At 71.6% G+C, this 90,897-nt stretch carries 67 protein-coding genes, 1 pseudogene and 1 riboswitch; of the genes and pseudogenes, 44 read left to right on the top strand and 24 right to left on the bottom strand.

Annotated features, from left to right (window positions below; translation table 11 throughout):
* Nucleotides 1-272 precede the first annotated feature (272 nt).
* From ABZ822_RS14695 to ABZ822_RS14685, 3 genes and pseudogenes are all read right to left on the bottom strand, one after another.
* Entirely contained in the window at nucleotides 273-1,037 is a 765-nt protein-coding gene (locus tag ABZ822_RS14695; protein WP_360852384.1) for a hypothetical protein, read from the bottom strand.
* A gap of 117 nt (nucleotides 1,038-1,154) precedes the next feature.
* Nucleotides 1,155-1,805: a hypothetical protein gene (locus ABZ822_RS14690; RefSeq protein WP_360852381.1), complete on the bottom strand. Its 651-nt coding sequence runs from the start codon at nucleotides 1,803-1,805 to the stop codon at nucleotides 1,155-1,157.
* A 228-nt stretch (nucleotides 1,806-2,033) separates the two neighbouring features.
* Nucleotides 2,034-2,252: pseudogene (locus ABZ822_RS14685) on the bottom strand (carbohydrate ABC transporter permease); the annotation flags it as partial.
* Between the two features lie 187 nt (nucleotides 2,253-2,439).
* Here ABZ822_RS14685 and ABZ822_RS14680 point away from each other — a divergent pair.
* The gene (locus ABZ822_RS14680) at nucleotides 2,440-3,690 is read left to right on the top strand and encodes a glycosyl hydrolase (RefSeq protein WP_360852379.1); all 1,251 of its coding nucleotides are present in this window, start codon (nucleotides 2,440-2,442) and stop codon (nucleotides 3,688-3,690) included.
* A gap of 252 nt (nucleotides 3,691-3,942) precedes the next feature.
* Entirely contained in the window at nucleotides 3,943-6,987 is a 3,045-nt protein-coding gene (locus ABZ822_RS14675) for a glycoside hydrolase family 38 C-terminal domain-containing protein (RefSeq protein ID WP_360852376.1), read from the top strand.
* Between the two features lie 357 nt (nucleotides 6,988-7,344).
* On the opposite strand, the gene ABZ822_RS14670 is transcribed toward ABZ822_RS14675, so the two are convergent.
* On the bottom strand, nucleotides 7,345-8,343 hold the full coding sequence (locus ABZ822_RS14670) for a TAXI family TRAP transporter solute-binding subunit (RefSeq protein ID WP_360852373.1): 999 nt from the start codon (nucleotides 8,341-8,343) through the stop codon (nucleotides 7,345-7,347).
* Between the two features lie 99 nt (nucleotides 8,344-8,442).
* Between ABZ822_RS14670 and miaB the strand changes: the two genes are divergently transcribed.
* Together miaB and ABZ822_RS14660 are read left to right on the top strand one after the other, a co-directional pair.
* On the top strand, nucleotides 8,443-9,930 hold the full coding sequence (gene miaB / locus ABZ822_RS14665) for a tRNA (N6-isopentenyl adenosine(37)-C2)-methylthiotransferase MiaB (protein ID WP_360852370.1): 1,488 nt from the start codon (nucleotides 8,443-8,445) through the stop codon (nucleotides 9,928-9,930).
* A gap of 117 nt (nucleotides 9,931-10,047) precedes the next feature.
* Complete coding sequence (locus ABZ822_RS14660) at nucleotides 10,048-10,761, top strand: class III extradiol dioxygenase subunit B-like domain-containing protein (protein WP_360852367.1); 714 nt, start codon at nucleotides 10,048-10,050, stop codon at nucleotides 10,759-10,761.
* Nucleotides 10,762-10,880: 119 nt separating this feature from the next.
* Here ABZ822_RS14660 and ABZ822_RS14655 read toward each other — a convergent pair whose 3' ends face one another.
* Complete coding sequence (locus tag ABZ822_RS14655; protein ID WP_360852364.1) at nucleotides 10,881-11,108, bottom strand: antitoxin; 228 nt, start codon at nucleotides 11,106-11,108, stop codon at nucleotides 10,881-10,883.
* A gap of 425 nt (nucleotides 11,109-11,533) precedes the next feature.
* Here ABZ822_RS14655 and miaA point away from each other — a divergent pair, with 425 nt between their 5' ends.
* The 6 genes from miaA (at nucleotide 11,534) to hflX (ending at nucleotide 19,760) form a co-directional block, all read left to right on the top strand.
* On the top strand, nucleotides 11,534-12,472 hold the full coding sequence (gene miaA, locus ABZ822_RS14650) for a tRNA (adenosine(37)-N6)-dimethylallyltransferase MiaA (protein ID WP_360852361.1): 939 nt from the start codon (nucleotides 11,534-11,536) through the stop codon (nucleotides 12,470-12,472).
* Between the two features lie 132 nt (nucleotides 12,473-12,604).
* Nucleotides 12,605-13,120, top strand: a complete 516-nt coding sequence (locus ABZ822_RS14645; protein ID WP_360852457.1) for a hypothetical protein — start codon at nucleotides 12,605-12,607, stop codon at nucleotides 13,118-13,120.
* A gap of 157 nt (nucleotides 13,121-13,277) precedes the next feature.
* On the top strand, nucleotides 13,278-14,180 hold the full coding sequence (gene dapF, locus ABZ822_RS14640) for a diaminopimelate epimerase (protein WP_360852358.1): 903 nt from the start codon (nucleotides 13,278-13,280) through the stop codon (nucleotides 14,178-14,180).
* A 147-nt stretch (nucleotides 14,181-14,327) separates the two neighbouring features.
* Nucleotides 14,328-16,499, top strand: a complete 2,172-nt coding sequence (locus ABZ822_RS14635) for an HD domain-containing protein (protein WP_360852355.1) — start codon at nucleotides 14,328-14,330, stop codon at nucleotides 16,497-16,499.
* A 128-nt stretch (nucleotides 16,500-16,627) separates the two neighbouring features.
* Nucleotides 16,628-18,154, top strand: coding sequence for a M1 family metallopeptidase (locus ABZ822_RS14630; RefSeq protein WP_360852352.1), 1,527 nt, complete (start codon nucleotides 16,628-16,630; stop codon nucleotides 18,152-18,154).
* Between the two features lie 118 nt (nucleotides 18,155-18,272).
* Nucleotides 18,273-19,760: a GTPase HflX gene (gene hflX, locus ABZ822_RS14625; protein WP_360852350.1), complete on the top strand. Its 1,488-nt coding sequence runs from the start codon at nucleotides 18,273-18,275 to the stop codon at nucleotides 19,758-19,760.
* Between the two features lie 195 nt (nucleotides 19,761-19,955).
* On the opposite strand, the gene ABZ822_RS14620 is transcribed toward hflX, so the two are convergent.
* Nucleotides 19,956-21,173 carry a hypothetical protein gene (locus ABZ822_RS14620; RefSeq protein ID WP_360852347.1) on the bottom strand — a complete coding sequence of 406 codons (1,218 nt, stop codon included), beginning with the start codon at nucleotides 21,171-21,173 and terminating at the stop codon, nucleotides 19,956-19,958.
* Nucleotides 21,174-21,483: 310 nt separating this feature from the next.
* On the opposite strand from ABZ822_RS14620, the gene ABZ822_RS14615 reads away from it, so the two are divergent.
* The 5 genes from ABZ822_RS14615 (at nucleotide 21,484) to ABZ822_RS14595 (ending at nucleotide 30,158) form a co-directional block, all read left to right on the top strand.
* A complete protein-coding gene (locus ABZ822_RS14615) occupies nucleotides 21,484-22,950 on the top strand; it encodes an aminotransferase class III-fold pyridoxal phosphate-dependent enzyme (protein ID WP_360852454.1) in 1,467 nt (488 codons plus the stop codon).
* A gap of 156 nt (nucleotides 22,951-23,106) precedes the next feature.
* A complete protein-coding gene (locus ABZ822_RS14610; RefSeq protein WP_360852344.1) occupies nucleotides 23,107-25,020 on the top strand; it encodes an IucA/IucC family protein in 1,914 nt (637 codons plus the stop codon).
* A gap of 192 nt (nucleotides 25,021-25,212) precedes the next feature.
* Entirely contained in the window at nucleotides 25,213-25,959 is a 747-nt protein-coding gene (locus tag ABZ822_RS14605) for a GNAT family N-acetyltransferase (RefSeq protein ID WP_360852341.1), read from the top strand.
* A 331-nt stretch (nucleotides 25,960-26,290) separates the two neighbouring features.
* On the top strand, nucleotides 26,291-28,075 hold the full coding sequence (locus ABZ822_RS14600) for an IucA/IucC family siderophore biosynthesis protein (protein ID WP_360852338.1): 1,785 nt from the start codon (nucleotides 26,291-26,293) through the stop codon (nucleotides 28,073-28,075).
* Between the two features lie 13 nt (nucleotides 28,076-28,088).
* Nucleotides 28,089-30,158: an ATP-dependent DNA helicase gene (locus ABZ822_RS14595; protein WP_360852335.1), complete on the top strand. Its 2,070-nt coding sequence runs from the start codon at nucleotides 28,089-28,091 to the stop codon at nucleotides 30,156-30,158.
* Nucleotides 30,159-30,374: 216 nt separating this feature from the next.
* Here ABZ822_RS14595 and lexA read toward each other — a convergent pair whose 3' ends face one another.
* Complete coding sequence (lexA, locus tag ABZ822_RS14590; protein WP_360852332.1) at nucleotides 30,375-31,160, bottom strand: transcriptional repressor LexA; 786 nt, start codon at nucleotides 31,158-31,160, stop codon at nucleotides 30,375-30,377.
* A 502-nt stretch (nucleotides 31,161-31,662) separates the two neighbouring features.
* On the opposite strand from lexA, the gene nrdR reads away from it, so the two are divergent.
* The 7 genes from nrdR (at nucleotide 31,663) to ABZ822_RS14555 (ending at nucleotide 39,200) form a co-directional block, all read left to right on the top strand.
* Nucleotides 31,663-32,181: a transcriptional regulator NrdR gene (gene nrdR, locus ABZ822_RS14585; RefSeq protein ID WP_360852329.1), complete on the top strand. Its 519-nt coding sequence runs from the start codon at nucleotides 31,663-31,665 to the stop codon at nucleotides 32,179-32,181.
* 118 nt (nucleotides 32,182-32,299) lie between these two features.
* Complete coding sequence (locus tag ABZ822_RS14580) at nucleotides 32,300-35,179, top strand: vitamin B12-dependent ribonucleotide reductase (protein ID WP_360852326.1); 2,880 nt, start codon at nucleotides 32,300-32,302, stop codon at nucleotides 35,177-35,179.
* A gap of 165 nt (nucleotides 35,180-35,344) precedes the next feature.
* The gene (locus ABZ822_RS14575) at nucleotides 35,345-35,950 is read left to right on the top strand and encodes a YdbC family protein (RefSeq protein WP_360852451.1); all 606 of its coding nucleotides are present in this window, start codon (nucleotides 35,345-35,347) and stop codon (nucleotides 35,948-35,950) included.
* A 79-nt stretch (nucleotides 35,951-36,029) separates the two neighbouring features.
* Complete coding sequence (locus ABZ822_RS14570) at nucleotides 36,030-36,689, top strand: phosphoglycerate mutase family protein (RefSeq protein ID WP_360852323.1); 660 nt, start codon at nucleotides 36,030-36,032, stop codon at nucleotides 36,687-36,689.
* Nucleotides 36,690-36,701: 12 nt separating this feature from the next.
* Nucleotides 36,702-37,610 carry an ADP-ribosylglycohydrolase family protein gene (locus ABZ822_RS14565; RefSeq protein WP_360852320.1) on the top strand — a complete coding sequence of 303 codons (909 nt, stop codon included), beginning with the start codon at nucleotides 36,702-36,704 and terminating at the stop codon, nucleotides 37,608-37,610.
* Between the two features lie 209 nt (nucleotides 37,611-37,819).
* Nucleotides 37,820-38,521 carry a ribonuclease HII gene (locus ABZ822_RS14560; RefSeq protein ID WP_360852317.1) on the top strand — a complete coding sequence of 234 codons (702 nt, stop codon included), beginning with the start codon at nucleotides 37,820-37,822 and terminating at the stop codon, nucleotides 38,519-38,521.
* Between the two features lie 67 nt (nucleotides 38,522-38,588).
* Complete coding sequence (locus ABZ822_RS14555) at nucleotides 38,589-39,200, top strand: hypothetical protein (protein WP_360852314.1); 612 nt, start codon at nucleotides 38,589-38,591, stop codon at nucleotides 39,198-39,200.
* Between the two features lie 344 nt (nucleotides 39,201-39,544).
* Here the strand turns inward: ABZ822_RS14555 and ABZ822_RS14550 are convergent, their stop codons facing one another.
* Together ABZ822_RS14550 and ABZ822_RS14545 are read right to left on the bottom strand one after the other, a co-directional pair.
* Entirely contained in the window at nucleotides 39,545-40,240 is a 696-nt protein-coding gene (locus tag ABZ822_RS14550; protein WP_360852311.1) for a hypothetical protein, read from the bottom strand.
* A gap of 220 nt (nucleotides 40,241-40,460) precedes the next feature.
* Nucleotides 40,461-42,626 carry a RecQ family ATP-dependent DNA helicase gene (locus tag ABZ822_RS14545; RefSeq protein ID WP_360852309.1) on the bottom strand — a complete coding sequence of 722 codons (2,166 nt, stop codon included), beginning with the start codon at nucleotides 42,624-42,626 and terminating at the stop codon, nucleotides 40,461-40,463.
* A gap of 147 nt (nucleotides 42,627-42,773) precedes the next feature.
* Between ABZ822_RS14545 and ABZ822_RS14540 the strand changes: the two genes are divergently transcribed.
* The 5 genes from ABZ822_RS14540 (at nucleotide 42,774) to ABZ822_RS14520 (ending at nucleotide 50,207) form a co-directional block, all read left to right on the top strand.
* Nucleotides 42,774-44,039 (top strand): DUF4192 domain-containing protein, encoded by a 1,266-nt coding sequence (locus ABZ822_RS14540; protein ID WP_360852306.1) that lies wholly within the window; start codon nucleotides 42,774-42,776, stop codon nucleotides 44,037-44,039.
* 165 nt (nucleotides 44,040-44,204) lie between these two features.
* On the top strand, nucleotides 44,205-44,969 hold the full coding sequence (locus ABZ822_RS14535; protein ID WP_360852303.1) for an NUDIX domain-containing protein: 765 nt from the start codon (nucleotides 44,205-44,207) through the stop codon (nucleotides 44,967-44,969).
* Between the two features lie 1,393 nt (nucleotides 44,970-46,362).
* The gene (locus ABZ822_RS14530) at nucleotides 46,363-47,304 is read left to right on the top strand and encodes a FadR/GntR family transcriptional regulator (protein WP_360852300.1); all 942 of its coding nucleotides are present in this window, start codon (nucleotides 46,363-46,365) and stop codon (nucleotides 47,302-47,304) included.
* Between the two features lie 351 nt (nucleotides 47,305-47,655).
* Nucleotides 47,656-49,233, top strand: coding sequence for an RNA polymerase sigma factor (locus tag ABZ822_RS14525; RefSeq protein ID WP_360852297.1), 1,578 nt, complete (start codon nucleotides 47,656-47,658; stop codon nucleotides 49,231-49,233).
* A 146-nt stretch (nucleotides 49,234-49,379) separates the two neighbouring features.
* The gene (locus ABZ822_RS14520; RefSeq protein ID WP_360852294.1) at nucleotides 49,380-50,207 is read left to right on the top strand and encodes a serine protease; all 828 of its coding nucleotides are present in this window, start codon (nucleotides 49,380-49,382) and stop codon (nucleotides 50,205-50,207) included.
* A 150-nt stretch (nucleotides 50,208-50,357) separates the two neighbouring features.
* Here the strand turns inward: ABZ822_RS14520 and ABZ822_RS14515 are convergent, their stop codons facing one another.
* On the bottom strand, nucleotides 50,358-50,588 hold the full coding sequence (locus ABZ822_RS14515; protein WP_360852292.1) for a hypothetical protein: 231 nt from the start codon (nucleotides 50,586-50,588) through the stop codon (nucleotides 50,358-50,360).
* Nucleotides 50,589-51,027: 439 nt separating this feature from the next.
* Between ABZ822_RS14515 and ABZ822_RS14510 the strand changes: the two genes are divergently transcribed.
* Complete coding sequence (locus ABZ822_RS14510) at nucleotides 51,028-53,148, top strand: DNA topoisomerase IV subunit B (RefSeq protein WP_360852289.1); 2,121 nt, start codon at nucleotides 51,028-51,030, stop codon at nucleotides 53,146-53,148.
* A gap of 143 nt (nucleotides 53,149-53,291) precedes the next feature.
* Nucleotides 53,292-53,792, top strand: a complete 501-nt coding sequence (locus ABZ822_RS14505; RefSeq protein ID WP_360852286.1) for a DUF485 domain-containing protein — start codon at nucleotides 53,292-53,294, stop codon at nucleotides 53,790-53,792.
* A 174-nt stretch (nucleotides 53,793-53,966) separates the two neighbouring features.
* On the opposite strand, the gene ABZ822_RS14500 is transcribed toward ABZ822_RS14505, so the two are convergent.
* The 5 genes from ABZ822_RS14500 to ABZ822_RS14480 form a co-directional block, all read right to left on the bottom strand.
* On the bottom strand, nucleotides 53,967-54,647 hold the full coding sequence (locus tag ABZ822_RS14500; RefSeq protein WP_360852283.1) for a response regulator: 681 nt from the start codon (nucleotides 54,645-54,647) through the stop codon (nucleotides 53,967-53,969).
* Complete coding sequence (locus ABZ822_RS14495; protein WP_360852280.1) at nucleotides 54,644-56,308, bottom strand: sensor histidine kinase; 1,665 nt, start codon at nucleotides 56,306-56,308, stop codon at nucleotides 54,644-54,646. Before ABZ822_RS14495 ends, ABZ822_RS14500 begins: the two co-directional genes overlap by 4 nt.
* 180 nt (nucleotides 56,309-56,488) lie before the next feature.
* The gene (locus tag ABZ822_RS14490; RefSeq protein ID WP_360852277.1) at nucleotides 56,489-57,301 is read right to left on the bottom strand and encodes a carbohydrate ABC transporter permease; all 813 of its coding nucleotides are present in this window, start codon (nucleotides 57,299-57,301) and stop codon (nucleotides 56,489-56,491) included.
* Entirely contained in the window at nucleotides 57,298-58,239 is a 942-nt protein-coding gene (locus ABZ822_RS14485; RefSeq protein ID WP_360852274.1) for a sugar ABC transporter permease, read from the bottom strand. Before ABZ822_RS14485 ends, ABZ822_RS14490 begins: the two co-directional genes overlap by 4 nt.
* A 13-nt stretch (nucleotides 58,240-58,252) precedes the next feature.
* The gene (locus ABZ822_RS14480) at nucleotides 58,253-59,515 is read right to left on the bottom strand and encodes an extracellular solute-binding protein (RefSeq protein WP_360852271.1); all 1,263 of its coding nucleotides are present in this window, start codon (nucleotides 59,513-59,515) and stop codon (nucleotides 58,253-58,255) included.
* Nucleotides 59,516-59,873: 358 nt separating this feature from the next.
* Between ABZ822_RS14480 and ABZ822_RS14475 the strand changes: the two genes are divergently transcribed.
* A complete protein-coding gene (locus ABZ822_RS14475; RefSeq protein ID WP_360852268.1) occupies nucleotides 59,874-61,670 on the top strand; it encodes an alpha-glucosidase in 1,797 nt (598 codons plus the stop codon).
* A gap of 44 nt (nucleotides 61,671-61,714) precedes the next feature.
* Here the strand turns inward: ABZ822_RS14475 and ABZ822_RS14470 are convergent, their stop codons facing one another.
* Nucleotides 61,715-62,887, bottom strand: coding sequence for an ROK family transcriptional regulator (locus ABZ822_RS14470; protein ID WP_360852265.1), 1,173 nt, complete (start codon nucleotides 62,885-62,887; stop codon nucleotides 61,715-61,717).
* Between the two features lie 203 nt (nucleotides 62,888-63,090).
* Here ABZ822_RS14470 and ABZ822_RS14465 point away from each other — a divergent pair, with 203 nt between their 5' ends.
* Nucleotides 63,091-64,098 carry a LacI family DNA-binding transcriptional regulator gene (locus ABZ822_RS14465; RefSeq protein ID WP_360852262.1) on the top strand — a complete coding sequence of 336 codons (1,008 nt, stop codon included), beginning with the start codon at nucleotides 63,091-63,093 and terminating at the stop codon, nucleotides 64,096-64,098.
* A gap of 100 nt (nucleotides 64,099-64,198) precedes the next feature.
* Here ABZ822_RS14465 and ABZ822_RS14460 read toward each other — a convergent pair whose 3' ends face one another.
* The gene (locus tag ABZ822_RS14460; RefSeq protein ID WP_360852259.1) at nucleotides 64,199-65,461 is read right to left on the bottom strand and encodes a citrate/2-methylcitrate synthase; all 1,263 of its coding nucleotides are present in this window, start codon (nucleotides 65,459-65,461) and stop codon (nucleotides 64,199-64,201) included.
* Nucleotides 65,462-65,551: 90 nt separating this feature from the next.
* On the opposite strand from ABZ822_RS14460, the gene ABZ822_RS14455 reads away from it, so the two are divergent.
* Together ABZ822_RS14455 and ABZ822_RS14450 are read left to right on the top strand one after the other, a co-directional pair.
* Nucleotides 65,552-66,712 carry a citrate synthase/methylcitrate synthase gene (locus tag ABZ822_RS14455; RefSeq protein WP_360852256.1) on the top strand — a complete coding sequence of 387 codons (1,161 nt, stop codon included), beginning with the start codon at nucleotides 65,552-65,554 and terminating at the stop codon, nucleotides 66,710-66,712.
* A 30-nt stretch (nucleotides 66,713-66,742) separates the two neighbouring features.
* Nucleotides 66,743-67,855 (top strand): CobW family GTP-binding protein, encoded by a 1,113-nt coding sequence (locus tag ABZ822_RS14450; protein ID WP_360852253.1) that lies wholly within the window; start codon nucleotides 66,743-66,745, stop codon nucleotides 67,853-67,855.
* 4 nt (nucleotides 67,856-67,859) lie between these two features.
* Here ABZ822_RS14450 and ABZ822_RS14445 read toward each other — a convergent pair whose 3' ends face one another.
* Nucleotides 67,860-70,310 (bottom strand): DNA topoisomerase IV subunit A, encoded by a 2,451-nt coding sequence (locus ABZ822_RS14445; RefSeq protein WP_360852250.1) that lies wholly within the window; start codon nucleotides 70,308-70,310, stop codon nucleotides 67,860-67,862.
* A 376-nt stretch (nucleotides 70,311-70,686) separates the two neighbouring features.
* Between ABZ822_RS14445 and ABZ822_RS14440 the strand changes: the two genes are divergently transcribed.
* The 4 genes from ABZ822_RS14440 (at nucleotide 70,687) to ABZ822_RS14425 (ending at nucleotide 75,630) form a co-directional block, all read left to right on the top strand.
* Nucleotides 70,687-72,090 (top strand): pitrilysin family protein, encoded by a 1,404-nt coding sequence (locus ABZ822_RS14440; RefSeq protein ID WP_360852247.1) that lies wholly within the window; start codon nucleotides 70,687-70,689, stop codon nucleotides 72,088-72,090.
* A 17-nt stretch (nucleotides 72,091-72,107) separates the two neighbouring features.
* Complete coding sequence (locus ABZ822_RS14435) at nucleotides 72,108-73,475, top strand: pitrilysin family protein (protein ID WP_360852448.1); 1,368 nt, start codon at nucleotides 72,108-72,110, stop codon at nucleotides 73,473-73,475.
* Nucleotides 73,476-73,709: 234 nt separating this feature from the next.
* Nucleotides 73,710-73,902: riboswitch (cyclic di-AMP (ydaO/yuaA leader) on the top strand.
* A 15-nt stretch (nucleotides 73,903-73,917) separates the two neighbouring features.
* Nucleotides 73,918-74,694: a M23 family metallopeptidase gene (locus ABZ822_RS14430; RefSeq protein WP_360852244.1), complete on the top strand. Its 777-nt coding sequence runs from the start codon at nucleotides 73,918-73,920 to the stop codon at nucleotides 74,692-74,694.
* 174 nt (nucleotides 74,695-74,868) lie between these two features.
* On the top strand, nucleotides 74,869-75,630 hold the full coding sequence (locus ABZ822_RS14425) for a GntR family transcriptional regulator (RefSeq protein WP_360852241.1): 762 nt from the start codon (nucleotides 74,869-74,871) through the stop codon (nucleotides 75,628-75,630).
* Nucleotides 75,631-75,845: 215 nt separating this feature from the next.
* Here ABZ822_RS14425 and ABZ822_RS14420 read toward each other — a convergent pair whose 3' ends face one another.
* A complete protein-coding gene (locus ABZ822_RS14420) occupies nucleotides 75,846-76,127 on the bottom strand; it encodes an HPr family phosphocarrier protein (protein ID WP_360852238.1) in 282 nt (93 codons plus the stop codon).
* Nucleotides 76,128-76,246: 119 nt separating this feature from the next.
* Here ABZ822_RS14420 and ABZ822_RS14415 point away from each other — a divergent pair, with 119 nt between their 5' ends.
* The 4 genes from ABZ822_RS14415 to ABZ822_RS14400 all read left to right on the top strand — a co-directional run bounded on the left by ABZ822_RS14415 (nucleotide 76,247) and on the right by ABZ822_RS14400 (nucleotide 81,800).
* The gene (locus ABZ822_RS14415) at nucleotides 76,247-79,048 is read left to right on the top strand and encodes a GNAT family N-acetyltransferase (protein ID WP_360852235.1); all 2,802 of its coding nucleotides are present in this window, start codon (nucleotides 76,247-76,249) and stop codon (nucleotides 79,046-79,048) included.
* 95 nt (nucleotides 79,049-79,143) lie between these two features.
* Entirely contained in the window at nucleotides 79,144-79,737 is a 594-nt protein-coding gene (locus ABZ822_RS14410; protein ID WP_360852232.1) for a DUF5998 family protein, read from the top strand.
* Nucleotides 79,737-80,945 (top strand): nucleotide pyrophosphatase/phosphodiesterase family protein, encoded by a 1,209-nt coding sequence (locus ABZ822_RS14405; protein WP_360852230.1) that lies wholly within the window; start codon nucleotides 79,737-79,739, stop codon nucleotides 80,943-80,945. Before ABZ822_RS14410 ends, ABZ822_RS14405 begins: the two co-directional genes overlap by 1 nt.
* A gap of 111 nt (nucleotides 80,946-81,056) precedes the next feature.
* Nucleotides 81,057-81,800: a thymidine kinase gene (locus tag ABZ822_RS14400; RefSeq protein WP_360852227.1), complete on the top strand. Its 744-nt coding sequence runs from the start codon at nucleotides 81,057-81,059 to the stop codon at nucleotides 81,798-81,800.
* A gap of 81 nt (nucleotides 81,801-81,881) precedes the next feature.
* Here the strand turns inward: ABZ822_RS14400 and ABZ822_RS14395 are convergent, their stop codons facing one another.
* A complete protein-coding gene (locus ABZ822_RS14395) occupies nucleotides 81,882-82,652 on the bottom strand; it encodes a VOC family protein (RefSeq protein ID WP_360852224.1) in 771 nt (256 codons plus the stop codon).
* 315 nt (nucleotides 82,653-82,967) lie between these two features.
* Here ABZ822_RS14395 and ABZ822_RS14390 point away from each other — a divergent pair, with 315 nt between their 5' ends.
* On the top strand, nucleotides 82,968-83,810 hold the full coding sequence (locus ABZ822_RS14390; protein ID WP_360852221.1) for a sulfurtransferase: 843 nt from the start codon (nucleotides 82,968-82,970) through the stop codon (nucleotides 83,808-83,810).
* Between the two features lie 192 nt (nucleotides 83,811-84,002).
* Here ABZ822_RS14390 and sepH read toward each other — a convergent pair whose 3' ends face one another.
* From sepH to ABZ822_RS14375, 3 genes are all read right to left on the bottom strand, one after another.
* On the bottom strand, nucleotides 84,003-85,055 hold the full coding sequence (gene sepH / locus ABZ822_RS14385; RefSeq protein WP_360852218.1) for a septation protein SepH: 1,053 nt from the start codon (nucleotides 85,053-85,055) through the stop codon (nucleotides 84,003-84,005).
* 760 nt (nucleotides 85,056-85,815) lie between these two features.
* Nucleotides 85,816-87,123 (bottom strand): D-arabinono-1,4-lactone oxidase, encoded by a 1,308-nt coding sequence (locus ABZ822_RS14380; RefSeq protein ID WP_360852215.1) that lies wholly within the window; start codon nucleotides 87,121-87,123, stop codon nucleotides 85,816-85,818.
* On the bottom strand, nucleotides 87,095-88,327 hold the full coding sequence (locus ABZ822_RS14375) for an MFS transporter (RefSeq protein ID WP_360852212.1): 1,233 nt from the start codon (nucleotides 88,325-88,327) through the stop codon (nucleotides 87,095-87,097). Before ABZ822_RS14375 ends, ABZ822_RS14380 begins: the two co-directional genes overlap by 29 nt.
* A 184-nt stretch (nucleotides 88,328-88,511) precedes the next feature.
* Here ABZ822_RS14375 and ABZ822_RS14370 point away from each other — a divergent pair, with 184 nt between their 5' ends.
* The gene (locus tag ABZ822_RS14370) at nucleotides 88,512-89,663 is read left to right on the top strand and encodes a ferrochelatase (protein ID WP_360852209.1); all 1,152 of its coding nucleotides are present in this window, start codon (nucleotides 88,512-88,514) and stop codon (nucleotides 89,661-89,663) included.
* On the top strand, nucleotides 89,660-90,460 hold the full coding sequence (locus ABZ822_RS14365) for an inositol monophosphatase family protein (protein ID WP_360852206.1): 801 nt from the start codon (nucleotides 89,660-89,662) through the stop codon (nucleotides 90,458-90,460). Before ABZ822_RS14370 ends, ABZ822_RS14365 begins: the two co-directional genes overlap by 4 nt.
* Before the next feature lie 136 nt (nucleotides 90,461-90,596).
* Here ABZ822_RS14365 and ABZ822_RS14360 read toward each other — a convergent pair whose 3' ends face one another.
* The gene (locus tag ABZ822_RS14360; protein WP_360852203.1) at nucleotides 90,597-90,770 is read right to left on the bottom strand and encodes a hypothetical protein; all 174 of its coding nucleotides are present in this window, start codon (nucleotides 90,768-90,770) and stop codon (nucleotides 90,597-90,599) included.
* Between the last annotated feature and the right edge of the window lie 127 nt (nucleotides 90,771-90,897).

Genomic DNA, 90,897 nt, shown 5'->3' with positions numbered 1-90,897 from the left:
TCGTGACGGCGGCGCCGGCCGGCGCCGCCGTCACGAACGCACCGCCGAGGGCGGCGAGAGGGGCGAGGACGGCGGCACGGGCGGAACGAGATCGCATCTGGTCTCCCGGTGAATCAGGTCCGGTCGGTGGGTCGCGTGATCCGAAGTGGTTGTGGATCACCCTTCCCCGCCCGGCCCGGGCCGCCCGCCGCCTTCGGCCGCCTGGCGTACGGGCCTCGTCCCACCGGCGGCCACAGGTCACGGGCCGGGGCTGCCGTGGGAGGACCCGCGTCTCAGCTCGGGATGCAGCCCTTCACACCGTCCTCCGCGCCCCGCTCGAAGGCCCCGATGCGCTCCGTGGCGTTCCCGTGGTCCGTCGCCTTCGTCCAGGGGGTGTCGTCGGCGAGCACCGTCAGGGCCTGGGTGAGTTCCTCCGTGTCACCGTTCTCGAACCGCAGGGTGCCGTCCTCGGCGGCGCCGAAGAGCACGGCCCCGGCCAGGCAGTCGGCCTGGAGCTCGAGCTGGCGGGCGACGAGATCGCTGTTGATCCTGCTCTGGATCGCGTGCCCCCACTCGTGGGCGATCACGAGATAGACCCAGGCGTCCCCGGCGCGGTGACCGGCGTTCATCAGGTCGACGTCCCAGGCGAGGAAGTCGGCGGGGGCGCAGTAGACGGCGTTGTCGTCGGCGAGCGGCTCACCGGCGCAGGCGGGGACACGGGCGGACGACCCGTCGTAGCCGCCCAGGATCTTCGGGGGCCGGTAGTCCCCGGTGAACAGGTCGTTCCAGTGATCCGACCAGTAGCGGTCGACGACCGACACCGCCGCGTCGATGTCTTCCTCCACGCTCTCCTGCGCCGTGGCGGACGGCGAGAAGGCGGAAGAGGAGGGAGAGGGAGGCGCGGTGGTCGACGCCCCCGGCGGACCGCTCGTGGGACCGCCCGGCGCCGTACCCTCCGCACCCCCGCACCCCGCCGTGAGAAGCCCCAGCACCACGGCGAGCAGCAGCCCCGCGGCGCGCCTCGCCGCCGGAACCCGGGTGTGCCACGGAGCGGCCATGCGCGCCTCCGTCCCTCCGGTGCGTCCCGAGCGGCTGCTCCCACGGAACCTCCGCGCACAGCTGCCCGCAACCCCCGCCCTCCGCGCACCCCCGGTGGTGGTGCTGGACGATCCCTCTCACCACCGATGGGTGAACGGCGCCGGACCGGACACGGCGTACGACGCACCCACCGCCCGCACCTCCAGGCGGGTCTCCGCCTCACCGCCCGTGCGGCGGAGACCCGGAACGTAGTACGCGCGCGAGCAGGTGCCGCCGAGGAAGCGCCGCCCGCCGTCCGGCTGGAGCTGGTGCACCTCGTAGTGGTGCACCGGATCGTCGCTGTCCGCCGGCTCCCAGGCGATGCGCAGCTCGGCCTCGTCCGCGGAGACGAGCCGGGCCGCGGTGATCCGGGCGGAGGCCGGAGCGGCGGGCGCGGGGGCGGAGCCGACCGTGAGCGCGCCGAGCCGCCACCGGGCGGGCCCGCCGGGCGCGGTGAGCCGGACGCCGAGGGCGTACACGGTGCGCCCGGCGCTCCCCTCCAGCCGTACGGTCGACGTGGTCCAGCCGTCGCCGCCCTCCACGGTCCCCGCGGGCAGGTAGGTGTACGTCACGGGCGCGCCCGGCGACTGCGGTTCCTCGAAGGCGACGGCCACGTCGACGCCGACCGGGCGCGAACCCGGCTCCGCCCGGTGGACGATCCGTACGGTCGTCGCGTCCGTGCCGAGGTCCAGTCGCGTCCCGTACAGCTCGAGGGTGGCGGGGGAGGCGAGTTCGCCCTCGACGAGCACGCTGCTGCCGCCGTGCTAGGCCGCGTCGAAGGTGAAGCCCACGCGGGGCCGGGGGCCGGTGCCGGCGACCGCCCAGCGGCGGCCGGGCAGCCGGTCCTGCAGGCCCAGGTGGTTCCACTCGGCGTCCGACGTCCGCTCGGCCGTCCTCGTACCAGCCGGTGCCGTGACCGGTGTTGAAGGTGGTGGCGAAGGGCAGCGCGGTGACAGTCGATCGGTCGGCGACATGGGCATCACGATGAGCGGGAGGACGGCGATGACGGTGCCCGCCGCGACGAGCCGCTCGTCGTCGGCGAAGGTCCCGTGCAGATAGTTCAGCCCGATGGTGAGCGTGAAGTTCTCGGGGTCGCTGAGCACGATGAGCGGCCAGAGGAAGTCGTCCCAGGTACCCATGAAGGCGAAGATCGCCACGACGGCGAGGGTGCCCTTGACCGACGGCAGGGCGATGCGGCTTCGCCTGCCTTCAGCGTTACTTCTTCCGGGGCGTGGGGGAGGGCGCCGTGAAGGGCTGACCCCCGGGCCGGTCCGCGCCGCGGAAGCCGCCCTGGCGCGCGGAACGCGCGCCGCCCGACCGTCCCAAGCCGCCGCCCGTCCGCCCCGCCCCTGTCGGCACCCCTGGATTGGACTGCTGCCCTCCATGACCGACCGCTTGCGATTCGGCGCCAACTACACCCCGTCCCAGGGCTGGTTCCACCACTGGCTCGACTTCGACCTCGACGCCGTACGCGCGGACCTCGACGCCGTGGCCGCCCTCGGCCTCGACCACGTACGGGTCTTCCCGCTCTGGCCGCTGTTCCAGCCCAATCGGACCCTCATCCGCCCGCGTGCCGTCGACCAGTTGGTGCGCCTCGTCGACGCGGCCGCCGAACGCGGCCTGGACGTGAACGTCGACGGGCTCCAGGGACACCTGTCGAGTTTCGACTTCCTGCCCGCGTGGACGCGGACCTGGCACCGGCGCAATCTCTTCACCGACCCCGACGTCGTCGCGGCTCAGGCCGAGTACCTCCGCACCCTGGCCGCCGCCCTGGACGGACGGCCCGGCTTCATCGGGATGACCGTCGGCAACGAGGTCAACCAGTTCTCGGACAGCCCTCACCCCGATCCCGACACGATCAGCCAGGAGCAGGCCGGCGCGTGGCTGCGGCGGATGCTCGGCGCCTGCGAGGCGGGAGCGCCCGGCCGACTCCATCTGCACGCCGCGTACGACGCCGCCTGGTACCAGGACGGGCACCCCTTCACCCCCGCCCACGCGGCGCGGCTCGGCGCGGCCACCGCCGTCCACTCCTGGGTCTTCAACGGCACGGCGCAGCGGTACGGCCGCACCGGCACCGCCACCGAGCACCACGCGGCCTATCTGATCGAGCTGTCCAAGGCCTGGGCCCTGGACCCGCACCGCCCGGTGTGGCTGCAGGAGGTCGGCGCCCCCGCCCCGCACATCCCGCCGCAGCACGCGGCGGAGTTCACCGAGGCGACCGTGGCCCGCGCCCTGGACTGCCCCGATCTGTGGGGCGTGACGTGGTGGTGCTCCCACGACGTCTCCCGCACCCTGGCCGACTTCCCCGACCTGGAGTACGGGCTCGGCCTGCTCACCAACGACGGGGAGCCCAAGCCCGCGGGGCACGCCATCGCCCGGATCGTCGAGGAGTGGCGGGGACGCGAACACCGGCCCGCGGTGCGCTCGACGGCGCTGGCCGTGGACGTGGGCGGAAGCGAATCCGCCCCGCTGCGTTCCACCTGCGGCCCTGGTGGGCAGGTCTTCGAGGCCTGGATGAAGCTGGCGGCCCAGGGCGCGCGCCCCGCCGTTGTGCTCGCCGACCGGGCGCGGGATGGTGAACATCTCGGCGCCCGGGGGATCACCGAGGTCGTCGCCCCGGACCAGGTGGACTGACCCCGACCAGGGCCCTGGCCCGGAGCCGGATGCGGCCGACGCGGACCGCCTCCGCCCACCGACCGCTCGGACCCGCCGCCGCCCGACCGTCACCGAACGCCCGACCGTCACGGACACCCGACCGCCACCGACGCCCGTCCGCGCCCCCGCATCGGGAGTGCCGGGCGCCCCGACCTCCCGCCCGCCCCGGACCTCCGCCTTCCGAACGTCACGAGCCCGCACAGCCGACCGGCAGTTACGGAGCACTCTGTTATGCACGACGACCGCAAGCTGATCGAAGCCCGGCTGGGACGCGTCCTCGAGGAGCGCATCCGCCCCGCCCTCTACCCCGCGTCCGTGCCGCTGGAGGTGGCCGCCTGGGTCGCCCCCGGTGAGCCGGTACCGGTCTCCGAGGGCCTTGCCGCCGAGCACAGCCCGGTGTCCGCGGGTGACCAGTGGGGCGCGCCGTGGGGCACCACATGGTTCCGGGTCGCCGGCAGGGTGCCGGAGGAGTGGGCGGGGAAGACGGTCGAGGCCCTGCTGGACCTGGGCTTCGACGAGCGCATGCCCGGCTTCCAGTGCGAGGCCCTCGTCCACCTCCCCGACGGAACCCCGGTGAAGGGCCTCAATCCCCGCAACCAGTGGGTGCGGGTCGGCTCTCCCGTGGCCGGCGGCGAGGAGGTGCTGTGGCACCTGGAGGCCGCTTCCAACCCCGTGATCCTGGGCGACAACCCGTTCCGCCCGACCCTGCTGGGCGAGAAGGAGACGGCCGGTACCGACCCGCTCTACCGCATCGCGCGCATGGATCTCGCCGTTCTCGACGAGACCGTCTGGGCGCTCATCCAGGACCTGGAGGTCCTGGGCGAGCTGATGCACGAACTCCCGGTCGAGGGCGCCCGCCGCTGGGACCTGCTGCGCGCCGTCGGCCGCGCCCTCGACGTCATCGACCTGCAGGACGTGGGTGGTACGGCAGCCGCCGCGCGCGAGCAGCTGGAAGGCGTGCTGACCACCCCCGCCCGGCCGTCCGCGCACCGGATCAGCGCCGTGGGCCATGCCCACATCGACTCCGCCTGGCTGTGGCCTCTGCGGGAGACCGTACGGAAGGTGGCCCGCACCGCCTCCAACATGACCGCCCTGATCGAGGACGAGCCGGACTTCGTCTTCGCCATGTCGCAGGCCCAGCAGTTCGCCTGGATCAAGGAACACCGGCCCGAGGTCTACGCGAAGGTGAAGAAGGCCGTGGCCGACGGCCGGTTCGTGCCGGCCGGAGGCATGTGGGTCGAGTCGGACACCAACATGCCCGGATCCGAGGCGATGGCCCGGCAGTTCGTGCACGGCAAGCGGTTCTTCATCGACGAGTTCGGCGTCGACAACGACGAGGCGTGGCTGCCCGACACCTTCGGCTTCGCGGCCGGTCTCCCGCAGATCATCAAAGCCGCGGGATCGAAGTGGCTGCTCACCCAGAAGATCTCCTGGAGCCAGATCAACAAGTTCCCGCACCACACCTTCCTGTGGGAGGGCATCGACGGCACCCGGATCTTCACCCACTTCCCGCCGGTCGACACCTACAACTGCTCGATGAACGGTCACGAGATCGCCCATGCCGAGAGCAACTTCAGGGACAAGGGCTCGGCGCGCCACTCCCTGGCCCCCACCGGCTGGGGTGACGGCGGAGGCGGCACCACCCGCGAGATGGTGGCCAAAGCCGCCCGGCTGCGCGATCTCGAAGGCTCGGCGCAGGTCGTCTGGGAGCCGCCGGCCGCGTTCTTCGCCAAGGCCGAGGCCGAGTACGAGAATCCGCCGGTGTGGGTCGGCGAGCTGTACCTGGAGCTGCACCGCGCGACCCTCACCAGCCAGGCACGGACCAAGCAGGGCAACCGGCGCAGCGAACACCTCCTGCACGAGGCCGAACTGTGGGCGGCCACGGCCGCCGTACGAAACGGATTCGCCTACCCCTACGAGCAGCTGGACCGGCTCTGGAAGACCGTGCTGCTGCACCAGTTCCACGACATCCTCCCGGGCTCGTCCATCGCCTGGGTGCACCGCGAGGCCGAGAAGACCTATGCCGCGGTGGCCGAGGAGCTGTACGGCATCATCGCCGGGGCACAGCGCGCGCTGGCGGGCGACGCCGCATCGGGCCGCGAACTCGTCTTCAACGGGGCGCCGCACACCCGCGGTGGCGTCCCGGCCGGCGGAGCCGCACCGAGCACAACGGCGCCGGGCCACGCGAACCTCACCCAGCGGTCCGGCGGCGGGTACGTCCTGGACAACGGTCTTCTCCGGGTGGAGATCGACGAGCGCGGTCTCGTGCTCTCCGCGTACGACCTCGACTCCGGCCGGGAGACCGTCGCACCCGGGCAGGCGGCCAACCTCCTCCAACTCCACCCCGACTTCCCCAACATGTGGGACGCCTGGGACGTGGACGCCTTCTACCGCAACACCGTCACCGACCTCGTTGACGCCGACGAACTCGCCGTGGCCGCCGACGGCCCGGAAGCGGTCGCCGTCCGCGTGGTCAGGTCGTTCGGCAGCTCGAAGGCCACCCAGATCCTGACGCTCGCGGCCGGCGAGAAGCGGCTCGACATCGACACCGAGGTCGACTGGCACGAGACGGAGAAGTTCCTCAAAGCATCCTTCCCGGTCGACCTCCACGCCGACCGGTACGCCTCCGAGACCCAATTCGGTCACCTCTTCCGTCCGACCCACACCAACACCAGTTGGGAAGCGGCCAAGTTCGAAGCCTGCAACCACCGCTTCGTCCATCTCGAGGAACCCGGCTGGGGCGTCGCCCTGGTCAACGACTCCACGTACGGGCACGACGTCACCCGGACCGTCCGCGACGACCGGGGGACGACCACCACGGTCCGCCTCTCCCTGCTCCGCGCCCCCCGCTTCCCCGACCCCGAGACCGACCAGGGCGTGCACCGCTTCCACTACGCGCTCGTCCCCGGCGCGGAGATCGGGGACGCGGTCCGCGAGGGCTACCGCAGCAACCTCCCCGAGCGCCGGGTCCCTGGCGACGCCGAGGTCGCCCCACTCGTGACCGTCGACCACGACGCCGTGGTGGTCACCGCCGTCAAGCTGGCCGACGACGGCAGCGGCGATGTCGTCGTCCGGGCTTACGAGTCGCGCGGCGGCCGGGCCGCGGCCCGCATGACCCCCGGCTTCGCGACGGCGGGCGTCGTCGCGACCGACCTTCTGGAACGCACGCTGCCGGACGCTCCCGGCCCGGGCCCCCGGCTGGAGGACGGTGCCGTGACGCTGTCGCTGCGTCCCTTCGAACTCGTCACGCTCCGCTTCTCACGGACCCGGGCCTGACCGACGCTCCGTCCGCGGTCCGTACGGCACGCCCCTGCAGGGCGGGTCATACGGACCGCGGACGGGTGCACAGCTCGTACGGCCCGGAACGGGTGCACAGCGTCGCGCGCCCGCAGTCAGCCGGCCCCCCGACACCCGGACCACCCGACACCCGGCCCCCCAACACCCGGGCTCCGCGCGGAAAGCGCCGCACGTCCCACAGCCGTAACAGCCGTAACAGCCGTCCAGCCGTGCGGTCCACCTATCCGCACAGCGGACGGTCCCCACAGGCCACGAGCGTCACCGCTCGGCCGGTGCCTCCGCGACACGTCTGCCGAAGGCACCACGCCCCTGAACACGAGCGCCGTACCGGTCCGGTCAGGGTTTGACCGAGCGGTAGTAGCGGCGGGCACCCTCGTGCAGTTCCAGCGGGTCCGTGAAGATCGCCGTCCGCAGGTCCACGAGCTGCGCCGCGTGGACCTCGCTGCCTATGCGGTCCCGGCTGCCGATCACCGTCCGCGTGATGCCCTCGGTCAGCCCGGGCTCCGCCCGGTCCGTGGTCACCAGCAGATTCGCGACTGCCAGCGTCCGCACCGCCTTCCCGTTCTGCGCCTCGGGATAGGCGTCGGCCGGCATCACCGCGGCCCGGTAGTGCCGCGCCGCCGGGCCCTGGGCGTGCAACTCGTCGACCAGGTCGCCGAGCTGCACCAGCCGTATGTCGAAGTCGTCGGCGAGATGGGAGACGGCCTGGGTCGGCAGTCCGCCCGACCAGAAGAAGGCGTCGATCTTCCCTTGCCGCAGCAGGTCCGGCATCTTGTCGATGCCGACCTCCACGGGCTCGATGTCCTTCGCCGGGTCGAGCCCCGCCGCCTTCAGCAGCCGGCCCGTTATCAGGCTCACCCCCGAGCCCTTCTGGCCGATGGCGACCCGCTTCCCCTTGAGGTCGGCCGTGCGCAGCACACCCGAACCGGCGGGGACCACGAGCTGCATGTAGTCGTCGTAGAGCCGCGCGCACGCCCGCAGCCGCTCGGCGTCCTTGCCGCCCTCGTCGATGTACGCCGCGACCGCGTCCGCCGCGGCGATGCTGAAGCCCGCCTCGCCGGACACCAGCCGCTTGATGTTCTGCACCGACCCTTCGCTGGAGTTCAGCCGCACATCGACATCGGGGAGATCCTTGGCCATGCTCCGCTGCAGCAGTTCGCCATAGCGCGCATAGACCCCTGTGGGCACGCCCGTCGCGAACGAGACCGTCCCCCGCGGGGACGGCGTCTCGCCGACGGGCAGCAGCCACCACAGCAGCAGTCCGAGCGCGACGACGGCCGCGACCGCGGCCTCGACGGCGCGAACTCTGCCGATGCGGATATGTGGCGTTTCCATGCGAGCGATCCTGCCAGCTCGCTCGCCGGACGGGCCAGGCCTGTGGATAACCGAGGCGGGGACGGACCCGAGGCGCGAGCACGTACCCTGGTGGGCGAGATGAGCGCGAAGACTTACGAGGTGCGCACCTACGGGTGCCAGATGAATGTCCACGACTCCGAGCGGCTCTCCGGTCTGCTGGAGGACGCCGGGTTCGTCCGTGCGCCCGAGGGGACCGGTGAGGGCGAGGCCGATGTCGTCGTCTTCAACACCTGCGCGGTGCGGGAGAACGCGGACAACCGGCTCTACGGCAACCTCGGCCGGCTGGCGCCGATGAAGGCCAGGCGGCCCGGCATGCAGATCGCCGTCGGAGGCTGCCTGGCGCAGAAGGACCGCGACACCATCGTCAAGAAGGCGCCCTGGGTCGACGTCGTCTTCGGCACCCACAACATCGGCAAGCTGCCCGTGCTGCTGGAGCGCGCCCGCGTCCAGGAAGAGGCGCAGGTCGAGATCGCCGAATCCCTCGAAGCCTTCCCCTCCACCCTCCCCACCCGCCGCGAATCCGCGTACGCGGCCTGGGTGTCCATCTCGGTCGGCTGTAACAACACCTGCACGTTCTGTATCGTCCCGGCGCTCCGCGGCAAGGAGAAGGACCGGCGGCCGGGCGACATCCTCGCCGAGGCCGAGGCACTGGTCGCCGAAGGCGTCTCCGAGATCACGCTGCTCGGCCAGAACGTCAACGCCTACGGCTCCGACATCGGCGACCGCGAGGCGTTCTCCAAGCTCCTGCGCGCCTGCGGCTCCATCGAGGGCCTGGAGCGCGTGCGCTTCACCTCGCCCCACCCGCGTGACTTCACCGACGACGTGATCGCCGCTATGGCCGAGACACCCAACGTGATGCCGCAGCTCCACATGCCGCTGCAGTCCGGCTCGAACTCCGTGCTCAAGGCGATGCGCCGCTCGTACCGCCAGGACCGCTACCTCGGGATCATCGAGAAGGTGCGCGCCGCGATGCCGGACGCCGCCATCTCCACCGACATCATCGTGGGCTTCCCCGGCGAGACCGAGGAGGACTTCGAGGAGACCATGCACGTGGTGCGCGAGGCGCGCTTCGCGCAGGCCTTCACGTTCCAGTACTCCAAGCGCCCCGGCACCCCGGCCGCCGAGATGGACGGCCAGATCCCCAAGCAGGTCGTCCAGGCCCGCTACGAGCGCCTCGTCGCCCTCCAGGAGGAGATCTCCTGGGCGGAGAACAAGAAGCAGGTCGGCCGCACCCTCGAGGTCCTGGTCGCCGAGGGCGAGGGGCGCAAGGACGACGCCACCCACCGCCTCTCCGGCCGCGCCCCCGACAACCGGCTCGTCCACTTCACGCGCCCCGATGAGCCCGTGCGCCCCGGTGACGTCGTCGAGGCCGAGATCACCTACGCCGCGCCGCACCACCTGCTGGCCGAGGGCCCGGCCAAGGGCGTCCGCCGCACCCGGGCGGGCGACGCCTGGGAGCGCCGCAACGCCGCCCCTCCGGCGCCGACGGGCGTCATGCTGGGCCTGCCGACCATCGGCGCACCGGCTCCGGCGCCCGCTCCCGCATCGGCCTGCGGCTGCGACTGACCGCACCGCTGCCCGTCGCGCCCCGGCCCGTCGATCACCGGCGGGTCCGGGGATCCCCATCGACAGGCGGCGCCGCGGACCGCGGGGCGCCGTCCCCCGGGCGTTAAGGTGCGGGACATGCTTGCCGCAGCCGCCGTATGCCCCGCGCCGCCCCTGCTCGTCCCCGAGGTGGCCGCCGGCGCCGCCCCGGAGCTCGACCCTCTCCGCACCGCCTGCTCCGACGCCCTCGGCGTGCTCGCCGCCGCACGCCCCGAGCGCCTGCTCGTGGTCGGCCCCGCCGACCGGGACGGACGCGGCCCGCACCCCCAGGGCTCGGCCGGCTCGTTCCGTGGCTACGGGGTCGACGTGGACGTACGTCTCGGCCCGGGTTCCGGCGCCCCCGGAATGCCTGAACTGCCGCCCTCGCTGGCCGTGGCCGCCTGGCTGCTGGAGCGCGCCCGCTGGGACGCCTCGCCCGTCGAAGGGCTCGGCATCGGCGAACCGCTCGCCGCTGACCGCTGCGCCGAGACGGGCCGCCAGGTGGCGGCCGGTGCCGAACGCGTCGCCCTCCTGATCATGGGGGACGGCAGCGCCTGCCGGACCCTCAAGGCTCCCGGCTACCTCGACGAACGCGCCGCTGGATTCGACGCCGAAGCCGCCCGCGCCCTGGCCGAGGCCGACACCGCGGCCCTGCTGGGCCTCGACGAGGAGCTGGCCTACGAGGTGCGGGCCGCCGGCCGCCCGGCCTGGCAGGTGCTCGCGGGTGCGGGTGAGGGCGCGGGGCTCGACGGCCGTCTCCTCTACGACGACGCTCCGTACGGCGTGGGTTACTTCGTGGCGACCTGGTCGTAGCCGGCCGCCTCCGCGCCGAGCGCGGATGCCGCGCGGGCCGTTGCAGGCGGCTGAGAAAACGCGGACGGCCGCGAAGCGCAGTGCTTCGCGGCCGTGTTCCGTAGAGGTCCTGTTGCAGGTCAGGCGCCCTTGCCCTCGTCCTTCTGCTGCTCGGAGCGGCGGTCGAGGGATTCCTTCGCCTTGTCGCGACCGGTGTCGATCTGGCTGCTGTACTTGCCCTGGGTCTTCTCGTCGGCCTTGGAGGCCGCCGTGTCCATACCCTTGTCGATCTGGTCCCGGTGCTGGCTTGCGGCGTCTTCGGCCTTGCCCCGGTTGAGCTTGGCCTTGACCTTGTCCATCATCCCCATGGGCCGGCCACCTTCCCTGTCGGAGGACTAGTTCCGGGCGCTCTCACCGGTCTCGCTGTCGGCTGCCTCGTCCGCGGACTGCTGCTTGGGAATCTCGACTCCCTCGGCCGTCTCGGACGGCTTCGCGGCTTCTGCCGGCTCCTCTACGGCAGCCTCTGCGGTTTCCGCCGTCGGAGTGGCGTCGACCGCCTGCTCCGTTGACGCCGAGGACGAACGACGTCGAAACCTTGCAAAAACGCCCATATCAACTCCATAGACTACTCGTGTGAGCGAGGTACCGCGCCTTCCACGGCGTTCCCTGGCGTCGCCCGGCGGCACCGGCCGGTAAACCGGCGTGCGGAACCTCGCAACAGGAAACGACCCCGGGCCCGGACCGTCACGCCACTCGTTCGAGGAGCGGCCCGGACATTTGCAAGACTGTGCCAGTGAAAAGCGCAGCACCTGTGTCCTCGGTCATCGCCGTCGTCGGACCCACCGCAGCCGGAAAGTCGGATCTGGGGGTGGCCCTCGCCCGGCACTTCGGCGGTGAGGTCGTCAACGCCGACTCGATGCAGCTCTACCAGGGCATGGACATCGGCACCGCCAAGCTCACCTCCGCCGAGCGCCAGGGCGTTCCGCATCACCTTCTCGACATCTGGGACGTGACCGAGACCGCGAGCGTCGCCGAGTACCAGCGGCGGGCACGGGCGGAGATCGACCGGCTGCTGGAAGAGGGCAGCACCCCGGTCCTGGTGGGCGGTTCGGGGTTGTACGTGCGCGGCGCCATCGATGCCCTGGAGTTCCCCGGCACCGATCCTGCCGTACGGGCGCGCCTGGAGGCCGAGTTGGAGGAGCGGGGCCCGGGTGTCCTCCACGCCCGCCTCACCGCCGCCGACCCCGAGGCGGGCCGCGCCATCCTGCCGAGCAACGGCCGGCGCATCGTCCGCGCGCTCGAGGTCATCGAGATCACCGGCCGTCCGTTCACCGCCAACCTCCCCGGTCACGAAGCGGTGTACGACACGGTGCAGATCGGTGTCGACGTCGAACGGCCCGAACTGGACGAGCGGATCGCGCTGCGCGTGGACCGCATGTGGGACGCGGGCCTCGTCGAGGAGGTCCGCACCCTGGAGGCCGCCGGGCTGCGGGAAGGGCGGACGGCCTCGCGCGCGCTCGGTTACCAGCAGGTGCTCGCCGCGCTCGCCGGGGAGTGCACCGAGGACGAGGCGCGGGCCGAGACCGTGCGCGCGACGAAGCGTTTCGCGCGCCGCCAGGACTCGTGGTTCCGCCGTGATCCCCGGGTGCACTGGCTCAGCGGGGCGGGCGACCGGCGGCAGGAACTCGTCGGGCAGGCGTTGGCGTTGGTCGAACGAGCGGTCACAGCCTGATCACGTGATGGCATCGGGACGCTCCGGGCGTCTTCCGGGGCTCCTCGAGCGTGTCATCATCGACCTTCGATCGAGCCGCGATGTCCGTCGTGATGTCTGAGCGTGATGTCTGAGTTGGGAGGGCGCGTGTCGATGGAGGCCGGCCCTCGCGACAAGCGGTATCCACCGCGCGAGGAGCAGTCGGACGACCTGCCGCACGGGCGCGTACCGGGCGAGGGGCGGAACGACCTGACTCCGGACGCGCTGACCCCGGAAGGTCTCACGCTCGACGAGCTGACTCCGGACGGTCCCGACAGCGAGACCCCGGGCGGGGAGTCCTTCCGCGAACTCCGTCCGCCCGCCCGGCTGCGGATCTGGCAGATCGCCCCGATCGTCGTGCTCGCGGCGGCTGGGTCTCTGATGTTCGCGTTCCCGCTCGCCTTCGAATTCGGTGACGGCGGAGCCGTGGTGGCGATGCTCGGTCTGCTCATCAGCAGTTGCGCCGCCGGCTGGGGCATGATGGCCGGCCGCCGGGCCGGCCTCACCTGGCCGGGTCTCCCGGCACGCGGATCCGGCAAGCGCCCCGACTGGCGCATCGTCGTGCTCTACGCGCTCATGGTGATCACGGTCGCCACCCTCGCGATCTGGCGCGTGGCCCGGCTCCGCTGACGCGCCCCATCCGGCCCGTGGCCCCTCCGCGCAGGAGCGCGCGGGCGCAGGCTCTCCCGGTAAGCGCTGTCCGCCTCCTGCGACCGTCGAGGGCCGTCGAGTGCGCTCGAGGGGCACCAGGGGGCTCCTGTGGCGCGCGGACCCGTAGGATCGAGGGGTGAGCACTGCGCAGATCCCGTTCTTCAAGGGCCACGGCACCGAGAACGACTTCGTGATCATCCCGGACCCCGACAACACCCTGGAGCTGTCGGCGGGCGTCGTGGCGCGCCTGTGCGACCGGCGGGCGGGGATCGGCGGCGACGGGCTCCTGCACGTCGTACGGTCGGCCGCGCATCCCGATGCCGCGGAGATGGCCGCGCAGGCCGAGTGGTTCATGGACTACCGCAACAGCGACGGCAGCGTCGCCGAGATGTGCGGCAACGGGGTCCGCGTCTTCGCCCGCTATCTCCAGCGCGCGGGACTGGTCGACGAGGGCGACCTGTCCATCGCCACCCGTGCCGGGGTCCGCCGTGTGCACATCGCGAAGACCGCGCCCGCACAGGCCGCGGCCGGTTCCGGTGGCGACATCACCGTCGAGATGGGCAAGGCCACCCTCCCGGAGGGCGAGGTCACCGTCTCCGTGGGAGACCGGAGCTGGTCCGCCCGTCACGTCAACATGGGCAACCCGCACGCCGTCGCCTTCGTCGAGGACCTGGACCACGCGGGCGATCTGTTCACCGCCCCGCCCGTACAGCCCGCCTCCGCCTACCCGGACGGCACCAACGTGGAGTTCGTCGTCGACCGCGGCCCCGGCCACGTCGCGATGCGCGTCCACGAGCGCGGTTCGGGGGAGACCCGCTCCTGCGGCACGGGAGCCTGCGCCGTCATGGTCGCCGCGGCCCGCCGCGACGGGCACGACCCGGCCGTGACCGGACGGCCCGTCACCTACACCGTCGACCTGCCCGGCGGCAGCCTGGTCATCTCCGAACACCCCGACGGGCGCGTGGAGATGACGGGCCCGGCCGTACTCGTGGCAGAAGGCCTCATCGAAGCCGACTGGGTCGCAAGGGCTTTCGCCTGAATCTTCGCTCGAACGGGTGGTCCGCCTCGCACGGGGCGGTACCGGTTCGGAGGTAGCGGACGGGATCGGTAGCATCAAGGACCGGCCGGGCGTCGGGCGCAGGCCCGGGTCAACGAGCCCCGCCGGTCGACGCCGCCGGAGGAGCCCATGACCGCAGAGGACCCCAGTTCCGGTCCTCCTGTCCGCAGGCGCGGCCGCCCGCGACGCATCGAACTCCGCAGACTCGGCCGTGCCGCCCTGCTCGGGCCCGCTCCCAAGGACCGTCTGCCGGACGCGATCGAGCATGTGGCGAAGGTGCATCGCGCGCACCACCCCCGGGCGGACCTGGACCCCTTGCGCCGTGCCTATGTCCTGGCGGAGTCCTCCCACCGCGGCCAGATGCGCAAGAGCGGCGAGCCGTACATCACCCATCCGCTGGCCGTCACCCTCATCCTGGCCGAACTCGGCGCCGAGACCACGACCCTGACGGCCTCGCTCCTCCACGACACCGTCGAGGACACGGATGTGACGCTCGACCAGGTACGGGAGGAGTTCGGCGACGGCGTCGGCTACCTCGTCGACGGCGTCACCAAGCTGGAGAAGGTCGACTACGGCGCGGCAGCCGAGCCCGAGACGTTCCGCAAGATGCTCGTGGCCACCGGCAACGACGTCCGCGTGATGTCCATCAAGCTCGCCGACCGGCTCCACAATATGCGGACCCTCGGCGTCATGCGGCCCGAGAAGCAGGCCAGGATCGCCCGGGTGACGCGGGACGTCCTGATCCCGCTGGCCGAGCGGCTCGGCGTCCAGGCCCTCAAGACCGAGCTCGAGGACCTGGTCTTCGCCATCCTCCACCCCGAGGAGTACCAGCTGACCCGGGCTCTCCTCCTGGACCAGGCGGAACGGCCCGACCCACTCCCCGCGATCGCGGAAGACGTGCGGTCCGTACTGCGCGAGGCGGGCATCGCGGCCGAAGTCCGTGTCCGGCCACGGCACTTGGTGTCGGTCCACCGCGTCCACCGCAAGCGCGGCGAGCTGGGAGGCGCCGACCTCGGCCGCATCATGGTGCTCGTCTCCGAGGACGCCGACTGCTATGCGGTGCTGGGCGAGTTGCACACCTGCTTCACGCCGGTCATCTCGGAGTTCAAGGACTTCATCGCCGTCCCGAAGTTCAACCTCTACCAGTCCCTGCACACCGGAGTCGTCGGACGTCGGGGCGGGGAGGTGGCCGAAGTCCTCATCCGTACGCACCAGATGCACCGGGTGGCCGAGGCCGGGGTGATCGCTCTCGGGAACCCGTACGCCGCGACCGCCGAGGCGGAGGGAAGCGCCGAGCGCGCCCAGGAGGGCGAGCGCGCGGACCCCACGCGGCCGGGCTGGCTGTCCCGGCTGCTCGCCTGGCAGCAGTCGGCGCCCGACCCGGACACGTTCTGGAGTTCTCTGCGCGACGACCTCGCCCAGGACGGGGAGATCACCGTCTTCCGCACGGGCGGGGGAGCGTTCGGGCTTCCGGCGGGCGCGAGTTGCGTGGACGCGGCGTACGCGCTGCACGGCGAGGCCGCGCACGCCTGCATCGGCGCGCGCGTCAACGGCCGTCTGGCGGCGCTGTCCACGGTGCTGGCCGACGGCGACACCCTGCAGCTCCTCCTCGCCCCGGACGCCGCCGCGGGCCCCTCCCCGGAGTGGCTGGAGCATGCGCGCACGCCCGGGGCGCGCATCAGCATCAGGGGCTGGCTCGCAGCCCACCCGGACGCCCCGCTCGCGGACTTCGGCGCCCCGGCCGGACCCGGGCAGGAGTACGCCACCGAGCCCGGCCCTGCCGGGGAAGCGGCCGGAAAGGGCCCGGGACACAGCAGGGCCGTGGCGGCCGTCGCCGACATGCCGGAGGCGACGGTGCGGTTCGCGGGCTGCTGCACGCCCGTGCCGCCCGACTCGGTCACCGGGTTCGCGGTCCGCGGCGGGGCTGTCACCGTGCACCGCACACAGTGCCCCGCGGTGGCGCGCATGCAGGTCGCGGGGCGGCATCCAGTGGGAGTGAGCTGGCGCGGACGGGGCGACGGCACCTCGGGGGACTGCCGTGTGACGCTCCTCGCCGAGGCGTTAGGTCGGCCGACGCTGCTGGCCGACCTCACGGAGGCCATCGCGACCGAGGGCGCGGCCATCGTCGCGGCCGCGGTGGAGCCGCCGCGGGAGCAGACCGTCCGGCACACCTACACGCTCGAGCTCCCGGACGCCGCGCGGCTGCCGGCACTGATGCGCGCGATGCTCAAGGTGCCGGGGGTGTACGACGTGACGCGCGCGCAGCGGGCGGTCACCGCCGTACCGCGGAACCGTGTCTGACGGCTCGCGCGGCCGCACGTACCACCGCTCGTCGCGCAGCCGGGGCCGGACGCCTGGGACACGCTCTTTCGGGTGGGTGCGGCGCGCGGCTCCCCCGGAGGACACGGAGGCGCTGATAGCCGTATTGCATGATCCGATCCCCGCATCGCAGGGCACGCAGCGCGGCTTTCGCGGCCGCCGCCATGGTCACCCTCGTCGCAGCCGGGACGCCGGCACCGGCCCCGCTCGGGATCGGCGACCGGCTCTATCCCCACCTCGGGAACCCGGGGTACGACGTCCTGGCCTACGACCTCGCCTTCGACTACTCGGGCAGCAACACCAAGCCGCTGCAGGCCGTCACGGCGATCGACGCCCGTGCCACGTCCCGGCTCGAAGGGTTCAACCTCGACTTCGCCCGCGGCAAGGTGCGCTCCGTCGAGGTCAACGGCGTACGCGCCCGCTTCCGGAGCGTCGGCGAGGACCTGGCCGTCACACCGGCCGAACCGATCGCCTCCGGCAGCCGCATGCACGTCAACGTGGCGCACACCAGCGACCCCGGAACCGGCGCCGACGGCGGATGGGTACGCACCCGCGACGGCCTGGCCATGGCGAACCAGCCGGATGCCGCACACCGCGTCTTCCCGTCCAACGACCACCCCGCCGACAAGGCGCGCTTCACGTTCCGGGTCGTCGCCCCCAAGACCCTGACCGTCGTCGCCTCCGGAATGCCGGTCTCCCACGACCGGGGGAGCCGGACCACCACCTGGGTGTACCGGACCGATCACCCCATGGCCACGGAGCTGGCGCAGGTCTCGATCGGCCGCTCCGCGGTGCTCACGCGCAAGGGGCCGCACGGCCTGCCGCTGCGGGACGTGGTGCCGTCGGCAGACCGCGCGCGCCTGAAGAAGTGGCTGGCCAAGACGCCGGGGCAGATCTCCTGGATGGAGCGGAAGGTCGGCCGGTACCCCTTCGAGACGTACGGCGTGCTGATCGCCGACGCCCAGACCGGTTTCGAGCTGGAGACCCAGACGCTCTCGCTCTTCGAACGCGGTCTCTTCACCGATCCGCGGTTCCCCGAGCCGTACGTCGACTCGGTGATGGTGCACGAGCTGGCCCACCAGTGGTTCGGCAACAGCGTCAGCCCCGCCGAGTGGTCCGACCTGTGGATCAGCGAGGGGCACGCCACCTGGTACGAGGCACTGTACGCACACGAGGTCTCCCGGGTGTCGCTGACCGAGCGCATGCGCAGGGCGTACGCACGGTCCGACGCGTGGCGCACCGAGGGCGGCCCGCCCGCCGCCCCCAAGCCGCCGTCCCCGGGCAAGAAGATCAGCATCTTCCGGCCGATCGTCTACGACGGCGGAGCCCTGGTCCTCTACGCGCTGCGGCAGCGGATCGGGACGAAGGCGTTCGACCGGCTCGAGCGTGACTGGGCCTCCCGCTACCGCCACGGCAACGGCTCGACCCAGGGCTTCATCGCGCTCGCCTCGGAGATCTCCGGACGTGACCAGTCGGCGTTCCTGAAGTCCTGGCTGTACGGCGAAACGACGCCGCCGATGCCCGGGCACCCGGACTGGAAGGCCGACCGCTCGACCTCCCGCAAGGCCGCCCAAGCCCACCACCACGGGCCGCACCAGGCGGGCCGGAAGCCCGGAACGCCCGGAAAACCCGGGTGACGGCCCCGGCGCGCCGTGCGACCATTCCGGTGTCGGCGGCGCGGCGCGCCGGGCCCGGGAATCCTCCGGGTCTCCACCGCGTTGACCCGATGCGGACTCCCATCGACGTAAGGATCAAATGACCTCCTCCTCTTCCCCTTCGCAGGACGCCCAGCGCTTTTCGGCAAGCCTTCGGGCCGACGCCCTGATGGAAGAGGACGTCGCCTGGAGCCACGAGATCGACGGGGAGCGTGACGGCGAGCAGTTCGACCGTTCCGACCGTGCCGCGCTGCGGCGGGTCGTGGGGCTCTCCACCGAACTCGAGGACGTCACCGAGGTCGAGTACCGGCAGCTGCGCCTGGAGCGTGTGGTGCTGGTCGGCGTCTGGACGTCCGGCACCGTGCAGGACGCCGAGAACTCGCTCTCGGAGCTGGCCGCGCTGGCCGAGACCGCGGGCGCTCTGGTGCTGGACGGTGTGATCCAGCGCCGTGACAAGCCCGACCCGGCCACGTACATCGGCTCGGGCAAGGCCCAGGAGCTGCGTGACATCGTGATCGAGACCGGGGCGGACACCGTCGTGTGCGACGGTGAGCTCACCCCGGGCCAGCTGATCCACCTCGAGGACGTCGTCAAGATCAAGGTGGTCGACAGGACCGCCCTGATCCTCGACATCTTCGCCCAGCACGCCAAGTCCCGAGAGGGCAAGGCGCAGGTCTCGCTCGCGCAGATGCAGTACATGCTGCCGCGGCTGCGCGGCTGGGGTCAGTCGCTGTCCCGGCAGATGGGTGGCGGTGGCTCCGGATCCTCGGGCGGCGGAATGGCCACCCGTGGTCCCGGTGAGACCAAGATCGAGACGGACCGGCGGCGGATCCGCGAGAAGATGGCCAAGATGCGCCGGGAGATCGCGGAGATGAAGACCGGCCGCGACATCAAGCGGCAGGAGCGCCGGCGCAACAAGGTCCCCTCGGTCGCCATCGCCGGGTACACCAACGCGGGCAAGTCCTCGCTGCTCAACCGTCTGACGGGAGCGGGTGTGCTGGTGGAGAACGCGCTGTTCGCCACCCTGGACCCGACGGTCCGCCGGGCGGAGACGCCCAGCGGGCGGCTGTACACCCTCGCCGACACCGTCGGGTTCGTCCGCCACCTTCCCCACCACCTCGTCGAGGCGTTCCGCTCCACGATGGAGGAGGTCGGTGACGCCGACCTGATCCTGCACGTGGTGGACGGCGCGCATCCGGCTCCGGAGGAGCAGCTCGCCGCGGTACGCGAGGTGATCCGCGACGTGGGCGCGGTGGACGTGCCCGAGATCGTGGTCATCAACAAGGCGGACGCGTCCGATCCGCTCGCTCTGCAGCGGCTGTTGCGGATGGAGCCGCGGGCGATCGCGGTGTCGGCCCGTACCGGCAAGAACATCGATGAGCTGCTGGCGCTCATCGACGAGCAACTGCCGCGGCCTCAGGTCGAGGTGGAGGTACTCGTGCCGTACACGCACGGGCAGCTCGTCTCGCGAGCCCACGCCGACGGCGAGGTGATCTCCGAGGAGCACACCCCGGAGGGCACACTGCTCAAGGCACGGGTCCACGAGGAACTGGCGGCCGAACTCCAGCCGTTCGCCCCTGCTGCCTGACGGCTCGACCGTCCGGCAAGCTCCAGTGCTCCGGGGTGTCACGGTGTTCCGGGGTGAGACGGCCGGTGCCGTCGAGCCGCAGGCGCCGGGCGCCTGATGTGCACGAAGCCCGAGGCCCGCCCCACCAGTTCGGTGGGGCGGGCCTCGTCGTACGTCCGGGCGCGGCTCTGGTGACTGCCGGACCCGGGAGTGCGGCTACTGTCCGGCGAACTTCCGGCTCACGGCGTCGAACATCTTCTTCGCCTCCGGTCCCAGGTGGGGACCGGCCAGCCAACGAGCCGGGCGCGGGCCGATGGAGGTGTTGGAGACCAGCGCCGGCTTGCCGTCGTTGCCATTGGCGAACCAGCCGCCGCCCGACGCACCGCCGGTCATGGTGCAGCCGATGCGGTACATCGTCGGCTGCGACGAGGACAGGGAGAACCGGCCCGGACGGTCGATGCAGGAGAACATCTTGGCGCCGTCGTAGGGCGGTGCCGCCGGGTAGCCCCAGGCACCCATGCTGTCGATGCTCTTCACCGCGGGAGCGTTGAACTCGACCGGCAGCGCCGCGCCGACGGTCTCCTCCAGCGACTTGCCGTCGCTGCCCTTCTCCGGCTTCACATGCAGGACCGCGTAGTCGTGGGGAGCGCCGTTGCCGCCGCTCTCGGTGCCCTCGGAAATCCACTGCTGCGACGTGGACGCCCAGTTGGCCCAGTAGACGCCGTAGGGCGCGACCTGCTCCCGCGGGGTGCCCTTGAGGGCTCCGGCGGGGACGCCGTTGTCGTTGAAGGACGGGACGAACGCGATGTTGCGGTACCAGCCGCCGTTCTTGCCCGCGTGGACGCAGTGCCCCGCCGTCCAGACGAGGTTGGACTTCCCGGGGTTCGCCGGGTCCTTCACCACCGTGGCGGAGCAGACCATCGAGCCCTGAGGACCGTCGAAGAAGACCTTGCCGACCGGCGCCGCGTTGTCGTGGTACGGCGTCTTCACGCCCTTGGCCTGCACCGGCTGCGGCTCCGGGTCGGTGACGCCCTGGTCACCCGAGACGTCGGCCGGAACCGTCTTCTGCGGCTCCTCCGCGTCCTTCATGCGCTCGGGCTTCCACAGGTCCTCGATGACCGGGTTGACGAAGTCCCCGGCCTCACGCAGCCAGTCGTCCCGCTTCCAGTTCTTCCACTCCCCGTTCTTCCACTTGTCCACATCGACGCCCAGTTCCTTCAGGCGCTCCTCGAAGTTGGGCAGGGACACGTCCTGCCGGTCCTGCGAGGTCGCGGTCGCGCCGGGGTTCGGGCTGCTGCCGTCCTCCGAGGCACCGCACGCTGTCGCGGTGACCGCCAGAACAGCGGTCAGAGCGACCGCGGCCGCGGCGGAGCCACGGGCTCGCAGCGCACTCCGCCCGGAGCGCCGGAAGACTGGCGGACGTATCGATGGCATGGGCGGAACTCCCCCGTGTATTCGATCCTGCGATGGATGTGTCATGCACGCCGACGAGAGGCGCAGGCCCCCACTATGCCGGTGTCCTGGGGGACGGCGCCGGGCGGGTTCGCGGTTCCGCGCCGCCTCCCGGGGCTCCCGAGGAACTCCCGTTCGCCCGTGATCCGCTGCCTTCGACGTCGTTGGTACGTACGGGGGACAGCGGGGGAGCGTTCAGCGCGTTCAGGAGGATCGACGAGACGTGGCCGTGACCCAGCCGCCGCCGACGACACCAGGCGTCCTTCCGGCCGACGCGACTGCCGAGCGCGCTCTGCGGCGGGAGTCGTTGCCCGAATCCACCGCCTGTACCGATGCGTGCTCGCTGCCGATCGTGCCGGTACGGGCACGGGGGCTGACGATCGAGGGGGCGGACGGACGGCGCTATCTCGACTGCCTTTCGGGAGCAGGGTCGTTGGTGCTGGGGCACAACCATCCGGTGGTGCTCGAGGCCATCCGGTCCGTCCTCGACTCCGGCGCTCCACTGCACGTCATGGACCTTGCGACGCCGGTCGAGGACGACTTCACCACGGAGCTGCTCCGGACTCTGCCCCGGCCGCTCGCCGAACGGGGACGCGTACGGTTCTGCGGACCTGCCGGTACCGACGCGGTGGGGGCCGCCCTCGACCTCGTGTGCTCCGCGACCGGGCGCAGCGGGCTGTTCGCCTTCTCCGCGGCCGTCGGCGGTACTTCCCCGGACAGGGGCGATGCCCGCGGGCAGGCGCCGGCACCACGGGTCACGCGTCTGCCCTATCCCAGCGACGACCCCTGCTCGCCGGGAAACGGTGATCTGCCGGGAACCGTTGACCCGAGCCGCGCGCGAACGCCCGCGTCCTGGGCCGGGAGCGCCGGAGCGATGGACCTGCTCACCTCCCCGCAGTGCGGTGCGCAGCCCCCGGCCGGAGTGATCGTCGAACCGGTCCAGGGTGAGGGCGAGTTGATGCCCGTCCCCGACGAATGGCTGCGCAGAATGCGGCATCTCACCGCCGCACGCGGCATCCCCTTCGTGGTGGACGAGATGCAGACCGGCGTCGGGCGGACCGGGACGTTCTGGGCCGTCGAGCGGAGCGGGGTCGCGCCCGACGTGATGGTGCTGTCCGCGGCGATCGGTGGCAGCCTGCCGCTGGCGGTGATGGTCTACCGCGACGATCTCGATCCCGGGCATCCGGGCGCGAGCGCGGGCGCCTTCCGGGGCAACCAACTCGCCCTCGCCGCAGGTGCAGCAACGTTGGCGCACGTACGCGAGAACAGGCTGGCCGAACGCGCCGCGACAGTTGGCGAACGCATGATCCGTCAGTTGCGCGCCTTCGCGGCACAGCGGCCTTGCGTCGTGGACGTACGCGGGCGCGGGCTCATGATCGGCGTCGAGCTGGCCGGGCCCGAAGGCTGGGCATGCACGGTCGGCGACAGGAATGAGACGGGGGAGTACGCGCCGTCCCTCCTCGCCGCGGCCGTCCAGAACGAGTGTCTGCGGCGGGGCCTGATCGTCGGTGTGGGCGGGCGACGGTCCGGCGTCGTCCGGCTTCTGCCGCCCCTCACGATCAGCGACGAGCAGGCCGACGCCGTGCTCGAACGGCTCGGCGACGCCATCGACGCCGCGGCCAGGGACATCGGACGCAGCACTCGCGGATCCGTAGGGACGAGCCCGGCAAGGACGGGCACGGCAGAGACGGGCACGGCAGGGACGAGCCCGGCAGCGACGGACGCGAGCGCCGCGGGCGCAGGGAGCGCGGACCGGTGACGACGGGTCACCGGCCCACCGGCGCACGGCTGTTGCGGTCCGTGCCTCCCGTGCCGTCCGTGCCGTCGCGACGGACCGCCGGGGTCGGAGAACGCATACCCCGGCCCCGCCAATCGCGTCACTCCCCCTGCTCATAGCCGAAGGAGGAAGGCGCCGTTGCCATGGCCTCAGCGCCTCGAGCAGCACGCCGATCACACCATGGACCCACACCAGGGCCCCACGACCGCAGCGCTCACCATCGACCGCACCGTGCCGGGGCAGGCCGGCCCGAATCATGCCCATGCGGTCGCTCGCGACCCGCTGGACCAGCCCGATGCTCTGACCGCAGCCGATGCCGCGTCCGTCGAGAACCTTCTGCGCTGCTGGACGCGGGAGAACGCCACGCCACCCCCGGATGGTGATCTCCTGAGGATTCCGCTCCACGCCAGCGGTGCCGCCCTCCTCGTCCCCGTCCGGTACTGGTCCGCCACCGGATGGCACCGATTCGGCGCCCCCGTGCTGGAGAACGGGCCCCCGGGCGCTCCCGTCGTCGACGCCGTGACCCTTGCGGCGCTGCTGGGCCGGGAGTCGGCCCACGGGGCCCCGGACGGGCCAGGCGCGGAGTGCACCGAACTCGTGAGCAGGGTCGCCGACTCGGTGTACCGCACCGCCGGCTTCATCGCCGACCGGCGGAGCCGCCCCGCTCTGTCCGTCACCGGCCACCCGTTCCTGGACTCCGAACAGTCCCTCGTCCTCGGACACCCGCTCCACCCCACTCCCAAGAGCCGCCAAGGGCTTTCCGACACCGAGTCCCGCGCCTTCTCACCCGAGTCGGGCGGCTGCTTCCCCCTGCACTGGATGGCCGTCGACCGAGCCGTACTCGCGGGCGACTCGGCCTGGACCGAAGGCGGGCGGCCCGTACCGGTCGAGCAGCTCGTCTCGAGCCTGACCGACATCGACCCGCACCTGCCGGACAGCACAGTGCCGTTGCCTCTCCACCCCTGGCAGGCGCGCGACGTCATGGAGCGCCCCGCCGTCGCGGAACTCCTCGACGCCGGGCTGCTGCACGACCTCGGCATCGCCGGAGAGCCCTGGTACCCCACCTCCTCCGTACGAACGGTGCACCAGCCTGGGACCGCCGCCATGCTGAAGCTCTCCCTCGGGCTGCGCATCACCAACTCCCGCCGGGAGAACCTCCGCAAGGAACTCCGCCGCGGTGTCGAGGTGCACCGTCTGCTCCGCGCCGGGCTCGGGCGGCAGTGGCGCAGCAGCCACCCCTCCTTCGACATCGTCCGTGACCCCGCATGGATCGCCGTCAACGCACCGGACGGCACACCTCTGGCCGGTCTGGACACGGTGATCCGGCACAACCCGTTCGGCCCGGGGGACGACGTCCTGTGCGTTGCCGCGCTGACCTCTCCCCGGCCCTGGCCCGGAGCGGAGGCCTGTGGCGTTCCCCTGATGCGGTCCCGTCTCGCGGACATCGTGTCCCGGCTCGCGGCCGACACAGGCCGCTCGTCGGCAGCGGTGTCCGCCGAGTGGTTCCTGCGCTACCTCGAGACCGTCGTCCGTCCCGTCCTCTGGCTCGACGGAAGGGCCGGTGTGGCACTCGAGGCGCACCAGCAGAACACGCTGGTGGTCCTGGACGCCGACGGCTGGCCCGTCGGCGGCCGCTACCGCGACAACCAGGGCTACTACTTCCGCGAGTCCTACCGGGACGCACTCGACCGGAGGCTCCCCGGCATCGGCATCGAGAGCGACACCTTCGTCTCCGACACGGTCACCGACGAGCGCTTCGCGTACTACCTCGGCATCAACAACGTCCTCGGCCTGATCGGAGCTTTCGGTTCCCAACGTCTGGCCGACGAGGGCCTTCTGCTCGCCGCCGTCCGCCGATTCCTCGGCGACGCCGCATCGGACGGCACGGGGACGGGCTCACCTCTGCCCGCTCTCCTCCTCGAATCCACCACCCTCCGGTGCAAGGCGAATCTCCTCACACGTCTGCACGGCCTCGACGAACTGGTCGGCCCGGTCGACACCCAGTCCGTCTACGTCACCATCCCCAACCCCCTTGCCACTGCCGCGGCATGACCCCGAGACCGATGGGACCGAGGAGACCGACGAGATCCATGAGGTCCACGCGACCCACGCCCTTCACCTCACTCATGCAACTCACCTCACCCATGCCGACCACCTCACTCATGCCGTCCACCTCACCCACGCCCCTCACGCGTCCCCTGAGCACCGTGAGCCCCACGAGACCGACGAGAGGAGGGCGTCACTGTGCCGACCGCGGACTCCAGCACCGATCGGAGCCCCAGCTCCAGCACCGACGACACCCTCGATCTGCATCTGCGCGACGAACTCGCCGCGCTGATCGCCGAGGAGCGTGCCCTCCTGGCGCGCGCCGATACGCGCCCCGGCACCTCCTCACGAACGCGACCGCCGTGGGCAGGACCCGACCTGCTCGACGACCTCTCCGCCTGGGGGCCAGCCCCGAGCGGCTCACGCCCCTTCGAGCTCGTCCCCGTCCGGATCGACCGCGATCTTGCGCTCATCTCGCGGTGGATGAACGACCCGGCCGTAGCCGCGTTCTGGGACCTCGCAGGCCCCGACGAGATCGCCGCCGCCCACCTACGTGCCCAAATCGAGGGCGACGGCCGGAGTGTGCCGTGTCTCGGTGTCCTCGACGGCACACCGATGAGCTATTGGGAGGTCTATCGCGCCGACCTCGACCCGATCGCCCGGCACTATGCCGCGCGCCCGCACGACACGGGTCTTCATCTGCTCATCGGTGCCGTCGGCGACCGCGGCCGTGGCTTCGGCACAGGACTGCTGCGCGCCGTCTCCGACCTGATCCTCGACCATCGCCCGGCCTGCACACGCGTGATCGCCGAGCCGGACATTCGCAACACCCCGTCCGTGGCGGCCTTTCTCGGCGCGGGCTTCCGCTTCCAGGCCGAGCTCGAACTGCCCGGCAAGCGGGCCGCACTGATGGTTCGCGACCGTCTCCACCGCCACCTCCTCTGACCCGGGCCGTCCCGGCCCGCTGATTGCTCCACTGCTTCCTTTACACCGCTCGGCCCGGTCCGGTTCCGCCTCGCATCCCCCGTCGATGCAGGCGGACCGGGGGCGCATCCGCGCCACGCCCTCCGCCCCGTACCGAGGCCGAACCCCGACCCCACCCCGTACCGGAACCGCACCCAACCCCCACCGCACCCAACCCCCACCGCACCCAACCCCCACCCCGTACCAGCCCCCACCGCATCCCCCACCCGCCGGGACGACCGCCCGGAAACACCACCCGCCGCGTCCACCCGGCGGCCCAACTCCCCCCCGTTCCGCCCGAGGAGCCCCGACCTTGCGCCCGTCACTCCAGCCGCACCCCGACGCCTGGCACCGAGCATCCCGCCGCCTTTTCGCCAAGATGCTGGCCGAGTTCGCGTACGAAGGGGTGATCACGCCGGAACCGGACGATGCAGATCCACTCGCCTACCGGCTCACCGTGAACGACGCGGTCACCTATCGCTTCCGCGCCCGTCGAGGCTCCTACGACCACTGGCGCGTCGATCCCGACTCCATCATCCCGACCGCCGACCCCCTCGAGTTCGTCGCCCAGGCCCACGACACCGTCCTCGGCCTGACCGGTGACACCACCGGCCACCTCATCCGCGAACTCACCGCCACACTCGCCGCCGACACCCGGATCGGCGCCACGTCCGCGAGCGTCACCGATCTCGCCGACCTCGGCTACGCGGAGCTGGAAGGCCACCAGACAGGCCACCCCTGGATCGTGGTCAACAAGGGCCGCATGGGCTTCTCCGCGACCGACGCCGCGCGGTGGGCACCCGAGGCCCGTAGTCCCCAGCGCCTGCCCTGGCTCGCGGTTCACCGGGACGCCGCTCGGTACCGGGGCGTCCCCGCGCTCGCCGCGCCGGACCGGCTCTACGCCGAAGAGCTCACGCCCCGGACCCGCGAGGCCTTCGAGCGCATCGTCGCCGAGCGCCACCGCGACCCGGCCGACCACCTCTATCTGCCCGTGCACCCGTGGCAGTGGGACGAGTGCGTCGCTTCGCTCTTCGCGCCGCAGATCGCCGAAGGAACGATCATCCCGCTGCCGGAGGACGAGGATCTCCGGCTCCCCCAGCAGTCCATCCGCACCTTCCTCAACACCACCCGGCCACGCGCCCGGACCGTCAAGCTCCCGCTGTCCATCCTCAACACCCTGGTGTGGCGCGGCCTGCCCACCGCACGCACCCTGGCCGCGCCCGCCGTCACCGGCTGGGTGCACGGTTTGCGTGACGCCGACCCGTTCCTGAGGGACGAGACGCGGGTGGTCCTGCTGGGCGAGACCGCCTCCGTCACCGTCGAGCACCCGCTGTACGACCGGCTGCCTGGTGTCCCCTACCAGTACCGCGAACTCCTCGGGTGTATCTGGCGCGAACCTCTGGCGGCCCACCTCGACGCGGGCGAGCGGGCACGCACCCTCGCCTCGCTCCTCCTCACGGACTCTCAGGGCCACTCCTTCACGGCCGAGCTCGTCCGCCGTTCCGGACTCGAACCGACCGTCTGGCTGCGCCGTCTCTTCGCCGCTCTGCTGCCCCCGCTGCTGCGTTTCCTCTACCGCTACGGCACCGTCTTCTCGCCGCACGGGGAGAACGCCATCGTCGTCTTCGACGAGCGTGACGTGCCCGTCCGCCTGGCGATGAAGGACTTCGTCGATGACGTCAACATCAGCGCCGAGCCGTTGCCCGAGCTGGCCGGCATGCCCGACGACGTGCGGTCCGTGCTGCTCACCGAGCGGCCCGGATTCCTCACCCAGTTCATCCACTCCGGCCTGTTCGTCGGTGTGTTCCGCTACCTCGCACCGCTCTGCGCCGAGCACCTGGGGGTGCCCGAGACGGCTTTCTGGTCGCTCGTACGGGCCGAGATCCTCGCGCATCACGCGCGGTTCCCGGAGCTCAAGGACCGCTTCGAGACCTTCGACCTCCTCACGCCGCGCATCGAGCGTCTGTGTCTCAACCGCAACCGTCTGCACCTCGACGGCTACCGCGACCGGCCCGAGCGGCCCCACGCCGCTGTCCATGGCACCGTCCCGAACCCCCTCCGCCAGCGGTGCGGACGCGATGTCAGTGCCGCCCCGTAGGGTGGTTCGCGCTATGACGAAGCCCTCCCTCTCCGACCTGCTCCACGCCGCCGTCACCGCCGTCGGCGGCACCGAGCGCCCTGGTCAGGTCACCATGGCCGAAGCCGTCGCCGAGGCGATCGACGACGGATCCCATCTGCTCGTCCAGGCCGGGACCGGCACCGGCAAATCGCTCGGCTATCTCGTGCCCGCGCTGGCGCACGGCGAGCGCGTCGTCGTCGCCACGGCGACGCTCGCCCTCCAGCGCCAGCTCGTGGAGCGGGATCTGCCGCGCACGGTCGAGTCGTTGCATCCGCTGCTGCGCCGGCGCCCCCAGTTCGCCATGCTCAAGGGCCGCTCCAACTACCTGTGCCTGCACCGGCTCCATGAGGGCGCGCCGCAGGACGAGGAGGAGGGTCTCTTCGACGTCTTCGAGTCCGCCGCCCCCACCAGCAAGCTCGGTCAGGACCTGCTGCGGATGCGGGACTGGGCGGACGAGACCGAGACCGGCGACCGGGACGCACTGACCCCCGGCGTCTCGGACCGGGCGTGGTCCCAGGTGTCGGTCACCTCCCGTGAATGCCTGGGCGCCTCCAAGTGCGCCTACGGCGCGGAGTGCTTCGCCGAAGCCGCGCGGGAGCGGGCGAAGCTCGCCGATGTCGTCGTCACCAACCACGCGTTGCTCGCGATCGACGCGATCGAGGGCGCCCCCGTACTGCCCAGCCATGAGGTGCTGGTCGTCGACGAGGCGCACGAACTGGTCTCCCGCGTCACCGGAGCCGCCACCGGTGAGCTCACCCCGGGCGGCGTGAACCGGGCGGTCCGCCGAGCCGCCAAGCTGGTCAACGAGAAGGCCGGTGACGCCCTGCAGACCGCGGCCGAGAGCTTCGAGCGGATCATGGAGCTGGCCCTGCCTGGCCGGCTTGAGGAGGTCCCCGAGGACCTCGCGTACGCCCTGATGTCCCTGCGCGACGCGTCCCGCACGGTGATCACGGCCCTGGGCAACACGCGGGACAAGTCCGTGCAGGACGAGGACGCGGTCCGCAAGCAGGCCCTCGCGTCCATCGAGAACGTCCATGCCGTCGCGGAGCGCGTCGCGGCCGCCTCGGAGTACGACGTCGTCTGGTACGAGCGGCACGACCGGTTCGGGGCATCGCTGCGGGTCGCGCCGCTCTCCGTCTCCGGGCTGCTGCGCGAGAAGCTGTTCGCGGACCGCAGTGTGGTGCTGACCTCGGCCACCCTGAAGCTGGGTGGCGACTTCAACGGTGTGGGGGCCTCGCTCGGCCTGCCTCCGGAGACCGTGACGAACGGTCTCCCGGCCCCTGGAAGCCGCACCGTACCGTCGGACGACGCCTCGTCCGAGGACACGGGGAACGCGGGCGGGACGTCGACGGCCGATGCCGACGACACGAAGACGAGCCCACCCTGGAAGGGCCTCGACGTCGGATCGCCGTTCGACTACCGCAAGCAGGGCATCCTCTATGTCGCCCGCCACCTCGCCCAGCCGGGCCGCGAGGGCAGCCGTACCGACATGCTCGACGAGCTCGCGGAGCTCGTGGAGGCGGCCGGTGGACGCACCCTCGGTCTCTTCTCGTCGATGCGCGGCGCCCAGGCCGCGGCGGAGGCCCTGCGCGCACGCCTGGACATGCCGATTCTGCTGCAGGGCGAGGAAACCCTGGGCGAGCTGATCCGTACGTTCTCCGACGACGCCCGTACGTGCCTGTTCGGCACCTTGTCCCTGTGGCAGGGCGTCGATGTGCCCGGGGTGAACTGCCAGCTGGTCGTCATGGACCGCATCCCGTTCCCGCGCCCCGACGACCCGCTGATGAGCGCCCGGCAGAAGGCCGTTGAGGACGCGGGCGGCAATGGCTTCATGGCGGTCGCGGCGACACATGCCGCCCTGCTGATGGCGCAGGGCGCGGGGCGGCTCGTCCGGGCGTCGGGGGACCGCGGGGTAGTGGCGGTCCTCGACCCGCGACTGGCCACGGCTCGCTACGGCGGCTTCCTCAAGGCGTCCATGCCGGACTTCTGGTACACGACCGACCGCAATCAGGTGCGCCGGTCCCTGGCGGCGATCGATGCCGCGGCGCTCGCGGAGCGGTAGGCGGGAGCGGAGACACCTTGACGCATCCACGTGCTTCAGGGCTACCCGTGTGGTGTGCGTTGCCTGCTGTGGCGGGGTGAACGGCGGGCGTACGGCGTCAACGGGCCGTCGCGTACGGCGCGACGCGGATCCTCGGCATGGTAGGACCGTGCGCGGACATGCAGCGGGCCCCGGAACCGGCGCAGTGGATTCCGGGGCCCGGTCGTGAGGGGCGCGTCAGACCCGCCGCAGCACCGCGACCACCTTGCCGAGGATCGTGGCCTCGTCGCCGGGGATCGGCTGGTACGCGGAGTTGTGCGGGATCAGCCAGACATGGCCGTCCTCCCGCTTGAAACGCTTCACGGTGGCCTCGCCTTCGAGCATCGCGGCGACGATGTCCCCGTTCTCCGCGACCGGCTGGCGGCGGACGGTGACCCAGTCGCCGTCGCAGATCGCCGCTTCGACCATCGAGTCGCCGACCACCTTGAGCACGAACAGCTCGCCGTCACCGACCAGTTGACGGGGGAGAGGGAAGACGTCCTCGACGGACTCCTCGGCGAGGATCGGACCGCCGGCCGCGATACGGCCGACCAGCGGGACGTAGGACGCGGCGGGCTTGCCGGTGGTGTCGGTCGGCTGGCTCGTCGGCCCGTCCGAGCCGCGGACCTCGTACGCCCGTGGGCGGTGCGGGTCGCGGCGCAGGAAGCCCTTGCGCTCCAGCGCCATGAGCTGGTGCGCGACGGACGAGGTGCTCGAGAGGCCCACTGCCTGGCCGATCTCCCGCATGGACGGAGGGTAGCCACGCCGCTGCACGGAGTCCCGGATGACCTCGATGACCCGGCGCTGCCGGTCGGTGAGACCGGAACTGTCGGCCCGGATCCCCGGAGGTCGACCGGGAAGCGAGCGTACGGGCTTCTGCCCCTCGGGGTTCGTGGTCGCGTCGTTCATCGGGTGGCTCTGCTCGAATCGGTGCTGGGAGCGGTCCTGGGCAGTGATGGTGGCGCTGTCTGCGGTGGTGGTCACGTCGGCCCCTCTCGAGATGGTTCTCCCCAGTGACACAACGGTAGTTGGTTTCGAAAGGTTGCGCCAAACACACGTTCGAGTGAAATTTCCCAGATCACCTGACGAGATCAAGTGCAGAGGTGTATGGGCGGGGCCGGTTCACTCGGAACGGATTCCGTCCGGGCCGGCTCGCGGGGGCCGGCGGGAGTGTCGCCGGGCTGTGGCCAGTGTGGCACCTGCGACCCGCGTGACGATATACGTGCGCGCTCCCGTAGTCTCCTGTTGCCGCCTCTCCTGTCGCCCCTTCGCGCGACACGCTGTGGACGCGCTTGACGGGCAACCACCAGATCTAGTGGTTAGATGTGCGGCGGTCGCCCACAAGTTGTGGTCCGCGGTCCTCAACGACCGCAGTTATGGCCTATGATTGAGGCTGCTTCCGAGGCCCTTCGCGGGTCTGCGGAGCCGTGCAGCCGTGCTGTGCTGCCGTTCGACGTTCACAGGGTTTCAGGGAGGGTGAAGACCGTTGCACTGCCCCTTCTGCCGACACCCCGACAGCCGCGTCGTGGACAGCCGCACCACCGACGACGGGACGTCGATCCGCCGGCGCCGTCAGTGCCCGGACTGCTCCCGCCGCTTCACGACAGTGGAGACGGCGTCACTCATGGTGATCAAGCGGAGCGGGGTCACCGAACCGTTCAGTCGTGACAAGGTCATCGCCGGCGTGCGCAAGGCATGCCAGGGTCGGCCCGTCACCGAGGACGCCCTCGCCAAGCTCGGCCAGCGGGTCGAGGAGGCGGTGCGCGCCACCGGCAGCGCCGAGCTGTCCACCCATGACGTCGGGCTGGCGATACTCGGCCCGCTCCAGGAGCTCGATCTCGTCGCCTACCTGCGCTTCGCGTCCGTGTACCGGGCGTTCGACTCGCTCGAGGACTTCGAGGCCGCGGTCACCGAGCTGCGCGAGCAGCGGCAGCCGGCCGACGCGGACGGGCCCGCGGGGGACACGGAGGCTCCTGCCCCGACCACCACCACTGCCGCCGGTTGACCGGCGGCACCATCGGACCCGCCCTGGGCGCGCAGATGCGCCGGGGCACAGAACAGACACAGTGCCTGGGGGAAGAAACAGGCACGTCAGGGCGTTATGCCCGTACAGGGAGGCGGCAGTGACAGAGACGACGAGCGGCCCGGCACGAAGCTCCCGTGCCAAGGGCAGCAAGGCGAGCAAGGGGCTGCGTGTCGAGCGCATTCACACCACCCCCGGCGTGCACCCGTACGACGAGGTGGTCTGGGAACGCCGCGACGTCGTCATGACCAACTGGCGTGACGGTTCGGTCAACTTCGAGCAGCGCGGTGTCGAGTTCCCCGACTTCTGGTCGGTGAACGCGGTCAACATCGTCACCAGCAAGTACTTCCGCGGTGCCGTCGGATCGCCCGGCCGCGAGTCGAGCCTGAAGCAGCTCATCGACCGCGTCGTGAAGACCTACCGCAAGGCGGGCGAGGTCCACGGCTACTTCGCCTCCCCGGCGGACGCCGAGATCTTCGACCACGAGCTCACCTATGCCCTGCTGCACCAGGTGTTCAGCTTCAACTCCCCGGTCTGGTTCAACGTTGGCACGCAGCAGCCGCAGCAGGTCTCGGCCTGTTTCATCCTCTCCGTCGACGACTCGATGGAGTCGATCCTCGACTGGTACAAGGAAGAGGGGATGATCTTCAAGGGCGGCTCCGGCGCCGGCCTGAACCTCTCCCGCATCCGCTCGTCCAAGGAGCTGCTCTCCTCGGGCGGCAACGCCTCCGGCCCCGTCTCCTTCATGCGTGGTGCGGACGCCTCCGCCGGCACGATCAAGTCCGGCGGCGCCACCCGCCGCGCCGCCAAGATGGTCGTCCTGGACGTCGACCACCCGGACGTCGAGGCCTTCATCGAGACCAAGGTGAAGGAGGAGGAGAAGATCCGCGCCCTGCGCGACGCGGGCTTCGACATGGACCTGGGCGGCGACGACATCACGTCCGTCCAGTACCAGAACGCCAACAACTCGGTCCGGGTGAACTCGGAGTTCATGAAGGCCGTGGAGTCCGGCTCGCAGTTCGGGCTGCGCGGACGGATGACCGGTGAGGTCCTGGAGGAGGTCGACGCCAAGTCCCTCTTCCGCAAGATGGCCGAGGCCGCCTGGGCCTGCGCCGACCCCGGCATCCAGTACGACGACACCATCAACCACTGGCACACCTCGCCGGAGACGGGCCGGATCACCGCCTCCAACCCGTGCAGCGAGTACATGCACCTGGACAACTCCTCGTGCAACCTCGCCTCGCTGAACCTCATGAAGTTCCTGCGCGACGACGACCTGGGCAACCAGTCGTTCGACGCCGAGACCTTCGCGAAGGTCGTCGAGCTGGTCATCACGGCGATGGACATCTCCATCTCCTTCGCCGACTTCCCGACCGAGAAGATCGGCGAGACCACGCGCGCCTTCCGCCAGTTGGGCATCGGCTACGCCAACCTCGGCGCCCTGCTCATGGCCACGGGCCACGCGTACGACTCCGACGGCGGCCGCGCGCTCGCCGGTGCCATCACCTCGCTGATGACCGGCACCTCGTACAAGCGCTCCGCCGAAATGGCCGCGGTCGTGGGCGCGTACGACGGATACGCCCGCAACTCCGACGCCCACCAGCGCGTCATGCGGCAGCACGCGGACGCCAACGGCGCCGCCAAGCGCATGGACGACCTGGACACCCCGGTCTGGGCCGCGGCAACCGAGGCGTGGCAGGACGTCGTCCGGCTCGGCGCGAAGCACGGCTTCCGCAACGCCCAGGCGTCCGTGCTGGCTCCGACGGGCACCATCGGCCTGATGATGGACTGCGACACCACGGGCGTCGAGCCGGACCTGGCCCTGGTCAAGTTCAAGAAGCTCGTCGGCGGCGGCTCGATGCAGATCGTGAACAACACGGTCCCCAAGGCGCTGAAGCGTCTCGGCTACCAGCCGGAGCAGGTGGAGGCGATCGTCGCCCACATCGCCGACCACGGCAATGTGATCGACGCACCGGGCCTGCGCCCCGAGCACTACGAGGTCTTCGACTGCGCCATGGGCGAGCGCTCCATCTCGCCGATGGGACACGTCCGCATGATGGCGGCGGCCCAGCCGTTCCTGTCCGGCGCGATCTCCAAGACCGTCAACATGCCGGAGACCGCCACCGTCGAGGAGATCGAGGAGATCTACTTCGAAGGCTGGAAGCTCGGGCTGAAGGCGCTCGCGATCTACCGCGACAACTGCAAGGTCGGCCAGCCGCTCTCCGCCAAGAAGAAGGAGGAGAAGAAGGCCGAGACCGTCGCGGTGCCGGAGAAGGTCGTGGAGTACCGCCCGGTCCGCAAGCGCCTGCCGAAGGGGCGTCCCGGCATCACCACCTCCTTCACGGTGGGCGGCGCCGAGGGCTACATGACGGCCAACTCCTACCCGGACGACGGCCTCGGTGAGGTCTTCCTGAAGATGTCCAAGCAGGGCTCGACCCTCGCGGGCATGATGGACGCCTTCTCCATCGCCGTCTCCGTCGGCCTGCAGTACGGCGTGCCGCTGGAGACCTACGTCTCGAAGTTCACCAACATGCGGTTCGAGCCGGCCGGTATGACCGACGACCCGGACGTGCGGATGGCGCAGTCGATCGTCGACTACATCTTCCGCCGCCTGGCGCTGGACTTCCTGCCGTTCGAGACGCGGTCGGCGCTCGGCATCCACTCGGCCGAGGAGCGTCAGCGCCACCTGGAGACCGGGTCGTACGAGCCGGGCGACGACGAGGTCGACGTGGAGGGGCTCGCCCAGTCCGCGCCGCGCCACGTCGAGGTGCCGGAGAAGGCCTCGCCGGAGTCGCCGAAGCCCGAGGTGACGGCAGCGGTGCCGGCACCCAAGGAGGCGCACAGCTCCACCGAACTGGTCGAGATGCAGCTCGGACTGAACGCGGACGCCCCGCTCTGCTTCTCCTGCGGCACCAAGATGCGGCGGGCCGGGAGCTGCTACCTCTGCGAGGGATGCGGCTCGACGAGCGGCTGCAGCTGACGGCTTGAGGCCGTGCGCCGTGGTCGGGTGAAGCCCATCCGCTGACGGCGCGGAGCCCTGGGAGGGGGTGACGACCCAACGGTCGTCACCCCCTCCGGCGTTGTACGGATCATGCGGTTCGGCAAGTGGATCCGGCCACCGGCCGTCGCCCACTACGATGGCGCGGTGCTGGTCAAGTGGATTCGCTGCACTGTGGTTGACCGCCGAGGTTTCGCGCGGGGGCAGCGTAAATGGGCGGGGCTGCTCGGCGAGCCGGGGTTCCGGGGGCAGGGTGGCGGCTGGAGCCGGGCGCGGCCCGACGTCGCGCATCTCTTCGCCTTCTGGGAGAGCCGGGCCCTCTACGACTCCTTCATGGCGCGCTCGCACGACCGGCTTGCCGCCGCCCAGTCCGGCACGTACAAGGACACCCGGGTGCGGCTCTTCGAGCACCGCTTCGATGTCAAGGTCGGATTCCGGCCGGTCTTCTCCGACGCGGACGTGGCGCGCGTGGCGCACTGCCGGGTGCGCGAGGAACGGGTCGATCACTTCACACTGATGCAGGAGAAGGTGTGGAACCCGGCCATGGCCGGGTCGCCCGGCATGCTGCGCGGGGTGTTCGGGGAGGCGCCCGGCAACGAGTTCCTGGTGCTCTCGCTCTGGGACTCGGCTGCCGAGCACGGGAAGTACCGTCAGGAGCGCGTGGAACGGCTCGCTCTGCGGACCCAGATCGAGGCCGATGTGTCCGGACTGGCCGGAGATGTCGTCGCGCTCGAACCCACCTGGTCCGTGTGAACCGGGAACCGCGGTCCGGGCCGGGGCGAGTCCGTCCGATGACGGGGCGGGCGCCGGACCGTGGAACTAGGGTGGCGTCATGGCACGGCCGCGTCGCATCGTCCTCCTCCGGCACGGAGAGTCGGAGGGCAATGCCGATGACACGGTTTACGAACGTGTTCCCGATCATGGTCTCCACCTGACGGACAAGGGTTGGCGGCAGGCCAAGGAAGCCGGGGACCAGCTGCGGGCGATGTTCGGCGAGGAGCGGGTCAGCGCCTACGTCTCGCCGTACCGGCGGACGCACCAGACCTTCAAGGCCCTGGACCTCGACCCCCGGCGCGTGCGGATGCGCGAGGAACCGCGCCTGCGCGAGCAGGACTGGGGCAACTGGCAGGACGCCCAGGACGTGCGCAAGCAGAAGGTCAACCGCGACAGGTACGGGCACTTCTTCTACCGGCTGGCGCAGGGTGAGTCCGGAGCGGACGTCTATGACCGGGTCGGCGCGTTCCTGGAGAGCCTGCACCGCAGCTTCGAGGATCCCGACCACCCGCCCAATGTGCTGCTGGTCACCCATGGCCTGACCATGCGGCTCTTCTGCATGCGATGGTTCCACTGGAGCGTGGCCGAATTCGAGTCGCTCTCGAATCCGGGGAACGGAGAGTTCCGGACCCTGGTCCTGGAATCGGGGGGCAAGTACCGCCTGGACAGGCCATTCGAGCGCTGGTGCACCCCGGAGTCGTACGACACCACCGGATAGAGTGTCCGTGCGATGACCGCTGATCACCCTCTTACGCAACGCCGCGACCGCGCCCTCGCGAGCTTGCGCGGGCTGGCCGTGGGCGATGCCCTGGGCTCCCAGTTCTTCGTGCCGTCGAACTATCCGGCACTGAAGCGGCGCGAGCTGCCGCCGGGCCTCTGGCAGTGGACCGACGACACGGAGATGGCTTGTTCCGTACTGGCGGTGCTCGTCGAGCACGGCCGGATCGACCAGGATGCGCTGGCGCGCTCCTTCGCCGAGCACCACGACTTCGACCGGGGCTACGGCCCGGCCGTCAACCGGATGCTGCGGCTGATCCGCGAGGGCGGGGACTGGCGTGAACTGTCCTCCGCCCTCTTCAACGGCCAGGGGTCGTGGGGCAACGGCGCGGCCATGCGGATCGCGCCGCTCGGCGCCTGGTACGGGGGTGACGCGGAGCAGGCCATCCAACAGGCGGAGATCTCCTCCTACACCACGCACCAGCACCGCGAGGCGGTCGCGGGGACCATGGCGGTCGCCGCCGCGGCGGCCCTGGTGGCCGACCCGGCGGGCGGCACCGGGCCCGAGGCGCTGCTCGACGGCGTGATCGAACTCGTACCGCGCAGCGCGGTGCAGGCAGGGCTGCGGCGCGCCCGCGACATGCTCGACTACGGCGACGCCGGTACGGTCGCCGCCGTCCTCGGCTCAGGTCGGCGTACGAGCGCGCACGACACCGTGCCCTTCACGCTCTGGGCCGCGGCCCGTCACCTCGGCGACTTCGGCGGAGCCTTCTGGACCACGGCGCAGGTGGGCGGCGACATGGACACCACGTGCGCGATCGTGGGCGGAATCCTCGCGTCCGCGGGGGCCGGAGCACCGCCGGCCGACTGGCAGGAACGCACCGAACCGCTGCCGGTCTGGGCGCCCGTCGTCTCTGCCTGACCGGGCCCGGGGGTCAGATCTCCCCGTCGGACTCCCGGACCGGTGTCCTGCCCCTCCTCGACCCCGGGCGCGAACCGTTTCTTCAACGCCTGACGTGCGTCTCCCGAAAGGGCCTGTCCGCACGCCGGGCCGCGGTCCGTCCGCCGCTCGCCCGCGCCTTCCGCCCCCGTGCCGCACCGGCGCCCGGGCGGCGTAATCTAATGGGCGCCATGCCGTACGAACCGCCTACTCACCGCGTCGAGCGCTCACTCCGCGCCACCACGGACGCCCGCGTCGTCGCCGGTATCGACGAGGTCGGGCGGGGCGCCTGGGCCGGACCGGTCACGGTGTGCGCCGCGATCACCGGCCTCCGCCGCGCGCCCGAGGGCCTGACGGATTCCAAGCTGCTCACCCCGAAGCGGCGCACCGCGCTGGCCGGAGTGCTGGAGAAGTGGGTCTCGGCGCATGCACTGGGGCACTCTTCGCCCCACGAGATCGACGAGTTGGGGATGACGGCGGCGTTGCGTCTCGCGGCCGTACGGGCGCTTTCCGCTCTGCCGGTTCAGCCCGACGCCGTGATCCTCGACGGCAAGCACAACTACCTCGGTGCGCCCTGGCGGGTCCGTACGGTCATCAAGGGCGACCAGTCGTGCATCTCCGTCGCGGCCGCCTCGGTGATCGCGAAGGTGCGGCGGGACGCGATGATGGCCGAACTGGGTGTGGACTGCCCGGACTTCGGCTTCACCGCGAATGCCGGATACCCCTCGCCGGTGCACCGCGCGGCCCTGGAGGAGCTGGGGCCGACGGCCCACCACCGGATGTCCTGGGCGTACTGGGAAGCGCTGCCGCGCTGGCGGCATCTCCGCCTCAAGCGGGCCGTGGCGGGGGACCCGGAGCTGGAGTCCGGAGGGCAGCTCGGCTTCGACTTCTGAGCGACCGTCCCATTTACACCCCGCCCCGCCGATGCGAACCGCACCGGTGTTTGATAGACATCAGTTCATGCCTCTCATCCCCGAGGAGCCTCAGATTCACGAGAGCGTCCCGGGTCCCCGCGTCTCTCCGGCCGCCGGCCGGACCGCGCCGACCCCCCGTCCTGTCCCCGCTCCCGGACCCCGGCCTGCCGGCAAGCGGCCCGGCCCGCCCGGTCCGCAGCGTGGCCCCGCCGCACCACCGGCCCAGCGTGGCCCGCGTGAAGCGGCCAAGTCCCCGGCTCCCGCCGCGGTTCCGCAGATCCAGCTCATCCCGGCCACCGCGGACGGAGCCCTGGACGCGGCCGAGGAAGCCGTGGACCTTCTCCTGGACTCCGGCCGTGCGCCTCAGGAAGTCCTCGTGTTGACCACGGGCGAACAGCACCCGTGGGCGGCGCACGAGTTGTCCTTCGGCGAGACCGCCTACTGGGCTCAGCACGACGCGGGCGACGACGTCTTCTACGCCGATGCCGCGGCCGCCGAGCGAGCCTCGGGGCGCCCCGTGGTGGTCGTCGCGGTGAACGGCGGTCCGGACGACGCCGCTGCCTGCGCGCTGCCCGCTGCCATGGCCAAGGCGGGGGTGCTCCTGATCGTCTGCGGCGACCCGCAGCGCATCAACTCGCTCGTCGGCGCCGGAGTCTGAGCTTCCGGGTGCTCCGCTCCCGGGTGACAGAGCCCGGTGTGGTGTGCCCTGAAGGACTACGGCCCCGGCGGGGCACGAGCGCGACGGCTCGCGGTGTGACGGCGTACCGGCGCGTGCAGCGGTACGCGCATGTGCTGCCGCTGTACGAACTGGTGCGGACGCCGTACGGGCGGAGCCGTGGCCGGGTGCGGCGGCGCGCTGCTGCGACGGGGACCTGACGCACGCCTCGCTGTCCTGCGGCGGGTAGCGGGCGGTCGGCCGGCGATCCCCTCCGGTGCCGGACGGTGACCGGTTCAGGCCGGTGACCTTGTGGGCGGAGCCTCTGTCGCCTCTCGCTACGCGCGTCAGCGTGCGGCCGCGCGCCGCGGCACCTCCGGGTCGTCGCCCTTCGGGGAGTGGCCGGAGTTCCGGGAGCGCGGTGAGTGCGTGGAGGGTGCGCCGTCCACGGAGCGGGGGCCGGTGACGGGAGCCGTCTCCCACCGCTCGGCGGGCTTGCGGTCGTCCACGGGCTTGGAGAACGCGTGGGGGCGGCGGCCTCCACGCTCCTCGCCGAACACCTGCCAGCCGTCCCGCGTCAGCGTGACGTACGCGCCGCAGCGCAGGCCGTGCAGCGTGCAGGCGTCACGCAGTCCCCACATCCACGCGCCGTCCTCCTCGGTCCACTGTCCGTCGCCCTCCCGGCAGTAGAGGAGCATCGCGGTGCGGACCGGTACGCGGCGGCGCAGGTCGTGCGGAATGATCCGGCGCAGCTGGGTGAGCAGGGCATTCCGGAACACCCAGCCGTCGGCCGCACTGCCCGCGCGAGCGAACGACGCGCTGGCGGCGACTCTCTCGTCCGTGTCGAGGACGGCCACGACCGCGGTGGAGGGCATCGGCTGGTGGCGGCTGTGGAGGCCTGTGACGATCTCACGGGGACTGCGCAGCAGGGGAATTCCGGCATCGGCCCACTCCGAAGGCTGCAGCATCCTGCCGAGCTGAGCATGGGAACCGTTGGTGCTGGAGAAGGACGTGGCGGACGACGGAGGGAAGCCGGGTGTCACGGTCCTCCTTCGGTCTGCTCACCCGTGAGCCGGGCGGGGGCTGGTCGGAGCGCGCCGCGACGCGCCCTGCCGGGCGACAGGCCGGCGCGGGGACACCTCCAATTCTTGCCGCCGTCACGGCGAGCGGCAATGAGACGTTTGCGCAAGCGACCGGTATCAGGCGAAGCGCGGCCTATTTCCTCCGTTCCCTCGACCTTGCCTGTCCCCGGCTGCCTCCCGCTCAGCCCTGCACAGCCAGGACCAGTGGGAACACCCCCTGCGCACCAGCTCTGACGAGCAGCCGGGCCGCCACAGCGAGCGTCCACCCGGTGTCGGCCAGGTCGTCCACCAGCAGCACCGGGCCGGAGGCGGCCGCCAACTGCCCGGAGAGATCGGGGGACACGGTCAACGCACCGTGCAGCGCCCGGAGCCGCTGGGCACTGTTGGTGCGCGGAACCCGGGTGTCCGTCGTCTCGTCGGTGTACGCGACCGACCCGAGGAGGGGCATCCTGCCGACCGTCGCAATGTGTTCACCGAGCGAGCCGATGAGCTGAGGGCGGGTGCGGGACGCCAGGGTGACCACACCCACCGGCCTGCTCGGCGCATCCGGAGCCCCTGATGCCCAACCCCCGGGACCCTTGGCCCAGTCGGCGAGCACGGTCACGATCGCCTCGGCCACATCAGGCGGAACCGGGCCGTCACCGCTCTGCGCGGACAGCATCGGCCGCAGCCGGTTTCCCCACCCGATGTCGGAGAGGCGCCCGAGGGCCCGGCCGGGGTAGGCCTGTTCGCCCGCGGGGATGCGGCCCTTGAGGTCCACCCCCACAGCGGCCAGCCCGGTCGGCCACATCCGGCGCGGCTCCACCTCGACGCCGGGCCGTCCGAGCTCGCCGCGGGCGGCTTCCAGCGTGGCCGTCGAGACGTCGGTGGTGAAGCGCGCGCCGGCGCAGTTGTCGCAGCGTCCGCACGGGGAAGCGCCCTCGTCGTCCAGCTGCTGCCTCAGGAACTCCATCCGGCAGGTGCTCGCGGCGGCGTAGTCGCGCATCGCCTGCTGCTCGGCTTCGCGCTGGCGGGCCACCCAGGCGTAGCGCTCCGCGTCGTAGGTCCACGGCTGGCCCGTCGCGGTCCAGCCGCCGCGGACGCGGCGCACCGCGCCGTCCACGTCGAGCACCTTGAGCATCGTCTCCAGCCGTGAACGCCGGAGGTCGACCTGGGGCTCGAGGGCAGGCAGGGACACCGGCCGGCCCGCCTGCTCGAGGACGTCCAGCGTACGACGCACCTGCTCCTCGGCGGGGAAGGCAAGTGAGGCGAAGTACCGCCAGATCGCCTCGTCCTCCTGACCGGGGAGCAGCAGCACCTCGGCATGCTCCACGCCGCGCCCTGCACGCCCCACCTGCTGGTAGTACGCGATGGGCGACGAGGGCGACCCGAGGTGCACGACGAAGCCCAGGTCCGGCTTGTCGAAGCCCATACCGAGGGCCGAGGTGGCGACCAGAGCCTTCACACGGTTCCCCAGCAGATCGGCTTCGGCGGTCCTCCGGTCCGCGTCCTCGGTCTTCCCGGAGTACGAGGCGACCATGTGCCCGCGGTGCCGGAGGAAGGCCGTCACCTCTTCCGCCGCCGCCACGGTCAGGGTGTAGATGATTCCCGAGCCCGGGAGGTCGTCGAGATGGTCGGCGAGCCAGGCCAGCCGATGAGCGGCGTCCTGCAGGCGCAGCACGCCGAGGCTGAGGCTCTCCCGGTCCAGCGGGCCGCGCAGGACCAGAGCCTCGGAGGCTGTGCCGCCGGTGCCGAGCTGTTCGGCGACGTCGGCCGTGACCCGCGCATTGGCCGTCGCCGTGGTGGCGAGGACCGGAACCCCTGGCGGCAGGTCGGTGAGCATGGTGCGCAGCCGCCGGTAGTCCGGGCGGAAGTCGTGTCCCCAGTCCGAGATGCAGTGGGCTTCGTCGACGACGAGGAGGCCGGTGCCCGCGGCGAGCTTCGGCAGCACCTGGTCGCGGAAGTCGGGGTTGTTCAGCCGCTCCGGGCTCACCAGCAGCACGTCGACTTCGCCGGACGCCACTTCCGCCTGGACGGTGTCCCACTGCTCGGTGTTCGCCGAGTTGATGGTGCGCGCGCGGATCCCTGCGCGCTCGGCGGCCTCGATCTGGTTGCGCATGAGCGCGAGCAGGGGCGAGACGATCACCGTGGGGCCGCTGCCGCGGGCCCGGAGCAGCGCGGTGGCGACGAAGTACACCGCCGACTTGCCCCAGCCGGTGCGCTGGACGACGAGGGCCCGGCGGCGATCGGCGACCAGCGCCTCGATCGCCCGCCACTGGTCCTCACGCAGCCGGGCGGTCCCGCCCGGGTCGCCGACGAGGCGGGCGAGTACGGCATCGGCCGACGAACGCAGGTCTTCGTTGCTCATGCCCCCATGCAACCGGATGGCACCGACATCGCGCGAACGAGCCGCCCGACCTGTGGACAACCTTCGTCCACAGCATTCGTAGGACCATATGCGAGGAGTTATCCACAGGGCTTTCGGCGTGATGCGTCAGGACGGCACGGTCTTCGCATGACGCGACACAACGACCCCTCGAAGCCGACCGCCCTCGACCAGATCACCCTGCGCAGTCCCGCGGAACTCGCCGACGCGCTCCCGTATCTGATGGGCTTCCACCCGGACGACAGCATCGTCCTGGTCGCTCTGCACGGCGATCACGGCAGGTTCGGCGGCCGCCTGCGGCTCGGCATCCCCGCTGGGCCTCGCGAGTGGCCGTATGTGGCGGAACAGCTCGCCGATTGTCTGGTCTCGGGCAGCGAGAAGCGGGCGTCCCGGCCCGACGGCATCATCGTTTTCCTCTGCCAGGATCCGTCGGCGGGGAAGAAGGGCCGTGACGTGATGGAGCGCCTGCGGCCGCTGGCCCAGCGTCTGCGCACGGCGTGCGGGGCGCTGGATGTGCCCGTGCTGGAGGCGCTGTGCATCTCGGACGGTCGTTTCTGGTCGTACTGCTGTCCTGACGTGCGTTGCTGCCCCACGGACGGCACCCCGCTCGCCCTGCCGGGCACCTCGGCCATGGCCGCGGCCGCCGCTTACGCCGGAATCCAGGTCCGGGGCTCGCTGCGGGACATGGAGGCGAGGCTGTCCCCGCTCACGGCGTCCACGTCCGCCGTCGCGGCACAGGAGGAAGCGCTGGACGCGGCCACCGCGGAGCTGGTCCCCAGGATCCTCGGGGGAGTGGACCGCAATACGGTCCGCATGGAAACGCTGGTGCTCGTACGCGGCCTGGTGGAGCGGTTCGTACGCACGCCGGTGTCGGGAGGCGCCACGGAGGCCGACGCCGTCGACGACGGGCTCGTCGGCGACGAGGAAGCGGCAGCGATCATTCTCGGTCTGCAGGACCGCATGACGCGGGACCGGGCCGCGGAGTGGATGGAGGGCCCGGACGCCCAAGCGGCCCTCCGGGTGTGGCGGGCGATCGCGCGGCGCTGCGTCGGGGCGTTCGGAGACCACGCCGCCGCTCCGCTCACGCTCGCCGGCTGGGTTGCCATGTCCACGGGCGACGAGCCGACGGCGCGGGTCGCGCTCGGCATGGCGCTGCGTGTCGATCCGGACTATCTCTTCGCCAAGCTCCTGCATCAAGGGGCCAACGAGGGCCTCGACCCTGAGGTGTTGCGGGAATGCCTGAGGCGGGAGCGGGACACGCGCGTGGCTCGGAGGCCGGCGCGGATGGCGGCGCAGCCGCCCGCCGGACGCCCGCGCGGCCGTACCCGGCCCGGTGGCCACGCGGGTCGGCGGCGAGAGCGTGCGCGTGGCCGCACCGGACAGCGCCGGACATGAAGGGCGCCTCGCAAGGCCCGTCGCGCGTGCATCCTGGCGCGGCCCCGGACCGCTCGTGGGTGGGGCCGCCGCCCTCCGGATGTGACGCGCGACCGATCCCCTCGTGCGGGCGACCTGGCCTCGGAACGACCTGTTTATCGTCAAGGAGACGACTATGATCGCCGCATGTCGCCCTACGACCCGTCGGCCTTTCCTCCCTTCGCTGTCACTGTCGACCTGGTCGTGCTCACGGTGCGCAGGCATGCGCTGTGTGCGCTGGCCGTTCGCCGCGGTGAGCCGCCGTACCAGGGGCGGTGGGCGCTGCCCGGGGGATTCGTCCGGGCCGACGAGGACCTCGCCGCCGCGGCGGCACGTGAGCTCGCCGAAGAGACCGGTCTGCTGGCTCACGACCCCACGGGGCCGTCCCCGGTCAACGGAGCGCATCTCGAACAGCTCGCCACATACGGCGACCCCAAGCGCGACCCACGCATGCGGGTGGTCAGCGTGGCTCACCTCGTGCTTGCCCCCGACCTTCCCGCGCCCCGCCCCGGTGGGGACGCGCACAGCGCACGCTGGGCTCAGGTGGAGGATCTGCTCGGCCAGGAAGGAGGCTTCGGCCGGGAGGGCGAGCAGGGGGCACCGCTCGCCTTCGACCATGCGCAGATCCTGGCGGACGGTGTGGAGCGTGCTCGGTCCAAGATCGAGTACTCGTCTCTTGCCACAGCCTTCTGCCCGCAGGAGTTCACCGTCGGCGAGCTGCGCCGGGTCTACGAAGCTGTCTGGGGCGTGGCTCTCGACCCGCGTAACTTCCATCGCAAGGTCAGCGGCACGCCCGGGTTCCTCGTTCCGACCGGTGGCACCACGACCCGACAGGGCGGTCGGCCCGCTCAGCTCTTCCGTGCGGGCGGGGCGACCTTGCTCAACCCCCCGATGCTGCGCCCCGAGGTCTGAGGCCGGGCCGTCGGGCGGACTTCGGACCCGTGCGCGGCAACTTGATGTCCGAGCGGGCGGGCTCGGCGCTGCCCACACCGGCAGGCGCCAGACGCCATGCCGTCACTGGTGCCGCGTCTCCCGCCGCGCGGCACTCCCGAAAGTAGGACAAACCGAGTTATCTTGCTCTTCTGTCTGTGGCTCTCTCGCAGATGTCGAGCAGCCTCATGCCTTTGCGAGGGACGCGATGATCCGAACCCTTGGACTCACCGGCATCCCTAGGGGCGGCGCGAAGAGGACTGTCCGCGAACGGGTCTCAACGGCCTGCCGTCGTGCCGAGCGGTGTTTCCGCGTCGGCGGGCGCTCGCTGCACGAAGCCCGAGAAGCGGTTCTCCCTGCCGAAAGGGCATGGTCCGGCTTGCTCTTGGCGGCCGCGCACGGGGCGGGGCGTGCCTTCCGGTCCGCCGAAGCAGCCCTGTCCTCGTCGTCGGCGTCGCCTTCCGTGAGGGGGGCGTGGCACGTCAACGGGCAGGCGGGCTCGGCGCTGTGGACCAGGCTCGCGGACCGTCCTCCTCCCACGAAGCCGTCCCCGGCTTCGACTCGGCCTCGCCGGAGCCGATCCGACGGCCAGGGACTCGCGGTACCCGTCCTCCGGGCTGACCCAACTTCCGTTGCTGCAGGCCGCGTTCCGAAGCCGAACTGCTCGGGCGCTGGGCCACCGGCAGTCTCCGGCAGTGTCGCTGCCTACGCAGGGCGCACGCGGTCAGCCTCCGGTCGCGGCGCCTGCGCCTCATCGGTGCCGCCCTCGCGGTCTCAGTCGGCGCGGCCGCCGGACCTCGCGCCACTCCGCGCCGTCGTCGACGTGTGTGCCTCGTCGGTCTTCTTCGGGTGCGCGGCGAGGGCCGGTTCAGGGGCTGTCCCTGGTGCCCGCGGGCCAGGGCAGTTCGTCGCAGGCGGCGCACCGACGAGGCTCGCTACGGAGCTGTTACGACGGGGAGTATCGCTACTGCCCAGCCGCGCCCTGGGGGCGTTCCGTGGCTGCCGCCGTGATGGGCCGCCAACCCCGCGGTCGCAGTCATCCCGTACGGGCCGGCTCCGTCCGCTCGGGGGTCGTCCGCTCCCCGTCACCCATTCCTCGGTCACGGCCCGTCGGCCCTCCGTGCCGACCGCGATCCTGCCCTCCGTCCGGCAGTGACCCTGTCGTGCCTCTCGGTGCCCAACCGGCCCTCCGGGCACTGGTGTTGTCGCTCTGTGCTCTCCTCGGCGCTTACCTGATCGCGGTGTTGCATGGCAAGGCAGGTTGGTGGCCGCTGTTGAGGCGGGTTCCGCGCGAACTGCCCACAACCCAACGGAGATAGCCCATTTCCGTCCGATTAGGCGTCAATTATGAGGTGATGGGCGATCACCCTTTCGTGTGCTTTTCACCAAAGACCTCAAGGACGCCTGGAGCGCCGCCGACAAAGGATGCGTGAGTACCCTTGCGCACACCATGATGACCGCGGCTCGCCCCGTCGACTCCGGACTCTCCGGGCCGGGCGAGCTTGACCGCTACCCCTACGGCGAAGCCCCGGGCGCCGAGCGCACCGGAGGTCCCTCCTGGGACGGGGCCGACACGGAGATGGGCCGAGTCGGCCGCCGGGCCGCCGGCAGTCGCGGCCGAGGCCTGCACGGCCAACTCGTCCAGCAGCTCGGCCAGATGATCGTCTCCGGCGACCTCGGTGCCGACCGCCCGCTGGTCCCTGAGGAGATCGGCCAGCGCTTCGAGGTCTCCCGGACCGTCGTGCGGGAGTCGCTGCGCGTCCTCGAGGCCAAGGGCCTCGTCAGCGCCCGGCCCAACGTCGGCACCCGGGTCCGGCCGGTCAGCGACTGGAACCTCCTGGACCCCGACATCATCGAGTGGAGGGCGTTCGGACCCCAGCGCGAGGACCAGCGCCGGGAGCTGTGCGAGCTCCGCTGGACCATCGAGCCGCTCGCGGCGCGCCTCGCGGCCGGCCATGGCCGAGAGGACGTCCAGCAGCGTCTCGCCGACATGGTCGAGATCATGGGGCACGCCCTCGCTCAGGGCGACTCCCTGACCTTCTCGCGCGCCGACAACGAGTACCACGCCCTGCTTCTTCAGCTCGGCGGCAACCGCATGCTGGAGCACCTCTCCGGAATCGTTTCCTCGGCGCTTCAGGTCTCCGGTGGTCCGGCGACCGGCTGCGACCGGCCGACCGAAGCCAGCATCGCTCTCCACGCGCGCATCGTGGAGGCGCTCGGCTCGGGAGACGCCTCCGAGGCGGAGGCGTCGATGCGCCAGCTCCTGACCGCCCAGCCGGAGGTGGAGCGTGTCGTGCCCGCCCCGCGCGAGCACTGACGCCCGTACGAGGCCGAACATCCGTCGCGACATCGACTCCTGCCCCGCTCGGGCGGAGTAGGAGTCGATACGCGAGTCCACACGAGCTAAATGTCACGAGATGCCCGATTACTATCAGTTCACGCCCGCTGCGAGGTGTGACTCGGGCCACGTGAATTGGGCGTAACACTCTTCGGGAGAGCGCGATGACTTAAGAGGTGACAGTCGCTGAGGGAATACGGATGTCGTTCGCGACGCTGTGTTGCTCTGCGATTGCGCCCGCGCCGTCGGTCCATCCCCGCCGGCGGTCGGCGGCTCCGGTCCATCGTGGACGGGGCCGGAAGCCATTCCCATCGTTCCGAGAGGTTGTTCGTGTCGGCCAGCACATCCCGTACGCTCCCGCCGGAGATCGCCGAGTCCGAGTCTGTCATGGCGCTCATCGAGCGGGGAAAGGCTGAGGGGCAGATCGCCGGCGATGACGTGCGTCGGGCCTTCGAGGCTGACCAGATTCCGCCAACCCAGTGGAAGAATGTTCTGCGCAGCCTCAACCAGGTCCTCGACGAGGAGGGTGTGACGCTGATGGTCAGTGCCGCAGAGGCGCCCAAGCGCACCCGCAAGAGCGTCGCAGCGAAGAGCCCGGCGAAGCGCACCGCCACCAAGACGGTCGCCGCCAAGGCCCCCGCGGCCAAGAAGGCGACCGCCCCCGCCGAGCCCGCACCCACCGCCGAGGCGGCGACCGACGGCGTCGCCGACGACGCAGCGGCAGCGCCCGCCAAGAAGACCGCGAAGAAGGCCGCGGCCAAGAAGAGCGCAGCGAAGAAGGCCCCGGCCAAGAAGGCGACCGCCAAGAAGACGGCAGCCGACCCGGCCAAGAAGGAAGCCGACGAGCTGCTCGAGGGCGACGAGATCATCGAGGAGCCCGCCGCCCCCGGCAAGCCCGGTGCGGAGGGTGCCGAGGGCACCGGCCCCGAGAACGAGGGCTTCGTGCTCTCCGACGAGGACGAGGACGACGCCCCCGCGCAGCAGGTCGCCGCGGCCGGCGCCACCGCCGACCCGGTCAAGGACTACCTGAAGCAGATCGGTAAGGTCCCCCTCCTCAACGCCGAGCAGGAGGTGGAGCTCGCCAAGCGCATCGAGGCTGGTCTCTTCGCCGAGGACAAGCTGTCGAACGCCGACAAGCTGGCCCCCAAGCTCAAGCGCGAGCTGGAGATCATCGCCGAGGACGGCCGCCGCGCCAAGAACCACCTGCTGGAGGCCAACCTCCGTCTCGTGGTCTCGCTGGCCAAGCGCTACACCGGCCGCGGCATGCTGTTCCTGGACCTCATCCAGGAGGGCAACCTCGGTCTGATCCGTGCGGTCGAGAAGTTCGACTACACCAAGGGCTACAAGTTCTCGACCTACGCGACGTGGTGGATCCGCCAGGCGATCACCCGCGCCATGGCCGACCAGGCCCGCACCATCCGTATCCCGGTGCACATGGTCGAGGTCATCAACAAGCTCGCGCGCGTCCAGCGCCAGATGCTCCAGGACCTGGGCCGCGAGCCCACCCCGGAGGAGCTGGCCAAGGAACTCGACATGACCCCCGAGAAGGTCATCGAGGTCCAGAAGTACGGACGTGAGCCGATCTCGCTGCACACCCCGCTGGGCGAGGACGGCGACAGCGAGTTCGGTGACCTGATCGAGGACTCCGAGGCGGTCGTCCCGGCCGACGCGGTCAGCTTCACGCTCCTGCAGGAGCAGCTGCACTCGGTTCTCGACACCCTCTCGGAGCGCGAGGCCGGCGTGGTGTCCATGCGCTTCGGCCTCACCGACGGCCAGCCGAAGACGCTCGACGAGATCGGCAAGGTCTACGGCGTGACGCGCGAGCGCATCCGGCAGATCGAGTCGAAGACGATGTCGAAGCTGCGCCACCCGTCCCGTTCGCAGGTGCTGCGCGACTACCTCGACTGAGGCACGCCCCGCGTCACTCTCCGGCCCGGAATCCCCGAGGGGTTCCGGGCCGGCTGCTGTGCGGGCGCGTCAGCCGTCCGTGTGCGTTCTCCGCCCGTTCGGGTCACTCTGGGTGTGCAGATAGCACCAGAGAGTCAGGAGACAGCATGCGTTCCATCTCCCGAGCACTCATCGGCGCGCTGGCGCTGACGTCCGCCGCCGTGGCTCTGCCCCTCGCGGCGCCGGCACCCGCCGCCGCGGACGGCGTGATCATAGGTGGCCGTCCGGTACCGGTCTCCGAGAGCCCCTGGGCCGTGGCGCTGGGCAGCCGCCAGCAGTTCGGCAGCAGCAGGTCGGGCCAGTTCTGCGGCGCCGTCGTCGTCGCGCCGACGAAGGTCCTCACCGCTGCCCACTGCATGAGCCGGGACGTGCTGGGGACGGACCGGAGCGCCGTACGCGATCTGAGGGTCATCGCCGACCGCGACGATCTCCGGGACGAGAAGGGCCGGGAGATCGCCGTCAGTGACATCTGGGTCAATCCGCAGTACAACGCCATCACCAACGCCGGTGACGTGGCGGTGCTCACCCTGTCCCAGCCGCTGTCCCGGAGTCATGTCATTCCCATGGCCCAGGCCAGTGACTCCGCGTACAAGGCGGGGACCACCGCCACGGTCTTCGGCTGGGGCGACACCACGGGCCGGGCCACGTACACGAGCAGGCTGCACGCAGCCCAGGTGCGGGTGCTGGAGGACTCCGTCTGCGAGCGCGCCTATCCCGGGACGCTGGACGGCCGCTACGAGGCGGACTCGATGGTCTGCGCCGGGCAGTCCGGCGGAGGGCGGGACGCCTGTCAGGGGGACAGCGGGGGGCCTCTGGTGGCCCGTGGGCGGCTGATCGGCCTCGTCTCGTGGGGCAGCGGCTGCGGAGAGGCCGAGAGCCCCGGGGTCTACACGAGGGTCTCGGCGGTCTCCGGACTGCGCGAGCTGCGGCGTTGAGGCCGCCGCGGCGTCGTCATCGCCATGATCGTGGCGCCGGGTGACCGGGCGGATACGGGCCAGGGCATGAGAGCGGGCGGCCACCTTGAGTCACAAGGTGACCGCCCACCGGCCGGCCCTGGGCCGGCATCGGCTCGTCGGTCGTACGAATCAGCGTTCGTCGTCGGACGCGGACGCAGGGATCGTGGTGAGGCGCTCCGTCTCGTCCTGTATTTCCGCGGCGATCTTCTTGAGTTCAGGCTCGAACTTGCGACCGTGGTGGGCGCAGAAGAGCAGTTCACCGCCGCTCATCAGGACGACGCGAAGGTACGCCTGGGCACCGCAGCGGTCGCACCGGTCGGCGGCCGTCAGCGGAGTCGCGGGTGTCAGAACAGTAGTCACGTCGCCTCTTCTCTAGCTCGACGAGCTGTCGTACCAGGGTCAACATCCAACCAGCCCCAAAACGTTCCCGCTCGGGCCTTTCCTCGAAAGTTTCCTTCCGAGGACGCTGAATGCTGCCGGTTGGCGGCGAATGAGTCGATTCCTCGGCTCACGTTTGCATCGCGCTGGTCAAGGTTGGCTTACTTCGTCCCCCCGGCTGGGTTGCCGGTTGTGATTGAGGACGTGCCCGGAGCCTAAATGGTTCATGCCTCGAAGGGAACGTGATGTTCGCGTCACCCCCACGTGGTATCGAACGTACGAGCGACGCTGGACTAGCATGGGCCTCCTCACGGGTGGCGGCACAAAGGCTCTATCAAGCCTCGGTACCCTCTGACGGGCGACCCAGTCATCACGGTCGCCCCACCCGGCCCATACAGAAATTCAGCGAGGAGCGAACCGCGTGACCGCCGAGACGTCCGTGCCGTCCACTGCGCTGCTGACGGGAGCAGACCGCGACGGTTCCAATTACACAGCGCGGCACTTGCTCGTCCTCGAAGGCCTGGAGGCGGTGCGCAAGCGCCCGGGCATGTACATCGGCTCGACCGACAGCCGCGGGCTCATGCACTGCCTCTGGGAGATCATCGACAACTCCGTGGACGAGGCCCTCGGTGGCCACTGCTCGAAGATCGACGTCGTGCTCCACGAGGACGGCTCGGTCGAGGTCCGCGACGACGGCCGCGGCATCCCGGTCGACGTCGAGCCGAAGACGGGGCTGTCCGGCGTCGAGGTCGTGATGACCAAGCTGCACGCGGGCGGCAAGTTCGGCGGCGGCTCGTACGCGGCCTCCGGCGGTCTGCACGGCGTCGGCGCCTCCGTCGTCAACGCGCTGTCCTCGCGGCTGGACGTCGAGGTCGACCGCGGGTCCCGCACCCACTCGATCAGCTTCCGCCGCGGCGTCCCCGGCATCTTCACCGAGTCGGGACCGGACGCGCCGTTCGACCCCTCCAGCGGTCTGCTCAAGGGCAAGAAGGTACCCAAGACCCGTACGGGCACCCGGGTCCGTTTCTGGGCGGACCGGCAGATCTTCCTCAAGGACGCCAAGCTCAACCTGGAGACGCTGCACGGGCGCGCCCGGCAGACGGCGTTCCTCGTGCCGGGTCTGACGATCGTCGTGCGGGACGAGCGCCTGATCGAGTCGGACGGGCCGGTCGAGGAGATCTTCCGGTACGACGGCGGCATCAGCGAGTTCTGCGAGTACCTGGCGCAGGACAAGGCCGTGTGCGACGTGCTGCGGCTGACCGGGCAGGGCACGTTCAAGGAGACCGTCCCGGTCCTCGACGACCGCGGCCACATGACGCCGACCGAGGTCACGCGTGAGCTGGGCGTCGACGTCGCGCTGCGCTGGGGCGCCGGCTACGACACGACGGCCAAGTCCTTCGTCAACATCATCGCCACCCCCAAGGGCGGCACCCACGTCACCGGCTTCGAGCGGGCCATCACCCGCACGGTCAACGAGGTGCTGCGCTCCTCCAAGGTCCTTCGCGTCGCCGAGGACGACGTCGTCAAGGACGACGCCATGGAGGGGCTCACGGCGGTGGTGACGGTGCGGCTGGCCGAGCCGCAGTTCGAGGGCCAGACCAAGGAGGTGCTGGGCACCTCGGCCGCATCCCGGATCGTCTCCGCGGTGGTGGCCAAGGAGCTGAAGGCGTTCCTGACCTCCTCCAAGCGCGACGCCAAGGCGCAGGCCAGGGCCGTCCTGGAGAAGGTCGCCGCGGCGGCCCGTACGCGGATCGCGGCGCGGCAGCACAAGGAGGCACAGCGGCGGAAGACGGCGCTGGAGTCGTCCTCGCTGCCCGCGAAGCTCGCGGACTGCCGCAGCGACGACGTGGACCGCAGCGAACTCTTCATCGTCGAGGGCGACTCGGCGCTCGGTACGGCCAAGCTCGCGCGGAACTCCGAGTTCCAGGCGCTGCTGCCGATCCGCGGCAAGATTCTCAACGTCCAGAAGTCCTCGATCTCGGACATGCTCAAGAACGTCGAGTGCGGCGCGATCATCCAGGTCATAGGAGCAGGGTCCGGCCGGACCTTCGACATCGACCAGGCCCGCTACGGCAAGGTGATCTTCCTCGCCGACGCGGATGTCGACGGCGCGCACATCCGTTGCCTGCTGCTGACGCTCTTCCAGCGCTACATGCGCCCGATGGTCGAACAGGGCCGCGTCTTCTCGGCTGTGCCGCCGCTGCACCGGATCGAGCTGATCAACCCCAAGAAGGGCCAGGACAAGTACATCTACACGTACTCGGACAACGAGCTGCGGGAGAAGCTCCTGGAGCTCCAGGCCAAGAACGTCCGGTTCAAGGACAGCATCCAGCGCTACAAGGGTCTCGGTGAGATGGACGCCGACCAGCTCGCGGAGACCACAATGGACCCGCGTCACCGCACCCTGCGCCGCGTCAACATCAGCGACCTGGAGGCGGCCGAGGCGGCGTTCGACCTGCTCATGGGGAACGAGGTGGCTCCCCGTAAGGAGTTCATCACCAACTCCGCGGCGACGCTGGACCGTTCGCGGATCGACACGTAGGGGTGAGGGCGCCGTGCATGCACGGCGCCCCTGTTCTTCACTTGATGGGGTGAATGTCCGGGGCTGGAGAGTCCCGGATCTTCCCACTCTGTCCATTCTTGCTCCGCGGCCATGCCGTCCGTCCGCGAGCAAGGAGAGTCCGGGTGGAGAAGCACGAAGGGACCGACGCCGGTGCGATCCGGCTCGACGACCCCTGGTACGACGCGATCGCCTCGGGCTGGTGCGAACCCGCCCATGAGTTCCCGCCGGGAAGCGCGCACACCGCGTCCCCGCGCCCCCGGCCCGAGTCCGCCGCCGACGTCAGTCCGGCCGTGCAGCACGGCCCGGCCTTCCGTGAAGTGCGCAGCCGCTACCGCCGGTACGTCATCCCCGCCTCCGTCGCTTTCCTGACCTGGTACTTCGCGTATGTGATCGCTGCGACCGCCGTGCCCGGCCTGATGGCCCGGCCGGTCGCGGGCGGGCCGCTGAACGTGGCGATCGTCGCCGGGCTCGCCCAGTTCACCACCACATTCCTGCTGACCTTCGCCTACGCTGCCCGCCAGACGCGGCTGCGCCGGGACCGCGCGGCCCTCGGCCTGCGCCGGGAGACATGGGAGATGACGCGGGACCAGATGCGGGAACGGCCGTGGGAGCAGGGGCGTTGAACGGCTCCACCGCCACGGCGCAGCCACCGGACCGACCCTGACGCTCGTCCTCTTCGACGTCTTCACCTCCCGCGAGAGCGCGGGCCCGGCGACGTACGCGCAGACGGAGGTGCGGGCGCTGACGGGCTCGGAAGCGGCCTGAGCGGACGCCCGGGCGGGTCCGTGGCCGGGACGCTACGCCCGGTCCCACACGTAGCGGTGCTCCGGGCGGCCCGTCTCCCCGTACCGGAGGCTCATCCGGACCCGGCCCGCGCGTTCCAGGAGCTTCAGGTAGCGCTGGGCGGTCTGCCGGCTCAGCCCGGAGCGGTCGGCGACCTCCTGCGCCGACAGCGGCCCCTCCGCGCCGCGCAGGACCTCGCGTACGAGGTCGGCGGTGAGTGCCGAGTGCCCCTTGGGCAGGTCGGGCGGTCCGGGCGAGACGGTGCCGAAGGCGCCGAAGATCCGGTCCACCTGGGCCTGTTCGGCCTCACCGCCGTTGCCGAGGGCGCGGCGCAGGGCGGCGTAGCCTTCGAGCTTGGTCCGCAGCCCGGCGAAGGTGAAGGGCTTGACCAGGTACTGGAGTGCGCCGTGGCGCATGGCGGCCTGCACGGTGGCGATGTCCCGGGCGGCGGTGACCATGATGACGTCGGTGTGGTGGCCGAGCCGGCGCAGCCCGGCCACGAGGTCGAGCCCCGTCTCGTCCGGCAGGTAGTGGTCGAGCAGCACCAGGTCGACCGGGGCCGCCTCCAGGATCTCCAGTGCCTCGGCCGCGGTGTGTGCCGTTCCCGCGACGGCGAAGCCGGGGACCTTGGCGACGTACGCCGCGTTGATGCCGGCGACCCGTTTGTCGTCGTCCACGACCAGGACCTGGATCATCGGCTCTCGCTCGTCTCCGCCGGTACGGACGGGCCCGGGGGCGCTCCGTCCGGCACGCCGGCCGGTTCCGCGGCCAACTCCTCGGACAGGGCCTCCGGCAGGACGACCGTGAACTCGGCGCCGCCGTTCGCCCCGTCCCCGACCCGGGCGCTGCCGCCCTGGCGCTCGGCCAGCCGCCGCACCAGCGCAAGACCGATGCCGCGCTGTCCGTGCGACGGCGCCTTCTTGGTGGACCAGCCCTCGGTGAAGATCTGTTCGCGCTGCTCGGCCGGGACCCCGGGTCCCGAGTCGCCGACCCGCACCACCGCCGTCCGTCCCTCCGCCCGCAGCGTGACCTCCACCTGCGGATCGGCCGTGCCGGTGGCGGCGTCGAGGGCGTTGTCGACCAGGTTGCCGAGGACGGTCACCAGGCCGCGCGGATCGACGACACGGTCCGGCAGCAGGGTGTCCTCGGAGATCCGCAGGCCCACCCCGCGCTCGGCGGCGACCGTGGCCTTGCCGACGAGCAGGGCGGCCAGCAGCGGGTCGTGCACCCGCTCGGCGACCTGCTCGGCCGTCGCCCGGTGCACCCCGACGACCTCGGTCACGAAGTCCACGGCCTCCTCGTAGAGCCCCAGCTCCAGCAGGCCGAGGAGGGTGTGCATGCGGTTGGCGTGCTCGTGGTCCTGGGCCCGGAGGGCGTCGATCAGGCCGCGCGTACCGTCCAGCTCGCGCCCGAGGCGTTCCAGCTCGGTGCGGTCGCGCACGGTGGCCACCGCGCCGCCGTCGTCGGTCGGCATGCGGTTGGCGACGAGCACCCGGTTGCCGCTCACCGTCAGGAGATCCTGGCCGGTCACCCGGCCCGCGAGGACGTCGGTCGTCCGGCCGGGGCCCAGCACGTCGTCCAGCGGCCGTCCGGTGTCGCCGGGGCGGATCCCGAGCAACCGCTGTGCCTCGTCGTTGACCAGCCGGACCCGGCCCCGTGCGTCGAGGGCGACGACGCCCTCGCGGATGCCGTGCAGCATGGCCTCGCGCTCGGCGAGCAGCGCGGAGATGTCGGAGAAGGCCAGGTCGTGGGTGCGGCGCTGGAGTCTGCGGGAGACGAGGTAGGCCGCGAGCGCGCCGACGGCCAGGGCGCCGCCCGCGTACGCCAGCAGGCCCGGTACGGCGGAGACGAGCCGGTCGCGCACGCTCTCGTAGGCGATGCCGACCGAGACCGCGCCGACGATTTGGCCGCTCGCGTCCCGCAGGGGCACCTTGCCGCGGGCCGAGCGCCCCAGTGTGCCGTTGTCGATCTGCATGACCTCACGGCCGGCGAGGGCGGCGCTGGGGTCGGTCGAGACGTGGCGGCCGATCCGCTCCGGGGATGTGTGGGACCAGCGGACGCCGCGCTCGTCCATGATCACGATGTATTCGGCGCCGGTGGAGAGCCGGATGCGTTCGGCCTCGGCCTGCACCGGGCCGTCGGGGGAGGGCGGGGTCCGCCGGAGGTCCTCGCCGAGGCCGGGGCGCGCCGCGGTCGTCTGCGCGATCGACAGCGCCCGGCGCATGGCCTGGTCGTCGAGCTGGTCGCCGAGCGGCTGGAGGAAGAGCCCGGTGGCCAGCGCCGTGACGCCCGTGGCGATGGCGAGCTGCATGAGCAGCACCTGCGCGAAGACGCGGCGGGGCCATCCGATACGCATGCGTCCGCCTCCGTCTCGCCGTTCACCGCTCCCATCCGGAGCGCCCTCTTCCGCTTCGGTCATGCGAACGAAGCGTAGAGGGCGAGCCCGGCGAACGTGGTCCGGCGATTGTTGTAGCGCGAGCAAAACGCGCACAACAGGGGGCAGGGCGGAAATGGGGCCGCCCGCCCGCACGGCGCCCTACTTCAGAGCACCCGCCTGCATGCCGGAGACGAAATGGCGCTGCCCGAGGAGGTAGATCACCAGGACCGGGATCAGGGACAGCACCGAGGCCGCGAACACCAGCCCCCAGCTGCTGGCGTGCTGGCCCTGGAACTGCGCGATGGCCAGCGGGAGGGTCTGCTTCGCCGGGTCGTTGATGATCGTCAGAGCCCAGGGGTACTCGTCCCAGGTGGCCAGGAACGCGAGCACCGCGGACGTGGCGAGCGCGGGCCGGGCCAGCGGCAGGTACAGCGTGGTGAACCGGCGTACGGTGCCCGCGCCGTCGATCATCATCGCCTCGTCCAGCTCGAGCGGCACCTGCTCGAAGAAGCCCCGCAGGAGGAACGTGTTGAACGCCATGCCGGTGCCGATGTAGAAGACGATCAGCCCCGAGAGGGAGTCCGTGAGCTGGAGGGTGCGGGCCACGGTGAACTGCGGGATCAGCAGCATCACGCCGGGCACCATCAGACCCAGCATCATCGTCCAGAACAGCAGGGCGCGCCCGGGGAAGCGGAACCGGGCGAAGGCGTACGCCGCGAGCGCGGCCAGGACGGTCGTGCAGAAGGTGCTGACCGTCGCCACGATCAGGGAGTTGGCGAAGAACCGGGCGAAGTCGTTCGCGGTCCACGCGTCGGCGTAGTTGTCGGTCGTCGGCTCGGAGGGGACGAACTCCGGCGGGAGGTCGAAGACCGCGGTGTCGTGCTTGAACGAGGTCGCGAGCATGTAGAGGAAGGGCGCGGTCACGACGAGCGCGCCCAGCGTCAGCAGCACGAAGCGGATGTGGCGCGTCATTTCTCCACCTGGTTCACGAACAGGGTCTGCACGATCGACAGCACCAGGACGAGCACGGTCATGATCAGGGCCAGTGCCGAGCCGTAGCCGAAGTCCAGGAACTCGAACGCCTGCTGGTAGACGTAGGTCAGCGGCACCTCGGTCTGTCCCGCCGGGCCGCGTGAGGTCATCAGCAGCACCGAGATGAAGACCTGGAAGCTGCCGATCACCAGCAGGACGGTCACGAACAGCAGATTGCGCCGCAGCCCCGGCAGGGTGATGTGCCACAGGCGGCGCAGCCGCCCCGCGCCGTCGAGGGAGGCCGCCTCGTGCAGGTCCTCGCTGATGCCCTGCAGGCCGGCGAGCAGGATGACGGCGGTCCAGCCGATGCCCTTCCAGATGCCGAGCGCGCACAGGGACGCGAGAGCGGTCCAGCGGTTGTCCAGCCACGCGATGTCGGTGCCCAGCGCCCAGTTGACCAGTCCGCCGTCGGTGGTGAACAGGTACCGGAAGAGGAGGGACACCACGACCCAGCTCGTCACCACGGGCAGATAGAACAGCACGCGGAAGACGGCCCGTCCGGGCAGCTTGCGGTTGAGCAGCAGCGCGACGAACAGGCCGATGACGACCTGGCCGGGCACGGTGACCAGCAGGTACACGGCGACGTTCACCATGCTCAGCCAGAAGTGCTCGTCGCCCAGGGCGCGGGTGTAGTTGTCGAGCCCGACGAAGGTCTGCACGGCGCCCGGCAGCGGGCTCCACTTGTAGAGGCTGATCTGGGCGGTGATGAGGATCGGGTAGAGCACCGCCAGGGCGAACAGGCCGTACGCCGGGAGCAGGAAGCCGTACGGGACCAGGCGGCCGGCGCCCCCGGACCGCCTCACGGAGCGTGAGGCGGCCGGGGCGGGGGAGGCCGCCCGTGGGGCGGTGGCGGCCGGAGCGGGGGTGGGGGTCTTCACGGTGCGGGCCGCCTCAGCCCTCTGCCAGCAGCGCGTCGATCTCCGCCGCCGCCTCGTCGAGAGCCTTCTTCACGTCCCCGTGGTTGGTGAACGTGGTCTGCAGCTTCTTCTTCAGCAGGTCGTCGATCTTGGGCCAGTTGGCCACGGGCGTGCGCGGGCGGGCGGTCTTCAGCTGCTCTGCGTAGCTCTTGTAGACCGGGTCGATCGCGGCCATGTCGACGTCCTTCAGGACGGACATCTGGCCGACCTCGGCCATCGTCTTCTGGGCCTTCGGGCTCAGGAGGTAGCGGGTGAACTCGGCCGCGAGCTTCTTGTTCTCGGAGGACTTGGTCACCACGACGTTCTCGCCGCCCACGACGCTGATGCTGCCCCCGGGACCGGCGGGCACGGGTGCGGCCTTCATCGCGAAGCCGGGGTACTGCTTCTTGATCACCGGGTACAGCCAGGGGCCGTCCATGAGGGTGGCGTAGTCCCCCTTGGCCAGGCCCTGGGGGAGGGGCTTGCTGCCGCGGCTTCCGACGATGAGCTTCGGTATCTGCTTCTTGTCGTAGAGGTCCTGCAGCAGCTGGACACCCCGGACGGAGGCGGGGCTGTTGAGGTACCCCGTGGCCTTCTTGTGGTCCTTGTCGGTGATCTCGCCACCGGCCGACCAGATCCACGGCGCGACGTTCCAGCCGGTCAGGTTGTCGTCGGCGAACAGCTTGACGCCCTTGGCGGAGAGCTTGTCCGCGTAACTGCGCATGTCCTTGAACGTCTTGGGCGGAGTCTTCAGGCCCGCCTTCTTCAAGGCGTCGCTGTTGTAGAGCATCACCCGGGTGTTGGTGTCCAGCGGGACGCCCCAGTACGTGTCCCGGTACTTGTTGGTCTCCAGCGGGCCCGGGTAGGTCTTCGCGGCGATCTTGTCGAAGTCCGGGAGGAGTGCCTTCATGTCCTCGATCAGGCCCAGCTTGGCGAACTCGGGGACCCACACGATGTCCGAGCGCAGCACGTCCGGCAGGGTGCCGCCGGCCGCGGAGGTGATCACCTTCTGGTGCAGCTGCTCGTACGGGATCGAGACGTCCTTGACCTTGGTGCGCGGGTGCTGGGCCTCGAAGTCCGGGATGACCTTCTCGCGGAGCGTCTTCACCTCGGGGGAGTCGGCGCTGTAGGAGTGCCAGAACGTGATCGTGCCCTCGGCCTTTCCGGCCTTCGCGGAGTCGTCGGGGCTGCTGGTGACGCAGCCGGCCGCGAGCACGGCGCACGTGGCCACCAGGGCGAGCGGGAGCGCTCTGCGCATCGGAGTTCCTCTCTCTGGATGGGCGGTTCGCGCCGTCGCGCACCGCCGTCGCGCCCGGCAGGCCTCGGCCGTCGACGGATGTCGGACGGCCCTCGTGGGGGAGGGAGGAACGTGTGCTGCGGAGAGCGGCATCCGCGCCCAGGGGCGAGCCGTGGACGGGATCGTGGCATGCCGACTTTTCTTCGTCAAGAAACTCTGCCTGCTCAAATTTGGCGCATGATCGCCCATCTCTGCCGCATCAGAGTCGATTCAGAGGACATTTGACGGATGGAGACTTCCGTCGTAGAACTAAGCGGCGCCTGTCCGCATCCGCCAGCCCCGCGGGCAGGCGCCCCGCATTCCAGGAGAGGGTCCATCCGTGACGAGCAGCGCCCACGTCCGCACCGGCGACACCGATCCGAACCCGTACGCGCTGCCCCACGCCTCGGAGCATCAGGCGCGGTGGTGGGAGGACGCGGTCGTCTACCAGATCTATCCGCGCAGCTTCGCCGACTCCGACGGTGACGGCATCGGAGACCTGCGCGGCATCATCGGGCGGCTGGACTACCTCGCCGGCCTCGGCGTCGACGTGCTGTGGCTCTCCCCGGTCTATCCCTCGCCGCAGGACGACAACGGCTACGACATCAGCGACTACCAGGACATCGATCCCGTCTTCGGGACCCTCGCCGACTTCGACGACCTGCTCGCGGGCGTCCACGCGCGCGGCATGAAGCTCGTCATGGACCTGGTGGTCAACCACACCTCCGACGAGCACCCGTGGTTCACCGAGTCGCGCAGCTCACCGGACAGCCCCAAGCGCGACTGGTACTGGTGGCGCCCCGCCCGCCCCGGCACCGCGCCCGGTGAGCCCGGCGCCGAACCGACCAACTGGGGCTCGTTCTTCAGCGGTCCGGCCTGGACCCGCGACCCGGCGGGCGACGCGTACTACCTCCACCTGTTCTCGCCGAAGCAGCCCGACCTCAACTGGGAGAACCCTGAGGTCAGGCAGGCGGTCCACGCGATGATGCGGTGGTGGCTCGACCGCGGCGTGGACGGCTTCCGGATGGACGTGATCAACCTCGTCTCCAAGGACCCGGCCCTGCCCGACGGCCCGGTGAACGGAGACGGCCCGTACGGGGACGGCTCCGCAGCCTACATCTGCGGCCCGCGGATCCACGAATTCCTGCAGGAGATGCACCGCGAGGTGTTCGCCGGACGCGGGGGCCGGCTGCTCACGGTCGGCGAGATGCCCGGGGTCACCATCGAGGACGCCAGGCTGTTCACCGACCCCGCACGCGCCGAACTCGACATGGTCTTCCAGTTCGAGCACGTCGGACTCGACCACGGCGACGGCAAGTTCGACGTGCGGCCGCTGCGGCTCACCGACCTGAAGGCGACACTGGGGCGCTGGCAGAGGGGGCTCAACTCCACCGGCTGGAACAGCCTCTACTGGAACAACCACGACCAGCCGCGCGTCGTCTCCCGCTTCGGCGACGACAGCGAGGAGTACCGGGTCAGGTCGGCGACCATGCTCGCCACCGTCCTCCACCTGCACCGCGGCACGCCCTACATCTACCAGGGCGAGGAACTCGGCATGACCAACGCGCCGTTCGCCTCGCTCGAGGACTTCCGCGACATCGAGTCCGTCAACCACCACACCCAGGCCGTCGCCACGGGCAGCGACCCGGAAGCCGTGCTCGACGCGCTGCGCGCCATGAGCCGGGACAACGCCCGTACGCCCATGCAGTGGGACGCCGGCGAGCACGCGGGCTTCACCACCGGAACCCCGTGGATCCCGGTGAACCCCAACCACCGGGGCATCAACGCCGAGAACGCGGTGCTGGATCCGCGGTCGGTCTACCACCACTACCGGCGCCTGATCGCCCTCCGGCACATCGAACCGGCCGTCTCCCAGGGCGACTTCACCATGCTGCTCGACGACGACGAGCGGATCTACGCCTTCACGCGCCGCCACCGGTCCACCGAGCTGCTCGTCGTCGGCAACTTCAGCGCCGAGACGCTGCCGGTGCCGGTGCCCGACGTCCCCGCGTGGGCGCGGGCGGACATCCTCGTCGCCAACTACCCCTATCCGTCGCCCGGTACGTCCGGCATCCCCGAGGGCGCGCTCGTGGTGCGCCCCTGGGAGGCGTACGTGCTGCGGCGCACCGTCGGCTGAGCGCTCACGGCCGGCGGAGCGCGCTCAGTCCCTCGGGGCCCGCCTCACTCCGCGGCGGTCCCCTCCTCGGCGGCGCCGCTCAGTACGTAGTCCTGGACGGCCGTCGCCGCGGCGCCACGCGCCCACTGCGCGAAGTCGACGGCCTGTACTTCGAGAGAGAGCGGTACCGCCCGCGGGCTGCGGTCGTGGCGCAGCGCCTCGTCGAGGGCGGGCCGGGCGATGTCGGCCAGGCGGATCCCCTCGCCGGTGAGGATCACCAGCGGCGTCATGGTCAGGTTGGCGACGGCGGCGACCAGCCGTCCCAGGGCCCGTGCGGAGGCGGTGATCACCGGTTCGGCGACGGGGTGCCCGGCCGCGGCGAGGTCCAGGCACTCCTCGTACGTCACCGGGCGCTGCAGTCCCACGGACACGGTCGCGCAGACGCTGGGCATCGCGAGCATCGCGCTCGCGCACCCGCGGTGCCCCTCGGGGCACAGGGGGCCGAACGGATCGAGCGGGAAGTGCCCGACCAGGCCCACCCCGGCGTCCGGGCTGTCGACGACCGCGTCGTGCACCACCAGCCCGTAGCCGACGCTCACCCCGGTGGTCAGGACGGCGAAGCGGTCGTGATCCCGCGCCGCGCCGAACCAGTGCTCCGCGCGCGTGAGGGCCAGCAGGTCGTTCTCCACGACGGTGGGCAGCCCGGTGGCCTCCTCCAGCAGCGCGCCCAGGGCGACGTCCTCGGTCCACTCCAGGAAGGGGGCGGCCACGACCGTGCGGTGGTCGGGGACCTGCCCGCCGAGGCTCAGGCCCAGGGCGGTCACGTGCGGGGCGGCCGAGGCCAGTTCGGCGACGAGGGCGGCGACGGTGGCGACGACCGACTCCGGGTCCTTGCCGCGGAGATCGGACCGGCAGGAGGCGATGACCTCGGCGCGCAGTGTCGTCAGGACGGCGTGCGCGTCCTCGCCTGTCACCTTCACGCCGATGAAGTGGTGCGAGGAGGGCGCGATGTCGAGGGGCCGGGTCGGGCGGCCGGTACGGGACTGCTGGCTCGGTCCCTCCTCGATCAGCAGCCCGCTGTCCAGGAGGGGCTTGGCCAGTCGCGTGACGCTGGCGGCCGAGAGGCCCAGCCGCCGGGCGAGTTCGCTGCGGGGGAGGGGGCCGCGCAGCAGGACCTCGAGCGCGATGGCGTGGGCGGTGCCGGTGAGCCGCGTCCACGGCGGCGGGATCACGGTCACCGCAGAACCTCCAACTGGCGTGGCCGACCGCGGCGCGCGGCGACCTGGGACGTAGGCCCGGATCTACTTACTTGAAGAGAGAAAGTAACCAGGGCCTCCCGCTATGGCAAGGTGGGGGCGGAACGTGGCCCGCTGCCCCTCGTCGCGTGGCCTGCCACCCCTCCCGCAATCTGCTTGCACCACGCTGCGCTAATCTTGCGCATGTGACGCGACGACTTGCCGAGGTGGCGCAGAAGGTCGGGGTCAGCGAGGCCACCGTCAGCCGGGTTCTCAACGGCAAGCCCGGCGTCTCCGCAGGGACCCGTCAGGCCGTGCTCAGCGCGCTGGACGTCCTCGGATACGAGCGCCCGACCCAGCTCCGCGGCGAACGCGCCCGCCTCGTCGGCCTGGTCCTGCCCGAGCTGCAGAACCCCATCTTCCCGGCCTTCGCCGAGGTCGTCGGCGGGGCGCTCGGCCGCCTCGGGCTGACCCCCGTGCTCTGCACGCAGACCAAGGGCGGCGTCTCCGAGGCCGACTACGTCGACCTGCTCCTCCAGCAGCAGGTGTCGGGCGTGGTCTTCGCCGGGGGGCACTACGCCCTGGCCGATGCCCCGCACGACCACTACCGGCAGCTCGCCGACCGCAGGATTCCCGTGGTGCTGATCAACGGCTCCATCGGGCACCTGGGCTTCCCCGGGATCTCGTGCGACGACGCGGTCGCCGTCGAACAGGCGTGGCGGCACCTCGCCTCGCTCGGTCACGAACGCATCGGGCTGGTGCTCGGGTCCGCGGGGCACGTGCCCTCCGAGCGCAAGCTCGCCGCCGCCCGCGCGGTGGCGGCGGGCCACCCGGGCGGGCTGCCGGACGAGCACGTGGCCCGCACGATGTTCTCGCTGGAGGGCGGGCAGGCCGCAGCCGCCCGACTGCTCGACGCGGGGGTGACCGGGTTCGTCTGCGCCAGTGACCCGATGGCGCTGGGCGTGATCCGCGCCGTCCGCCGACGCGGTCTGTCCGTCCCGGGCGACGTCTCCGTCGTGGGGTACGACGACTCGGCCTTCATGAACTGCACCGAGCCGCCGCTGACCACGGTGCGCCAGCCGATCGACGCCATGGGGCGGGCCGCCGTCGAGCTGTTGTCCGCGCAGATCGGGGGCCACTTCGTGGCGCGGGACGAGCTGCTCTTCGAACCGGAGCTGGTGGTCCGGGGTTCCACGGCCCAGGCGCCGCGCTGAACGTCGGCCCGGCGGACCCGTTTGTCTGTTCCTTGCGTCATCCACGCTCTGTCTTGCGGATGCCTTGCCGGCAGCCGTGTGCGGGGAGTTCCTTTCGTTGCTACGGGAGCGGCTGGGGCGGGCGGGGGCCGCGGTAGCGACCGCTGGGCCGCATCCGCAGGGGCGGCTCCCCGTACTCCTCCAGTGCGTGGGCGATCCAGCCCGCCGTACGCGCCACCGCGAAGACCGTCTCGCCCGCCTCGGGCTCCATTCCCGCGGACACCGACAGCACGGCGAGCGCCAGATCGACGTTGGCGTGCAGGCTCGTGTGCCGCGCCGCCGTCGCCTCCACCTCCCGGGCCGCCGCCAGCGCCGGTGCCGCCCGCTTCACCGCCGCCAGCCGGGCGAACAGCGCCTGGGCGCGCGGGTCCTCGCCCGGGTACAGCCGGTGTCCGAGTCCTGGAACGCGCCGTCCCGCGCGCAGAAGGTCGGCGACCACCGCGGCCGCGCTGCCCCGCTCCAGGACCTCGGCCAGCATCCGGTGCGCCAACGCGCTGGCGGCGCCGTGGAGCGGTCCTTCGAGGGCGCCGAGCCCGGCCGACACCACCGCGTACGGGTGGGCGCGGACGGACGCGGCGACCCGGGCCGCGTAGGTGGAGGCGGCCAGGTCGTGGTCGATCAGGAGGACGAGCGCGGCCTCCAGGGTCCGCAGGGACGCTTCGTCGGGAGCGGTCGCCGTGAGCCTGGGCCACAGGCGCCGGGCGAGGGTGGCGCGCGGCCCCGGTTCGCGCCCGGCGAGCGGGAGGGCGTCGACCAGCGTCGGGATCAGGCTGCGCGCGGTGGCCAGGACCGTGGCCCCGGACAGGTCGAAGCGGAGCGGGTCGGCGACGCCCGCCGCGACAGCGGCCACCCGCAGCCGGTCCACCGGGCCGCTGTGCCCGGGCAGGGCGCCGGCGGCCCGGCGGGCGGCGGCCAGGGTCTCCTCGGGTGCCGAGAAGCGGATACCGGGCGTCAACGTGCCGGTCCACAGCCACTCGGCGACCTCTTCGCAGCCGTACCGCTCGGCGAGCGCGACCGCGTCCACGCCGCGGTAGTAGTAGCGGTCGGCGCCGATCAGCGTGATGCCCGTGGCGATGGCCGGGGCACCGGCCGCCTCACCGCCGTCCCCGCCGGCGGCCGGCTGGTCCCGGCGGCCGTGCCGCGCCAGCGCGTCGACCTCACGTGGGTCGAAGGTGCTGCCGCGCCCGCCGGGCGTACGGCGGCTGGTCAGCAGACCGCGGCTGACGTACGCGTAGACCGTCTCGGGCTTCACGCCCAGCCGTTCGGCGGTCTCCCGCGTGCTCAGCCGCCGCCCTTCCGCGGCGGGTTCCGCGTCCTGCGTCATGGCTCGACGGCTCCCATGTTGATTCGAATCAATATTGACATCAATCCAATCAAGGATGGACAGTCGAATCAATACTTCTGGGAGGAAACGATGGAGACCATCTCGCCGGAGGCCGGCGCCGGTGCGCCGCGCGGGCTCAAGGGAGTCGTCGTCACCGACACCGCGCTCGGGGACGTCCGGGGAACCGAGGGCTTTTACCACTACCGTCAGTACTCGGCCGTCGAACTCGCCCGCACGCGTACGTTCGAGGACGTCTGGCACCTGATGCTCCACGGCACGCTCCCCGGTCCCGCCGAGCGCGCCGCCTTCGGCGAACGGACCGCTGCCCTGCGCCACCTGCCCGCCGAGGTCGCCGCCGCCCTGCCCGCCATCGCCCGCGCCGGCGCGGTCTCGGGCCCGCTGGCCGGTCTGCGCACCGCGCTGTCCCTGCTGGGAGCGGCCTCCGGCTTCCGGCCGCTGTACGACACCGGGCCCGACGGCCGGCGCGACGACGCGCTCGCCGCCTGCGCCGCCGTACCCACGCTGCTCACCGCGCTGCACCGGCTCGGCAGGGGCGAGGAGCCGATCGCCCCGCGGGACGACCTGCCGTACGCGGCCAACTACCTCTGGATGCTGGACGGTTCGGAGCCCGACCCGATCCGCGTCCGCGCCGTCGAGCACTACCTCATCTCCACCGTGGACCACGGTTTCAACGCCTCCACGTTCACCGCCCGCGTCATCGCCTCGACCGGAGCCGACCTGGCCGCCTGCCTCGTGGGCGCCGTCGGCGCTTTCTCGGGCCCGCTGCACGGCGGGGCCCCGAGCCGCGCCCTCGACACGCTCGACGCCATCGGGACCCCCGAGCGGATCGACCCGTGGATCCGCGAACGGGTGCTGGCGGGGGACCGGATCATGGGATTCGGGCATCCCGTGTACCGCACCGAGGACCCCCGTTCGCGGATGCTGCGCTCCATCGCGGAGGAATTCGGCGGCCCGCTGGTGGAGTTCGCGGTCCAGGTGGAGGAGCGGGTCGAGGCGATCCTCGCCGAACTCAAGCCCGGCCGGGAACTGCACACCAACGTGGAGTTCTACGCGGGTGTGGTGATGGAACTCTGCGCCATCCCGCGGGAGATGTTCACTCCGACCTTCGCCGCCGCCCGTGCCGTCGGCTGGAGCGCGAACATCCTGGAGCAGGCGGAGGACAGCAAGATCATCCGCCCGGCGGCGCGCTACATCGGACCGCCGCCGGCGCAGCCGGTCCCGGCGGCCTGATCCTCCTCACCGCCCGGCTACGATCAGGACGTGGTCACCCAGCAGATCCCGGTCATCGTCATCGCAGGCTTCCTGGGATCGGGCAAGACCACCTTGCTCAACCATCTGTTGCGGCACAGCGGAGGCAGCCGCATCGGGGCGATCGTCAACGACTTCGGCAGCATCGAGATCGATGCCATGACCGTGGCGGGACAGGTCGACTCGATGCTGTCGCTGGGCAACGGCTGCCTGTGCTGCGCCGTCGACACCACCGACATGGACGAGATGCTGGAGCGTCTCACCCGTCCGTCGGCGCGGATCGACGTCATCGTCGTCGAGGCCAGCGGCCTGGCCGAGCCGGAGGAGATGATCCGGCTGATCCTCTCCAGCGAGAACCGGCGCATCGTCTACGGCGGGCTGGTCGAGGTCGTCGACGCCGCGGAGTTCACGGCGACGCGGGAGCGGCATCCCGAACTCGACCGCCATCTCCGCGTCGCCGACCTCGTCGTCCTCAACAAGGCCGACCGGGTGAGGGAGGACGAACGGTCCGCCCTCCTCGGCCGGCTGGAGACGCTCAGCCCCGGACGCCCGGTCGTCCACGCCTCGTACGGCCGGGTGGACCCGGAGCTGTTCTTCGACCGGCGGGAGCGGGAGGACGACGCGGCGGGGGTGCGGCAGCTCTCCTTCGAGGACCTCCACGCGGAGGTCCTGGCCGCCGAGGACGGCGGCCAGGACTGCGACGCGCGCGGTTGCCAGGGCGGCCACGGAGAGGACGACGGTCACGGAGGCCGCGACCGTCACCTCCACGCCGCCTACGAGAGCGTGTCCTTCACGTGCGGCGACCCGCTGGACCCGCGCCGCTTCATGGAGTTCCTCGACGCCCGGCCCGAAGGGCTGTACCGCATCAAGGGGTTCGTCCACTTCGGCGTGGACGGCCACCGGCAGAAGTTCGCCGTGCACACCGTGGGCGACTTCCTCCGCTTCTACCCGTCGCCGTGGGAGCGGGGCGAGGAACGCACCAACCAGCTCGTGCTGATCGGCACCGGCATCGACGCCGGTGCCCTGCAGGACCGGCTCACCACATGTGTCGGGACCGGCCAGGAGAAGGCCGGTCCCGAGAGCATGTGGGGCGTCCTGCGCTACACGCAGGACCACACCGCTTGAGTGGTCACACCGGCCCCGCCACCACCGCGACCGCCTTGGCCAGCGGTACGCCCGAACCGTCGCGGCGCGGGTCGATCTCGGGCAGCTCCGACGGAGCGCCCGCCGCCGTCGCCGCACGGGCCGGAACGGCACCGGCCCAGGCGAGGACCAGGGCGTCCTCGCCCTTGAGGAAGCGGTGGCAGCGCACGCCGCCGGTCGCCCGGCCCTTGCGCGGGTACTGGTCGAACGGCGTCAGCTTCGCGCTGCCCGGGGCGGTTCCGTCCAGGGTGTCCTGTGCGCCCGCGACCGTGAACACCACCGCGTCGGACGCCGGATCGACAGCCGCGAAGGCGATCACCTTCGCGTCCGCGCCCAGTTTGATGCCCGCCATGCCTCCGGCCGGACGGCCCTGCGGCCGCACCTGTGACGCCTGGTAGCGCAGCATCTGGGCGTCGTCGGTGATGAAGACCAGGTCCTCCTCGCCCGTCCGCAGCTCGACCGCGCCGACGATCCGGTCACCCTCCCTGAGGGAGATGACCTCCAGCTCGTCCTTGTGGGACGGGTAGTCGGGCACCACCCGCTTGACCACGCCCTGCTCGGTGCCGATCGCGAGGCCCGGCGAGGACTCGTCCAGCGTGGTCAGGCAGATCACCGTCTCGTCCTGCTCCAAGGTCACGAACTCCGCGAGCGGTGCGCCGCCCGCGAGATTCGGCGTCGTGACCGACTCGGGGAGCATCGGGAGGTCGATCACCGACACCCGCAGCAGACGGCCCTGCGAGGTCACCGCGCCGACCTCCCCGCGGGCCGTCGCCGGGACCGCCGAGACGATCACGTCGTGCTTGGCGCGCTTGGTCTCCTCCGCGCCGAACGGCTCGCCGTTGGCCGTGCGGGCCAGCAGGCCCGTCGAGGACATCAGCACCCGGCACGGGTCGTCCGCGACCTGCAGCGGCACCGCCGTGACCGGGGCGCCCGCGGACTCCAGCAGCACCGTGCGCCGCGGGGTGCCGAACTTCTTCGCCACCTGGGCCAGTTCGCCCGAGACCAGCTTGCGCAGCTCCTGGTCGGAATCCAGGATCCGGGTCAGTTCCTCGATCTCCTCGCCCAGCCGGTCGCGCTCCGACTCCAGCTCCAGCCGGTCGAACTTCGTCAGCCGGCGGAGCGGGGTGTCGAGGATGTACTGGGTCTGGACGTCGCTCAGCGAGAAGCGCGCGATGAGGCCTTCCTTCGCCTCCGCGGAGTTCTCACTCGACCGGATGATTCTGATGACCTCGTCGATGTCGATCAGGGCGATGAGCAGGCCCTCGACCAGGTGCAGCCGGTCGCGCCGCTTGGTGCGGCGGAACTCGCTGCGCCGGCGGACGACGTCGAACCGGTGGTCCAGGTAGACCTCGAGGAGTTCCTTGAGGCCCAGGGTGAGCGGCTGCCCGTCCACCAGCGCCACGTTGTTGATACCGAAGGACTCCTCCATCGGCGTCAGCTTGTAGAGCTGTTCCAGCACGGCCTCGGGGACGAAGCCGTTCTTGATCTCGATCACCAGACGCAGGCCGTGGGCACGGTCGGTGAGGTCCTTGACGTCCGCGATGCCTTGCAGCTTCTTGGAGTTGACCAGGTCCTTGATCTTGGAGATGACCTTCTCCGGACCGACCGTGAAGGGCAGCTCGGTCACCACCAGGCCCTTGCGCCGGGCGGTCACGCTCTCCACCGCGACCGTGGCGCGGATCTTGAAGCTGCCGCGCCCCGTCTCGTAGGCGTCGCGGATCCCGCTCATGCCCACGATCCGCCCGCCGGTCGGCAGGTCAGGACCGGGCACGTGCTTCATCAGGGTCTCGAGATCGGCGTTCGGATGCCGGATCAGATGGCGGGCCGCGGCGATGACCTCGCCGAGGTTGTGCGGCGCCATGTTGGTCGCCATGCCAACGGCGATCCCGGAGGCGCCGTTGACCAGGAGGTTCGGGTACGCGGCGGGCAGCGTGACCGGCTCGCGCTCCTGGCCGTCGTAATTGGGGGCGAAGTCGACGGTGTTCTCGTCGATCGACTCCGTCATGAGCGAGGTGGCGGAGGCCATCCGGCACTCGGTGTACCGCATGGCGGCGGGCGGGTCGTCGTTGCCCAGCGAGCCGAAGTTGCCGTGCCCGTCGACCAGCGGCAGCCGCATCGAGAACGGCTGCGCCATACGGACCAGCGCGTCGTAGATGGACGCGTCGCCGTGCGGGTGCAGCTTTCCCATCACCTCGCCGACGACGCGTGCGCACTTCACATAGCCGCGGTCGGGGCGCAGGCCCATCTCGTTCATCTGGTAGACGATGCGGCGGTGCACCGGCTTCATGCCGTCGCGGGCGTCGGGCAGCGCGCGCGAGTAGATGACCGAGTAGGCGTACTCGAGGAAGGAGCCCTGCATCTCGTCGACGACGTCGATGTCGAGGATGCGCTCCTCGAAGTCGTCCGGCGGCGGGGTCTTCGTACTGCGGCGGGCCATCGCGGCTGCTGCTCCTTTGAACTGCCTGAGCGGGGTGTTCCGACGATCCTGACGCCGACCATTGTGGACCCACCCGCCGACAACGCCGCCCACGACCCGGTCGGGCGGTGCGGTACGGGGCCGGGGACGGGCCTCGGCGCGTGGTCACCGGCGGCCGGTACCGCCGGGAAGCGCCCGATTATGCCGCAGTCGCCGAAAGCCGCGGACCGTCCGGCGGGCGCGGCGTGCCCCATGGTGGCATCCTTCCCGGGCACGGGGTGCGGGAACGCCGGGCTTCGGGCCTGCCGTTCCGGGAACTTCGCCAGGTGGCAGCGCGCTTGCATACAGTGGCAGGACTGCTCATCACCTCGCCTCACACGCGATCGAAGGGATGTACATGCCCATGGGTCACACGGCCACGCAACAGGCCGGCTCCGGCGGCCTGACAGCGACCGAGCACCGCCTGGCGAACGGCCTGCGCGTGGTGCTCTCCGAGGACCACTTGACCCCGGTCGCCGCGGTCTGCCTCTGGTACGACGTCGGCTCGCGACACGAGGTCAAGGGCCGCACCGGCCTGGCCCACCTCTTCGAGCACCTCATGTTCCAGGGCTCCGCCCAGGTCAAGGGCAACGGCCACTTCGAGCTGGTCCAGGGCGCCGGCGGCTCCCTCAACGGCACCACCAGCTTCGAGCGCACCAACTACTTCGAGACCATGCCCGCCCACCAGCTCGAGCTCGCGCTCTGGCTGGAGGCCGACCGTATGGGCAGCCTGCTCTCCTCGCTCGACGACGACGGGCTGGAGAACCAGCGGGACGTCGTGAAGAACGAGCGCCGCCAGCGCTACGACAACGTCCCCTACGGCACCGCGTTCGAGAAGCTCACGGCGATGGTCTATCCCGAGGGGCACCCGTACCACCACACCCCGATCGGCTCCATGGCCGACCTGGACGCGGCATCCCTTGAGGACGCGCGGGCCTTCTTCCGCACCTACTACGCGCCCAACAACGCGGTCCTCTCGGTCGTCGGCGACATCGACTCGGACCAGACCCTGGCCTGGATCGAGAAGTACTTCGGCACCATCCCCGGCCACGACGGCAAGCAGGCGCCGCGGGACGGCTCGCTCCCGGAGACCATCGGTGAGCAGCTCCGCGAGGTCGTCGAGGAGGAGGTCCCGGCCCGCGCCCTGATGTCGGCCTACCGCCTTCCGCACGACGGCACCCGTGAGGCCGACGCCGCCGACCTCGCCCTCACCGTCCTCGGCGGCGGCGAGTCCTCGCGTCTCCACAACCGCCTGGTGCGCCGCGACCGTACGGCCGTCGCCGCCGGCTTCGGCCTGCTGCGGCTGGCCGGTGCGCCCTCGCTCGGCTGGCTGGACGTGAAGACCTCCGGCGGCGTCGAGGTACCGGACATCGAGGCCGCGGTCGACCAGGAGCTGGCCCGCTTCGCCGAGGAGGGGCCGACGCCGGAGGAGATGGAGCGCGCCCAGGCGCAGCTCGAGCGCGAGTGGCTGGACCAGCTCGCCACTGTCGGCGGCCGCGCCGACCAGCTCTGCCGCTACGCGGTCCTGTTCGGCGACCCCAAGCTGGCGCTGACCGCGGTCGACCGGCTGCTGGAGATCACCGCCGAGGAGGTCAAGGCCGTGGCCGCCGCCCGGCTGCGCCCCGACAACCGCGCGGTCCTGGTCTACGAACCGACCGGCCCCGCCGAGGGAGGCGGGGGCGACTCCGCCGACGGATCCGACGACGCATTCGCCGACCACCAGGCCGCCGACGAGAACGCAGGACAGGAGGCGGCCCGGTGAGCGACACGACCCCCGCCATGACCTTCCACCCGCAGCCCCAGGGTGGCGCCGCCAAGCCGTGGGCCTTCCCGGCTCCCGAGCGCTCCACGCTCCCCAACGGCCTGACCGTGCTGCACTGTCACCGTCCCGGCCAGCAGGTCGTCGCGGTCGACATGAACCTCGACGCGCCGCTGGACGCCGAGCCCACCGGACTGGACGGCGTCGCCACGATCATGGCGCGGGCGCTGTCCGAGGGCACCGACAAGCACACGGCGGAGGACTTCGCCGCGGAGCTGGAGCGCTGCGGCGCGACCCTCGACGCGCACGCCGACCACCCGGGCGTCCGCGTCTCTCTGGAGGTCCCTGCCTCCCGGCTGGCCAAGGCGCTCGGACTGCTGGCCGATGCCCTGCGCGCCCCGGCGTTCCCCGACGGCGAGATCGAGCGGCTCGTCCGCAACCGGCTCGACGAGATCCCGCACGAGCAGGCCAACCCCGCCCGGCGCGCGGCCAAGGAGCTCTCCAAGGAGCTGTTCCCTGCCGAGTCCCGGATGTCCCGGCCCCGGCAGGGCACCGAGGAGACGGTCGGACGCGTCGACGCCGCGGCCGTACGCGCCTTCTACGAGGCCCATGTGCGGCCCGCCACCGCGACCGCCGTGGTCGTCGGCGACCTGACCGGCATCGACCTCGGGGCCGTTCTCGGGGACACCCTCGGCGCCTGGACCGGCAACACCGCCGCGCCCCGGCCCGTCCCCGCGGTGACCGCGGACGACACCGGCCGCGTCGTCATCGTGGACCGCCCCGGCGCGGTGCAGACCCAGCTGCTGATCGGGCGGATCGGCTCCGACCGGCACGACCGTGTCTGGCCGGCACAGGTCCTCGGCGTCTACTGCCTCGGCGGCACGCTCACCTCCCGGCTCGACCGGGTGCTGCGCGAGGAGAAGGGATACACCTACGGCGTGCGGTCGTTCGGCCAGGTGCTGCGCTCCGCCTCCGACGGCACGGGTGCCTCGCTGCTGGCCATCAGCGGGTCGGTGGACACCGCCTCCACGGGACCGGCGCTGGAGGACACCTGGAAGGTGCTGCGCACGCTGGCCGCGGACGGGCTCACCGACGCGGAGCGGGACACCGCCGTGCAGAACCTCGTCGGTGTCGCCCCGCTGAAGTACGAGACGGCGGCCGCGGTCGCCGGCACCTTCGCCGACCAGGTCGAGCAGCATCTTCCGGACGACTACCAGGCGCAGTTGTACGCGCGCCTCGCCGAGACCGGCACGGTCGAGGCGACCGCGGCGGCCGTCAGCGCCTTCCCGTCGGACCGTCTGGTGACGATCCTCGTCGGCGACGCCTCGGTGATCGAGGAGCCCGTACGGGCGCTCGGCATCGGCGAAGTGAAGGTCGTCAGCGGCTGACACCGTGACGGTGGCCAGTGCCTGACGACGTGTCAGCCCGGCAGATGGACAGCATCGGTGCCCCGGAGCCTGAAGTGGCTCCGGGGCACTGCTGTATGTCCGGTTTGTAGTTGAGTCTGCCGTTTCCTTTGTGGTGTCGACTACAAACGACCTGATTTCTTTGGCGATTGACAGATGTCCCGTTTAGCGTCGGTCCGGCTGTCCGGCCGGTACACCTGCCGCACCCGCGGCTCCGGGCAGTCATCGCCGAGTCCCCGTACGGCGCGAGCCAGGGGAGCCGGGGACCCACCTTGCCCGTCGCGCGCCGCACCGGCGCGGGAGGGCGCGCAGTCCCTGGGGTGAATCGGGCGCCTCCTGCGAGGGGCCCGTAGGAGACCTTCCTGCTCCGAACCCGTCAGCTAACCCGGTAGGCGAGAAGGAAGGAAAGGAGCACCGCCGCCGCATGGCGTCGTTCACCCGTGCCACCGGGAAGCACCGTTATCGCCGCCCCAGCCGTCTCGCCCGTTCCGGCGCGAGCCTTGCGGGCATCGCCACACTCGCCACCACCGGGGTCGTGACCTCCCTGACCCCCGGTGTCGCGTCCGCCGCGGCCCCCGACCAGTCGCCCGAGGGCGAACAGACCGGTCTGCGCCAGGCGATCGTCCTGGACGACTCGATCGCCCGCACCGTCGACGCGCAGGCCGAGGCGCAGCAGGACGCGGCCGACGTCGCCGCGGCCCGCGCCAAGGCCGAGGCCGCCGCGAAGAAGCGGGCGGCCGAGGTGAAGGCCGCGAAGAAGCGCGCGGCGCGCGAGGCCGAGCGCAAGCGCCTCAACGCCTTCGTCCTGCCCGTCGAGGGCAGCTACGTCTCCACCTCGTACGGGTCCTCGGGCGGCGCCTGGTCCTCGGGCAGCCACACCGGAGTCGACTTCCACGCCTCCTCGGGCACGACCGTGCGCTCGGTGGGCGCCGGCACCGTCGTCGAGGCCGGATGGGGCGGCAGCTACGGCAACAACGTCGTGATCAAGATGAAGGACGGTACGTACACCCAGTACGGCCACCTCTCCACGGTGCACGTCTCCGTCGGCCAGACCGTCACCCCGGGGGCAAAGATCGGCCTCTCGGGCAGCACCGGCAACACCACCGGCCCGCACCTGCACTTCGAGGCCCGCACCTCGCAGGACTACGGCTCCGACATCGACCCGGTGGCCTACCTCCGTTCGCACGGCCTGAGCCTGTGAACCCCGCGCCGGTGAACCGCTGAACCGCTGACGCGTTTCGCCGCTGAACCGCTGACGCGTTTCCTTCCGCCGCCCGCGGGCGGCGGAAGGAAACGCGGGCGCACAAAGGCCGGAAGATATCCCTCTCCGGTCCCGCCCGATGGAAATTTCTCCGCTGTGGCATACAGTTCTTGAATGAACCCGGTCGAACGTGATTCCCAGGAATTGCAGTGGAGGTCCGGCCATGCGGGAACGAAGGTGAAGGGCGGGCCGCAGGCCACCGGTCGTATTCCGGCGCGCGCGGTGTGCCGGGCGATCCGTGACGACATCGTCTCCGGCGTCCACCCGCGGGGGAGCAGACTGACCGAGGAAGTCCTCGCCCGGCGCTACGGCGTCTCCCGCGTCCCCGTCCGCGAGGCCCTGCGCACCCTGGAGTCCGAGGGGTTCGTGACCACCCGCAGACACGCGGGGGCCTGCGTCGCCGAGCCCTCCGAGCAGGAGGCGGCGGACCTGCTCGACATCCGCGCACTGCTGGAGCCGCTGGGCGCCGCCCGCGCCGCCCAGCGCCGTACGGAGGCCCATGTGAAGGTGCTCCGCGGCCTCGTACGGCTGGGCCAGGAGCGGGCGCGGCTCGGGCAGGCGGCGGATCTGCGGGCACTGGGCGGCTGGTTCCACGAAACGCTGGCGCAGGCCGCGGGGAGCCCCAGTCTCGCGTCGACGCTCACCCAGGTCCGCCGCAAGATCGCGTGGATGTACGCCCCCGCGCCCGTGGGCGTCACGGACTCCTGGGGCGAGCACGCGGCGATAGCCGACGCGGTCGCGCGGGGAGAGGCGGACCGCGCCCGCGCACTGATGGCGGCGCACACGGAACGTTCGCTCGCGATCCACCGGATGCGCCGGCCGGTCCGCGTGAGCACCCCGAAACAAGCCGTCAACAATACGAGTGCCCAGAATTAACAGAGCGGGCGTACACAAGAGTGAGGCGAATTCTGCGCGGAATTCACGGCGGCGGTGACGCGGAATTCTGGACGGCGGGCGGCGCGCCACGTGTGAATGCGGGAAACGTGGACACGAGAAGCGTGAACGCAGGAACCGCGGTGACCGAAAAAGTCACCGCGGTTCTCGTGCCTGTTCTCCCGGAGCGGCCCCGCAGGCGCTCCGGACGGCGTGGTTCAGACGGTCTCCGGAAGCTCCTCGAGCCCTTCGGAGACGAGCTTGGCCAGACGGTCGAGCGCGATGTCGGCGCCGTCGGCGTCGGAGGCGAGCACGATCTCGTCGCCGCCCTGCGCACCGAGTCCCAGTACCGCCAGCATCGAGGCGGCGTTGACCGGGTTGCCGTCGGTCTTCGCGATGGTCACGGGAACACCCGACGCGGTCGCCGCACGGACGAAGATCGAAGCGGGCCGGGCGTGAAGGCCCTCGGCCCAGCCGACGGTGACGCGGCGCTCAGCCATGGTGGTGCCCTTCAGGTCGTGTCAGGTAAGTCCGACGGCGTTGTCTAGACCAGCTTCCGGTCAGTCTCTCATGGCGCGCGGAGTGCCCCGCTCCGCCCCTCGCCCCTAGTCTGGTCCCCATGGGGACGACGCCGGAACACGCCTACCCGGCCCACTGGGAAGCGGACGTCGTGCTGCGCGACGGGGGCACCGCACAGATCCGGCCGATCACCCCGGACGATGCCCAGCGGCTGGTCAGCTTCTACGAGCAGGTCTCGGACGAGTCGAAGTACTACCGCTTCTTTGCACCGTACCCCCGGCTCTCCGACCGCGACGTGCACCGGTTCACGCACCACGACTACGTCGACCGGGTCGGCCTGGCGGCCATCGTCGGCGGAGAGTTCATCGCGACCGTCCGCTTCGACCGCATCGACGCCGACGGCCGGCCCGCATCCGCCCCCGCCGACGAGGCCGAGGTCGCCTTCCTCGTCCAGGACGCCCACCAGGGCCGCGGCGTCGCCTCGGCCCTCCTCGAACACATCGGCGCGGTGGCCCGCGAGCGCGGCATCCGCCGCTTCGCCGCCGAGGTGCTGCCCGCGAACACCAAGATGATCAAGGTGTTCACGGACGCCGGCTACACCCAGCAGCGCAGCTTCGAGGACGGGGTGGTGCGCCTGGAGTTCGACCTCGAACCCACCGACCAGTCCCTCGCCGTCCAGCGCGGCCGCGAACAGCGCGCCGAGGCCCGCTCCGTCAAGCGGCTGCTCGCACCCCGCTCGGTCGCCGTCATCGGCACCAGCCGCCGCCCCGGCGGCGTCGGCCGCCAAGTGCTGCGCAACCTCGTCGAGGGGGGCTTCACGGGGCGCGTGTACGCAGTCAACCAGGCGTTCCCCGACGGCGCGACGACGCTGGACGCCCCCGAGCTCGGCCAACCCGGCGTCCCCGCACGCCGCTTCGTGCACGAGATCGACGAACCGGTGGACCTCGCCGTCGTGGCCGTCCCGGCGCAGGCCGTGCCCGCCGTCGTCGCCGACTGCGGTGAGCACGGCGTCCAAGGGCTGGTCGTGCTGGCCGCGGGCTACGCCGAGAGCGGGCCAGGCGGGCGGGAGCGCCAGCGCGAACTGGTCCGGCAAGCGCGCTCGTTCGGCATGCGGATCATCGGGCCTAACGCGTTCGGCCTCCTCAACACCGCCCCCGACGTACGGCTCAACGCCTCGCTCTCGCCCGAGCTGCCGGTCCACGGCCGCCTCGGCCTCTTCACCCAGTCCGGCGCCATCGGCATCGCGCTGCTCTCCGGACTCCACCGGCGCGGCGCCGGGCGGATCGGCCTGTCCAGCTTCGTCTCCGCCGGCAACCGCGCGGACGTCTCCGGCAACGACTTCCTGCAGTACTGGCACGACGACCCCGACACCGACGTCGTGCTGATGTACCTCGAATCCATCGGCAACCCGGGGAAGTTCACCCGCCTCGCCCGCCGCACCGCCGCGGTCAAGCCCGTCGTGGTCGTCAAGGGCGCCCGGCACACCGGCAGCGCCCCGACCGGGCACACCGTCCCCACCACCCGTATCCCCGACGCCACCGTCTCCGCGCTGCTGCGCCAGGCCGGGGTGATCCGCGTCGGCACCGTCACCGAGCTCGCGGACGCCGGGCTGCTGCTCGCCGGGCAGCCGCTGCCCGGCGGCCCGCGCGTGGCGATCCTCGGCAACTCCGAGTCCCTGGGCCTGCTCACCTACGACGCGGCCCTGACCGAGCGCCTGCGCCCGCTGCGCCCCCGCGACCTCACCACGGCCGCGACCCCCGAGGACTACCGGGACGCGCTCGCCGCCGCGCTGGCCGACGACCTGTGCGACGCGGTCGTGGTCAACGCGATCCCCTGGGTCGGCGACGACACCTCCTCGCAGCCGGACCGCGCGGCGGAGGGCCGCGCGCTGGCCGCCGCGCTGCGCGAGGCGGTGGAGGCCGGCGACGCGGCCAAGCCCGTGACCGTCGTCCACCTGGAGATCGAGGGGCTCAACGAGGACCTCGCCACCACCGGCATCCCCGTCTACCCCGCCGCCGAGCGGGCCGTACGCGCCCTGGCCGAGGCCGTCCGGTACGCGCAGTGGCGCCGCCAGGCCGCGGAGCCGGGCCGGGTCCCGGAGTACGAGGACATCGAGGAGGCCGCCGCCGGGGCGGACATCGACGCGATCCTCGCCACCGGCGGCAACGGCGACACCCGCGCCGCCGGGGAACCGGGCAGCGGTCCCGTCCCCCGCACCAGCCCGCTCGACGCCGACGCCACGGCGCGTCTGCTCGCCCGCTACGGCATCGCCGTACGGCCCACCCTCCCCGCGCCCGACCCGGACGCGGCCGCCCGCGCCGCGGAGCTGCTGGGCTATCCCGTGGCCCTCAAGACGACCGCGCCCCACCTGCGGCACCGCGCGGACCTCGGCGGCGTACGGCTGGACCTCACGAGCGAGGCCGAGCTGCGCCGCGCCCACCAGGAGTTCACCGATCACCTCGGCAAGGCCGACGAGCTGCGGCCGGTCGTCCAGGCCATGGCGCCGCGGGGCGTCGACACCGTCGTGCGGGCCGCGATCGACCCCGCGGCCGGCGCGGTCCTCTCCTTCGGGCTGGCAGGCGCCCCGTCCGAACTGCTCGGCGACACCGCGCACCGGCTCGTCCCGGTCACCGACCGTGACGCGGCGGAACTGATCCGGTCGATCAGGACCGCACCGCTCCTCTTCGGCTGGCGCGGCTCGCAACCGGTCGACACCGACGCGCTGGAGGAACTGCTGCTGCGCGTCTCCCGGCTCGTGGACGACCATCCGGAGGTCGTCCACGTCGAGCTGGAACCGGTCGTCGTCGCCCCGCAGGGGCTCGCGGTGCTCGGCGCCTCGGTGCGCCTCGCCCCCAGCCCCGCCCCCGCGGACCTGGGGCCACGCCGCCTCCCGGCGTACTGAGCGGGACGATCCGTGGTACCGCCCGCGGCCGGAACCGCCCCGGGTTGGGGCCCGAGGGAGTTTCGGGGGGCCTCGGGCCCCGTAGGATGGGCCGCATGGCGAAGACCGGTATGACGACCCAGGGTCTGCGCTCGGCCATCGAGCGCAGTGGCTACTACCCGGCCCTCGTGGCCGAGGCGGTGGAGGCCGCCGTGGGTGGTGAGCCGGTCGCGTCCTACCTGGTCCACCAGGAGACGACGTTCGACGCGAACGAGGTCCGCCGCCATGTCACCGTGCTCGTCCTCACCGGCACCCGCTTCATCGTCAGCCACACGGACGAGCAGGCCGCCGACGGCTCGTCCCCCTCGCCGTACGCCACGACGTCCACGGAGTCCGTGAAGCTGGAGCGGATCTCCTCGGTCGTGGTCAGCCGGGTCGTCGCCAACCCGGAGTCGTACACCCCCGGCACCCTGCCCCGCGAGGTCGTCCTCACCATCGGCTGGGGGGCGGTCAACCGTCTCGACCTCGAACCCGCCGCCTGCGGCGACCCCAACTGCGAGGCGGACCACGGCTACACCGGATCCTCGACGGCTGACGACCTGTCACTCCGCGTCAGCGAGGCGGGTGACGGCCCCGACTCCGTCCGCCAGACCCTGGCCTTCGCACAGGCGCTGTCCGAGGCCACCGTGGCCTCCTCGTCCGCCCGCTGATGATCCAGCCCGCCACCGCAGGCTCCGGACACCACGAGCCCGCGCTCCTCGATCCGCGGAGCGCCCCGCTGCCGGCGTACGGCACGGGCTCGCTCGCCGATCTGCTGCCGGCCGTGGCCGCGGGCCAGGGCGTACCGGACCTGACCGTCGGCCTCGGCCTCGAACCGGCCGACCGCGTCTGCGTCTTCCTCGTCGACGGCCTCGGCTGGGAGCTGCTGAAGGCCCACCCCGCCGAAGCGCCGTTCCTCACGGGCCTGCTGGGCAGTTCGTACGGCGGCACCGGTGCGCCGATAACCGCCGGCTTCCCGTCGACGACCGCGACCTCCCTCGCCTCCGTCGGCACGGGACTCCCGCCCGGCGCGCACGGCCTGCCCGGCTACACGGTCATGGACCCGGCCACCGGCGCCCTGATGAACCAGCTCCGCTGGAAGCCGTGGACCGACCCGCACGTCTGGCAGCCGTACCCCACCGTCTTCCAGCGCGCCGAGGCCGCGGGGGTGCACACCTGCCAGGTCACCTCGCCCGACTTCCAGCACACCCCGCTGACCCGGATCGCCCTCAGCGGCGGCACCTTCCACGGCCGCCTCTCCGGCGAGGAGCGGATGGACTTCGCCGCCGAGCAACTGGCCGCAGGGGACCGCTCGCTGGTCTACACGTACTACAGCGAGGTGGACGGCAAGGGCCACCGCTTCGGTGTGGACTCCGACGCGTGGCGCGGCCAGCTCGCGTACGTGGACCGGCTCGCCGAGCGCCTGGCCGAGCAACTGCCGCCCCGCTCGGTTCTCTACGTCACCGCCGACCACGGCATGATCGACATCCCCTTCGACCCGGAGTCCCGCATCGACTTCGACGAGGACTGGGAACTGCGCGCCGGCGTCGCCGTCCTGGGCGGCGAGGGCCGCGCCCGCCACGTCTACGCGGTGCCCGGCGCCGCGGGTGACGTGGCCGCGGTCTGGAGCGAGGTGCTGGGCGACCGGATGTGGGTGGCGACGCGTGACGAGGCGATCGAGGCGGGCTGGTTCGGGCCGCCGGGAGCGGGGGTGGACGAGCGCGTGTACGGCAGGATCGGCGATGTGGTAGCCGCGGCCTGCGACGACGTCGCGATCGTCGCCCTGGAGACCGAGCCGCACGAGTCCGCGATGGTCGGCCTGCACGGGTCGATGACCGCTGTCGAGCAACTCGTACCGCTGCTCGAAGTCCGCACCTGACCTCACGTCCGCACCCGATCCCCCGCACGCGACCTCCCGGCCCTCCACGCCACAGGCCCTGTGCGCGCCCCGGCGCCCACGACCACCCCCGAGGAAAGGCACCCCCACTCCATGCCCGAGCTGGTGTTCTTCAGCGGCACCATGGACTGCGGCAAGAGCACCCTCGCTCTGCAGATCGAGCACAACCGCTCGGCACGCGGTCTGCAGGGAATGATCTTCACCCGGGACGACCGGGCGGGCGAGGGCAAGCTCTCCTCCCGGCTCGGCCTGGTCACCGAGGCCATAGAGGCGGGGGAGGGGTTCGACTTCTACGCCCACCTCGTGCGGCATCTGTCGTCCGGCGGCCGTGCCGACTACGTGATCGCCGACGAGGCGCAGTTCCTGGAGCCGGGTCAGATCGACCAGTTGGCCCGGATCGTCGACGACCTCGGTCTGGACGTCTTCGCGTTCGGTATCACCACCGACTTCCGCACCAAGCTCTTCCCCGGCTCCCAGCGGCTCGTCGAACTCGCCGACCGCATCGAGGTCCTGCAGGTCGAGGCGTTGTGCTGGTGCGGTGCCCGCGCGACCCACAACGCCCGCACGGTGGGCGGCGAGATGGTCGTCGAGGGCGCCCAGGTCGTGGTCGGGGACGTCAACCGCCCCGAGAGCGAGGTGGGTTACGAGGTGCTGTGCCGGCGCCACCACCAGCGCCGGATGAACGCGGCCGCGGCGCGGGCGGCCACGCTCTCGCCCGACGTGCTGCCGGTCGACCCGCCCGCGGCTCCCGTGGCTCCCGCTGCCGCCCGCCCGGCCGCCGGGCGGGCCGTCGTTCCGCCGCCGGGCAGCGCGCCGGACCCGCGGCCGACGCCGTAGGAACTCCCGTGCCACCGGGGCCGGTCGCGTGCGGCGGGCCTCAACCCCCTCGCCCCGGCGGGCCGGTGACGCGGTGTGGCCTCACGGCGCCGAGGTCACCAGCGAGAAGACCGCCCCCTCCGGGTCCTCGACCGTCGCGATCCGGCCCATCGAGGCATCCCGCGGCGGACCGACGACGCGTCCGCCCAGCTCCGTCACCCGCCGCGCGGCCACGTCGGCGCCGGTCGTCTCGAAGTACGTCATCCAGTGCGGGCCGCGGTCCCGGTCCAGCGCACCGCCGAGACCGTGGATCATCGCCACAGGACGCCCGTCCAGGTGCAGCGTCTGGCAGTCGTGATCGGTGGTGGTGACCGCTTCCGCCTCGTGGCCGAAGACCGCTCCGTAGAACTTCGCCACCGCGGTCTCCTGGGTGAGCAGTTCGTTCCACACGGGAGTGCCCGGCTGCCCCGCCGACTCCGCGCCGACGTGGTCGCGCCCCTGCCAGACACCGAACACCGCGCCCGTGGTGTCGGAGGCGATGACCATCCGGCCCGCGCTGCCGGAGTCGAGCGGCCCCACCCCCACCGTCCCGCCGCAGGCGCGGATCTGCTCGGCCGAGACGTCCGCGTCGTCGGAGGCCAGATACGTCGTCCACGCCACGGGAAGGTGCCGTCCGTGCGGCAGTTCACCGATCCCGGCGACCACGCGGCCGTCGAGGTGGGCCAGGACGTACGGGCCGAGTTGGCGGGGGCCCGGGCCGAACGTCCAGCCGAACAGGGCGCGGTAGAAGTCCTGGGTCGCGGCCAGGTCGTGAACCATCAGGCTCACCCAGCAGGGCGTGCCCGGTGTGCGCCGGGTCGGTGCACCGGTCATCGTCACTCTCTCCTCGGACCATCGTGGTGGTCGTGCCGGAAACGGGCGCGCCGACGTCGTGGGTGTGCTGCGGACGCCCGTCCAGATGCTTGCACCACCGAGCGCGCTCCAACCCTCGGCCGCGCCGCAATGTGCCGGTTCCTGCCGGAGGATGCCCGGATTGGCATGTGCCCCCCGCGTTTCCGTCACGCGGAGGCGATCCGGAGATACGTCGCACCCGTGGGTCCGGCTGGTTCAGCGGTTCCGTCACCGGCGCCACAACCGCCTCACGGGTGTACGGCGCGGCACCGGGGTGACTGCGCGAGGATGGGAACCATGAATGCCATCATCAGCGCATCCGAACTCGCGAGCGTCCTGTCGGGGGAGCGTCCGCCGGTCCTGCTCGACGTCCGCTGGCAGCTCGGAGGCCCGCTGGGCCGGACCGCCTACGAGGCGGGACACCTGCCCGGGGCCGTCTTCATCGACCTGGAAGAGGAACTCGCCGGGCCCGCGGGCGAGGGCCGCGGCCGCCATCCCCTCCCGGATCCCGAGGTCTTCGGAGCGGCGATGCGCCGGGCCGGTGTGTCGGACGACCGCCCGGTCGTCGTCTACGACGGCGGGCTGGGGTGGGGCGCGGCACGGGCGTGGTGGATGCTGCGCTGGGCGGGACACGAGGACGTCCGCGTCCTCGACGGCGGCCTCGCCGCCTGGACCGTCCAGGGGCGTCACGCGCTCTCGACCGACGTCCCGGAGCCCGCGGAGGGCACGTTCGTCCCGCGCCCCGGTGCGCTCCCGCTGCTCTCCGCCGACGACGCGGCCGCGCTCGCACGCTCCGGTGTGCTGCTGGACGCGCGGGCGGGGGAGCGGTACCGCGGGGAGGTGGAGCCCATGGACCCGATCGCCGGCCACATCCCCGGCGCGCTGTCCGCCCCGACGACCGAGAACGTCACGGACGACGGCCGCTTCCGTCCCGCGAAAGTGCTGCGCGAACGCTTCGCCGAGGTGGGCGTGAAGCCGGACGCGGAGGTCGGTGTCTACTGCGGCTCGGGCGTCTCCGGCGCGCACGAGGTCCTGGCGCTCGCCGTCGCGGGCATTCCCGCGGCGCTGTACGTCGGTTCGTGGAGTGAATGGTCGGCGGACCCGGACCGCCCGGTCGCCACGGGAGCGGAACCGGGCTGACGCCTTTCCCCCTTCACCCGTACGAGGCGGTGACGGTCAACTCCCGGGTGGTGCCGCCTCGCTCGCGGACGCAGCAGCCGCGGAAGCGTTGACGTGCGGGCGGTGGGAACGGTCCCGGACAGCGAGGAAGCCCCGGCCCTGGAGGCCGGGGCTTCTCGCAGGTCCGCCGGTGGCGGGCCGTCAGTCCTGCTCTCAGTCCTGCTTCTTGCGACGCGTGCCGAAGACGATCTCGTCCCAGCTCGGGACCGCCGCCCGGCGGCCCGGACGGACGCCGTCGGCCTCGGCCTGACGATCCGTCGTCCCGGTGAGACGGTCCCGGTGACCTCCGACCGACCGCGGCATCAGCACGTCCGCGTAGGCCGAACCCGCCCCAGCGGCGGCGGGGGGAGCGGCCGGCTCCTCCGCGGGCTCCGGCTCCTCGCCCTGCTCCTCCTCCTGCACCACCGAGGTCTCGGGGACGACCATGTCGCCCCGGAAGCTCGGCACCGCCTCCAGGAGGCTCGTCAGGGAGTCCCTCTCCCCGCTCTCCTCCGGCTCCTGCACAGGCGCTTGGGCCGAACGGTCCGCGGGCCGGTCGCCGGACCGCTCACGCGGCAGCCGGGCGATCCGGGGGACGAACGGGAAGCTCGGCTCCGGGGTGTCGTCGGTCTCACCGATCAGGGCGCGGGCCTCGTCGTCGACGGCCTGTACGAGCCGGCGCGGCGGGTCGTACGTCCAGCTCGCCGAGTGCGGTTCGCCCGCGACGTGGTAGGCGAGCAGTACCTCCCAGGTGCCGTCGTCCCGGCGCCAGGAGTCCCACTGGACCGTGTCCCGGTCGGCGCCGCGCAGCAACAGCCGCTCGGAGACGGCCTCGCCGAGCTGCGGCCCGGTGTTCTCACCGGGCCGGCGCACGGGCGTCTTCCGGGCCCGCTCGGCCATGAAGGCACGCTCGGCGAGCACGGGACCCTCGAAGCGCCGGACGCGGTCGACCGGGATGCCGGCGAGTTGTGCGACCTCCTCGGCGGAGGCACCGGCTCGTATGCGCGCCTGGATGTCGCGGGGCCGGAGGTGGCTCTCGACCTCGATCTCGATCTGGCCGAGCCGCGCCCGGTCGTTGCGAACAGCAGCACGCAGCCGCTCGTCGATCGGAAGCGTGTACTCCGTGCTGTCCGCAGCCTTGAGCACCAGCCGTGTGCCGTCGTTGCTGACGGCCACGACACGCAGTTCGGGCATGGGGACCTCCCGGGTGGTGCCTGCCGACGTCACGTGCGTCGCTGCTTCCGCTAGTCGAGTGTGGCCTGCCCGGGTGCAGCCTGCCACATCATTGCCGAGTTGCCTGGCGTGTCGGGCATGCGCCCGGATACGCCGTTATGACACGGTTACCTTTCGCCACGCTCAGTGACCGTATCGGTTGTCCCTGTGCACCGTTGCCCGTGTCCCGCCGCGGCTCCACCGATCCGAGTGCCGCCTCCGGCGCCCCGATGGGTCCGGCGGCTGGATGGGAACCGGAGCCAAGGTTCGCCACAGTACTCCATTCGTGCCATGCCGGTGCAGCCGCCGCGCCGCGGAACTTGCCGTGCGCAAGGGAGTTGGGTGTGGAGCTCGTGGTGACCTGGTGGTGACTTTCACGGAATCCGCTGAATCGGAACATCTGATTCCTCTTCAGTGATCATCGGCGGATCGGCCGTTCGTCCCTCAACCACCCACCGTGCACGGTCCGTTCGGGGGTCGGGTGCCACCGAGAGGCCGGCGCCGGCGCGGAGCGTTCTCCCGTACGCCCCGCGGTAACCGTCCGCCTGGAGGATTCCACCGGGCCGGGTGGCGGCTCGGGCGCGAGTTCGGGCCCTTGGCCCCGGCTTCACCGGGCTCGGACCGAAGCGGGAGGGCCCGCGGATCCGAGAAGCCGCCAAGTGGCCCGGTCCCGCCCCCCGGTGACCCGGCGTCGGAGTCCCGGGGTGTGACCCGGCGTCGTGGCCCCGGGTCGACTCGGCGTCGTAGCACCGCGGGTGACCTGCCGTCGGCTCGGTCAGTCGCCCAGGACGCGCCGCAGATACGCGTTGCCGAACACCCGCTCCGGGTCGAGTCGGTCGCGGAGCGCCGTGAACTCGCCGAACCGCGGGTAGACCCCGGCCAGGTACGCGGCGTCGCGGGTGTGCAGCTTGCCCCAGTGGGGGCGGCCCTCGTGCGCGGTCATGATCCGCTCGACGGCGGTGAAGTACGCCTGGTGCGGCGTGCCCCGGTACATGTGCACGGCGATGTACGCGGTCTCCCGGCCCGACGCCGTGGACAGCGTGATGTCGTCGGCCGGTGCGGTGCGCACCTCGACGGGGAAGCTGATGCGCAGGTTCGAGCGGGCCGCCATGGCCTTGACCTCACGCAGCGCGTCCATGGCGATCTCCCGCGGAAGGGCGTACTCCATTTCGATGAAACGGACCCGGCGGGGACTGGTGAAAACCTTGTAAGGGATGTCCGTGTAGGTGCGGGCCGACAGCGCCCGGCTGGAGATCTTGGCGATACCGGGAATGGCCGCGGGCACCGCCCGGCCGATCGAACAGACCGCCTGGAACACCCCGTTGGAGAGCAGCTCGTCCTCGACCCAGCCGCCGATCCGCCCGAGCGGGGCGGCCGGGCCCGCGCTGCGGTTGTTGCGCTTGGTGTTGCAGTTCTCGGTGTGCGGGAACCAGTAGAACTCGAAGTGCTCGTTCTCCACGACGTGTTGACCGAACTCCGCGACGACCCGGTCGAAGGGCATCGGCTCCTCGCGCGCGGTGAGCAGGAAGACCGGCTCGACGGCGAGGGTGACCGCGGTGACGACCCCCAGGGCGCCGAGCCCCAGGCGTGCGGCGGCGAAGACCTCGGGATTCTCCTTGTCGGAGCACTGCAGCACCGAGCCGTCGGCGGTGACCAGCTCAAGGGCCTTGATCTGGGCGGACGTCGAGGCGGAGTCGCGGCCGGTGCCATGGGTGCCGGTGCTGGTGGCCCCGGCCACCGTCTGCTCCATGATGTCGCCCATGTTGGTCAGCGACAGACCCTCGGCCGCGAGGGCCTGGTTGAGCTGCTTGAGCGGGGTGCCGGACCCGACGGTGACCGTGCCCGCGGCGCGGTCGATCTCCCGTATCCCGGCGAGGCGTTCGGGGCGTATGAGCACGCCGTCGGTGGCGGCGGCCGCCGTGAACGAATGGCCGGTGCCGACGGGCTTGACCGTCAGGCCGTCCTCGGCCGCGGCCGCGACGATCCCGGCCAGCTCCTCCGTGGAGGAGGGTGCCACGGACCGTGCCGGGCGGGCGGTGACGTTCCCCGCCCAGTTACGCCACGCGGTGCTCTGTGCGGTCATCTGTGGACGCCCCTCCCCGCTCGCGTGCCGGCGCCAGCCGGCGGTACCCCAGGAAACCCACCGCCGCCGCGAGCGCTCCGGCCGCGGCCGGCACCCCGTACCCCGCGTCCGCCCCGGCGGCGTCCACCACCCATCCCGCGGTGGCCGAGCCGAGGGCCATGCCGACCGCGACTCCGGTGCTCACCCAGGTGAGGGCCTCGGTCAGCTTCGCGCGTGGTACGTGCTGCTCGACGAGGGCCACGGTGGTCACCATGGTCGGTGCGATGGACAGGCCCGCGAAGAAGAGCGCCACGGCCAGAAACGACAGGCTCCCGGCCAGTTGGAGTGGGATCATACTCATGGCCATCACGACCACGCCCAGCAGCCACCGGCGATCGGCCCGCCCCTTGAGGTGCAGCAGTCCGAAAACGGCTCCGGCGACGCCGGAGCCCAGCGCGTAGACCGCGAGCACCAGGCTCGCCGCGGCCTTGTGCCCCTCCTCCTCGGCGAAGGCCACCGTCACCACGTCGACCGCGCCGAAGATGGCGCCCGTCGACACGAACGTGGCCACCAGGACCTGCAGACCGGGGGAGCGCAGCGCGGACCCCTTGGTGTGGTCGCCGCGCGGGTGCGGCACCGGCTCGGTGGCGCGCTGCGAGGTCAGCCAGAGGACACCCGTGATCAGGAAGACCCCGGCCAGCAGCGGCCCGGCGGCCGGGAACCAGGCCGTGGACAGCCCGATCGAGAGCACCGGCCCGAGGATGAAGCAGATCTCGTCGACGATCGACTCCCACGCGTACGCGGTGTGCAGCAGCCGCGGGGAGCCGGCGTGGATCGCCGCCCAGCGCGACCGGATCATCGAACCGAGACTCGGCACGCATCCGCCGCCCGCGGCGAAGACGAACAGCGTCCAGTCCGGCAGCCTCAGCTCGGCACAGAGCAGCACCCCGCCCACGGCGAGGACCGAGACCAGCGTGGCCGGGCGCAGGACGCGGCGCTGGCCGTACCGGTCGACCAGCCGGGAGACCTGCGGGCCGATGAGGGCCGCAGACAGCGCGATCGTGGCCGAGAGCGCACCGGCGAGACCGTAGCGGCCGGTGAGCTGCGAGATCATGGTGATGATGCCGACGCCCATCATGGACAGCGGCATCCGGCCGAGCAGGCCCGCGGCGGAGAACCCCTTCGTGCCGGGGGCGGCGAAGATCGCGCGATAGGGGCTGGCCAAGGAGTCTCCGCGGAGATGGGGTCGAAGGGGCGCCGTAAGGAACGATCGGAGCCGATACAGCTTACGGGTGAAGGGGGGCCCCGGCGCCAGGCGATTTCCGGGCGGGCTCCCGCGCCGCCGTGTCCTGGCCCCGCGCCCGGGGCGCGCGTCCCCGGGCCCCGGTGAGGGTGGCAGGATCGAGGACATGCCCGAACAACCGGCCCACGCCCCGTACGACGCTCTGCTGCTTCTCTCCTTCGGCGGTCCCGAGGGGGAGGACGACGTGGTCCCGTTCCTGGAGAACGTCACCCGCGGCCGCGGCATCCCGCGTGAGCGCCTGGCGGAGGTGGGGCAGCACTACTTCCTCTTCGGCGGCGTGAGCCCGATCAACGCCCAGAACCGCGAGCTGCTCCACGCGCTGCGCAAGGACTTCGGCGAGCACGGCGTCGACCTGCCCGTCTACTGGGGCAACCGCAACTGGGCGCCCTATCTGACGGACACCCTGCGCGAGATGGCCGCCGACGGACGGCGGCGCATCCTGGTCTTCGCCACGAGCGCCTACGCCTCGTACTCGGGCTGCCGGCAGTACCGGGAGAACCTCGCCGACGCGCTGACCGCCCTGGAGAAGGAGGGCCTGCCGCTGCCGCGCGTGGACAAGCTGCGCCACTACTTCAACCACCCCGGCTTCGTCCGGCCGATGGTGGACGCGACGCTGGCGGCGCTCGACCGGCTGCCCGAGGACGTACGCGAGGGCGCCCATCTGGCGTTCACCACGCACTCCGTCCCGACGTCCTCCGCCGACACCTCAGGCCCGCTCGACGCCCAAGGCAAGGGCGGCGCGTACGTCGCCCAGCACCTGGACGTGGCCCGGCAGATCACCGCGGCGGTGCAGGAGGCCACCGGGACCGAGCACCCCTGGCGGCTCGTCTACCAGTCGCGCAGCGGCGCCCCCCACATCCCCTGGCTCGAGCCGGACATCTGCGACCACCTCGAGGCCCTGCACGGCTCCGGGGCCCCGGCGGCGGTGATGGTGCCGATCGGCTTCGTCTCCGACCACATGGAGGTCAAGTACGACCTCGACACCGAGGCCGCGGCCAAGGCGGAGGAGCTGGGACTGCCCGTCACGCGGGCCGCGACCGTCGGCGCCGACCCGCGCTTCGCCGCCGGGATCCGCGATCTCGTCCTGGAGCGCGCGGCCGTGGAGCAGGGGCGCGTGGTCGACCGCTGCGCGCTCGGCGCGCTCGGCGCGAGCCACGACCTCTGCCCCGTGGGCTGCTGCCCCGCCCGTGACCCGCGGCCCGCCGCCGCGGGAGGCGACAGCCCGTACCCCCGACCCCAGGAGCAGGGAGCACTGTGACCGACCCGCTGAAGAACGAACTGCTGGATCTCGCCCTCGAGGCCGCCCGCCGGGCCGGTGCCCTGCTGAGCGGGAGCCGTCCGGCCGACCTCGGGGTCGCCGCGACGAAGAGCAGCGCCATCGACGTGGTCACCGAGATGGACATAGCGTCCGAGAAACTGATCACCGGCTATCTCTCCGCGGCCCGCCCCGACGACGGCTTCCTCGGCGAGGAGGGGTCGAGCACCGAGGGCAGCAGCGGGGTGCGCTGGGTCATCGACCCCATCGACGGCACGGTCAACTACCTCTACGGACTGCCCTCCTGGGCCGTCAGCATCGCCGCGGAGATCGACGGCGAGACGGCCGTCGGCGTCGTGGAGATCCCCAGCCGCGGCGAGACCTTCTCCGCCGTCCTCGGCGGCGGCGCCCGCCTCGGGGACCGCCTCCTGGAGGCGCGCCCGTCGCCGCCCCTGGACCAGGCCCTCATCGGTACGGGCTTCGGCTACGTCGTCGAGCGCAAGCTCGGCCAGGCCGAGGTGGTGCGCCGCATCCTGCCGCAGGTCCGCGACATCCGGCGCGGAGGGTCCGCGGCGATCGACCTGTGCGACGTGGCCTGCGGTCGGCTGGACGGCTACTACGAGCGCGGGCTCAACCCGTGGGACTACGCCGCGGGTGAGCTGATCGCCCGCGAGGCGGGCGCACGCACCGGCGGCCGGCCGGGCGTGGCCCTGTCGACCGAACTGGCCGTGGCCGCCTCCCCCGGGCTCTTCGACACGCTGCAGCGGACGCTCGACGAGCTGGGCGCCTGGCACGACTGACGCGCCCGGCCCGGAACGGCAGGACCCAGAACGGCAGGACCCGGAACGGCAGGACCCGGAACGGCAGGACCCGGAACGGCGAAAGCGCCCCGGCACCTCACAGGTGCCGGGGCGCTTCCGGAAGGATCGGGGCTCGTCAGGAGGTCAGTGCGCCGACTTCCACTCCGTGCTCGGCGGCCAAGCGGTGCAGGTCGTCCAGCTCTCCCTGCTCCACCTCGGCGAGGAAGTCGTCGCCCGTCTCGCGAGCGCGCATGAGGTCGGTCTCCGTGGTTCGTATGCGCTGCAGCAGTCCTGCGGTGAACGCGTCCATGTGCGCCCCCTCGTCGTGGGTCGGTGGCACAGAGGGTGTGCCGACGGCGGGTGACCACGGGCCCGGATCCTGCGGGGGACAGCAGGATGCGCCAAGCCGCGCACGGGCTGTGATCTCGGGTGTGCCC

Origin of the sequence: Streptomyces sp. NPDC047108 (assembly GCF_040643575.1) — a bacterium.
GTDB lineage: Bacteria > Actinomycetota > Actinomycetes > Streptomycetales > Streptomycetaceae > Streptomyces.
The sequence above is the reverse complement of the archived record's forward strand: the minus strand, read 5'-3'. Positions and strand labels throughout refer to the sequence as shown.

What these genes read in the sequence shown, in the direction of transcription:
- ABZ822_RS14630 (WP_360852352.1), top strand. Translation starts at nt 16,628, where the DNA reads ATGATCCGATCCCCGCATCGCAGGGCACGCAGCGCGGCTTTCGCGGCC.
- ABZ822_RS14655 (WP_360852364.1), bottom strand. Translation starts at nt 11,108, where the DNA reads ATGGGGATGATGGACAAGGTCAAGGCCAAGCTCAACCGGGGCAAGGCC.
- ABZ822_RS14405 (WP_360852230.1), top strand. Translation starts at nt 79,737, where the DNA reads ATGATCCAGCCCGCCACCGCAGGCTCCGGACACCACGAGCCCGCGCTC.
- ABZ822_RS14380 (WP_360852215.1), bottom strand. Translation starts at nt 87,123, where the DNA reads ATGACCGCACAGAGCACCGCGTGGCGTAACTGGGCGGGGAACGTCACC.
- ABZ822_RS14620 (WP_360852347.1), bottom strand. Translation starts at nt 21,173, where the DNA reads ATGCCATCGATACGTCCGCCAGTCTTCCGGCGCTCCGGGCGGAGTGCG.
- ABZ822_RS14435 (WP_360852448.1), top strand. Translation starts at nt 72,108, where the DNA reads ATGACCTTCCACCCGCAGCCCCAGGGTGGCGCCGCCAAGCCGTGGGCC.
- ABZ822_RS14460 (WP_360852259.1), bottom strand. Translation starts at nt 65,461, where the DNA reads ATGACGCAGGACGCGGAACCCGCCGCGGAAGGGCGGCGGCTGAGCACG.
- ABZ822_RS14495 (WP_360852280.1), bottom strand. Translation starts at nt 56,308, where the DNA reads ATGCGTATCGGATGGCCCCGCCGCGTCTTCGCGCAGGTGCTGCTCATG.
- ABZ822_RS14675 (WP_360852376.1), top strand. Translation starts at nt 3,943, where the DNA reads ATGCACGACGACCGCAAGCTGATCGAAGCCCGGCTGGGACGCGTCCTC.
- ABZ822_RS14555 (WP_360852314.1), top strand. Translation starts at nt 38,589, where the DNA reads ATGCCTCTCATCCCCGAGGAGCCTCAGATTCACGAGAGCGTCCCGGGT.
- ABZ822_RS14400 (WP_360852227.1), top strand. Translation starts at nt 81,057, where the DNA reads ATGCCCGAGCTGGTGTTCTTCAGCGGCACCATGGACTGCGGCAAGAGC.
- ABZ822_RS14360 (WP_360852203.1), bottom strand. Translation starts at nt 90,770, where the DNA reads ATGGACGCGTTCACCGCAGGACTGCTGCAGCGCATACGAACCACGGAG.
- ABZ822_RS14430 (WP_360852244.1), top strand. Translation starts at nt 73,918, where the DNA reads ATGGCGTCGTTCACCCGTGCCACCGGGAAGCACCGTTATCGCCGCCCC.
- ABZ822_RS14490 (WP_360852277.1), bottom strand. Translation starts at nt 57,301, where the DNA reads ATGACGCGCCACATCCGCTTCGTGCTGCTGACGCTGGGCGCGCTCGTC.
- ABZ822_RS14545 (WP_360852309.1), bottom strand. Translation starts at nt 42,626, where the DNA reads ATGAGCAACGAAGACCTGCGTTCGTCGGCCGATGCCGTACTCGCCCGC.
- ABZ822_RS14645 (WP_360852457.1), top strand. Translation starts at nt 12,605, where the DNA reads ATGGAGGCCGGCCCTCGCGACAAGCGGTATCCACCGCGCGAGGAGCAG.
- ABZ822_RS14395 (WP_360852224.1), bottom strand. Translation starts at nt 82,652, where the DNA reads ATGACCGGTGCACCGACCCGGCGCACACCGGGCACGCCCTGCTGGGTG.
- ABZ822_RS14370 (WP_360852209.1), top strand. Translation starts at nt 88,512, where the DNA reads ATGCCCGAACAACCGGCCCACGCCCCGTACGACGCTCTGCTGCTTCTC.
- ABZ822_RS14500 (WP_360852283.1), bottom strand. Translation starts at nt 54,647, where the DNA reads ATGATCCAGGTCCTGGTCGTGGACGACGACAAACGGGTCGCCGGCATC.
- ABZ822_RS14660 (WP_360852367.1), top strand. Translation starts at nt 10,048, where the DNA reads ATGCTTGCCGCAGCCGCCGTATGCCCCGCGCCGCCCCTGCTCGTCCCC.
- ABZ822_RS14440 (WP_360852247.1), top strand. Translation starts at nt 70,687, where the DNA reads ATGCCCATGGGTCACACGGCCACGCAACAGGCCGGCTCCGGCGGCCTG.
- ABZ822_RS14390 (WP_360852221.1), top strand. Translation starts at nt 82,968, where the DNA reads ATGAATGCCATCATCAGCGCATCCGAACTCGCGAGCGTCCTGTCGGGG.
- ABZ822_RS14560 (WP_360852317.1), top strand. Translation starts at nt 37,820, where the DNA reads ATGCCGTACGAACCGCCTACTCACCGCGTCGAGCGCTCACTCCGCGCC.
- ABZ822_RS14695 (WP_360852384.1), bottom strand. Translation starts at nt 1,037, where the DNA reads ATGGCCGCTCCGTGGCACACCCGGGTTCCGGCGGCGAGGCGCGCCGCG.
- ABZ822_RS14565 (WP_360852320.1), top strand. Translation starts at nt 36,702, where the DNA reads ATGACCGCTGATCACCCTCTTACGCAACGCCGCGACCGCGCCCTCGCG.
- ABZ822_RS14635 (WP_360852355.1), top strand. Translation starts at nt 14,328, where the DNA reads ATGACCGCAGAGGACCCCAGTTCCGGTCCTCCTGTCCGCAGGCGCGGC.
- ABZ822_RS14570 (WP_360852323.1), top strand. Translation starts at nt 36,030, where the DNA reads ATGGCACGGCCGCGTCGCATCGTCCTCCTCCGGCACGGAGAGTCGGAG.
- ABZ822_RS14540 (WP_360852306.1), top strand. Translation starts at nt 42,774, where the DNA reads ATGACGCGACACAACGACCCCTCGAAGCCGACCGCCCTCGACCAGATC.
- ABZ822_RS14520 (WP_360852294.1), top strand. Translation starts at nt 49,380, where the DNA reads ATGCGTTCCATCTCCCGAGCACTCATCGGCGCGCTGGCGCTGACGTCC.
- ABZ822_RS14415 (WP_360852235.1), top strand. Translation starts at nt 76,247, where the DNA reads ATGGGGACGACGCCGGAACACGCCTACCCGGCCCACTGGGAAGCGGAC.
- hflX (WP_360852350.1), top strand. Translation starts at nt 18,273, where the DNA reads ATGACCTCCTCCTCTTCCCCTTCGCAGGACGCCCAGCGCTTTTCGGCA.
- ABZ822_RS14420 (WP_360852238.1), bottom strand. Translation starts at nt 76,127, where the DNA reads ATGGCTGAGCGCCGCGTCACCGTCGGCTGGGCCGAGGGCCTTCACGCC.
- ABZ822_RS14595 (WP_360852335.1), top strand. Translation starts at nt 28,089, where the DNA reads ATGACGAAGCCCTCCCTCTCCGACCTGCTCCACGCCGCCGTCACCGCC.
- ABZ822_RS14480 (WP_360852271.1), bottom strand. Translation starts at nt 59,515, where the DNA reads ATGCGCAGAGCGCTCCCGCTCGCCCTGGTGGCCACGTGCGCCGTGCTC.
- ABZ822_RS14410 (WP_360852232.1), top strand. Translation starts at nt 79,144, where the DNA reads ATGGCGAAGACCGGTATGACGACCCAGGGTCTGCGCTCGGCCATCGAG.
- ABZ822_RS14455 (WP_360852256.1), top strand. Translation starts at nt 65,552, where the DNA reads ATGGAGACCATCTCGCCGGAGGCCGGCGCCGGTGCGCCGCGCGGGCTC.
- ABZ822_RS14425 (WP_360852241.1), top strand. Translation starts at nt 74,869, where the DNA reads ATGAACCCGGTCGAACGTGATTCCCAGGAATTGCAGTGGAGGTCCGGC.
- miaB (WP_360852370.1), top strand. Translation starts at nt 8,443, where the DNA reads ATGAGCGCGAAGACTTACGAGGTGCGCACCTACGGGTGCCAGATGAAT.
- ABZ822_RS14445 (WP_360852250.1), bottom strand. Translation starts at nt 70,310, where the DNA reads ATGGCCCGCCGCAGTACGAAGACCCCGCCGCCGGACGACTTCGAGGAG.
- ABZ822_RS14535 (WP_360852303.1), top strand. Translation starts at nt 44,205, where the DNA reads ATGTCGCCCTACGACCCGTCGGCCTTTCCTCCCTTCGCTGTCACTGTC.
- ABZ822_RS14670 (WP_360852373.1), bottom strand. Translation starts at nt 8,343, where the DNA reads ATGGAAACGCCACATATCCGCATCGGCAGAGTTCGCGCCGTCGAGGCC.
- ABZ822_RS14680 (WP_360852379.1), top strand. Translation starts at nt 2,440, where the DNA reads ATGACCGACCGCTTGCGATTCGGCGCCAACTACACCCCGTCCCAGGGC.